Source organism: Olleya sp. Hel_I_94, assembly GCF_007827365.1.
In the GTDB taxonomy this organism is placed as follows: domain Bacteria; phylum Bacteroidota; class Bacteroidia; order Flavobacteriales; family Flavobacteriaceae; genus Olleya.
In genome coordinates, this window is record NZ_VISI01000002.1 from 639,388 (window position 1) to 754,730 (window position 115,343).

Consider the following 115,343-nt stretch of genomic DNA (forward strand, 5'->3'; position numbering starts at 1 on the left):
ATGCCTGTACAATATGATGGTGTAAATATAGAACATGAAGCAGTTAGAAAAGACTGTGGTGTGTTTGACGTATCACATATGGGAGAGTTTTTAATTTCTGGTCCAAAAGCATTAAATTTAATACAAAGCGTAAGCAGTAATGATGCGTCTAAATTGACAATTGGTAAAGCACAATATGCGTGTTTACCAAATGATGATGGTGGAATTGTTGACGATTTAATTATTTACAAATTAAAAGAAGAGCAATATTTACTAGTCGTTAATGCTAGTAATATTGAAAAAGATTGGAATTGGATTACCTCTAAAAACACAGTTGGTGCTGACATGCGAGATTTGTCAGAGGATTACTCGTTATTAGCTATTCAAGGTCCTAATGCTGTATCAAAAATGCAAGCTTTATCAAGTCGTGATTTATCTGCTATTAAGTTTTATAATTTTGAAGTTGGTGATTTTGCTGGAATTGATAATGTAATTATTTCTGCAACTGGATATACTGGTAGTGGTGGTTTTGAAATTTATTGTAAAAATGACGAGGTTAAACAAATCTGGGATAAAGTTACTGAAGCTGGTGCAAAACCAATTGGCTTAGCTGCTCGTGATACTTTACGTTTAGAAATGGGTTATTGCCTTTACGGAAATGACATTGATGATACAACATCACCTATTGAAGCTGGTTTAGGATGGGTAACAAAATTCACTAAAACCTTTACTAATAGTGAAGCTTTAGAAGCACAAAAACGCAAAGGTGTAGATCGTAAGTTAGTCGCTTTTGAATTAGACGAAAGAGGAATCCCTAGACAAGGCTATGACATTGTAGATGGACAAGGCAAAAAAATTGGTGAAGTTACTTCCGGAACCATGTCACCTATGCTTAATAAAGGTATTGGTTTAGGCTATGTACCAACAGTTTTTGCAGATGTAAACAGTAAAATAAATATACAAATACGTAAAAATGCAGTGCCTGCAACTGTTGTAAAACTTCCGTTTTACAAAGTGTAATTATACTTTATGTTAGATTTTAACACAATAATAAACAACATCCATAATAACCTAAAAGACAACGTTGTTAAGGGTGTTGTTGCTTCATATATACCAGAGTTATCAAAACAAGATGTCAATCAATTTGGGATTTACATGCAACATATGGACGGTCGATCGTTTAAGGTTGGTGATGCAGAAGTCCCATTTTCTATACAAAGTATTTCTAAAGTTTTATCATTATCTAAAGCAATTGCTTTTGAAAACAATGATATATGGAAGCGTGTGGATGTAGAACCGTCAGGAAACCCTTTTAATCATTTGTCTTTATTAGAGTTAGAAAATGGTATACCTAGAAACCCTTTAATAAATGCAGGTGCCATAGTGGTTGCAGATATTTTATGCTCTAAATTTAAAAATCCAAAAGCCGATTTTTTACAATTTGTACGTGATATTGCCAACGACCAAACTATTGATTATAATTATAAAGTTGCCGAGTCAGAGCGTAAAACGGGATATAACAATTATGCTGCAGCAAACCTTTTAAAATCTTTTAATAATTTAAATAACGATGTAGAGGATGTTATGGATTTTTACTTCCATCAATGTGCTCTAGAGATGACTTGCTCTCAACTGGCAAAAGCATTTTATTTATTTGCTAATAAAGGTAAATGCATAAATAATAAGCAACATATTACAAGTAGTCAAGCCAAACGTATAAATGCAATCATGTTAACTTGTGGTTTTTATGACGAGTCTGGTGAGTTTGCTTTTGAAGTTGGACTACCTGGTAAAAGTGGTGTTGGTGGTGGTATTGTTGCCTTACTACCAAACCATTTTATAATTTCTACTTGGTGTCCTGGTCTAAACGCTAAAGGTAATTCGTTAATTGGAATGCAAGCGTTAGAACAATTTACAACTCAGACCAATTTATCTATTTTCTAAACGTTATCCTTACTAATGAAAGAGATAAATAACAAACATCGCATACTAATTTTAGGTGCCAGTGGTTTTATTGGACAAGCTCTATACAAAGAGCTATGTGGCTATTTTAGAACCTTTGGAACCTATTGCAGAGACAATTACGCCTTTAATAAAAACCAACATTACTTTCAATACAATATTGAAGAAGATGATATTTTTGAAATCCTAGATATCGTAAAACCTACCATTGTAATTTCTGCGATACGAGGTAATTTTTCGGCACAAATTATTGCTCACCAACATATTACCGAGTACATTATTGCCAACAACAGTAAATTAATATTTTTATCATCAGCAAATGTTTTTGATGCCTATAGTAAATTTCCTAGCTATGAAAATGACAAAACATTAAGTCATAGTATGTATGGTCATTTTAAAATAAAAATAGAGAACATGCTATTGCGTTTGCCAAAACAATATTATGCAATTTTAAGACTACCAATGGTCTTTGGAGCGCAATCTCCAAGAATACATGAGATTAAATTTCATATAAAAGAAAAAATACCTTTTGAAGTATTTCCTAATTTGATAATGAATGTCACCACAGATACTAAGGTCACACAACAAATTCATTATTTAATAAACCGAAATAAAAAAGGCATATTCCATTTAGGTAGTGAAGATTTAGTGCATCATGACGATTTTATTAAAGAAATTATCGCGTCGCTAAACATAAAAAACCCACTTTTAAAACAAGTGTACACAACCAATGACGACAGGTATTTAGCAGTCCTTTCTAAAGAAAACAAGTTACCTAAGCATTTACAGTTATTAAGTCAAGAAATTTTAACAGAATTAGAAGTTTAATTTATTATTTTTAAATAAAAATATGGCACTACTTACACAAACAGAAATAGAACAACGTCTACTTAGACTACCGGAATGGGAACATTATGATAATGCAATCCATGCAGAATTTGAATTTGAAAATTTTAAAGACTGTTTTAGCGCAATGAGCAGAATTGCTTTTGAGTGCGAAGCATTAAACCATCATCCTGAATGGACTAACGAATATAATGTACTTAAAATTACAATAACAACACATGATGCAGGTGGAGTTACAGATAAAGATTTTAAATTAGCCTTAGCAATTGAGCATATTGTTGAAGAGGAAGAGGACTAATACCACTTTATTCACATATTTTTTTAAATTTGTGATTCAATAAAATAATCTAGGTTTTCGCTACAGCGAAACTATAAAAACATATAATCATGGGAAGAGCTTTTGAATTTAGAAAAGCACGTAAAATGAAACGTTGGTCTGCAATGAGCAAGGCTTTTACACGCATTGGAAAAGACATTGTAATGGCTGTAAAAGAAGGTGGACCAGATCCAGCTAGTAACTCACGTTTACGTGCAGTTATACAAAATGCCAAAGCAGTAAACATGCCTAAGGACAATGTTGAGCGTGCTATTAAAAAAGCAAGCGACAAAAGTCAAGGTGATTTTAAAGAAGTAATTTTTGAAGGTTATGCACCTCATGGAATTGCTGTTTTAGTTGAAACTGCTACAGATAATAATACCAGAACTGTAGCTAACGTGCGTAGTTATTTTAATAAATGTGATGGTAGTTTAGGTACATCAGGATCTGTAGTATTTATGTTTGACCATACTTGTAACTTTAGAGTTGCTGCTGAAGGTTTAGATCCTGAAGAATTAGAACTAGAGTTTATAGATTTTGGTGCAGAAGAAGTATTTGCAGATGACGATGGTATTTTAATTTACGCACCTTTTGAAAGTTTTGGAGCTATCCAAGCTGAACTTGAAAGACGTGAAATTGAAATTTTATCTTCTGGATTTGAACGCATACCACAAGTTACTAAAGCTTTAACACCAGAACAGGCTGCTGATGTAGAAAAATTATTAGAAAAATTAGATGATGATGATGATGTACAAAACGTATATCACACTATGGAAGAAACGGATAATGATGATGAGTAATCTAATCTTATAAGTATTAAAAAAGCGACCAATTGGTCGCTTTTTTTAACTTTATTATGTATCGATTATATTACAACTCTAAAATTTGAGCTGCATGATCTTTAGTTTTAACCTTATCAATAACGTGGGCTACTACTCCATCTTCATCAATTAAAAAAGTTTTTCGGTGGATACCATCGTACTCTTTACCCATAAACTTTTTTAAACCCCAAACACCAAAAGCATTAATCACTTCTTTTTCTTCGTCTGCTAATAACGGAAACGGAAAACTGTATTTGTTTTTAAAATTAGTCTGTCTTTTTTCAGAATCTGCACTTACACCTAAAATCTCATAACCTTTATCTTGTAAGGCTTTATAATTATCGGTTAAATTACAAGCTTCTGCTGTGCAACCAGGTGTACTAGCTTTTGGGTAAAAGAAAACAATTAGTTTTTTTCCTTTATAATCGGATAATGACACAGGGTTTCCGTCTTGATCATTAACTGTAAAATTTGGTACTTTATCACCTTGTTTTAATGTATTCATAGTTGTAATTTTGGTTTCATTCAAAAATACAATTAATGACTAAGCAAGAAAAGGTAGATTTTGTTATAAATACGTTAAATACGCTATATCCCGAAATCCCTGTACCATTAGATCATAAAGATCCCTACACATTATTAGTTGCTGTTTTATTATCTGCACAATGTACTGATGTTAGAGTCAATCAAATCACACCTATATTGTTTGCAAAAGCAGATAATCCATACGATATGATTAAGTTGAGTGTGGAAGAAATTAAAGAAATAATCAGACCTTGTGGCTTATCACCAATGAAAAGTAAAGGTATATACGGATTATCAAAAATGCTAGTCGAAGACTACAATGGTGTTGTACCACAGTCTTTTGAAGCTTTAGAGACCTTTCCAGCAGTTGGTCACAAAACTGCAGGCGTAGTTATGAGTCAGGCTTTTGGTGTTCCTGCATTTCCGGTTGACACGCACATACATAGATTAATGTATCGATGGAATTTAACTAATGGTAAAAGTGTGCAACAAACAGAAAAAGATGCCAAACGTTTATTTCCAGAACATACCTGGAATGATTTACATCTTCAAATAATATGGTACGGACGCGAGTACTCTCCTGCCAGAGGTTGGGATTTAGAAAAAGATATTATAACCAAGACTATTGGGAGAGCATCTGTGCTAAAAGAATATGCAAAAAAGTAATATTGGCATAAAGCTTGTGACTTTTTTTAAATACAAATGTTTATGAGATCAACCATTATATGTATTCTTGTTGTACTACTAACCTCTTGTATACCAACCAAAATAGCGCCTAAAATTGAAAGTTATAAGATTACAACAGGTAAAAAATTTAATAAAGCATTACCAAAATGGCAATCGTTTATTTTTGAAGATCCTAAAAACGCAAACGAATTTTATAATTATATAAACACAAAGTTTGAGCTAAACCATAATAATGTTGATAGTAATGTCAAGATTGTAATAAATAATACAGACTACTATTTATCTTTTTATGAAATAGCAAGGGATACTGAAACATTAAATTTAATTCCTATAGTAATAGATGGTAAGAGAAATCAAAACGGAAATGATGCCTTATTAACTGAGGCGTATACAAGCCAATCTAGCAAATATTACATTGCTTTAACCGTTTTTGATGATGATTTTAAAAATTGCCTTAAAGAAGATTATAAGGATCAAAAAGTTATAATACAATATTTAGAAGCTTTACGTAAACAATATTTGTCGACATATAACTACCAACAATTACTCTTAAAAAAAACGTCCTGAGACTATCAGGACGTTTCCAAGTTTAGTTTTGAAGTGCTTCAAACTTCAAATTTTTATAATTTATAACACTTAAAGCCTTGCTATAATTTAAGATAAAACTTATGGTTTCATCTTTAGGTTTTAGTTTAAAACCGTGTTTTTTTGGGGTATTAGAATGTTCAGAGTAAATTTTTGCCATGTATATTAGTTTAAGGTATAAACAAATAACGAGCAAAATTACACTTTATTGTCTTTTAATTAGTCAATACTATATTGTGCTTTTCAATAACCTTTCTCATATTAATTAATGCATAGCGCATACGACCCAAAGCAGTGTTAATACTAACACCTGTACGCTCTGATATTTCTTTAAAACTCATATCATTATACATACGCATTACTAATACTTCTTTTTGATCTTCTGGCAACTCGTCTATCAAACGTCTTACATCTGACTCAACTTGCTCTTTAACCATAACTTTTTCAGCATTTAAAGACGTATCACTAATAACAGAAAAGATATCAAAATCACCAGAATTATCAAATTTTGGCATTCTGTTATTTTTTCTAAAATGATCAATAACCAAATTATGTGCAATACGCATAACCCAAGGTAAAAATTTACCCTCTTCATTATATTTACCTCGTTTTAAAGTACGAATGACTTTAATGAAAGTATCCTGAAAAATATCTTCAGCAATATCTCTATCAAATACTTTAGAATAAATAAAACTATAAATACGTTGTTTGTGTCTAGTAATCAATACTTCTAAAGCAGACTCGTCTCCTTTAATATAGTTACTAACAAGAATAGCATCTGTGATTGTTACTTTTTGCATAATCATTACTTTTTGGACACCAAAAAAAGGTTCTGGCTTGGGGTTTATAAAAAAAAAAGTAATGTTGTAGTATAGGCAAAAATTAAGTTAGGTCATTGATATGCATCAAATATAACAACAATCATTCCGAAAAAGCAAAAAAAATCTAAAGTTTTAACATTTTATTGCACAATAATCTTTTTTACTAGATGATTAAGTTATGTTATCTTTGTAGTCAAGACGTAAAATGACTATGACAACACCGCTTTCTGAAGTAAATCCAAAAGAAAACATTATAATAAAAGGTGCTAAATTGCACAATCTTAAAAACATTGATGTTGTTATTCCGCGACGCAAACTAGTTGTTATAACGGGATTATCAGGATCTGGAAAGTCAAGTTTAGCTTTTGACACTTTGTATGCAGAAGGTCAACGTCGTTATGTAGAAAGTTTAAGTAGTTATGCTAGACAATTTTTAGGACGATTAAATAAACCTAAAGTAGATTATATAAAAGGTATTGCTCCAGCTATTGCAATCGAGCAAAAAGTAAATAGTACCAATCCACGATCAACCGTTGGAACAACAACCGAGATTTATGATTATTTAAAACTGCTTTTTGCCAGAGTTGGGCGCACCTACTCGCCTATTTCTGGTCAAGAAGTAAAAAAAGATACGGTTACAGACGTTATTAACTACATAAAAGGTTTAGCCTTAAACCAAAAACTGCTGTTATTAGCTCCTATTGTATTGGAGGAAGGTCGTGAGTTACAAGACAAATTAAATGCTTTAAATGCACAAGGGTATGCTAGAATAAAAGTAAAAGATTCTGTAATAAGAATTGACGATGCTAAGGACTTAACGTCTATTAAAGATTTGTTTTTAGTAGTAGACAGAATTGTTACTAAAGACGATGAGGATTTTTATAACAGATTAGCAGACGCCATACAAACTGCCTTTTTTGAAGGAAAAGGTAATTGTTATATCGAAACTCTTGCAGATAACACCAGTCGTCATTTTAGTAATAAATTTGAATTGGATGGTTTACAGTTTCTAGAACCAAACGTGCATTTATTTAGTTTTAACAATCCTTATGGTGCTTGTCCAAAATGTGAAGGTTATGGCGATGTTATTGGTATTGATGATGATTTAGTTGTACCAAATACAGCACTTTCTGTTTATGAAAACGCTATTTTTCCTTGGCGTGGTGACAGCATGAGTTGGTATAAAGATCAATTGGTAAACAATTCTCATAAATTTGATTTCCCAATACATAAGCCATATTTTCAATTAAGTCCAGAGCATAAAGCTTTAATTTGGGAAGGAAACCAATATTTTGAAGGTTTAAATAGTTTTTTTGCCGAGTTAGAAAGCAAAGCATATAAGATTCAAAATCGTGTAATGCTCTCTCGATACAGAGGAAAAACACAATGTAAAGTCTGTCATGGTAAACGCTTAAGACCAGAAACAAACTATATAAAAGTTGGTAATGCAACTTTAACAGAATTAGTAGAATTGCCGCTAAGTAAATTAGCAGTATTTTTTGACACCATCACTTTAAATGATTATGATGCAAAAATTGCAGAACGTCTTTTAGTAGAAATTAAAAATAGACTAAGTTTTTTACATAATGTAGGTTTAGATTATTTAACCTTAAACCGAAAATCTAACACGCTTTCTGGTGGTGAAAGTCAACGTATCAACTTAGCAACCTCTTTAGGAAGCAGCTTAGTAGGATCCATGTATATTTTGGACGAACCTAGTATTGGATTACATCCAAAAGACTCTGAACGTTTAATACAAGTATTAAAACAACTTCGCGATTTGGGTAATACCGTAATTGTGGTGGAGCATGATGAAGACATCATGAAAGAAGCCGACCAAATAATAGATATTGGTCCAGAAGCTGGGACATTAGGAGGTCAAGTTGTTGCTGTTGGTACGTATGCTGATATTTTAAAATCAACATCATTAACTGCACAATATTTAAACGAAACTTTAAAAATTGAAGTACCTAAAACACGTCGAACTAGCAAGTACAGCATAGACATTATTGGAGCTAGAGAAAATAATTTAAAAAACATAGATGTGTCTTTTCCATTAGAAATGCTAACGGTTATTACTGGAGTTTCTGGAAGTGGAAAAAGTACTTTGGTTAAAAAAATATTATTTCCTGCCATACAAAAACACTTAACTGGCTTTAGTGATAAAGCAGGACAGTTTACTGAGTTAAAAGGAAACTATACTATAATAAAAAATATAGAGTTTATTGATCAAAACCCTATTGGACGATCCTCTAGATCTAATCCTGTGACATACGTTAAAGCCTATGATGATATTAGAGCGTTGTATGCTAAACAAAAACTTAGTACTATACGCAATTACGCTGCTAAACACTTTAGTTTTAATGTGGATGGTGGACGTTGTGAAACTTGTAAGGGAGAAGGTGAAGTAACTATCGAAATGCAATTTATGGCTGATGTCCATTTAGAATGTGAAACTTGTAAAGGAAAGCGTTTTAAAAAAGAAGTTTTAGAGGTCACTTTTGCAGATAAAAATATTGATGATATTTTAAATCTAACTATCGATGACGCTATTGACTTTTTTGATAAAAACGGAGTCTCCAAGATTAAAAACAAATTACAACCTTTACAAGACGTAGGTTTAGGTTATGTTGCCTTAGGACAAAGCAGTTCTACCCTATCTGGTGGTGAAGCACAACGTATAAAGTTAGCAACCTTTTTGGGTAAAGGAATTACTAAAGAAAAAATGTTGTTTATTTTTGACGAGCCTACCACTGGTTTACATTTTCATGACATACAAAAATTATTAAAATCCTTTTATGCGCTAATAGCAAAAGGACATTCTATTATTGTTGTGGAGCATAATTTAGAACTTATTAAATGTGCAGATCATATAATAGATTTAGGTCCTGAAGGTGGTGAAAATGGTGGTCATTTAGTTGCTTTTGGAACTCCAAAAGACGTTATTAAAGTTAAAAATAGTGTGACTGCTAAGTATTTAAAAGAAAAATTATAACCGTTTTAGTATTTAATTTTTATTTAATAAGACAAAAACGAAATAAAACCTAAGACCAGAAAAGCAATAGGTACTAACACTACTAAAAAAACTAAAGACACAATTCCGCTTTTTAAAACACTGTAAAATAAACGTTGATTATAAAACCGTTTAACAGCAATTACTAGATATATAAATGTGGATAAGGCTATTAAAAAGTCTATCCAATTAGGTACATCAATAATAAAATTGCTGATTAATAAAATACTAAACACTGTGAAAATAAAGGCGAAAAAGTAAAAAGAAAATACCAAGTGGTAAGCATATCGTCCTTTTTTCCAAAAAAATAGTTTCAAAAAGAAAGCAAAAATTGGTAATAAAATAAATAATGCTATTGGTGTTGTATTTATCATGGACATCCAAATCGTACCAGCTTTTCTATCCTGATGAAACTTTAAAAGTCTAGGATATAACATCCTATCAAACCATCCTGGATTATCATCCATTCCCATAGCTATGTAAATAGATTCCTTTGATGCTCCAACAGTCAATAATGAGTCTATTTTTTGACTCTCGTACCCAAATAAAACGTTATTACTTGATTTAATTTCTTTTTGATTTACAATAGAGTCTATCTGTTTATCTGTCATTCCGGATAGCAACTTATTACTATTTAATGTGGCTCTAATTTCACTTCTTTCAATAGAGTCTATTTCTTTTCTTTCAATTTCATTTAAAACTTTAGTTGATTGCGCTTTAAAATCCTCATTTAAATTTTCTTCTACTTTATTCATTTGAAAGGAAAACAAAAAGAAAAACACAAACGTAACAAATAAATATAATTGTGCAGGATGCAAATAAGATAGACGTTTACCTTCAATAAATCTTTTAGGCAAAAATCCTGGTTTACTCATTAAAGGAATAAAACTCTTTAAAAATTTAGAATCCCACAGCAGATAATTATTTAAGGTATTGTAAAATAAAATTCCAAGTGTTAATTCCTCTTTATCTTTCATTCCACAATGTGGACAAAATTGGAATCCTGATTTAAAATCGCTATCGCAATTTTTACACTTGGTATACTTTAAGGACATTAGTTAGTAGTTTTTATAAAAGTAAATATTTTAATCAATTATATACTTTTCAATATAGAATTAAATTAAAATATACTAAAAAAACGTCTTGGACATGCAGTAAAATCAATGCATAACAACTTTGGCACAGCTATTGAAACTACTTAATCAAAATAGCGAATGCCGAAACGCTTAAATAGTAGGCAAAATCTAAATCCTTAATACTATGAAAAAACTAGTACTATTATTTACAGGTATGTTAATTGGATTAACTACTGTAACAGCAGAAGCTAAATCTGCATCGCAAGGTGAAGATTTAGTATTAAACAGAAATTATTACGCACAACCAATCTTGTTTACAGAACGTGGTGTGGAATTTTTAATTTTTCCTGACGGAAGTTTTGATTTTAACACAGCAATAAATCACACGCAAGGAGACTATTATTACAGACGCACTAACACCAATACAAAACGAAGATCAATAAATGTTACAAATGGTGCTCCAGGTACACAAGTAACTTATAATAACCCTAGAGATAGAGGTATGATTATTACACATGATCGTGATGGTAAAGTTAGACGCATAGGAAATGTATTTTTAAATTATAACAGGAGTGGTCAAATTAAGCGTTTAGGCTCTGTTTACATTAGTTACAACCGTCAAGGTTTAGTTAGTCAAATTGGAAGTATGCGTTTATACTACAATAGACAAGGACAATTAATTAAAACTATTGGTCAAGTTAACAGAAGTAATTCTAATCATGACATAGGTCAAACTAATAATGGTCATTATCAATACCAAACAAGTAATAATAATAATAATAATGATACAATTTATTACAGAAAAACTGTCGATACACAACCTACTCAGTTAAAAAAATAGGTAGTAAATCAAATTTATAAATATTATTTAAAGCCATAAACTTTTGTTTATGGCTTTTTTTATCGCCTTCAATAAATTAAAAAACAACCATAATCCCTTGTGAATATTGAGTTTTTTGTTTTTGGCACGATGCTTGTAATTATGTAAGTGTTCAATCTTAAAACAAATAATTATGAAACAAGTATTCCTATTATTATCAGCAATTCTCCTTAGTGGGTTTTCTGTTAATGCAGACACAAACACAACGATAGATAATGGTGTGATTAATAACTCTTATGTCAAAGGTTATGGTAATTCTTTCATTTTTACTGAAGCAGGAATTGAGTTTTCTATTTATGCAGATGGTCAATTTGACTTTTATATGCCTAGCTATGGACCTCAAGTTAGCGTAGAAATTAATAATAGAAACACTAATATTAGCTTTAATACAGGATATGATTATGGCGCATATGTACAATATGACGAGTTTGGAGCTGTTATTCAAGTTGAAAACACACCTATTTATTATGACTATTACGGTCGCGTTAATCAAGTAGGAAATGTTTATATTAACTATAATAACAGAGGCTACATTAGTCGTGTTGGAGGATTATATGTGCACTACAACCGCTACAATCGTTATTCTCATAGTACTGGCTTTATAAATATTTACAACAGAGCTTATGTTTACAGACCTTGGCATGCATATTATGTAATTCCACCAGTAAACTACTGTGTACTTTATACAACACCTTATAGAAGACATTATACACCAATTAGATATAGATACGACAGACCTTACGTTAATAATTACAGACGTACTACTGCTGTAGCAAGTCGAAGAGGTAATACGATTTCAAGAAATAGAGCTTTAGCCTCTAGAACAGAAGGAAGAGCACCAAGAGCTACTACTACACCTAGAACTAGAAACAATAGGGCTACTGCAACACCAAGAACAAGAGGTAATGCAACAACATCTAGACCTAGAACAAATAATACTGTAAATACTAAACCTAAAACAAGAGGTAATACGGTTAACACAAAAACTAGAGACAATAAAGTGATTACTGCAACACCTAGAACTAGAGGTAACACTACAAGTATACCTAGAACTAGAGGAAATCAAACAACAACCTCTAAACCTAGAACCAGAACTAATACTAAAGTAAATACAAGAACAAATAGAAGTAATACGCAGGTTAATAAACGTACGACTTCTAAACCTAGAACTACGACTTCAAGAAGTACATCGTCAAGACAAAATACTTCCTCTTCAAGAAGTACTAGATCTAGAAATTAGAAAAGACTAATAACTAGTCGATTGAATAGAATTCCTACTAAGGTTGTTTGCCCTAAAGCAACTTTAAGTAGGTTTTTTTTATGGAATAAAGCGATTTAATATTTTTGAAATATCTTCTGATAAATTAAATTTAAAAACAGTTAATCCATAGATTATAATTAAAATTAACGTTTTAGCGACAATGCTAATAATGGGATTAAAATTAAATTCCCAAAAAAACAAACTTAAACCACAAATCAATATTAGTAGTGTTGTTTTTATGGTAGCTAATGTAAACGGTTGAATTTTAAATTTTTTATACACAAACAATAGTTTGATTGTATTGTATGTAAAAATAGTAATACAACTTGCGTATGCAGCTCCATTTATTCCATACAACGGAATAAAAACAAGGTTTAAAACTACGGTTAGTATTGCTAATAAAATCCCAAAGACTAGCACTACCCTATAATAATCGCTATTAAAAAGTATGGCATTATTATTTCCAATAAGGTTGTCTGATAGTTTAGCAAGACCAATCACTAAAACCACCAAAAAGCCTTCGCTATAATTTTCCGGAATTAAAAGATATAACTTATTGATATTTATTATAATACATAAAAATATAAATCCGCTAATAATAAATAAGTTAATAGAACTTTTTTGATAAAGTGTTTTAAGTTCAACCTTGTGACCTTCATTTAAAAGCTTAGAGGTTAAAGGGTTTGCTATTTGATGCATTGCTCTAGCAGGAACACCTATAACCGTAGCAATATAAATAGCTACACCATAATAGGCAACATTATTAAGCGCCTGAAACTGACCAAGCATAAACTTATCTATCTCTAATATTATATTAGCCACAGAGCCTGCGATTATAATTAAAGCAGAATATTTTAAAATACTTCCAACATTAGGGATTTTAGTTAATTTAAAAACTGGCATCCTAAGACTAAAAGCATATAGTTTCATAATTAAGGCTCTGACAATGTATGTAATAACAATCCCATAAATTAATTGATCTACATTTAGGTAACCAAAATAAAGACTTAAAAGTAATAACGAGGTAATAAATCTGTGAAAGACCTCACTCATAAAATTACCAAATACGCTTTGTAATTGCACCTTACTCCAAGCGTAAAACACTTCAAAATAGGCAAAAGCTGCTGCACAAATGTATATTAACCAAGTATAGTCCTTTATAATAGTATTTTCTTTAGATAGCCAATTGGCAATCAAATCATATGCAAAATGCGTAATTAATCCTAACGGAACTATTAGAAGTAATGGTAAAAGCAACATTAAACTTAAAAAGCTATTTTGTGATTGTCTGGTTTTAAAGGACGAATAAAACTTAACAATTGTATTATGCACGCCAAAAGCCATAAAAGGCATTAAAATACTGGCTGTAGACAAGATAAAAGTGATTAAACCAAAATAAGCTTCGCTAACAAATTGAGTATATAAAAATATAACGTTAACAGCACCAATACCAAACCCAAAATAAGTTATTATAGTATTTTTAATAGATTGATTAACGACTATTCCCATATATTTTATACCATTTATATTTTAGGACTGATTAATCAAATCTGCTAACTTTTTTGTTAACTGTTGTCTTGAGTAACCTTGTAATCCTATTGGATTAGTCTTTAAATTATTTTCAGTGTAAGCTTTATAATACTGCTTAATACTATTTTTTAAAGCATCATAATCATCATAATTAAAAAATTGACCAGTGTTAGTTTTTGTAATAATTGAAGCTACATCTGCTCCTTTTGGTCCAATTGCAACAATTGGTCTATTAGCAACCATATACTCAAACAATTTACCAGGAATAATTGCTTTAGTATCTTCCGAGTTTATTTCAATCAACAATAATAATTGTGATTTTTTTTGAAACTCAATAGCTTTATTGTGAGGTACATATCCAACATAATTTAAACTACCACTTAAACCATTTGTTTTAATAGATTGTATAACATCTTTACCTACTTCTCCAATTAAATTCAACTGAAAATCCTCTGCAAATCTAGTCTCCTCAATCATCAATTCGCTAAGCACTTTCCAAAGTACTTCTGGATTTCGTTTAGATAGTAACGACCCAATATGTGACAATGTAAACTTTTTATCTAAGGTATTTACAACTACTTTTTCGTTATCATAACCATTAGTAATTACATGGATAGGTTGACTTGTAATACCCTCAAATTCGGTTTTAGTACTTGGGCTAGTTACAATAATTTTGTCAGCATTATTAAGCACTTTTTTTTCTAATGCCTTATGTTTATTTTTAGAAGCTTTAGTTAATTTTAGTTGCTTGTGATAACCTATTGTAGTCCATGGATCTCTAAAATCTGCAATCCAATTGACACTATGGTTTTCTTTTAATTTTAAACCAATTAAATGTAAACTATGTGGTGGTCCAGACGTTATAATTGTATCAATATTAAAATCTAAAATGTAAGTAGATAAGTAGTTGTAGGACGGTTTTACCCAGTTTTTTCTGGCATCAGGAATAAAAAAATTACCTCTAACAAACAACATCAAACGCTCCATAAGGCTTTGCTTGCTTTTTTCAGCAATAATCCCTTTACTAATGGTTTTACTTTTTTTAGAAAACAATTGTGCCAATTTGTAAGGCTCCTTTATTGGTTGCTTAAGCACTGTAACACTTGGATTAACTTCACTTTGCAAAGTTGCATCTATAATTGGGTAATTAGCATTGGATGGACAGTATACAACAGGCTCTATATTAAATTCTGGTAAATATTTTACAAATTTTAACCAACGCTGTACACCTGGTCCTCCTGCAGGAGGCCAATAATACGTAATAATTAGCACCTTTTTTTTATCCATAATGTAACGCTTTCGCGGAAATTGAGCCTCGTGTGATTACTCCTCACTAATCTTATTCATGCTTTTTACACCATAAATCAAACCTCCAAGAACTAATAATACCAGTAAAATAGAACTAGCTAACGCTATCGTACTACCAGATTTAACAACATCAGGTTCAAACTTAAATTCAATAATATGTCTACCCTTTGGTACTTCTAAACCTCTTAACGCATAGTTTACTTTAGCATGTGGTTTTAACACACCATCAATATAAGCATTCCATCCAGAACCATAATACATTTCTGAAAACACAGCAAAACCATCATTTACATTATCCGACTGATATTTAATATAGTTAGGCTTGTAATCTAAAGTTTTTATTGAAGCTAAAGAGTCCACAACTAAAGTTTTAGGAAGATTAGTTTTATCAGAAACACCTTCAGAATAAATAGCTGTTTTTTTAGTATCTAATGTGTCTAGAGCCAAAATTTCTGCATCAGCAGAACTTACTTTTTCAGTGTTTTCTACAAACCAAGCATTACCATTAGCGTCATTATTTACAAACGGAAACGGACTACCATCTTCTCCTTGACCAATTATGTATTTCGCGTTAAGCATACTTAATACATTAATATTGTTTTTAGAGATATAAAATTCGTATAAATCTTGATATCGTTTTGGTTTTGCAGCATGATAACCACCTAAAGCATTATGAAAATAGCTAGTTTTAGCTCCTCCAGACGTTAAGTCATACACGCGATAATTAGTATTATCCTTAAGTATCTCTAAATCTGCTTTATTGGCTTGATAAGGACGCTCCATTTGTAACTTAGATACAAAATCTTCGTTATTAACGTAACGTTTATCTACGCTAACTAAATCTATTATAATTAATAATCCAAGAATGACTATAACCTTAGTTTCGTTAAGTTTCTTTTTCAAAAAGAAATAGATAACACCTGCTGCTAATAGAACAAACAACAATGTTCTAAGCGTATCTTGTGTAAAAAAGCTAGCTCTATCTTCTCTTAAAGCATCCAAAAATGCTTGTCCATTACCTTCTCTAATACGACCATCAATACCTCCAACAAAATCGATTATTCCAACAGCTTTTCCTAATAAAAATAGGATTGCTAAACCTGCTGTAATAATTACTGTGTTTTTTAAAGCCTTAAGTTTTTCTTCGGTTTTAACAACATCATTAAACAACCTAACTAGAGCAAAAACAGCTAAAACAGGAATACATAATTCTAAAATTACTTGTATTGAGCTGACAGCTCTAAACTTATTATATAATGGTACATAGTTAATAAATAAATCTGTTAAGAATTCTAGATTTTTACCATAAGACAATAATAAAGACAGTATAGTTCCTCCTAATAACCACCATTTTAAACGACCTTTAACTAAAAACAAGCCTAACACAAATAAAAATATTACAACTGCTCCAACATAAGCTGGTGCTTCTACTATGGTTTGGCTTCCCCAATATGTTGGTAGACCTTTAGTATATTCTCTAGCGTCTGCTGGTGGCACACCTTGATCAACAATGTATTTATACACTGCAGAATCTTCGCCTACATCTTCTCCGCTTCCACCACCTAAAAATCTAGGTACAAATAGGTTAAAAGTTTCTAGTTTACCATAACTATATTCTGTGATATATTCTTTACTTAAACCGTTTGTGTTTTCTCTTTTAGACCCATTGGCATTGATAGTTAACTCGCTTTTACCACGTGTACTCTCCTTAACATAATCTTGTGTAGCTAAAATATTAGTTGCATTTAAACCTATTGCCAAGATTACTGCAGCAAATAACACACCTACAGCTTTAAAAAAGTGAGGCAACATATTTTTACGATAAGCATCTACCAAATAAGCGACACCTAAAACTAAGACTAACAACATTAAATAGTAAGTCATTTGGTAATGGTTAGCCACCAACTCTAATCCCATAGCTATGGCTGTCAAGATAAAACCGTAAACATACTTACCTCTAAACGTTAGTATAATACCACTTAAAACTAATGGCATATAAGCTATTGCATGTGCTTTGCTATTATGTCCTACACCCAAAATTATGATTAAATAGGTAGAAAAACCAAATGCCAAAGCACCTAATCCTGCCAATTTCCAATCCACTTTTAAAACCAAAAGCAGTATATAAAATCCAGCAAAATAAAGAAATAAGTAATCAGCTGGTCGTGGTAAAAAACGCAACGACAGGTCTAACTTTTTAATATAATTGTGTGGGTATTTTGCTCCTAATTGGTAGGTTGGCATACCTCCAAATGCACTATTAGTCCAATAGGTTTCTTCTCCAGAATTAGTTTTAAAATCCTTTTGTTGTTTTGCCATTCCTGTGTAGTGAACAATATCACTTTGGTAAATGACTTTTCCTTGTAAAACAGGACTAAAATAGGCTAAAGAGCAAACAATAAATCCTACCAAAACTAAAAGATGAGGTAAGATTTTTTTAAAAGAAAATTGCATAAAAAGTTTTAAAAAGTATGAGGTTGAAAATTACTCAATTTCTTCGTAATCTACATACTCTCCTACATTTTTATTTGAAGATTTATTATTAGGCATTTTATCTATAGTTATCTCGCCTTCTTTTTGAGCTGGCTCTTGTCTTTGTTGGTTAAACGCACCTCCAAAACGCTCGGTTGCTTTTTTAGCTGCATATTTAAATAATGCAGGTGCAAACAAACGAGATAAGATTTTTAATCCGTAGTAAATTAATGCTATTATAAGTATGGTTCTTAATAAAGCCATGTTGAAATAAAAGTTAAATTATCAATACTTTAACAAAAATACAATTCTTCAGTTTTAAATTGAGTTTTAAATACTTAAAAAAAATATAAAATCTTATATTTGACTTTAAACAAAAACATATGCTTAACCCAAAATTAATTGTAACGTATATTCTCTTATTAGCAAGTTTTACTGCTAATGCCCAATATACTGAAGTAATCAACTCTAACAGACCAGGTGTATCTAGAAGTGCTTTTGCAGTCGGAAAAAATGTGGCTCAGCTTGAGGTTGGACCTTACATTCTTAAAGAAGAGCACACACCATTAAAAAATGAAGCTTCAGGTTTTGGTATTGACTTTGCAGCGCGTTATGGTTTAGTATGGGAAGAACTAGAATTAAATATAGAAGGTACTTACCAAAATGATACATTTACAGATAATCGATCTACCTTATTTCCATTAGAAACTGATCGTGCAAATTTTAAATATTTAACATTAGGTGCAAAATACTTAGTGTACGATCCATATAAAAAACGTGGTGAGGAGAAACCTAATATTTACAGCTATCATGCTAACAAAAAATTTAAATGGAGTAATTTAATTCCAGCTGTAGCTGTATATGCTGGTGTAAACTATGATGCTAAAGATAATGTTTATGTGCCTTATAGTAATCCGTTTTCAAGCCCAAATTACGAAGGAGGTTTTACACCTAAAGTAATGGTTGCAACACAAAACAACTTTAATAGTGGTTGGGTTTTAGTTATGAATTTTGCCAAGGACAGGATTGGGTCGGATTTTTCAGATTTTCAATACATAGTTACTTTAACCAAGTCCATTACTGACCAATGGGTTTTATTTGGAGAAACTCAAGGCATAAAAAGTGATTATTATGCAGACAATTTATTTAGATTTGGTGGAGCATATTTATGGAGTAAGGATTTTCAGTTAGATACTGCAATTACTTTTAACACAAAGGACACACCTTCGGTTTTTAGCTTTAACTTTGGCGCATCTTATCGTTTAGATTTCCATAAAGATCCTGAAGCTGATATAGATAATGGTACTGATGTACTTGAAGAATACGAAAGAAAAGCGAATAGAAAGAAAAATAAGAATAAAAAAGATAATGATTCTGACACACCAGAAGATTCAGGTAAACGAAAAAAAGAAACTCAAGAGATTGATTTTGATGACGAAAACTAACCCTTTCTTTTTTATATGATTACAACCAAAAAAGTAGTATCAAAAGCAGATTATAAAGCGTTTGTTAAATTTCCCTTTGAAATATACAAAGACTCTAGATATTGGGTTCCACCTATTATTAGTCAAGAATTAGCAACATTTAATGCAAAGAAAAACCCTATTTTTAATGATGCCGAAGCAACACTGTTTTTAGCCTATAAAGACAATAAAGTAGTTGGTCGTATCGCTGCAATTATAAATTGGCTAGAAGTAAAAGACCAAAACATAAAAAAAATGCGTTTTGGTTGGTTTGATTTTATTGACGATCTAGATGTTAGTAAGGCGCTTTTACAAGAGGTTTACACCATTGGTCATGCAAATAAGCTAAACTATACGGAAGGTCCTGTAGGTTTTTCTAACTTAGATAAAGTTGGAGTTATTACAGAAGGATTTGATGCGATAGGTAACATGATTACTTGGTATAATCACGCCTACTATGTCAACCATTATCAGTCACATGGTTTTTCTGTTGAGAAAAAATATTCTGAAAGTCGTTTTCCTTTTAAAAACGTAAAACCCGAATTTTTCTACAAAGCACAAGAATTAATAAAAAGACGCTATCAGCTTAAAGCTTTAGACTTAAAAAAAACATCCGAAGTCATGCCTTATGCAGATCAAATGTTTGATTTATTTAATGAAAGCTACGCCTCACTATCTTCATTTGTTGCGATTACAGATATTCAAAAAGAATATTTTAAAAAGAAGTTTATAAGTTTTATTAATCCAGAATATATCAAATTTGTTATTGACAAAGACAACAAATTGGTAGCATTTGCTGTAGTTATGCCTAGATTTGCGGATGCATTACAACAAATGAAAGGTAAATTATTACCATTTGGATTTTTAAAATTATTAAAAGCTAAAAAAGAAAGCAAAGACGTTATGTTTTACTTGATAGGTGTCCATCCTGAGTATCAAAATAAAGGTGTACATGCTGTTATTTTTAACGAATATTACAACACGTTTACTGAAAGAGGAATACAAACCTGTTATAGAACACCTGAATTAGAGGATAACGAAGCTATACATAAAATTTGGAAACACTTTGATCCAGAGGTATATATAAGACGTTGTACTTTTAAAAAAGAATTATAAATCATCAAGAGCTTACTAATACTATAGAAGCTCTTTTTTTTTAATAATTATTTTAAGCTATACTCTCTAAGCCTTAATCATAACCTTTAAGAAATAACTATATTTAATCAAAGATGAATTATATAATGAAACATCTGATTATTAAAACAAAAAAATCCGATTCAAATGAATCGGATTTTTAACTAAATTTTATTTTTGTTACTCTCCCATTGCTTTCATTAAAGCAGCAGACATACGCTTGTAAGTACCGTTTTCTAAACGTTCTCTAATAGCATCAAAAGCATCTAAAGTTTCAGTCACATCTTGTAATGTATGCGTTGCAGTAGGAATCATACGTAAAAGTATTAATCCTTTTGGAATTACTGGATACACAACAATAGAACAGAAAATACCATAGTTTTCTCTTAAATCTCTAACTAAAGCCATAGCTTCTGGAATACTTCCATTTAAATATACTGGAGTTACACAACTTTGTGTTGTACCAATATCAAAACCTCTGTCTTTAAGTCCAGATTGTAACGCATCTACAATTTTCCATAAGTTTTCTTTTAACTCAGGCATTGTGCGCAACATATCTAAACGCTTTAATGCACCTACAACCAATTGCATTTGCAATGATTTAGCAAACATTTGCGAACGTAAATTATATTTTAAATAGTCAATAATTTCTTGATCAGCAGCAATAAATGCACCTGTACTAGCTAAAGACTTAGCAAAAGTTGCAAAATACACATCAATATCATCTTGTACACCTTGCTCTTCTCCTGCTCCAGCACCAGTTTTACCTAAGGTACCAAAACCATGTGCATCATCTACAAACAGTCTAAAGTTATATTTTTTCTTTAAAGCAACAATTTCTTTTAAACGTCCTTGCTCACCTCTCATACCAAATACACCTTCAGAGATCACTAAGATTCCTCCTCCAGTTTGTTCTGCCATTTTAGTAGCACGACCTAAGTTTTTCTCTAAACTTTCAATATCGTTATGCTTATAAGTAAATCGTTTTCCGTGGTGTAATCTTACACCATCAATTATACAAGCATGTGCATCCACATCATACACAATAATATCGTCTTTACCAACTAAGGCATCTACGGTAGACACCATACCTTGGTAACCAAAGTTTAATAAGTAAGCTGCTTCTTTATGTACAAACTCAGCAAGCTCGTTTTGTAGTTGCTCGTGTAAATCTGTGTGACCAGACATCATACGTGCTCCCATTGGATAAGCAGATCCGTATTGTGCTGCAGCTTCTGCATCAACCTTACGGACTTCAGGATGGTTAGCAAGACCTAAGTAGTCATTGATACTCCATGTAATTACATCTTTTCCTTGAAATTTCATACGATTAGAAATTTCACCTTCCAATTTAGGAAACACAAAGTAACCTTCTGCTTGTGCAGCCCATTTACCTAGTGGTCCTTTATCTTTGTATATTTTTTCAAATAAATCTTTCATTGTAAAACGCGATTTTTAAGCTACTATTGTTAGATATATTAGCTTAAGCTATTAAAATTTAGTTAGATGCTACAAAATTATGCATTTTTATTATACGTGCATAACAAATAACCTATGTATTATTAACAAAAAAAGTTAATCTTAATACAACTAAGATTAACTAATCTGTCTATTATTTAATTATTTACTTAATATATTGAATGCTTTGCGCAGCCTCTTCATTTTTACTATCAAAAAAGCCTTGATCACTCATCCATTTGTCACTGTAAATCTTACTCATGTATCTAGAACCATGGTCAGGAAAAATAACAACAACATTATCTGTATCCTTAAATGTGTTAGATTCATTAAGTTGTTTTAAGGCTTGCATTGCAGCACCAGATGTGTAGCCAACAAACAACCCTTCGGTTTGTGCTAACTCTCTAGCAGTATGTGCGCTTTCTTCATCTGTGACCTTAATAAACTCATCTATTGTGTCAAAATCTGTCGCAGTAGGAATTAAATTTTTTCCTAAACCTTCAATTCTGTATGGATAAATTTCTTTATCGTCAAACTCTCTAGTTTCGTGATATTTTTTTAATACCGAACCATAAGCATCAACACCAATAACCTTAATGTTTGGATTTTGCTCTTTTAAATACTTAGCTGTTCCAGAAATTGTTCCTCCTGTACCACTACATGCAACTAAATGCGTTATTTTACCTTCTGTCTGGTTCCATATTTCTGGTCCAGTAGAATTGTAATGTGCATCAATATTTAGTTGATTAAAGTATTGATTAATATAAACAGATCCTTTAATTTCTTCGTGTAATCGTTTTGCTACTTGATAATAACTTCTTGGATCATCTGCACTAACGTTTGCTGGACAAACATATACTTTAGCTCCCATGTTTTTTAACATGTCAATCTTATCTGCTGAAGATTTTGAACTAACTGCCAAGATACAATCATAACCTTTAATTACACTAACCATTGCAATACTAAATCCTGTATTACCTGATGTAGTTTCAATTATTGTGTCTCCTGGTTTAAGTATACCTTGCTTTTCTGCTTGCTCTAATATGTATAAAGCGATTCTATCTTTTGATGAATGACCTGGATTAAAGGCTTCAACCTTTGCTAGATAATTCCCTTTAAAACCTGAAGTAATTTTTTTTAGTTTTATCATTGGTGTATTACCTATTAGGTCTAATACACTATCAAAAACTTGTTTATTTTGTTCCATAAATGCTATTTAAAAGCTACTTATTTTGAGTTTTGAAACTCAAAACCTCGCAAAAATAAGCATTTTTTTTGATTATTTATTGATTCCTTCCAATTCGAATAAAAATACATATTCTAAAGCGACTTCCTTTAATGCTTCAAAACGTCCAGAAGCTCCACCATGTCCTGCATCCATGTCTGTTTTAAGTAGTAAAATATTTTTATCTAATTTACAGTCTCTTAATTTAGCTACCCATTTTGCAGGTTCCCAATATTGCACTTGCGAATCGTGCAAACCTGTAGTGACTAACATATTTGGATATGCTTGAGGTGTTACATTATCATATGGCGAATATGACTTCATGTAATTGTAATAATCTTCTTCATTTGGATTTCCCCATTCGTCATATTCTCCTGTAGTTAGTGGTATACTATCATCTAACATAGTCGTTACAACATCTACAAAAGGTACTGCAGCAATAACACCATTGTATAATTCTGGATTCATATTAATTATTGCTCCCATTAATAATCCTCCTGCACTTCCACCCATTGCATAAAGGTGTTGAATAGAGGTATATTTGTTTTCAATTAAAAATTTAGAACAATCTATAAAATCTGTAAATGTATTTAATTTGGATTTTAGTTTTCCGTCTTCATACCAAGGACGACCTAAATATTCGCTACCTCTAATATGAGCAATTACATAGATAAAACCTCTGTCTAACAAGCTAAGTCGTATTGAAGAAAAATAAGGGTCTATTGTTGCTCCATATGAGCCATATGCATATTGTAATAACGGACTATTTCCGTCAAGTTTTGTTCCTTTTCTATACACTACAGACATTGGTATTTTTACGCCATCTTTAGCTGTTGCCCAAACCCTTTGTGATATATAATTGTCTTTATTAAATGAATCATCTAATACTTGCTGCTCTTTTTTTACCGTTTTTGTTTTAGTCTTTAAATCATAATCGATTATCGAGCTTGGTGTTGTTAAAGAATTAAAAGAGTATCTTAAATAGTTGCTATCAAAATCTGGATTATTACCTATGTCTGCTGTGTAGGTTTCACTTTCAAAATCTAAATAATAGTCTTCTTTACCATCCCAACTAATAATTCTTAATTGATTTAAACCATTTTCACGTTCGTTTACAATTAAATAATCTTTAAAAATCTCAATATCTTCTAATAATACATCTTTACGATGCGGAATAACATCCTCCCAATTAGCCTTATCTGTATTGGTTTCGGCTACTTTTTGAAGTTTAAAATTGGTTGCTTCATCCTTATTTGTAATGATGTAAAAATTATCTTGATAGTGAGCTATTGAATATTCAAGGTTTCTTTCGCGCTCTTGAAAAATTTTAAATTCACCATCAGGTGTATTGGCATCTAAAAATCTATATTCGGTTGTTTGCGTACTTGAACTTCCAATTACTAAATACTTTTTAGACTTGGTTTTATACACAAATGTATTAAAGGTGTCATCCTCTTCATGAAAAACGACAGTGTCATCAACACTATTTTGACCTAGTTTATGCTTATATATTTTATCCGATCGTAAAGTAACTTCGTCTTTTTTAGAATAAAACAGTGTTTTGTTATCATTAGCCCAAGTTGAGCTTCCTGTGGTATTTTCTATTTTATCCTCAAAAACTTCATTTGTAACTAAGTTTTTAATAAACAATGTGTATTGTCGTCTGCTAACAGTATCAATAGAATAGCTTACTAATGTATTATCTGGACTAATTGAGATACCACCTAATTTAAAATAGCTATAGCCTTTAGCCATTTTATTACAATCAAAAAGAATTTCTTCTTCAGCGTCAAGATTATCTTTTTTTCTAGTGTAAATTGGGTAATCCTTTCCAATTTCGTATCTAGTTATATACCAATACCCATTTAATTTGTAAGGTACACTTTGGTCATCTTCCTTAACTCTTGACTTCATCTCTTCAAATAAAGACTTTTGAAAAGTTTCTGTATGTTTTAAAACAGATTCAGTATAAGTATTTTCAGCATTTAGATAATCTAAAACCTCTTGGTCCTCTCTTTGGTTTAACCAAAAGTAATTATCTACTCTGACATCATTATGTATACTAAGCTTTTTTTCTATTTTTTTTGCAATAGGTGCAGAAACGTTAGTGCTAACTTTCATCATTTTAAATCTTATTTTTCTGAAGAGCACAAATGTAAAACTTAAAATTAGTTTGAATTATACTTTATTGATATTTAATTGCACTTAATATTTACTTATAATTAATAAATTTGCAGGATTAACTTTAAAATCAAATAAAATGTTTGGAGATTTAATGGGTAAATTAAAAGAAACCCAAGAAAAAGTAGAGGCTACAAAAAAAAGGATGGATACCGTTTTAATTGACGAAAAAAGTACAGACGATTTACTTAAAGTAACATTGACTGCCAATCGCGAAATTAAATCTATTACAATTGATGATGCTTTATTAGAAGATAAAGAACAATTGGAAGATTATTTAATTTTAGTACTTAATAAAGCTATAATTAAAGCTACTAATGTAAATGAAGCTGAAGTTGCTGCTGTCGCTAAAGACGGAATGCCTAACATTCCAGGAATGGATATGTTTAAATAATTTATTTTATACAAAGTAAAAAAGGAAGCCAAATTGGCTTCCTTTTTTTTATTTATGAAAAGTATTTACTAAATATTATTCAGCATCGATAACTCTAAATTGAGTACGTCTGTTTGCTAAATGCTCTCTTTCTGTACAAGATACACCATCAGAACATCTGTTAGTTAATCTAGTTTCACCAAATCCATTTGATACAATTCTTGAAGAATTGATTCCTTTAGAGATTAAGTAGTTAGTTACAGCTTGAGCTCTTCTTTCTGATAAAGATCTGTTAGACTCTTTCGAACCTCTTGAATCTGTATGAGAAGCAATCTCTACTGATACACCATTTTGTAAAACTGGTAATAATTTAGCATCGATTTCTCTTTTTGAAGCTGCTGTTAAAGTAGCAGAACCTAATTCCCAGTTTACATTAAGATCATTATAAGCTACTAACTTACAATCTACTTCTGCCCAAGATGTTAATCCACCTTTAGTTTGTAGTACTTCTTTAGTTACAGTTTTGTTAACCGCAGGAACAGTTACTTCTTCTACTCTAGCATCGCTAGCTAAAACCGTTTTCTTGTACGTAGCAGTTTTTTGAGGCACTTCAATAACTCTTGTTGTTGGAGGTGTTACCATTACTGTACGCTTCATTGTAGTAGATGTTGAAGGAATATCAACAACTCTTGTAGATTCTGGAGTTATAACAGTTTTTCTGATTGTAGTCATTTTTGCTGGTACATCTGTCGCTCTTGTTGTTGGAGGTGTAGCCATTACTGTACGCTTCATAGTAGCAGTAACTTCTGGAATAGCTGTTACTCTTGTTGTAGCTGGTTCTAAAACCACAGTACGCTTCATTGTTTTAGTTACAGCAGGAATTTCAATAACTCTTGTTGTTGGAGGTGTTACCATTACTGTTCTCTTAACTTCATTAGTTACAGCAGGTATAGTAATAACTTTTGAAGTTGGAGGAGTTACCATTACAGTTCTCTTAACTTCTTTAGTTACAGCAGGAATATCAATAACTCTTGTAGTTGCTGGAGATACTAAAACTGTTTTTTTGATTGTTTTAGTAATAGCAGGAATATCAATAACTCTTGTTGTAGGAGGTGTTGTCATTACAGTCTTTTTAACTGTTTTAGTTACAGCAGGAATATCAATAACTCTTGTTGTTGCAGGCGTTTGAACTACACGTCTAGTGTAAGTACCCATACCACAATCTTCAGCATTGTTCTCACCTTGATCACATCCTGGCTTAGTAATAACTTGAGCATCATTAGCTAACTCTGTAGTGTTAACTGTAATGTTTTGAGCAGGTATGTTTTTATAACACCAGTATCTACAATCGTTAGGATCGTTTGATTGACAATCAACAGCTGGAGTATCACTCATTCCCCATTTAGCAGTTGCAGGCTTAACTTCGATAGTTTGGTAACCAGAAGTAAACTTAGCAGGTACTACAGTTAAAGTAGAACCAAATTGTTGTTTCTTATAAGATAATGTTTCAGTTCCCCATTTTGCAGGTATAACTTCTAAACGTTGGCTAGCATTTTGTACTACAACTTCAAAACTTTCAGATCCATATTGAGCAGGAACTATCTCTACTCTAGAAGATGCAGGTTGTACAACAACTTCAACATTTTCAGTTGTCCATTTAGCTGGAACAACTTCTAAACGTTGACCTCCAGAATTTACAACAACAGTTTCTGTTCTTGTTTCGTATTGTGCTGGTACAGTTTCTAACTTAGTGTAAGCAGCTTGTACAACTACAGTTTCTGTTCTTGTTTCATATTGAGCTGGTACAACTTCTAAACGTTGACTAGCTTCTTGAACAACAACTTCAAAACTTTCAGATCCTAGCTTAGCTGGAATAACTGATAAAGATTGTGCAGCATCATTAGATACGATTTGAAAATTCTCTGTAGCATATTTTGCAGGTACTACTGATAATTCTTGATAACCTGGTTGAGTCATCATCTCTTCTGTAGTAGTATCTGTAGATCCAGCAACTTTCTCTAATCTCTGAGAAGCTTCTTGCGTCACTACTTCAAAAGATTGAGTTTCGTATTGTGCAGGTACTACAGATAATTCTTGTCCTGCAGACTGTACAACAAACTCCTCATTCTCTGTTCTGTATTGAGCAGGAACAACTTTTAGCTTCTTGTACGCAGGAGCAACTTGCACTGTTACATCTTGGTTAACCCATACATCTGGAGTCACACAACGTTTGTAACATTTTCCTGGTTCAGGATTTGTTGGTAAATCTTGTGCGAATGCAATGGTGCAGACTACAAAAGATAAAAATGTTAGTAATACTTTTTTCATTTTTAATAATTTAAATGGTTATTTGATAAATATATAGCCGAACTAATAACGACTGTTCACTTAACGACTGTTCACTAATTTCAAGCAAAAAAAATACATATCAAACTATTATTACTTTTAATTCTTAATATTTAGTTAAAATTCGCCAAAGAGTAAATAAAAGCGTTAAACAACAATTGTTTTTTAACATATATTAAATCAAAAAAAATTACTAAAAAATAAATTTTACAATTTACTTATCACTTCTAACACTCTATCGTGCTGATTATCATCATAATTTAAATGCGTTACCAATCTTAACTTATTGCTTCCCATTCCAATTATCTTAATATTTTTGTCAGAAAGTGCTTCCAAAAATATTTTTTCTGAATATTTATCATTAAGCTCAAAAATTACAATGTTTGTTTCAACAGGTTCTACCTTTTTAACAAATGAAGATTTGGTTAATGCAACTTCTAATTCAATTGCTTTTTTATGGTCTTCAGCTAATCTATTAATATTATTTTCTAGAGCATATAATCCTGCTGCTGCTAAAAAACCACCTTGTCTCATTCCACCACCTAAAATTTTTCTAATTCTAATTGCATTGCTCATTATAGTTTCATCTCCAACTAAAACAGATCCTATTGGACACCCTAAACCTTTACTTAAACAAATCGAAATAGTATCAAATGCTTCTCCATATTGTAAAGTCGTTTCGTTTTTAGCAACTAAGGCATTCCAAAGCCTTGCTCCATCAAGATGAAAACCTAAATTATGATTCTTACAGACTTGTTTGATTTTTAATATTTCATTAAAATCCCAACAGGCTCCTCCTCCTTTATTTGTGGTGTTTTCAATTTCGACTAAAGTTGTTAACGGACTATGGTAAAAATCGGGAGGATTAATGGCTTCAATCACTTGTTTTGCAGTAAACATACCTTGTGTACCATCTAACAAATTACAAGATACACCACTATTAAAAGAGGCTCCTCCACCTTCATAATTATAAATATGTGCATACTTATCGCAAATAACTTGGTCGCCTGGATTAGTATGTAATTTAATGGCTGTTTGATTAGCCATAGTACCACTAGGAAAAAATAAGGCATGAGACTTGCCAAATAACTTAGCAATTTTATGCTCAAGAGCATTTATGGTTTCATCTTCCTTATATACGTCATCTCCTACTTGTGCAGACAACATTGCTTCCAACATTTCTGGACTAGGTTTAGTTACTGTATCGCTTCTTAAATCTATAGTCATATTAAATATATTATTACAGTATAAAACTATTAAAAATTGTTGGCAAATATTTTTAAATGTTAGTAATAATTCTATTTTTGTTGTAAACCAAAATTAATATATGATCACTTTAGAGAATATAAAAGATCTTAATACTCGCCTGACATCGTTAAGGCAATATCTTTGACATTGATGCTAAGCTAATTGCGCTTCAAAATGAAGAAGAGCAAACTTTTGATCCCAGTTTTTGGAACGATTCTAAAAGTGCAGAATTGGTAATGAAATCCATCCGAGAAAAGAAAAAGTGGATCAATGATTACAACCAATCAAAAGTTTTAATTGAAGATTTAGAAGTTATTTTTGAATTTTTTAAAGAAAACGAAGCTACATTGGCAGATGTAGAAGATCGATATACCAAAGCACTAACTTTAATTGAAGATTTAGAATTTAGAAACATGTTATCTGAAGAAGGTGACAGTCTAAGTGCTGTATTACAAATTACAGCTGGAGCTGGAGGAACAGAAAGTTGCGATTGGGCTAATATGTTAATGCGTATGTATTTAATGTATGCCGAAAAAAATGGTTTTAAAGTAAAAGAACTAAATTTTCAAGAAGGTGATGTTGCTGGAATAAAAACAGTTACCCTTGAGATTGAAGGAGACCATGCTTTTGGATGGTTAAAAGGTGAAAATGGAGTGCACAGATTGGTGCGCATATCTCCTTTTGATAGTAATGCAAAACGACATACTAGTTTTGCTTCAGTTTATGTATATCCTTTAGTTGATGATACTATTGAAATTGAAATAAATCCAGCAGATATAGAAATTACAACTGCAAGATCAAGTGGTGCAGGTGGACAGAACGTTAATAAGGTTGAAACCAAAGTACAATTAACGCACAAACCCTCTGGCATACAAATTTCTTGCTCAGAGACTAGATCACAACACGATAATAGGTCTAGAGCTATGCAAATGCTAAAATCGCAATTGTATGAAATTGAATTACAAAAACAATTAGCACAACGCGAAGATATTGAAGCTGGTAAAATGAAAATTGAATGGGGAAGTCAAATCCGTAATTACGTGTTACATCCTTACAAATTAATAAAAGATGTTAGAAGTGGTCACGAAACAGGTAATGTTGACGCTGTTTTAGATGGTAACATCGAGCCCTTTTTAAAAGCCTATTTAATGATGATGGGACAACAAGAAGTAGATAACGAAAACCTTTAAAAATGATTAAAATTTATCATAATCCAAGATGTAGTAAATCTAGACAAGGGTTACAATTATTAGAAGATTCTAATAAAAAATTTGAAGTTATTAAGTACCTAGAAACCCCTTTAACAGAAAAAGAATTAAAGGAAATCTTATCGCTTCTAAAAATAAAACCAATAGATTTAGTGAGAAAAAACGAAGCTATTTGGAAAGAAAACTACAAAAACAAAACCTTAACAGATGCCCAAGTAATAGAGGCTTTAATTAATAACCCTAAATTAATTGAAAGACCAATCGTTACTAATAACGACAAAGCTGTTATAGGTCGACCAACAGAGTTAATCTCTAGCATTTTATAGTATATAATTATTAATAGCAACCAAAATTTCCCTTAAACCAATGATAGTAATATATCACAATCCTGAGTCTTCAGACTCAAACGCTTGCTTAAAAATACTTGAAACACATAAACACGATCACGAGGTCATAAAATATCAAGATAAGCCATTAGATAAAATTAAACTTGTTAAAATAATTAACATACTTAACATTAAACCTGAAGAGCTTATTAGAAAAGAAAGTAAAATTTGGGTAGAAAACTTTAAACATTTAGAAGATGATGGTCACCTGTTTAATGATGACAGCTTGATAGATATAATGATTGAGTATCAAGACCTTATTGAAAGACCAATAGTCATAAATGGCGAAAAAGCTGTAATAGGCAAACCTGCAAAACGTATTTTTGATATCATTCCGCAGCAAAAAGCAACGCTATAATTACTCGTTTTTTATTTAACAAACCTTTAACCAAACCTACTTAAACCTATCGGTATTTTTGCGGTCATACTAAGAAAACCAAACTTATGACTAAAAAAATTATTTCATTTTGCGTATTAATTTTATGCCTGAATCTTGCGTTGGCACAAAATAATGATCAAAAAATGGTAACCATTAAAGGAAAAATACTTGAAAAAGATACCAATGCACCTTTAGAGTATGCCACTGTAGTATTTAAAAACACAACTAATCCTGCAGATCTTTCTGGAGGTATTACTGATGCTTCTGGTAATTATTCAATCGAAATTAAATCAGGAACCTACAATGTTAGTTTTGAGTATATTGGTTTTAAAACCGAAGTTTTACCAAACAAATCCATAACAGATAATCAAACCTTTAAAACGCAATACTTATCTATTGATGCTGAAGCTTTAGATGAAATTGAAATTATTGCTGAAAAGACAACAGTTGAAATTAGACTGGATAAAAAAATATACAACGTAGGAAAAGATTTAACTGTACGTGGTGGAACTGTAAGTGATGTTTTAGACAACGTACCATCAGTATCTGTTGATGTTGAAGGTAATGTTGCTTTACGCGGAAATGATAACGTACGTATCCTTATTAACGGTAAGCCATCAGGATTAGTTGGATTAAATTCTACCGATGCATTAAGACAATTACCAGCTGAATCTATTGAAAAAGTTGAAGTTATTACTTCGCCTTCTGCTAGATATGAATCCGAAGGAACAGCAGGTATACTTAATATCATATTAAAAAGAAGTAAGTTAGAAGGATTAAATGGTGCCATCACAACTAATGTTGGTTACAATCCTTCAGCAGGAATTAATGGAAACATAAATTACAGAACTGGAGATATTAATATCTTTAATACTACTGGTTACAGCTATAGAGAAGCTCCAGGAAACTCGTTTACATCAACACAATACAAATCAACTGGAAATTTTTTAGACGAAACAAATACTTTTGATCGTATTAGAAAAGGACTTACTACTAATTTTGGTGTAGAATGGTATGTAAACGATTCTGCTTCATTAACAACATCTGTTTTGTACAGAGATAGTGATGATGAAAACAGCACGACCAACCTATTAGAACAATTTGACACAAACCGAAACTTGCTGTCTACAACCGTTAGATTAGATCCAGAGTTTGAAGAAGACAAAACAATACAATACGCTTTAAATTTTCAAAAAAATTATAGCGATAGTGGACACGTTTTAACTTTTGATTTTCAATATGAAGATAGCTCAGAAAACGAAAACTCATTAGTACAAGTAGATAACGTAATATCAGAACGTGTTGCAACTTTAGAAGATCAACAACAAATTTTACTGCAAACAGATTACGTTTTACCTATTGGTGAAAATAGCCAATTTGAAGCAGGTTATAGAGGTAATTTTAACACCACATCTACAGACTTTCAAGTAGAATTATTGGATTCAGACACTAATCAATTTGAATTAAGCACAGATCTTACTAATCTTTTAAACTTTAAAGAATATCTTAATGCTGTATACACGCAATATGGTACAAAAATTAATAAATTTTCATTTTTATTAGGTCTTCGTTTAGAAAACACACAGTTAACTATTGATCAACCTACAACAGGAGATTACAACAAAAGAAACTTTACAGGATTATTCCCTACCGTTAATCTTAATTACGAGTTTAGTGATAGAGAAAATTTAACTTTAGGTTATGCAAGACGTTTAAGACGTCCTCGTGGATTTTTCTTAAATCCTTTTCCTTCTAGATCAAGTGTAACTAATTATTTTCAAGGTAATCCTAGTTTAAACCCAAGTTACTCTGGTCAATTTGACTTAGGTTACTTAAAACGTTTTGGAAAATTTACATTTAACTCGTCATTATATTATGCACACGCTACAGATGTATTTAATTTTGTAAGTTTTGATACAGGAGATACTGCTATAGTAAATGGAGAGTCGTTACCAATCATACAACGTACACCTATTAATTTAGCAACAGAAGACAGGTATGGTTTTGAGTTTACACTAACTTACAACCCATCTAGAAATTGGAGAGTTAATGGTAACTTTAACTTTTTTCAAAACGACACAAAAGGAACAACTCCAAACGGATTATCTTTAGACAACACAAACAACAGCTGGTTTGCACGTATTAATAATAAATATACATTACCAGGAGAAATTGATTGGCAAACTAATTTAAATTATAGAGGTCCAAGTGAAGATGCCCAAACTAAATCTGAAGGTATATTTACAACAACTATGGCTTTTAGTAAAGATTTATTTGGAGATAGTGCTTCAATAGCCTTTAACGTTAATGATTTATTTAATAGTAGAAAACGTCAACAAAACACTACTACTCCAACTTTTGATGCTTACAGCGAGTACCAATGGAGAGAGCGTAGTTTTAACTTAGCCTTTACATACAGATTTAACCAGAAGAAAAAACGTGTAGAACGTGGAAGCTATGGTGGAGACGATGATTTTGAAGGATAGTATATAGTACTTTTACAGAAAAAAAAATGTTGCTAATAATTATTAGCAACATTTTTTTTTGATTGAGTAATTAGTCTCTAAAATAGATTGTAAAAACAAAAAAGGGAAACTCGTTAGAATTTCCCTTTTTTTATATAATTGATTAAAATTAAGCGTTACGCTTAGCTTTTTTCTCTTCTTTAATCTCGTTTAAACGCTCTATTAAACTTCCTCCAATCCAATAAGGAACTACAAAAGTTATTAAAAATATCATTAACCAAAACCCTATGGTTAAGATAGTTAAAAATGCTAAAAAGCCTAAATATTGGTCAAATTCGAACATAATGTGTTTAATTTCTAGTTTATTATTAGTGCAAAGATAAAGTAAACTTGTTTTTTATACAATACAAATTCAAAAATTATTAACATAGTTGTTAATAACCTTTTAAATTATCCTTTGTTACATCAGATATTAGTCATTTTTACTTAGCGTATGCACCTGATGAGTAAGTTAATTCGTAACTGTGTGTGTACACTTCAAACACAATACCAAATGGATCTTCAACGTAGCACATTTTAAATGGTTTGTCTTCTGGATAATAGGCTCTAATTGGCATTCTTTGTTTTCCTCCATACGCCACAATTTTTTCAACTAGCGCTTCAATATTTGGGTCCTGAACGCAAAAGTGAAATAAACCAGTATTAAAAGGACTAAATTCTGTAGCTTCCTTTACACCATTTGGAAAAGAAAATAATTCTATTCCTATTCCATCAGACGTAGCTAAATGTGCAATTTCAAAAGTAGACCAATCATCTCCAAAAACATCTATACACATCTGCCCTATTGCTGTTTCCTTTTCTTTTTTAACAATAGACGGTTCCATAATTACATACCATCCCATAACTTCAGAATAAAATTTAACAGCTTCCTTAATATCAGGAACCGTTATGCCTACATGAGAAAATGATTTTGGATAAATTTTTATTGTTTCCATATTTTATATTTTTTCTCAAAATTACTATATATTTGCCTTGTAGGCAATAACTTACCTAAAAGTAATATAGTCACCCAAACGAGTAAATTATTGATTATTAGAAACATATAACTAATATTGAGATTATAATAATGAAATGTCCTTTAAATTATACCATGGGTTTGATTGGTACTAAATGGAAACCCTTAATATTGTTTCACTTATTAGATGGTGGTTTACGTTCTGGAATGTTACAACGTAAAATTGAAGGCATCTCTAACAAAATGTTTACTCAAACGGTTAGAGAGTTGGAAAAAGATGGCTTAATAATACGTACCGTTTTTCCTGTTGTTCCTCCTAAAGTAGAGTATAAACTTAGTAAACGCGGACAATCATTAGAGTCTATTTTAAAAAGTATGGATACTTGGGGTTTAGAAGATTGTAAACACGTCGTGTAACTAAAATTAATCAATAAAAAAACTAGCAATTTTGGTCTTTTTTCTACTATAATTCACCAAAGTTATTTTTATTAAAATTTTATAAACAGAGGATATTAAACTCTACAATTTTCGTAATTTCGTAATCTTAAAATTAATCAATCTTTATAATGGAATATAGAATAGAAAAAGATACCATGGGCGAAGTTAAAGTACCTGCAGATAAGCTTTGGGGTGCACAAACAGAACGTTCTAGAAATAATTTTAAAATTGGTAACGTAGCCTCTATGCCTTTAGAAGTGGTATATGGTTTTGCGTATCTTAAAAAAGCTGCTGCTTATACCAACTGCGAACTTGGCGTTTTACCAATTGAAAAAAGAGATCTTATAGCTAAAGTTTGTGATGAGATTTTAAATGGTCAACATGATGATCAATTTCCTTTAGTAATATGGCAAACTGGTTCTGGAACGCAATCTAACATGAATGTTAATGAGGTGATTGCAAATAGAGCACACCAAATTGCAGGAAAAACTATTGGAGAAGGCGAAAAGACTATCCAACCTAATGATGATGTAAATAAATCGCAATCGTCAAATGATACGTTTCCAACAGGAATGCATATTGCTGCATATACTAAGATTGTAAAAACAACAATTCCAGGTGTAAAACAATTGCGTGATACTTTAAAAAAGAAATCAGAAACTTTTAAAAACGTTGTAAAGATAGGTCGTACCCATTTAATGGATGCAACACCTTTAACTTTAGGTCAAGAATTTTCTGGTTATGTCTCTCAATTAGACCATGGATTAAAAGCTTTAGAAAACACATTGCCTCATTTAAGCGAAATAGCTTTAGGTGGTACTGCTGTTGGAACAGGTTTAAATACACCTAAAGGGTATTCTAAACGTGTAGCAGAATATATTGCAGAATTTACTGGACAACCATTTATAACTGCTCCTAATAAGTTTGAAGCATTAGCAGCACATGATGCAATTGTAGAAAGTCATGGTGCTTTAAAGCAATTAGCTGTATCATTAAACAAAATTGCTAATGATATACGTATGATGGCTTCGGGACCAAGATCCGGAATTGGCGAAATTATTATTCCAGCAAATGAACCAGGAAGTTCTATCATGCCAGGAAAAGTAAATCCAACACAATGCGAAGCGTTAACAATGGTCTGTGCACAAGTAATGGGTAACGATGTTGCTATTACTGTTGGTGGTACACAAGGACATTACGAATTGAATGTATTTAAACCAATGATGGCTGCAAATATTTTACAATCTGCGCAATTAATTGGTGATGCTTGTGTTAGTTTTGATGTAAACTGTGCAGCAGGAATAGAGCCTAACCATGAAGTTATTAAAGAATTACTAAACAACTCATTAATGTTAGTAACTGCTTTAAATACTAAAATTGGATATTATAAAGCTGCTGAAATTGCTAATACAGCGCATAAAAATGGAACAACTTTAAAAGTAGAAGCTGTTAACTTAGGCTATGTAACTGCTGAAGATTATGACGAGTGGGTTAAACCAGAAGACATGGTTGGTGCTTTAAAATAGTACATTACAATATATCATAAATTAAAAAACCGATAAGCTTACTTATCGGTTTTTTGTTAGTTAGTTATTAATTATAAATAGGGATGGTTTTAAATAACCATTACAAGTTTATAACTAATTAAATTTCTATTCATTAACATATGTTAATAAATACTATAGTTTTGCTCTAATCCTACTTAATTGCACTGGAGTGATACTTAAAAATTTTGCAATTTGATATTGAGGTATTAAATTATCTATATTTGGTATAACTTTTCTTAATTTTAAATAACGCTGCTTCGCATTCATTGTTAGTAGCTCAATATGTTTAGCATCATTCTGACACAATAATTGTTCTAAAAACTTAGCATGAAAGCCAAGTACCTCTGCATTAGTTTCACAAAGTGCTTTATACTTAAAGTAATCAACCTCGTAAATTTCGCAGTCGGTTAAAGACTCGTAAATACACTCAGAAGGCGTTTGATTTATTAACGCACGAAATGACGCTAAAATGATTCTAGGTACAAAAATTGATTTTGTTACCTCTTTCCCATTTTCTAATCTAACATAGGAGCGCATAACCCCTTTATTTATCATATATATTTTATTAGGAACGTCTCCTATATTTACTAAAACAGTTCCTGATTTAACTTGCTTAATATGAGCAATTTCATAAACCAAATTAAAAGACGCTTCGGATATTGGATAAAATGATGTTATATAAGATTTAATTTCATTGTAATACATTGGCTTTTCAGCTACCATAATAATTATTTACACACAGGTTAAATGTATCATTTTAAATGATGGAGCCTATAAGTTTTCGATGTAGCGCATTTATATTAATATAATAAGTAATGTAAAAAGAATTATTCAGTACTATGCATTTTATCTATATTTGAACTTAAATTATTGCCCAATTATGACCATACTTATTACAAATATCAAGGAATTACTTCAAGTAAGAGATGAAACTATTTTAAAAGTTTCTGGTTTACAAATGAAGGAATTACCAACTATAAAAAACGCTTACTTATTAATTGATAATGACACAATCGTAGATTATGGAGAGATGTCTGTCGTTACAGGTATAAATGCGGACCAAATTATTGATGCGTCAGGTAAATTGGTATTACCTACTTGGTGTGACTCGCATACACATATTGTGTACGCTGGCGACAGATCTCAAGAGTTTGTAGACCGTATTAATGGTTTAAGTTATGAAGATATAGCTAATCGTGGAGGTGGTATTTTAAATAGCGCTAAAACACTGCAGGAAACTAGTGAAGATGACCTGTATAACCAATCTGTTGCACGACTTAAAGCTGTTATGAGTTTGGGTACAGGTGCAATCGAAATAAAATCAGGTTATGGTCTAACTCCTGAAGCAGAATTTAAAATGCTACGTGTTATAAAAAGACTTAAAAAAGATTTTCCAATAAAAGTTAAAGCTACCTTTTTAGGTGCTCATGCATTACCATTAGCGTTTAAAAATAATAAACAAGGTTATTTAGATCAGATAATTAATGACATGTTACCTCAAATTGCTAAAGAAAATTTAGCCCAATATATTGATGTATTTTGCGAAAAGGGATATTTTGATTTAGACGATACAGCACAAATACTTAAGGCAGGACAAGACTATAATTTAATTCCTAAAATACACGTTAATCAATTTAATGCTTTTGGAGGTATTGCTTTAGCTGTAAAACACAATGCCATAAGTGTTGATCATTTAGAAGAATTAAATAACGAAGACATTAATGCTTTAAAAGACAGTAATACAATGCCAGTTGCGTTACCTTCTTGCTCTTACTTTTTAAGTATACCATACACACCAGGAAGACAATTAATTGATGCTGGACTACCTTTAGCTTTAGCAACAGATTATAATCCTGGCTCAACACCTTCTGGAAATATGAATTTTGTTGTAAGTACTGCATGTATAAAAATGAGGTTAACACCTGAAGAAGCCATTAATGCTGCAACACTAAATGGTGCTTATGCAATGGGAATATCAAATCAATATGGTAGTATTACCAAAGGAAAAAAAGCTAATGTAATAATTACTAAACCTATATCTAGCTATAATTATTTACCCTATGCTTTTGGTGATAACCATATAGAAACAGTAATAATTAATGGTGAAATAATCTAGCAAAACATAAGTGCCTTATGTTTTAAATATAAAAAAACCTGAACGCATTTGCCTTCAGGTTTTTTGTTATGGAATAAACAATTAATATTAGTTCAAGCTATTATCTAAGTGTAAACTCAGAGCTTGAAACCAATTCGTTTGAGTTAAAAACGTTTACTTGGTAACGTCCTTTTTCAAAATCATCATCTGTACTATTTACTATAAATTCACAGATATCTAGATTTCCATTTTCGTAATTAAACTTACTAATAATACTATAATTAAGTGTTTGTTCACCAAACTTAATTTGTTGATTTACACCTAATATATTGTTTTTAGGATCTATAACTTGTACATACAATTCTTTATCTCCTGACTGTACTAATTTATTTTTAGCAACTGTGTAGCATACTCTAATTTTATCACTTCTTCCTGCTCTTTCTGTTGGAATAAGTTTACCATTATTACGTTCAATAACTCCAAATCCCTTTAAGTTTGCTGTTGTTAAAACTGCAGCATTTTCTACTACTTCTGCAAGCGCTGTATTTTGTACAACTAGAGAATCATTAAACATTCTACTTTCTTCATATCTAACATTAGTACTATCTAAAGTAGTCGCTAAATGCATGTTTTCTACTTTTAATCTATCGTTTTCAGATAATAAAACATCCATTTCATCTTGTAATGCTAAATACTTCTTTTTGTATTTCCATAAACTACTAACGTTGTTTTCAGATACTTTTAACGAGTCTATTAAACTTTGAATACGCTCTCTAGCTTCTACTAAATTTTGATTAGTCACTTGACTTTCGCTTAAAGCGACATCATATTTAGCTACCATTGTATTTAAGTCGTTTAAAACGTCATTTTTTTCTTGTGTTAATTGCTGCTCAGTTTGTTGCTTGTCTTTATACAAAGTCGATGTATAAATTCCGGTTCCGATAAATAAAGCTAAGGCTATACCTAATGCAACCTTCAAACCTGTACTTGCTGTTTTATTTGCCATAATTATTTGTTTTTAAATTGTAATCGTTAATTTTCTAGTTATTCTTTAATAATAAAAACGTAATTTTAATTTTTCAAAACTACATAAAAAGTAAATGGATAAATTAGTTTTATTTGATAACTCAATTATAAATAATCTACTAAATACTCGTCTTGGCGAAACTAAATTTGGAGAACATACTAACACGTTAACCAGCGTTTCAAATATATACGATTCTCTTAAACCTTTGGACGTCAAGTACGTTATTTTTGGTATACCAGAAGCTATTGGTGTATTTGCAAATCTAGGTAAATCAGGCACTTCAACCGCTTGGGATGCTACAATTAAAGTTTTGTTAAATATCCAAAGTAATGCTTTTACTAATGCCAAAAATGTTTTGATCCTAGGCCATTTAGACTTTACCGAAGAGCAAAAACAGCTTTCTAAATTAAATCAAGATGATCCTAAGCATATCTCTAAAGCCAGAAAATTAGTGGCTCAAATGGATACACATGTTGTAGATTTAGTGTCCAATATTGTAAAAGCAGGTAAAATACCCATCGCAATTGGTGGTGGACACAATAATGCTTATGGAATGATAAAAGGTACAAGCCTAGCTTTAAAACAACCCATAAATAGTATTAATTTTGATGCACATGCAGATTTTAGAGCATTAGAAGGAAGACATAGTGGTAATGGTTTTAGTTACGCTTACGCTGAAGGTTTTTTAAAACGCTATTTTGCATTTGGGTTACACGAAAATTACACATCGTCACAAGTATTTACTCAATTTAAAGACAATAAACATTTAGATTTTAATACTTATGAAGCGCTAGCTGTCAGACAAAATTCAAAATTTAAAAAAGAATTACGACGTGCCAAAAAACATGTAAATACAACCCATTTTGGAATTGAAATAGATTGCGATGCAATTATAAACACTCCTAGTAGTGCGCAAACATCTAGTGGCTTTTCAGCAGAAAAAACAAGACAATTTTTACATTATTTTGCAGCACTTGACAATGTTAAATATTTACATATCTGTGAAGCTGTAGCTAAAAATAAAAAGGCCACACAAGTTGGTAAACTAATTAGCTATTTAATTACAGATTTTATACGCTCAAACTCTAATAAAAATGACTAAATTACAAATAGAATACATTAGACTAGCATTAGCCTTACTAGTCTTTGTTTTTATAATTACACTTCTTTTTTTACATATTAATCAAGTTAATTTAAATTGGTTTACAACATTATCAAGTGTTATGACCTTACCTGCTTTAGGATTAAGTATTGCAATTCCTATTTGGATGATTGTTGATTTATTTAGAAAAAAAGTAGCAGATAAGTCTATATTTAACCTGACCTTTTTTATATCTGTAATTTCAATTTTATTGTTATTATTTGCAATTTATATTTTAAAATAAAAATGAAACCTACTATTAACATTATCCCTTTTGATAAAAAATACGCCAAGGATTTTTACGTACTAAACAGAGAATGGTTAGAACAATATTTTTATGTTGAACCTTTTGACGAAGAGGTTTTAAGCAAACCTGACCAATACATCATTGATAAAGGTGGTTATATATTTTTTGCCAAATTTGAAGATCAAATTGTTGGTACCTATGCCTTCATGCCCTTAAAAAATGAAGCTGGTTTTGAATTAACAAAAATGGCTGTATCACCAAGTTTAAGAGGTCATAAAATTGGTCAACAATTACTAGAGCATTGTATTAATTTTGCTAAAGCCAAAAAGTTTGAAAGACTTCTACTCTACTCTAATCGTAAATTAGAAAATGCTATATATTTATATCATAAGTTTGGTTTTAAAGAAGTCGTGTTAGAAAAAAATACACCATATAAACGTGCTAATATAAAAATGGAATTTGACCTAAAGGAATAAAAAAAGCACTAAAAAATTTAGTGCTTTTAATTTATAAGATATTAAGTAACCGTTTATTTTTTAATAAACTTTAAAGTATTACCATCTTCTAATTTAAATAGGTATAAGTCACTAGATAAATTTTGAATATCTATACTTTCATTTTTTTCAACTTTACCCTTTAACACTTGTTGTCCTAAACTATTATAAACAGTATAATTTAAAGCTTTTTCCATGTTAGACACTTTAATAAAGTTGCTAGAAGGATTAGGATATAATTGTAACGATTTGCTTAAAACAAACCCATCTGCAGATAAAGTCGGTAAGTTATATTTAGAAATTTTATTTGCATCAAATTCAGCTATATAAACTTCGCTAGTGTTAGCTGCTAAACCAATCGGAGTTTGTACTCCAGACACTAAATCTTCCTTAGTTGGTACTGCTGCTAAAATATCAACTTTTGAAACTTTATTTGCAGTATACTCTGCTACATATAACGTGTTTCCGTTTATAGTTAAATCGATAGGAGAATTAAAGTCTGTAATAAAATCTGTACCAGTTGTTGCACCTGATGCGACATCAAGTGTAGACACTTTATTACCTGAAAACTCAGCGATGTACAGTATATCATTTTTAAAAAAGATTCCGTAAGGTGCATTAAATGCGTTAGCAACTAAAACAGCGGTTGGCACTGCATCTGTTAGGTTTATTTTAAAGATTGAATTACTACCTGTTTCTGCGTAATAAAGTTCGTCTCCTTTAATAGCTAATCCTGTTGGATTATTTAAACCAGAAATTACTGTTGACATTGTTGCTGTTGGTGCAGAAATATCAATTCTAGATATTTTATTACCAAAATGTTCTGCCACATAAATATAGTTACCTGTTGCAACAATACCCATTGGTCTATTTAATCCTGTAATAACATTTGATTTAGTCGTTGGTAATGGAGCAGTAATATCTAATTTAGAGATAATACCACTATTAAACTCTGATATGTACAAGTCGTTACCAGACAATGATAACCTATAAGGGTTAGTTGTACCAGTTGTCACAACAGTTGTTTGAGCATTGATTGTAAAGATACCAAACACTAAAAATAATAAATTGTAAATTTGTTTCATAAGCGAATTTTTAAGCCTTAAAAATTAATTTTCGGCAAAATTTAGGAAAGGGGTTTTTAATTAGATTTTGATAAAAATTGAAATAATAGCTACATTATAGCAGTTGCAAAAATATATCTAAAAAGGTTAAAAAAAGTTCCATTTATACCAATTTAATTACCATTGGTCGTTTTTTTCCTACAATAAAAAACCTGTTTACAATAGTAATATTATAAACAGGCTTAATATAATTAATTAGTTTTTTACTTATTTTCCAACGAGTCTATTTTGCGTTTTAATTTAGCAATATCGTCTGCTTCTTTTTGCTTGACCATAGAGTCATATTTACGCTGTAAAGCCTCTAGGGATTCTTTTTCTTTTATTGTGTTACCTTTTAAATCTGTAGTATCAATAGCTATAAATTGATCGTTTAAATCTTTCATTATAGCTTCTACTGCTTTTTCATCGTCCATATAATAATTTTCAATACCTTCACTTGCTCGCCAAGCTTCATTTAATTGATTGTAAACAGATTTTTCCCATTGGCTTGGGTGTTTTGCATCTATCCAAACAACATCTCTATATTCGCTATCAATTAAAGCTAAATCTGGTGTTGCAGAACCATCAAATTGTGCTCCTTCTGCTTTTATTGAAGATATAGTCCCTAAAAAGAACATACGTTTACGACCTGCTATATTTTTAATGTATGGTCTAAACTCGACAGGCTTATTTACGGACCAATCATATTCTTTTCTGGATTCAATAACCTTTAAAGGCATTGCCGAAACACCAGCATAACCTTGTTTTTTTGAGGCATGATCATAATAATATAGTTTGTTTGTTCCATCAGCTGGTACAAACACGCTAAAGGTTAAACTTGTACGCTCATCGCCCACTGGCTCTAAACCAAACCAATGATACAAACCACTATAAGCATCAGATTTTGAGTCTGAAAAATCAAAATCCGTCACAAATGGTTGTTGGTTTTGATCATCCGGAAGATTAGGTATCTTAACAGCTGTTTCCATGTTCCAAGGTAATGGATCACTAAATCCACCTAAAAACTTAAGCGATTCGGCTTGTAAACGTGATACTTTTTCTGATAATGTGTTTTGACGTGTTAAATAAGGATGATTCTTCATATCTTCTGGTGCTATAAAGGTTCCTTTACCTATCGTAACACGCTCAATATAATCGCTAAAATCATGTGCACCACTATCTATTACCATTACACCTCCAAAGGTTGGATAAGGAAAGAAAAAACCTTTCCATTTAATTAAACTTACCACTTCTACCCATTGACCGTTGTCATTTTTCATATAAAACGTGTCACTTGGTTCGTAATTAAATAGCATCCAAGGATTAAAACGTTGTACTACTGCATTGTATGTGTTTCTGCTAAATTTTAAAGACTCACCAATAGAAAATGTGGTTGAAATACGGTTTTCGTTAGAGAAACGAGGAAAAGGTGTCGTACTTGACACTGAAAACACTTCTTCAGTATTATCACTAATGCCTTGCCACACATATTTTTCAGTAGGTTGAATCGCCATAGTCCATTTGTTCTCGTCATCCACTCTTACTAAATGTGGTAATGAAACATCTTTGGTTTCTCCGACGCTTTCATTAGCCATAGAAAAAATGTTTCGTAAAGGCTGAATGCGTTCGTTTTGGGTTAAAGGCAGTTCGTTAATTTCAACTTTATTTAAATTATTAAATACGTTATATGTTTTCATATAATCATACAATTGATAGTGCCAACCTGCTATGTAAAGCACTCCAAAAAAGACCAATAATCCTGCAAGAATACCTAGACGTTTACCTGTAGATGCCGAGTTTCGGAAGCTACGAAGTCCAAAAAACAATAGTATCGCACTTAATAAAATGACAAAAATATATTTACGGATAAATAACAATACAGGTTGATAATCGTCTCTTAAAAAAAACAATAATGCAATTACAATTATTGCTACAATAATTAAAACTGCTTTTTGTTTTCCGCCTTGATTCCAATACTTTTTAATCATATATCTATAATTTAGGTAATTAGCTTTTGCTAAAAACCGAATTGTGTTTTATTTTTATTTAATTTCTAAAAATTACATTAGTCCTTTATCCTTAAGACGTTCTCTAGCGCTTTTTTCTGGTGCTTTAGGTGTTTCTTTTATTTCTTTTTTAGCTTCTTCTACGACTTTAGCATCTTTATTTTTAAAGTCTTCTAAAAACTCTTTCCCTTTATTTAAACCATCTTTTACTACATCTTCTATTGAGTCTGATTGCTGCTCAATCACCTCTCCTGATTTAAGCACAAAGTTTGCAACATAAGTTCCTATTAAAGTTCCGAAAATAGCAGAAGCAAATGCTGAAATACCATAATATGTACTAAAAATAGCTATTGGAGTTAAAAACTGAATGATTAGCGCTGCAATTAAAAATGTAAATGCAACAAACAATACTCTAGGCAAAACAGCTTGCTTGTAGATAAATCCTTTTGGATTTCCTGGTTTCATTTGTAGTTCTTTACTATTAAATACTTTGTTAAAAAAGCGATACACTGCATTACTTTTAGATTCTGTCCAATAAATAAAAATCCCAAAAAGAATTGCTCCAAAAAATATTATAATTTCTAAACCCATGGTTTTAATTGTGTTTTGGTTAATAAAAAGGTGTTTGATTGCAACCTTTACTAAATTAGTCTATAATTTTTAAATATTGTTACTTATGGTTTCTATAACCCAATCTTTAAATGAGTCGTCCCATGTGTTATATTGTCTATAAAACTCTTCTTTATCATACCAATACAAGAATAAAACATCTTTAGGAGCCACATTAATTAATAATTTCCATATTAAATCTTGATGCTTTGCTATTAATGAAGAGTGTGGTAAATGCAATGCATTAAACAAATTAGAATCTACTATATCTGCTATTTTGTATTGGTTACTAACTTCAAGTTTATCCAAATACAACTCCACACCCATGATGCGTTTTCTGGTATTAATATCTAGTTTATTTAGGTAACTTTTAAATAATACTGCATCATTTAAAATATCACGTAATGGATGTTGCGTATCTTTTAACGCCATAGCAAATTCCATTTTTTTAATACGTTGGTAACGATCTGTGTTTAAAGCTTCTTCCAAATCGTGTTCAATAATAACATGATTACGCAATTTGTCCATTAATTCTGGCTGCTCAATATGAAAAATAGTAATGTCGTGAATTGTGTCTTTAATAGCTTCTTTGTACCATTTAAGATTTTCAAAAACAATAATTGGCGAAATAAAATCACGCAAAATATAAACACCTCCAAACGACTTTGTGTAAAATGAATCTGTTTGATATTGTAAACTGTGCAAACTTAAATCGCGTCCACGTAAATCGCCATATGTTTGGGCTGATTCTAAAAGTTTTGCATGTAAATCTTCATCAATAAAATTATTACCTTGTTTAAAAGCATCAATTAATTGCTGTTGTTGCTTTTGTATTTGATCTAAGTTATTTATTAAATGAAATTTGATATAAACCTTATCGTATTTAAGCACATCTAGTGGTTCATAAAAAGCATCAATATCTTGGTCAAAATCTATACAAATAGCAGAATCCCTTGTAATATCATTGATTTTTTGACCATGAACTTGAAATACCTGCTTCATCATCTCTCTATCAAAACTATGAAAAGGAGAATAGACAGGTTTTCCTTTTTGTAAAGGTGAAATAATTATGGCATGTGGATTAGCTTCGCCATTATTAAGGTACATTGTTGTTCCTTTTTCTTCTGCAATCTCTGGACTATAACCAATACCATCAATTGAAAAATGGGTTAGTTTTGTTGGTGTAAATCCTAATTTTTGAAGGCATAGATTATAACGATCTACCAACTTACCACTAATGGGAATAAGCTCACTTCTGTAAAGGTTTGCTAATTTTAGTTTATTCATTACACCTTTTAATTTCTTTTATTATTATTTATCACAAGGTTACGGTTACGCTTCAAACACATTATTTATTTGCGCATACTGCAACAAACAAATGGTTTTTATATCTACTAGTTGACCTGTTTTAATCATTTGTAAAGCTTCTGTAAATGGTATTTCTAAAACTTCAATATCTTCATGCTCACTATCCAAACCACCTCCATCACTAACTTTCATGTCATCTGTATATTCTGCAGTAAAATAATGTAAAATCTCAGTCAAAGCTCCTGGAGAAGAATAGGCCTTAAATATTTTAGTAACTGTGTCAACTTTATAACCAGTTTCTTCTTCAATCTCTCTAATAATACAAGCTTCTGGTTGGTCATTATCCAACATCCCAGCACAAGCCTCTAGAACAAAACCAGAGTCATTTCCGTTTAAAAACGTTGACACTCTAAATTGTTTTGTTAAAATAACCGTTTTATTAATCTTGTTATATAACAAAACTGTTGCTCCATCACCTCTATCATAAGATTCGCGCTTTTGATTTACCCAAGATTCATTTTTCATTTTATATGAAAACGATACCTCGTTTAACGTTGCCCAACCTTTGTATAAGGTATTTATTACTACATTTTTTAATTTATTGGCCATTACTAAATAAATCTCTTGCTTTAGTTTCTATGTTTAATTGGTTGATTCTAGCGTCTACTTTACGTTTAAAGTCAGTATCTGCAATAGTTGCAACGTTGTCTAAATATCTTACCACTTCTTGTCTTCTAATTTCTGAAAAGTTTAAACCTTTCATGTTAGATTTCATTAATTCTTGTAACATATTGAATTTAGTATCATAATCTTTTTTGAAATACGTTTCCGGATTATCAAACCAGCTTTGTTCTAAATCAAAATCTGTTAAACGTAGCGACACTGCACTTTGGATATTACGCACATCTCTGGAAGAGAAAAATGGAAATATCTTCTGAATCTCTTTATATAAAGTCGCATAAAATTGGTGCGAGTTTGTTTTATGTTGTGTTTCTGCTTTATCGTAAGCTTCTAAAACACGTAATTCCGTTGGTTTATCTGACACGTTTAAGATTTCTCCCATATTGGTTGCTAGTCCTTGATCCTGTAAATATTTATAATCTGCAGGTCCTTGCATGTTAACAAACTCTGGCATAGTCTTATCCAGTTTACTCCACCATAAATGATCTTGATCTAAAAAATCATGTTCACTACGTGCACCATCAATTTTAAAACGACCTTGGACACGTGATATAACTGCTTTATCTAACATTTCTGGAAGGTTAGTAAACAACCCAATCGAGCTGTTACCATAATTAACTGCGTAAGCACCTTCTGTATATCTTAAAAAGACACCAATGACCTCTTTTACACCTGCAGACACACCTTGTGCTGTACGTTCTTGCAGGTTATTTTCAGCATCATCGATAGGTGCAAAAATTAATTTTGAAGGATCTTGCATTGGTTTCATCCAATCCACCATCTTCTCGGCAGATCCACCTTGAAATGTACTAATTAAAGTATCTGGCATTGGGTGGAATAAAAACGGAATGTCTAAATGATCACAATGTTCTTTTAATCTAGTTGCTATTGCAGCAATTAACATACTTTTTCCTGTTCCAGGAATACCGTAACCCATAAAAACTGGCATAAAACCACCAAGCTCTTGAAAGGGGTTTTTCTTTGCTTCAAAATCGTAACTCAACATACGTTCCGTCAAACGTCTTGCAAAGTGTTTTGCATCTCTGTTACCTACAATTTGCTCGAATTGAATTTTATTAAACTCAACACTTTTTGCGGTACCTTGAAAGGTGTTTTCCCATCCTGAAATAGCAAAATCACTGTTCTCTAGTTTATATGTTCTGTCAACGATAGTCTCAGTATATTCTAAGTTGCTTCTGCGTAAACTGATTTCGGTTAACAAAGCTTCAAAATATACTACTGTAAAATCTGCAACGTCTTTGTCAGATTTTACAATATCTGGATGTGCTAAATATTTATCATAATAAAATAACGCACAAGAGACCCCTTTTAATGGTGATAGTAATGAGACTTCTGGAATACCAGCAAATTTTTGCTTCATAACACTTAAATCGTCAGAAGCATGAGGTTTTAACAAGTGTAAAATTTTATAAGCAGTCGCAAATAACATAAACGCACTTGCTGTTTGCATCTTACTTTCATACTCACGTCTACCATCATTATCCAAAGCCGATTTACGCTCGTTTAGACTAGATAAACCTGAGGCATCATAATAACTGTCTTTTATCCAAATCCCTAACGTTAAACCTTCTTGAACTGCGTATAATGTTTGATTTAAAAGAATTGGTATGGCTACCGAATCTGGTAATAATCGCTTTTTTAATGCTAAAATGGTTTTTGAAACCGAAGTGATTGATGCAGACGATCCGTTATTTGCTTTAGACAAGTATAATAATATTGACTCATCTTTAGCGTCTTTATCTTTATTTTTTGCTCGAGAACCTTGTTCCCAACTGATACTTTTTAAGTATGATGAAGCTTCGTCACGTAAAACGTCTAATTCTGATTTTTTTATAGGGAAGGTTGAGTTGTGTTCCATGTAATTTTAGTTTTCGGTTTTTAGTCGCAGTATACAGTGATTACTCAAAATGCTTACGCTTCTTAAACTTTGAATATTTATTTATTTTTAAAATCGCAAGACTACAAAACTGAGACTGCGATGGTAAATTCTTTTTAATTTTTATCAATTTTTAAATCAGATACCTGAAAAGGTGGTTTTGCCAACTTATTCATAATCTCTGGATTTTTATTGTATAGTAATTGGATGATACGATGTGGTGCAAATACGTAACCTTCTTTTATTGGTGTACCCCAATTTTGGAGTGTTTGTTTGCTAAAATATCCACCTTCTTTAAATTGGCCTCCTGTAAATACTTCGTGCACTTTAAAAGACAAAGCATAAGCTTCTAAAGGAATTTCTTTTTTACCTATTGCTTCTAGTATGGTGTGCGTTAAATCGTTATCATCTTTTGCAAATACGTTATGAAAAGCACCTATATCCAAACGTTTTATGTGTTTTGGAAATACATTTTTTAATCGTCTATCAATACCATAAGCCATAGTATCCATATTCATTTTACGATCTGCTACTGTTTTTAAAGTGTCATATATGTCTTCTTTTTCTTTTAATGGATCTTTACCATCATAATCAAAGTACATATAGCAAATAAAGGGACGGTTTAAGGAGACATCGTAAAAACTCCAACTGGTCATGTAAGTTGCCTTACTACCTTCTGGTGCTTTTATAATTTTACCTTGTACAAAACGGTTAAAAATATATTGCTGCTCTACTGATGTGTAATATACTATTGATGCTGCTTGAAATAATTTATCACGCCTAACAGGTTGTTTTTTGCGTAATAATTGGTCCAGAAATTCGTCTTGAAGTTCTGACACATCTTTTAATTTGTTTAAATAGTTGTCGCGTAAAGACAGGTCGTTATATAGGTATCTAAACTCTAAATAATTAGGAAAACCAGAATCTGTAACGTCTACCTTCATGTTGTCTTCCTCATCGTACATGTATTTGACACGCATGGCTTCTATGGAGTATAGTAGTAAGTCGCAGTATTGTTTAAAGAAAACAATTTCTTGTGGAGTACATAAGCCATTTTGTTGTACGCCAACAATTAATTCTTTTAAGGCAAAATCTACCTTTTTGTGATAAAACACATATTGATCTTTACTATCTAATATAGATGAATCTAATGGTGTGACAATGTGGTTTATACTCATTTTAATTGTTCAATATTCAGTTGTTATAGTCCGTTTTAAGTCTGTTATAACTTGATTGTTTTAGTTGTGATTAACTTTTTTATTGGTCATATATTTAATGAAAGTCCAAACTAGAAAACTTGGAAAAAATATAATATTTGACCAACCAATTACTTGACCTGTAATTGTATTACTGATTTTTAGGATGTAAATACCATTTAAAACAAAACCTATCATTATTATGATTGCCATTACTAGTCTTAATTGTTTTGACATTTTACTATTGACTTTTATTTTTGATTTGCACTTTAAGGTTTGAGTAAGCGCGTTAAGGATTGAAGTGGCATCCTTTTGCTTTTTTGCAAAAGATATAACGTAAAGCCTGACCTACTTTAGCTAATTAAAAGCTAAAGTAGGTAACGCTAAACTAATTTTAAGACAATAAATCGTCGTTTGATGCTTCTGGTTTTGGTGCTCCTGCTGGTGCATCATCTCCTGAAGGTGTTGTGTTATCTGAGTTGTAATACTCTTCAAAAATCTCTTTCATGTCAATACCGTAACGGTCTGCAAAATTCTTTTGGATATCCACATCTTTTGCTCTAATCTCATGCAACGCCTCTGCATAACTGCGATAAACGCCTTGCATAACTTTTTCGTGCACTGGAATGTTGTCCATCATTTCTTGACGTGCTCTTGCACTTGCGGTATGCATTGATGCTAAGGTCTCTCCGATATGCTCATCTGTTTTAACTCCTAAATGCTCTAAAATAGCAGCAAACTCTTGATCTGTACGTGCTTTTAAAGCCACGACATAACCGTCGTAATATTTAAGACGCTCTTCTGTGTCTGACTTTAATTTAGCACGATGCGTTTGCAAATTACTACGTAATGAAGTCAATACTTTGATTGTTAAATTATGCTTGTGTACAAAACTATCTTTAGAGGCAGCAAGGGTTGTATAGGCGTTTTTAAGTCCTTCTAACTCTTCAACTTCTTGCTCTAGTTTTGTTACTTTTGATAACGCTTCAGAGTATTCTGTAGATTGTTTATCTGCAACTTCTTCTAGCGCTTGACGTGCTTGTTTAAGTAATGCGTATTGCGTTTCTAATTTAGCTTCAGTTTCGGCTTTTTTCTCTAAAGCTTTGGTATGGTTTTTAGAGGCTTCTACGATTGCATCTTGTAACTTATCTTCTACTTCTTTGATTTCTACCTCACGATTTTTAAGACGTGTTACTGCTGCTTGAGATTTGTACGACAACTCACTTAATAGTGTTTGTATATCTGCACTCTCGATACGTTCTTGAAACATTGCTTTTGCTTTGTTGTCTGCTCCTGCACGTACTTTTTCCGCTGCTTCTAAAGCTTTTTCAGCAGCTTTAATTTTGCTTTTACGTCCCCAAAGGTTATTCCACCATGTGTCAGGTTTGTTTTGCGCGTCTTCTAACTCGATTTTAGAACGCTCTAATGCTTTTTGAGCATCGTCAATTACTTTTTGTTCTTTATCATTTAATGATGAAAAACGCTCAAATAAAATACCAACCTCGTCTTGGTAATCTGTTAAGTCTTTAATAGCATCTAAAAGTGTGGTACGATCTTTTTCTGCCATACCAACAACGTCGTCCAACGTTGCGTTTAAGATTTTTTGACGACTTTCTGGATCGTCCTCTTGCGCTAATTTGGATTTCATGGTATCAATTGCTTTTCCCCAATTGACATCTACTTTCTCTGTTTTTTCGTTAGCGTTTGTTTCTAATAAATCAAAATCATCAGACATATATATTCTTGTTTTTAAGGTTGGACAAATTTTGTGTAAGCAATTTCGTTAAAAAATATTAGTTGTGGAAATATTTGTTGCTCATATTATAAGTATTAATTGTTATAAAAATGTTACAAATAATTTTGACCAATAAAAAGTAAGTATCTTTATAATAAAATTTTTAAAATGAAAAAATTAGCACTACCTATATTAACAATAGCCTTACTATTAACAAGTTGTAAAGGTGAACCTAAAACGGAAATTGTAAAAACTGAGGTTGACACTACAGAAACTGTTAGTAAAACTTTAGAAATTACACCTATTAGTCACGCAACAATGGTATTAAATTATGGTAACGAGACCATATATGTAGATCCTACAGGAGGAAAAAAAGCGTTTGAAGGTCAAAAAGACCCAACTATTATTTTAATAACAGATATACATGGTGATCATTTAAGTATTGACACTTTAAAAGAGTTGCAACTAAACAATGCCTTGTTAGTTGTGCCTCAAGCAGTAGCTGATACATTTGAAGCAGATTTTAAGCCTATGATGCGAATTATAGCTAATGGACAAACTGCTGTGGTAAAGGATATCCCGTTAGAAGCAATTGCAATGTATAATTTACCGGAAGACGAGACCTCTAGACATCCTAAAGGACGCGGAAATGGTTATATTTTAACTTTTGGTCGAGAACGTGTTTACATCTCTGGAGATACTGAGGATATTACTGAAATGAGAGCTTTACAAAATATTGATAAAGCATTTGTATGTATGAATCTACCTTACACTATGACTGTAGATAGTGCTGCAAGTGCTGTTTTAGATTTTAAACCTAAACAAGTATATCCATTTCACTACAGAGGGAAAAATGGTTTGAGTGATGTTGCTAAATTTAAAGCGTTAGTTAATGAAGGTAATCCTGATATTGAGGTTATCCAATTAGAATGGTATCCTGAAGAAAAATAATTATTATATTTGGAATTGTTATATCCCCAAATTGATAAAACATGACTTTAAATGTAATTATATCAGAAATTGATACTATTTGGCTACAAAAATTAACCACAATATTGTCCATAGCCTTATTGATAATGATTGTTTTGTGTGCCCTGAATATTTATAAAGTATACCAACTTAAGAAAGAGATTAAAAGACTTAAAACTAAACAACCATGATCCAAGCTTTTCAAATAATATATGGTATACTGTTTTTTACATTAGTGTTTTTATTACCTATTTACAGATCTTATATTTTAAGAAGAAAATGGAAAAAAGCATTACACCAATTTGATATTAAAAACAATGAAATTGAGAGCATAGATTTATTCAATTACAAAACTAATAATAATCATATTTATTAAAGTGAATACCCACTTAATGCTAAATTAAAAAAAATATAAACATGGATTTGTGGATGATACTTGCTTTTTGGATGCTTTGTTTTGCATTTGTTTTGATTATTGTTTTATTAATGAAAAAACAAATGAAAATAGATAGAAAAGAAATTGCGCTTGATCTGGAGAATAAAAAAATAGAAACGTTATTAAAATCACAAAAAGATAGCAATAACTATACAGATTTTACTGATGGTCATTTATATCAATAAAAAGAAGAGATAAAAAAAAGCAGACTAATTAGTCTGCTTTTTTTATGCTTAAAAATTAGTAAACTTATCTTACCAATTTTTTATACTTGATACGTTTAGGCATTAAATCTCCACCTAAACGTTTTTTCTTCTTCTCTTCATACTCACTAAATCCACCTTCAAAGAAATAGACTTGAGAGTCGCCTTCAAACGCTAAAATATGCGTACAAATACGGTCTAAAAACCATCTGTCGTGAGAGATTACTACTGCACAACCAGCAAAGTTTTCTAGTCCTTCTTCTAATGCACGTAATGTATTAACATCTAAATCATTGGTAGGCTCATCTAAAAGTAAAACGTTACCTTCCTCTTTAAGTGTCATTGCTAAGTGTAAACGGTTACGCTCTCCACCAGACAATAGTTTTACTTTTTTGTTCTGCTCACCTCCTGAGAAGTTGAAGCGACTTAAATAAGCTCTAGAATTTACTTCTTTTCCACCCATCATGATCAACTCTTGCTCATCACTAAAGTTTTGCCAAATGGTTTTTTCTGGATCAATATTAGAGTGTTTTTGATCTACGTAAGCAATTTGAGCAGTTTCTCCTACTTTAAACTCACCTTTATCAGGCGCTTCTTCACCCATTATCATTCTAAAAATTGTGGTTTTACCTGCTCCGTTTGGACCAATAACACCAACAATTCCTGCTTGAGGTAAATTAAAATTTAAATCTTCGTATAATAATTTATCATCATACGCTTTGCTTACACCAATCGCATCAATCACATTAGTTCCTAGACGTGGCCCATTAGGTATATAAATTTCAAGTTTTTCGTCAAGTTGTTTTTGATCTTGACTCATTAACTTGTCATAATTTTTTAAACGTGCTTTTTGTTTTGTTTGACGACCTTTAGCACCTTGTTTAACCCATTCTAGCTCACGCTCTAAAGTTTTTTGTCGCTTAGATGCTGTTTTGCTTTCTTGAGCCATACGTTTAGATTTTTGATCTAACCAAGACGAGTAGTTTCCTTTCCATGGGATACCTTCACCTCTATCCAATTCTAAAATCCATCCTGCTACGTTATCTAAAAAGTATCTATCGTGCGTTACAGCAATTACAGTTCCTTTATATTGTGCTAAATGGTGCTCTAACCAATGTACTGATTCTGCATCCAAGTGGTTAGTAGGCTCATCCAATAATAAAACGTCTGGCTCTTGTAGTAATAAACGACATAAAGCCACACGACGTCTTTCTCCTCCAGACAATACACCTATTTTTTTATCACCATCTGGCGTACGTAACGCATCCATAGCAATTTCTAACTTTGTGTCTAATTCCCAAGCATTAGATGCGTCAATTTGATCTTGAAGCTCTGCTTGACGATTCATAAGTTTTTCCATTTTGTCTGCATCACTGTAGACTTCTTCTAAACCAAACTGATCGTTAATTTTATTGTACTCATCAAGAATAGCAACAGTTTCTGCAGCACCTTCACGCACCACTTCCATAACTGTTTTGTCGTCATCTAATTGAGGTTCTTGCTCTAAATATCCTACTGAATAACCAGGTGAAAAGACAACATCTCCTTGATAATTTTTATCTACTCCTGCTATAATTTTAAGTAATGTAGATTTACCAGAACCGTTTAGACCTAAAATTCCAATTTTAGCGCCATAAAAGAAGCTTAAGTATATATTTTTAAGTACTGGTGTTTGAGCACTTTGAAATGTCTTGGTCAAACCAGACATTGAGAAAATTACTTTTTTATCGTCAGACATATAATTTTTAATTTATTTTTTAATTGCTATTTATTTAAGTCAAAAAGCTTTAAACGCGACCTTTAAGTGCATTAAATACCCAAGCTACAGCGAAAAAACCGACACCTACAGCTGCAAAACCCCATCCAGCAACATCGTCATATCTAAAAGCACCTAATGCTATTAATGCTAATCCTACTATTATCATTATTGTGGTAGCCCAAGCTAACACAGTATTTTTATTCATTGCCATAATCTGTTTTTAGTAAAATGTGAATTACAAATATCGTTTATTTTAACAAAAAAAGCATCCTATTTAGGATGCTTTTTTGATAATATTTACACAAAATTAAGCCATAGGGACTTCAATAAAAAGTAATTGTGCACTGCTTTTAGTATTAATTGTAAAACTATCTGTCTCTGATACACCTAAAGCATCTCTGCTAGATAAATCATTATCGTTAATAACAACATCTCCAGAGATTGTCATTATGTATGTTCCGTGTGATTTACTTATGGCTTTATAAGTGTAATCTTGACCTTGGGCTAAATCTATTCTGGACAACTTAGCATCTTGGTGTATTTTCAAACCTTCGTCTTGATTATCAATAGATGACACTATGGTCTGTAACTTACCTTGTCTATCTTCCGCATTAAAAAAACGTTGATCATAACGAGGAGTAACATTTGTTTTGTTTGGTATAATCCAAATTTGAAACAAGCTTAAATACTCGTCTGTTTTAGCATTCATTTCTGAATGCATTAATCCACTACCAGCACTCATAATTTGCACTTCTCCAGATTGAATGGTTTCCCATTTATTTCCCATAGAATCCTTATGTTTAAGCGTCCCTTTTAAAGGTATCGTGATAATTTCCATATTATCATGTGGATGCGTACTAAAGCCCATACTTGGTGCGATAACATCATCATTTAATACACGTAAGGCTCCAAATTGATTTTTTTCGGGATTATAAAACTGTGCAAAACTAAAACTGTGATTAGCTTGCAACCAACCATGATTTGCAAAACCACGATCTGATGCTTTATGTAGTATTGTTTTCATAATTAAAAACTTATTATCTCATTTTATCTAGTAAATCGCTTAGTAAACCAGCTTCGTCTTCCGTTAACTTATCGATTAAATTATGTGATGGATTGTTGGGCTTAATTTTATCCAATAAATCCAATCCACTTTTAGTAATTTCAATTAAAACTACACGTCTATCCTCTGGAAAAGCAATACGACTAATTAATTTTTTATCACAAAGTTTATCCGTCAAACGCGTTAAATTTGGTGCTCGTTCTACCATGCGCTCCTTTATAGTTTGCACTTTTATTGGCTCCTTTGCTCCTCTTAAAATCCTTAAAATATTATATTGTTGCGGAGACAAACCGTAGGTTTTAAAAAAGTCGTTTTGATAACTAGTAATATAATTTGCTGTATACAGAATATTTAGCATGGCTTTTATCCTGTTATTTTCAAATTTAGAATTAATGTCTTTGGCAAAATCACCCATGACTTTTAATTTATTATTTATGTATTAAAGACGTTCTGCTAAAGTATTAACAGCTTCTAGTAGTGATGTTTTCAGGTCTGCATCAACAATTTTGTCTTCTTTAAAATTATCATTAAATGATGGTAAGCTAAATTTAGCAACAATGTTTGCATCATGAATTGGGAATCTGTTTTCTGCAATTTCAAAGACTGATTGTCCTCCTCTTGCTCCTGGAGACGTGCTCATTAATAACATTGGTTTTTGCTTAAATAATTTAACATCAATCCTAGACATCCAATCAAACAAACTTTTAAATATTGCAGTATAAGCACCATTATGCTCTGCTAACGAAATGATTAAACCATCCGAAGCAATTATTTTATTTAACAATTGTTGCGCATTGTCTGGAATTCCAGATTTACCCTCTAAATCCACGCTATATGTTGGTACATCAAAATCGTTTAAATCCAAAACTTCAACTTCTGTGTTTTTTAATAAAGAAGATGCGTATGTTGCTAATTGTTTGTTGATTGAAGTCTTACTATTACTTGCTCCAAATGCTATTATATTTTTCATCTGTAAATTTATTTTATACAAATATACAAAACATATGTTACATGGAAACTAATTCCTTGTTTAATATTTAAAACGAAACAAATTAACTTAAATAGTGTTAGGTAATTAAAAGCAGAATTATTGAATATAGCGTACAATTAAAAAATTGTAGTTTTATTAGACTATTTTCTTTTGTATTTTTACAACAAACAAAATAACTACAATGGATATTAACTTCAATAAAAACGAAGATCATAACAAATTATTACTTTCTGAACTTAAAACCAAACTAACCAAAGTCAAGTTAGGTGGTGGAGAAAAACGTATAGAAAAACTTCATGCACAAGGTAAAATGACCGCAAGAGAACGTGTTAATTACCTTTTAGATAGCAACAAAAAAAGTATCGAAATTGGTGCTTTTGCAGGAGAAGATATGTACGCAGAACATGGTGGTTGTCCTTCTGGAGGTGTTGTAGTTAAAATGGGTTACATTAAAGGTAAACAATGTATTGTTGTTGCCAATGATGCTACAGTAAAAGCTGGAGCATGGTTCCCTATTACAGGAAAAAAGAATTTACGTGCTCAAGAATTAGCAATTGAAAACAAATTACCAATTATATACTTGGTAGATTCTGCTGGTGTATACTTACCAATGCAGGACGAAATTTTTCCAGATAAAGAACATTTTGGACGAATTTTTAGAAATAATGCCATAATGAGTAGTATGGGAATTACCCAAATTGCTGCAATCATGGGAAGCTGTGTGGCTGGTGGTGCCTATTTACCAATAATGAGTGACGAAGCTATAATTGTTGATAAAACGGGAAGTATTTTTTTAGCAGGAAGCTATCTAGTTAAAGCTGCAATTGGTGAAACAATAGATAACGAAACACTTGGTGGTGCAGACACGCATTGCGAAATTAGTGGTGTTACAGATTATAAAGCTAAAGACGATAAAGATGCTTTAGAGAAAATCAAACGTATTGTAGACAAAATTGGAGATTATGACAAAGCTGGTTTTAACCGAAATGAGCCACAAAAACCAAAAGAAAATCCACAAGACATTTACGGAATTTTACCAAAATCTAGAGCAGATCAATATGATATGAAAGAGATTATCAAACGATTAGTTGATAACTCAGAATTTGATGAATATAAACAGGACTACGGAAAAACTATTATTACTGCTTACGCAAGAATTGACGGTTGGGCTGTAGGTATTGTGGCTAACCAACGTACTTTAGTTAAAAACGCCAAAGGAGAAATGCAATTTGGTGGTGTAATATATAATGATAGTGCAGATAAAGCGACACGTTTTATTGCTAATTGCAACCAGAAAAAAATCCCATTAGTCTTTTTACAAGATGTCACTGGTTTTATGGTTGGAAGTAAAAGTGAGCACTCTGGTATTATAAAAGATGGTGCCAAAATGGTTAACGCTGTTAGTAATAGTGTTGTACCAAAATTTACTATAATTTTAGGTAATAGTTATGGAGCAGGTAATTACGCTATGTGCGGAAAAGCTTATGACCCTAGATTAATTGCTGCTTGGCCAAGTGCAGAACTGGCAGTTATGAGTGGTAATAGTGCTGCAAAAGTTTTATTACAAATAGAAACTGCATCGCTTAAAAAGAAAGGTGAAACGATTACTAAAGAAAAAGAAGACGAGTTATTTAATAAAATTAAAGCTAGATACGATAACCAAGTATCACCTTACTATGCTGCAGCACGTATTTGGACAGATGGCGTAATTGATCCATTAGATACAAGAACTTGGATTAGCATGGGAATTGATGCTGCAAACCACGCTCCTATCGAAAAACCTTTTAACATGGGTGTTTTACAAGTATAGGTAAATGAAAAAACGTAGTTTATTTTTACTAATTATCACTTTTATAATCAGCTTTGGACTTTACCAAGTCTATGTATTTTATTTTGATAATAATGACAACATACAGTCTATTTATTTAGTACCTAAGGATGCAGTTTACATTATAGAAAGTCAAAAACCAATAAACAATTGGGATGCTATAAGTAAAAATGATATTTGGAAACATTTAAACACAAACACATATTTTAATACCCTTGCCACAAACTTAAATAAGTTAGATACTATATTTAAGCAAAAGCAAGGGATTTTTAATCGTATTGGAAACAGAGAAATATTAATTTCAGCACACGTTTATGCTCCAAAGCAATATGGCTTTTTATATGTAGTCGATTTACAAAAAATAGCAAAGCTAAATGTTATTAAAAACAACTTAAATACTGTTATAAATAGCAATTATAAAGTTAGTAAACGCTATTATAAGGAAAATGAAATCACGGAGATTTACGACGTTAAAAAACACGAAACCCTTTATATAAGCTTTATTAAAAACCAAATGATTGCGTCCTATACGCATACTTTAGTTGAAGCCTCAATTGATCAATATAGTAATCCTGAGATTGGTAGAAATCTTAATTTTATTGAAGTCAAAAAACATGTTGGTTATAACGATATGTTTCGTTTGTACTTTCAATATGATTATTTAGATGAATTTGTTAATGTCTTTTCTGATACACCTGGAGATTTAACTAAAACACTTAGTCAAAGTTTAGAATTTAGTGGTTTTAGTTTTGATTTAGAAAAAAACGCTATTGTAGCTAATGGTATTACAAATACTAATGATCAAGCTTCAACGTATTTAAAAGCGCTTCAAAAATCAGGACAAGGTAAACGTACCATTAAAAACGTAGTTCCTAATAATACTGCAATTTACTTAAGCTTCGGTTTTAAAAGTTTTGAAGATTTTTATTCTAATTTCGAAACTATTCAAAAAGAAAATCCTGAACAGTTTAAAAGTTATGCTGAAGGTACTTCTCAAATAGAAAGCTTTTTAAAAATAAATCTCAAAACCCATTTTATGAGTTGGATTGATGACGAGATTGCTTTAATTCAACTTCACTCTAATGTATCTGACTCAAAAAAAGATGTCGCTTTAATATTAAAAACAAAAGCAATTGACGATGCTAAAGACAACTTAGATTTTATATTAGAACAAATTAGAAAACGTACACCAGTAAAATTTAAAGAAGTTAATTACAAAGGATACGCCATAAACTTTATGTCTATCAAAGGTTTTTTCAAAATTATTTTAGGCGATTTATTTTCAAATATTGAAAAACCTTATTTTACAATTATTGACGATTATGTAATATTTAGTAATGAGCCCAATACCTTAAAAAGTATAATTAATGCTTACACAAACAAAGAGACCTTAAACTATTTTAAAGCCTTTAATGACTTTGATAACAGGTTTAATAATAAGTCTAGTGTGTTTGCTTACATTAATACACCTAATTTATATAATACAGCTTATGACTTTGTAAATATTGCAACTAAAAAACAGCTAAAAACTAATAAAGATTACTTTATCTGTTTTCCGCAAATAGGCATACAATTAACACCAAGCAAAAACGACTTTAAAAGCCAATTAATACTAGAGTATCAAACGCCTGAAAAAGTTAAGTCTAGCTATACTTTTGAGGATGATAAACCAAAAACAATTATTACTAATTCTATTAATCTTACACAAGAGAACATTAATAAAGCTACCGTTTTTAGCATCCCAGAATTATATCCTTCTGATTTAACTGCTCAAATTTTTACAAAAAAATACTCTAACGGAAACCCACGTTTTTCTGTTGAATTAAAAGATGGATTAAAACATGGTAGCTACAAAGCGTATTATCAAAATGGAAATTTAAAAATTTCGGGTAAATATAGAAAAGACAAACAAGTTGGCACTTGGAAAGCGTATGATATTAATGAAAATTTAATTTTTAAAACACGTTTTTAAATACTAACTTTAAAAACAAAACCAGCCACTTTGATTTATAAAAAAATAGTTTTTCTAGTTACGCTACTTGCTTTTGCTACAAGTTTTTCTCAATCTACAGATTTTAAACCACTTTTAAAAACGGATTATACCATTAAAAAAAATGTAGATACACTTCATATCAAATATCCATTACACGCTAACGTTACTAGAGACAAAACCATAAAAAGTAAGGATACGACCGCTTTAAGTTTTGTTAAGGATTTTGATTTATTTAAAAATAATTACTTTTTAAGACAATATAAAAGCTTAATTTTTAAGCAAGATAGTAGTGCAATAATTTACCAATGGAAAGAACCTATTGTTGTTTACTTTGATCACAACATTCCGCAGGAAATCACAAAAAATATAAGTCAGTTTATTTTATCAATTCCCGAAATAGATAATTTAAACATAACTATTAGCAAAGATATAAACAAAGCTAATTATTACATCAAAATAGCAAATCAAGAGGTATCAGCTTTAACCGACAAGCAAAAAGCAGAAGTGCCAAAAGACCTTATTGACACCTATCCTTTTTCTAAAATAATACACGATTGGAATGGTGATTATAATTATAAAATGTACTCTGGTGTATTACAAATTAGTCCATCCTATATTAACGATCCACAATTATTGGATAACCTTAAAAAAGTGTTTTTTATCTCATTAATACAGTCTAAAGACTATCGTGTTTATGACAACACCTCTATATTATCATCTTCCAACTCCAATTTTTCAACTCTTGGTGCAATTGATATTGTGCTACTTAAATACCATTACAAAAACTTATATAAATTTAAAGTAGACTATACTGTTTTTACAGCATTAGAAAACTATTACAAACAATTAGCCAATGACTAAATCACTACTTATAGCCATTATATCACTAACTTTAGTGCAATTTGTACAGGCACAAACACCACACCAAACTAAAAACGTCCAATACAGGATGTCTATAAAACAGTTTAAGGCTAAATATAAAACGCCATTAACTGCAAAAGACACTTTAAACTTTGTTTATGTTAATAATGACACCATGGTTATTGTAAAGGATTATGTCCGTAAACCTGGTGCTAGTGTACCTTACCAATATAAAGACTCTACATTTTTAGACGTGTATAAAACCATAGCATTTAATCATTACAAGGATTCTGTTAGCAAAAAAACCACCATGAAATATTGGAAAGACGACATTGCTATTTTCTTTTCCAATTCTGTAGATAAAAAAGTTAAAAAAAAATTTATGGCTTTCGCCGAAAAGACTTTACAACACGTTGATTCTTTATCCATAAAAGAAGTCAAACATGTCGAAGACTCTAATTATATTGTTTATTACAATGATGGTTTTGAGTACGAATCAAGAATGAGCAATTATAGCAAATCCGACTTCTACATGCATTGGAACAATAAAAATCAAATTTATAGATTATCTATTAGACTTATAAAGGAAGACTTTTTTACACCTAAATTACGCTTAAGTGAATTAAAAAAATATTTTATAAAATCATTAGGGCATTTTCAGTTTAACCAAAGTATAGACAACAATCACTTTTTTTCTGGTAGTCATGATAATGATTATCAATTATCAGATTTTGATACTGAAATTATTAAATACCATTATTCCTACGGAATATGTAAAGGTACCAACTTAGAAACATTTGAAGACAATCATAAAAAAGCAAAAGAGTTATTAAAAAACAAGCAAATATTACTGACCTTTTATCATGAGTTTGAATAAGTTTTAAAACTGTAATCATAAAAAAAGGAACACTAAATAGTGTTCCTTTTTATTTTAAATAATCCAGAAATAACCAAAAATAAGATTACTTAAAAGTGCTTATTAATCTAACAAATTCTGCTCTGTAACCAGACCTATCTTCACCTCTACCTTTGTTAGCTAAAGCTATAACATCTTGTACATTGGTATTATTATAAAACTGAGACTCTCTTAACTGCATTCCAAATAACGCAACAGCACTAGCAAAATTCATATCTTCAGTAGCTTCTGTTGTTTCATTTTTTTGTACGTGTATCATTTCAATACTTTTATCTTCATCAGGTTTCTTATATCTAAATTTAACGGTAAACAACTCATCATTATATTGGTTTGTAACAGTTTCATTTTGTGTGTATTTTAAATCTATAATGTCTTTTGCGTACTCACTTTCAATGCCAACCGGAAGTACTTCATATAAAGCAGTAACTGTGTGTCCTGCACCAAGTTCTCCAGCATCAATGGTATCGTTAACAAAATCTTCATCTGCTAACAACCTGTTTTCATAACCAATTAAACGATAAGCTTGTACATGATTAGGATTAAATTCTACTTGTATTTTTACATCCTTAGCAATGGTAAACAAAGTCCCACCAAATTCGGTTTCAAAAATACGTCTTGCTTCTTGCATGGTATCGATATACGCATGATTTCCGTTACCTTTATCTGCTAAAATCTCTAACTTATCATCCTTGTAATTTCCATAACCAAAACCTAAAACTGATAAAAAGACACCTGATTCTCTTTTTTTAACAATCAATTTTTCCATAGCATCATTACTAGATGCACCAACATTAAAATCTCCATCAGTAGCTAAAATTACTCGGTTATTTCCTTTTTTATTAAAATTTTCTTGTGCCAATTTATAAGCCAACTCAATACCTTGACCACCTGCTGTAGATCCACCAGAATTTAACTGATCTAAAGCTTCAATAATTTTTGTTTTATGTTTCCCTGATGTTGGCTTTAAAACAACTCCAGCTGCTCCTGCATACACTACAATAGCGACATTGTCCTGTGGTCTTAATTGATTAACTAATAATTTAAAAGCCTCTTTTAAAAGTGGTAACTTGTTTTGATTACCCATTGATCCTGAAACATCTATTAAAAAAGTAAGATTGGCAGCTGGTAAGTTTTCATTATCATAAATTTTACCTTGTAAACCAATTTTAACCAACTTTGTATCCTTATGCCAAGGGGTTTTTACAACTTCTGTATTGATAGAAAATGGATGTTCATCCGTTGGTTGTGGGTAATTGTAGTCAAAATAATTAACCATTTCTTCAATTTTAACCGCATTTGCAGGAATTAATTGTCCATTGTTAATCATACGTCTTACATTGCTATAACCAGCCTTATCTACATCTATAGAAAAGGTTGACAAAGGTGTTGTAGCTGCTATTTTAAATTTATTTTCATGTATTTTAGTATAGCTTTCGTTTAAAAATTTATGTTGCAATTCTTTATTTGTCTGTACAAATTTTGAAATCTTGGCATTTTCTTTACTACCATCTACTGTCGTGACTATAATTACACCATTGGCACCTTGTGACCCATATAAAGCTGATCCTTCTGCGCCTTTAACAACATGAGTAGATATTATTTTTTTTGGTGCTAAATTAACTAATTTTTCAGCCGAAGATATTTTACCATCAATAACAATAAGTGCCTCATTTGTACCTGTTAAAGATCTATTACCTCTAAGTACAATTCTTGTGGTTTGATTAACACCATGATTTTTAGTTTTGATTTTTAAACCAGATACTTTACCTGCTAAACTATTGACTACATTTGGATTGGAAGCTTGTATAATTTCCTCTGATTTAATGGTCGTCACAGATTTTTTCACTTCGTCTGTTGAGCGTGAAATTCCTAAAACAGTAATTACGACTTCATCTAAACTACTGTTTTCTTGCAAAATAACATTGATCGTATTGGCATCAGTTACCACGACTTGTTCTGTCTTGTAACCTAAATAGCTAAATACTAAAACATCATTAACTTTAACAGAAATACTATAATTACCATCAAAATCGGATGTTGTCCCATTTGCTGTTCCCATTTGTAACACTGTAGCAGATGGTAATGGCAAACCATTTTGATCTGTAATAACACCAGATACCGTTTTTTGTTGTGCATGTAATTGTACTACCATAAATAGTGCAATTATTAAATTTAATCCTGTTTTCATGATAAGGTAGTTTTAAAGTTTAAAACAAACCTATAACCAAACTAAGGATTATAAAACCAGTATTGAGGGAAGCGCTATTTTGAATTAGGCAACGCTACTTTTTAAGTAATTTAAGTGTTTCATTTCTGTTAACTTTACCAGAACTTGTTTCAGCGAAAGCAGGAATAGCATACGTTTTTTTAGGCATTTCAATTGCTTTTAAGTCAGAAAACACATGAGCATCTAAAGACGTATTTTCTGCTTCAATTACTAATATTGCAACACTACCAAAAGTTTTATCATCTTCTGAAGTTATAAAAAAACGAGACTTTATTTTTGATTGCAATTTTGCTTCAATCTGTTCCGGAAACAATTTAACACCTCCAGAATTAATAACATGATCTGCACGTCCTAACCACTCAAAAGTGGTTTTAGAGTGTAATTTAACCACATCATTAGTTACAATTTGGTCCTTGGTTAAAAGTGGTGCGTCTATGACTAAACACGCTTTGTCATTTTGTGAAATTGTAATATTTGGTAAAATATTAAAGTATTGTGGTCCATTACTTTTTAATTGCTTAAGTGCAATATGCGTAATAGTTTCAGTCATACCATACGTCTCAAAAACACCTGTTTTTAAGTTTTCTAATTTTAATCTTAAGGGATTAGATAATGGAGCTCCACCAATAATTAGAGTTTTAATATTGCTGAGTCTGTGTACCGTTTTTTCTGCTTGCGCAGGAATCATAGCCACAAAATCATAATGCTTTTCAGGATCAAAAATAGGGTTTGTAGTGGGTTGCACGCTATCTATTTCTAAACCTAAAACCATAGCACGAACCAACATCATTTTACCTGCAATATAAGTTGCTGGTAGACACAACAAAGCAGAGTTACCAGGTTGCAACTTAAAAAAATCACCTGTTGTAATAGCAGAATTAACCATCGCTTGCTTTTGTAGTTTTATGGTTTTTGGCTGACCTGTAGAGCCTGATGTTTTTACTAAAATAAAATTGTTATTATCTAACCAATGGGATAAAAAGTCACCAATCTCTTGCTCAAATGGCAAGCCTTCTTTAATAAAACTATAGGCAACCTCTTTTAGTTCTTCAAAAGAATAATGATTACCATTTAATTTAAATTTACTGTGTACTTTATTAAAATTTGGTGTCATTTTTAATCTAAAACTTTATAATCTTCAGTGATTGGTGCTTCTATCGTTCCAAATAATTTTTCTTTCCAATTAGTCCATTTATACACCTTTGCAAAAATTACAAGTAAAATAGGGAATACAACAAACACAGGAATAAAAATATCACCATAGCCTTGTCCAGGTTCTGACACATCTTTTAAAACAGAATGTGTTTGTAATACGGTCCAATCTGCAGATACTAATAAAGCACCAAATAAATTATTAGCAGCATGAAACCCTAATGCAAGCTCCATACCATCGTCCATTAAAGTTAAAATACCTAAAAATAATCCTGTACCTATATAATATACCATTACACCATAACCTAGCTTACCTACTTCTGGATTAAAAACGTGCATTCCTCCAAAAATAACAGAAGTCATTATTAACGGAAACCATCTGTTTTTTGCCAACATTCCAAAACCTTGCATTAAATATCCTCTAAAAATATACTCTTCTAAACTGGTCTGAATTGGTATTAAAAGCACAGCCACTACTAGTAAAATTAAAAAACGATTTAACTCAAAATTCCATACATAACTCTCTGGACTAGCAAAATAATCTATTAAAATCATCGTAGAAGTAATCACACCCCAAAACAAAAAAGCAAATAGTACACGTTTCCAATCTATTTTTTTTCTGGCAGTCGTAACGGATTTCATTGTTTGATTATGTAAATATTTTACAACAATAATTAGTCCTAAAAATCCAAAAGCAAAGGATAATAACAATAAAAATAAATTTAAATTAGGCTCTAAAACACTCATTAATGCTTGCTCATCCATAGCATCAATAGAGCCTCCATTACTAACATATTTAATCATTGCAGCGATAGCAAATGGAAATTGTCCAATAACTGCAAAAATTGCAATAATTAAAGACCCTACTAAATAACGCCAAAACTCGTGCTTTACATTAAAGGCTTGTTTTATAAAATCCATAGTTTAAAAATTAAATTCCCAATTAGTATTTAAATTATATTGTAACGTTCCATTTTTCACCTTTAAAGGCGACGTAATATTATTAGTAAAAAGGCTACCTGTACCTAAACCTTGAGGTAAATCACTCCCTTTTGTAAAAGTATATTGTGCAATTGCATTTAATCCCACATTACTCTCCAAAGCACTAGTAATCCACCAACCAATATTTTGTTTTTTTGCTAAATTTATCCAAGTATCACTGCCTTTAAATCCGCCTATAAAACTTGGTTTTAAAATAATATATTGTGGATTAATACACTCTAACAGTTGTTTTTTATCATGATCGTTAAAAACACCAATCAGCTCTTCGTCCAAAGCAATTGCTAAAGGTGTTGTCTCACACAATTTAGCCATGTCTTCCGGTTGACCAGCTTTAATGGGTTGCTCAATGGAATGTAAATTAAAGTCTGATAAACGCTTAAGTTTCTCCAAAGCTTCAGTAGTACTAAAAGCGCCATTTGCATCAACACGTAGCTCTATATCGCTTTCGCTGAAATTTTGCCTGATTCCCTTTAAAATATCCAATTCAGTTTGAAAATCTATAGCTCCAATTTTTAATTTAATACAACTAAAACCTGAAGCTATTTTATCTTCAATTTGTTGTTTCATGAAGGCTTGATCACCCATCCAAATCAAACCATTAATATCTATAACAGCATTTCCGTTTGTAAAATCAGAAGGAAATAAGACAAAAGGATTAGTGCTCTCTAAACTCTTAAAGGCCATTTCTAATCCAATTTGGATACTAGGAAATTGATTATTTTTAGCATACAAATAATCTAAACCTTTTTCAATATCTAAACAAGTGGACTTAAGTTGTGCCTCATAATCAGGTCTATCATCTGCACTTAAACCTCTTAAAATACCACATTCTCCAACACCACGTTTTCCATCTTTATCGATAATTATAAACCAAGTTTCCTTTGTTTTTAATATACCTCTAGAGGTTCCGCTTGGTTGTTTAAATTCTAATATATGTTTGTAATACGATGCTTTCATAAGGATTTCAAAAATACTTAAATATTTTCGTAATTTCACCTAAAAAACTACGATTACATGACCTTTAAAAATAAAGTTGTTTGGATTACAGGTGCCTCTAGCGGAATTGGAAAAGGGTTAGTTTTAGCCTTATCAAAATTAGATTGTCAAATAATAATTTCTTCAAGAAAAGAAACCGATTTGAACCTAATCAAACAATTATGTCTTAAACCTGAAAACATTGCTATCTTACCCATTGATTTGGCTAATTATGACAACATGAAACCTATTGTAGCTAAAGCCATAAGTCTATTTGGATCTGTTGACCTACTAATAAATAATGGTGGAATTAGCCAAAGATCGCTAATAATAGACACAGACATTAGTGTAGACAAAAAATTAATGGAGATTGACTATTTAGGAACCATTGCTTTAAGCAAAGCCTTATTACCACACTTTATTAAAAACCAATCTGGTCACTATGCAGTAGTAACTAGTTTGATGGGTAAATTTAGTTCGCCTTATCGTTCTGGGTATTGCGGAGCAAAGCATGCTTTGCATGGTTTTTTTGATGCAATGCGCATGGAACATGAAAAAGATAATGTAAAGGTGACTTTAATTTGTCCTGGTTTTGTCAATACCAATATTGCTAAAAACGCTTTAATTGGCGATGGATCTTTACAAAACAGTCAAGATAAGGCTACTGAAAATGGATTATCCATTACTGAGTTTAGCACACGCATGCTTAAAGCTATTAAGCAAGAAAAGTTTGAAGCTTATATTGGGAAAAAAGAGATACTTGGAGTTTACTTAAAACGCTTTTTTCCAAGACTATTACATCGTTTTGTGATAAAAAGTCAGGTTAGATAATTATAATAATTGACCTATACCTAATAGTAAACTAAGTAATACCGTTGTTAAGGCTAATTTTTTAAGCTCTGGATCAAAATCCTTTGGATTAGTAACCAACTTCACTGTTTTAAGATGCAATATTAATGGTATATAGGCTATAAAATAGATGAGATTAAATGGTGATTTGTAATACAATACACCAAATAATGCAGATAGAACAATAGCAGTAATAATTAAAACATAGTGATATTTTTTAGCCTTAACAGCTCCTAATTTAACTGCTAATGTAATTTTGTTAGCAGTAACGTCAGACACGATGTCTCTCATGTTATTAAGATTTAATACAGCTGTACTTAGCAAACCTATTGCTATTGCTGGCAAAATAACGATATAGTCAATTTGTTTAGCAAACAATACATAGCAACCTAAAACACTAACTAAACCAAAAAACACAAATACAAAAACATCTCCTTTACCTTTGTATCCATAAGCGTTATTCCCTACAGTATACTTAATCGCTGCATAAATAGATAAAGATGCCAATATAAAAAACACAAAAGCTAATAGAAGATGTTGCGCCTTAAACGAAAAAAATATAAGCCCAATAGTTAAAGCTATACTTATTAAAACATTAATTTTAATAGCATTAAACATTTGCTGTTTAGTAATTGCTCCAGATTGTAAAGCTCTTACAGGACCTATTCTTTGATCATTATCTGTACCTTTTACACCATCACCATAATCATTAGCCAAGTTTGATAAAATCTGATAACTTAATGTTGTAAGTATAGCAAATACAAAAATTATATAATCAAATACACCATTATATTTTGCTAAACAAGCTGCTACAATAATACCTGATATGGATAAAGGCAAAGTACGTAAACGCATTGCCGACAACCACTTTTTTAAGTTTTTCATATATTATGGAATCCATTGTTTTGGAAAGTTTGGCTTACGTTTTTCTAAAAACGCATCTCTACCTTCCTTAGCTTCGTCTGTCATGTAAGCTAATCGTGTTGCTTCTCCTGCAAACACTTGTTGACCTACCATCCCATCGTCTGTTAAATTCATTGCAAATTTTAACATTTTGATTGAGGTTGGCGATTTTTCTAAAATTTCCTGAGCCCATTGATAAGCTGTGCTTTCTAGCTCATCATGCGGAATAACAGCATTTACCATTCCCATATCATAAGCCTCCTGAGCAGAGTAATTTCTTCCTAAAAAGAAAATTTCTCTTGCTTTTTTCTGTCCTACCATTTTAGCCAAATAGGCAGATCCGTAACCACCATCAAAACTTGTAACATCGGCATCTGTTTGTTTAAAAATAGCGTGTTCTTTGCTTGCTAAAGTTAAATCGCAAACCACATGTAAACTATGTCCACCACCAACAGCCCAACCTGGCACAACTGCAATAACAGCTTTAGGCATAAACCTAATTAGACGTTGTACTTCCAATATATTTAGTCTATGATAACCATCCTCTCCAACGTAACCTTGATGACCTCTTGCTTTTTGATCTCCTCCAGAGCAAAAACTATAAATACCATCTTTAGACGATGGACCTTCTGCAGATAATAGCACTACACCTATTGATGTGTCTTCTCCTGCGTCATAAAAAGCGTCATATAATTCTTTTGTCGTTTTTGGTCTAAAAGCGTTTCTTACGTCTGGTCTGTTAAATGCAATTCTGGCAACTCCATTGCATTTGCTATAAGTTATATCCTCATATTCTTTAGCCTTTATCCATTTAATTTGCTCCATAAGATGTCGTTAAGTTTTAAGAGCATAAAAATACGCAAATAAAAATTTTTATCAGAATTAAAATTGATTTTAAGAAACCGAATAATTATGATTATCTATGATGATTAATGAGGATGAAAAAACCCTATAAAAGAAGTAAATCTCTGAATAAAAGTATTTAAGTGAATTAAAAATTATTCAAAGAAATGTTTTTTAACTGATTTATTTACTTCTTGTCTATTTGAAAAATAAAACACTATATTTGGTTTCAGATTTTATGACCACTTATTATCTTTGATTAAGAATTAATAATCCCTCTATAATGAATATAATAAATTCTGAAATTTATAATCAAATAAAAGAAGTACATAAGTTTCCTATGGGTGATTTATTTTTCTTCAAAAACATGATTATTACACAAGTTAATGAAGGCGAACATGTAAGTTTTAATAGCACCAAATTACCTTTTAAATGTATTTATGATTATTATGAAGCATTAAAAAAACCATTTGGTATAATTTCAAATAGATTAAATAAGTACTCCTTAGAGGTTTTAGATTTACCTAAGTACAGTAAAAATTTACCTAATTTAAAATTTTATGGCGTAGTTGGAAATACTAATTTTAATAACGTAAATATTAGCTTAGAAAAACAATTTAGCAAAATACCTGTATTAGATTTTGATAACATTTCAGAAGCTTATAATACAATTAATGATTATATATTAAATTCAACCAATGATAGCGTGACATTTGATACACCCTAAGGCATTTTAATTAGATGCTTAAATAGCTACCTTTTAGAGCCCTAACCTCTTTTAGGTGGCTTTTTTTTTGTCGTTTGACCTATTTATACAATTTTTTGTCGAAAAAACTGATTAAAAATACCCAACAAATTGTATGTCAACTAGTTGTTATATAGTTTAGCCTAAACCTACTATACTTATGACAATCATCGATTCAACTTTAGCAGATTCTATTCTTGATGTTCACATCACAGATCAAGGTAATTTTTATTTTCTTGATGGTTTGGTTATATCAGAAATAAATGAAGGCATTACTTACTCCTGGGAAGAAGCTAAAAAAGTGATTCAGGCTGTACATAAATTTTATGGACCAAATATAAATGTTTGCTATATCTCAAACCGCGTAAATAACTACTCAGTCAAACCATCTGATTGGCTAAAGTTTTATAAAAATAATAACGTGTTAAATGGTTACGCTGTAGTCACAAAAAGCGAACAAAGTTGGTTTAATGCTCTAATGGAAAAGGTATTCTCTACAGTAGAAATCAAACGTTTTGAAGACTTATATGAAGCCATAGAATGGGCTAAAATTAAAAACAATTTGGTAAATAATACTAATCTTGCTTCTTAAGATAAATACCATCGTCTTTTAAATCAACCAGTTTTTGTTTATACAAAGTCCCAATAGCCTTTTTAAAGGTTTTCTTGCTCATTTGTAACACCGTTTTAATTTTTTCAGGATTAGATTTATCTGTCAATGCCAAAAACCCATTGTTATCAGTAAGTTCTTGCATAATCTTATCAGCATTTGGTTCAATATTTCTGTAACCAATTTCTCCTAAGCTTATATCCAATTTGTTACCAGGTCGTATTTTTTTAACAATCCCTTTTAATTTATCACCAACACTAATATCCTGAAAGATATTGTCTTTATAAATTAATCCAGTATGTCTGTTGTTTACAATAACATTCATACCTAGATCACTTGGATGCGACACAATAATATCAACTTGATCAAATTGATCTACTGTTAACTCCTTATTATCTAAAAAACGATTGGTTTTACTAGACGCTACCAAACGCTCTGTAACCTCATCTAGATAACAACGTACCAAGTACCAACCTCCTTTTTTCATAGGGAAAGCTTGTTCTTTAAAAGGACAGAATAATTCTTTAACCAATCCAAAATCCAAAAAGGCTCCAAATTTGGTAACTTCATTACATCGTAACATAGCAAACTCACCATCTAAAATATATGGTTCTGTAGTTGTTGCGATGATACGCTCTTCATTATCTAAATATACAAACACCTCTAATTTATCACCAATTTCAAAATGTTCTGGAACATATCTATTTGGTAATAAAACCTCATTATTATCTGCATCGCCTAAAAATAATCCAGGTTCTGTATCTCTTAAAATCTCAAGTGTATTGAATTGTCCTATTTGTATCATTTTGCAAATGTAAGCATATAAAAAAAACGTTACAGAACTGTAACGCTTTTTTTATGTATTATTTTATAATTTTATTTATAAACAGATTCTTTTTTGAAATGTTTAGCTAATAAATAATAAACCACTGCTCTGTATTTATTTTTATTAGACCTTCCGTAAGTTTCCATTACAGAATCTATAGCTTTATCTAAATCATCGCTATCTGCTAAGCCTAATTTTTTAATTAAAAAATTGTTTTTTACAGTCGCTAATTCTGATGCATCAGAACCAGAAACAGTTGCAGAATCTTTGTTATATATTGATGGACCACAACCTATAGTTACTTTAGTTAAAAAATCCATATCTGCAGTTACACCACACTTATCTTTTAGGTCTGTTGCATACTTTGCGATTAATTCATCACGTTTACTCATAATTTTAAATTTAGATTAATATTTTTAGCTTCTTAAAGGTACAATTTTTTTATATCTCTTTTTAAGCGAAAAAAAATAATATTACAATTACGATAAACGTCCAATTTTTTCGTTGAAATTATTTAACAAACTTAAAATAATCTAATAGTATACTATCATTGTCTCTTGCTGGCGTCATAACCTCTAATAACTTAGGTTGCTCGGTTTTATCGTAAAAATGGTCTAGAGCATTTTCTAATTGGTGTTGATTGGTTACTTTAGTATATTCTAAACCATACATTTGACACAATTGCTTTGCCGACAGATTATGTTTCGTTTCGAAAAAATAATCAAAGTTATCTGTGTTTTTATGTCCTGGCAGAATTCTAAAAATCCCTCCTCCTTCGTTATTAATAATTATAATTCTAAAGTTTTTAGGTATGTAGTTATTCCACAGTGCATTACTATCGTAAAAAAAGCTTAAATCTCCAGTAATAAATACGGTTGGATTATCTCTTGTTATTGCTGCTCCAATTGCAGTACTTGTACTTCCATCAATTCCGCTAGTTCCTCGATTACAAAAAACGTCCAACGTTGGATTAATATCAAAAAGCTGTGTATATCTAATAGCAGAACTATTACCAACTTGTAATTGCGTTTGATTTGGTATACTTTTTAGTAACACGTCAAATGCTTTAAAGTCGGAAAATGGAATCAACCCCATGTATTGCACATGCTTTTCGCGTCTAATATCCATTTGGTTTTTCCAAAATGGATTATAATCACTTTTTAAAGCTTTAGTTAATGGTATAAAAGATTGAAAAAATGAGTTTATTGATTGCTTAAACACCTTGTTTAGCACAAAAAAGGTGTCATTTGCCCCATTTTCGGACACATGCCAATGTTGTGTGGGTTTATGGGTACGTAAAAATTTCTTTATTTTTTTAGATACTATTAAACCTCCAAAGGTTAATAGTATTTCTGGTTGTAAGCCTTGCAACTCCTGTTCCGTTAACGCACCAATTAATTTATCAATGCTCGGACAAATATTATTGTGATGTAAGTTAGAGGTACTTTCGGTTAATATCAATACACTTTCATCTTCTGCTAAAACGTCAATAAAGTGTTGCTCCACACTGTTTGGAGCCAAAACACCTACTAATACTAACTTCTTTTTGGAGTTATTCCAAATTTCAGCGAAAGCGTTATAATCTTCACTAACTATATTAGGTTCTGGTACCGGCACTACTTCTGGAGTTACCGTAAGCGCATCCACCATTTGGTATAAAGGCTCATCAAACGGAATATTAACATGTACAGGGCCTTGTGTTGTTATTGCAATATTAAAGGCTTTATTAATTTCGGTTTCGTTGTATTGTTGGATCCCTTGTTGTAGCCCTAAAAAGCGTTCGACTTTATTCTCAATACTCTTCATTATTGGCAAGTCTTCCGCGAAAGCGTTTTCTTTTTCAGGATTTAAATCTTGCTTTAAATTAGCCGAATATTGAATGTGGTTTTTAAAAACGTTTTCTTGATTTATAGTCTGTCCATCACCTATTCCGACCAAGTACTTAGGTCTGTCAGCACTTAAAACCACTAACGGAACATGGCTATAATACGCTTCGGACACCGCTGGATAATAATTTAACAACGCACTACCAGAAGTACAAACAACTGCTACGGGATGCTTTATTTGTTGTGCGATACCTAATGCGAAAAAAGCTGCGCAACGCTCGTCCACAATACTATAACATTTAAAAAAAGGATCGTGAGTAAATCCAATGGTTAATGGCGCATTTCTGCTTCCTGGAGACAGTACAACGTGTTGGATATTCTTGGCTTTACAAAGCTGAATTACCGTTTGCGCTAAAGGTATTTTTGGGTGTTTCATGTGTTATACAAAAATACGAAACCCAAATCCTAAATAAAACCATTATAAGAGGTTTTTAACAGTCTTAGATTTTGCAACGGTTTCTTCCCATTCGTTTTCAGGTACAGAATCTTTTGTAATTCCGCCACCTACATATATTAATGCTTGGTTGTTCTTAATTTGAAGACATCTTAAATTAACAAACAAATGCGATATTGTTTTAACAGATCCGTAAGCGTTATTCTCTACGTTTCTGCGATTGGTATTTCTTGTTTTGGCTTGTTTAATATTTATTTCGCCTAAAAAACCGGTATAATATTCACGATTATAGCCTTCGTTTTTTAATATAAACTGTTTAGCGTTTTCTTTAGGTAAACCGCAAACTGCAGGCGTTGGATGTAATTTAGCAATAACAGACTGAAATCCATTTTCAGGCTTTAATAGTCCAGAAATCTTAGTTTGCAAATGCAATAAATTCCCCGCTTTGATAGTTTCTGTGTTGCCCAAATTAATACTACTGACTGACGACTCTAAACTACTTACTATAAAATCCGTAACTAATTGCTGCTCCTCTTGTTCCTTGGATTGCCACTGGACATCAACTGTATTTTTGTATTGTTGCGTACCTGCAAGAGACATGGTTAAAAAGCGGTTACCTTCTACTTTTAATAAGGTTTCAGGCGTTGCGCCTAACCACAGCCCTACTTTTGGATGATACCAAAAATACACCATTGCTGTTTTATAAGTCGCTAATAATTTTTTAAATAGTAAAAGTGTATTGTCTACAGGAAAAGCTTCGGTTTCAACTCGAGATATCACTACTTTTTTAAAACTACCATCTTCAATTTCGGCAATAGCTTTCTCTACTATTTTTATATGTTTCGCTTTCGCTGAAAGATTTATAGCGCTACTTAATTGGTTTTTAGAATCAACCGTAGTACTATCATGCAAACATGAAATTGTTTGACTTTTATTTAAAGGAAATAGTACCGTATTATCTTCGTTTTTAAAAGGTGAAAACACAAAACCACTATCCTCAAAATTAGTTGTAAAATGAAGCTGATTGCTATCCTGAAGCATTGCTTTTACCGCTACTTGATTGGGCTTTTTATAAGCTACAAAAGGAAGTTGCTTGTCAAATTGTTGAGCAAGCTGATCAAAAAAAATGGAAGAGGTCATAACTTACTTCTTTTTAGGTAAAGAAATGGTTGACAATTTGCATAACGAAATTAGGTTGTCATCTTCATCCGTTACTCTAATATCTAACAATTGCGTTGTACGTCCTTTATGTAAAAAAGTAGCCTTAGCATAGACATAGCCAGCGCTAATACTTTTTAAATGATTAGCTGTAATCTCTAACCCTCTAATCATTAAATTTTCTGAATCTAAAAAGATATGCGACGCAAAACTACCAACACTTTCTGCCAATGCTGCTGTTGCGCCTCCATGCAACACTCCATCTGGTTGATGCACACGTGGTGTCACTGGCATTCTGGATACTAAAAAATCCTCGCCATAATCCACAACTTCTATTTCTAAGGTTTCCATTAAAGTGTTTTTGCTTGCCTTATTTGCTATAGCTAACACTTGTGCTTTAGAATACTTCATGTATCTTTAATTTTAATGTAAAAATACAAAACCTAGCGCTAAAATGACAGCTCCAACTCTTGAAAACAATCGTGTAAAACTAATTCCTTTAGACTTAAGTAATTATAAACAATTAACTACTATTGCTAAAGAGACTGATTTAATTTATTATTCGCCTAATACCATTTCTACTCCAGAGACTCTAAAAAATTATGTACAAACTGCAATTGAAGGTTTTTATAATAATACTACACTACCTTTTATTGTTTATGACAAGCAAAAACAAGCTTTTGCAGGTAGCACTCGTTTTGGTTTAATTAACCATAAAAACAAAGTCTTACATATTGGTTGGACTTGGATAGGACATGATTTTCAAGGAACAGGTCTAAATAGCCATATGAAATTTTTAATGCTACAATATGCTTTTGAAACGTTACTTTTTGAAAAAGTAGAATTTAGAATTGATGAGCGTAATATTAAATCTAGAAAAGCAGTCACAAAATTAGGAGCAACACTAGAAGGCATATTACGCCAAGACACAGTAATGACTGATGGTTTTAGACGAAGTACTTGTTGTTATGGTATTTTAAAAAACGAATGGCTTACTATTAAAACCAATATGTTTAAAGAATTTAATATTTAGTATAACACTCAAAACATGCCTGAAGTTGTTCTGGAAGATTTAAATCTTCAGAGCCTTTTAGACGCTGTGTTACCAAACCTTTTTTATCTATGGTTGTTTTAAATAATTTAGCATAGGACACTAAATTATCTCGTCTTGTTTTTATTTTACTAATGATTTCTTCTCCATCAATATCTAAAATTTGAGAAGGCCAAACTTTTAAAGCTTTTAGTAAAGCCTCATCATTAAGAAGTAATTGCAATTGTTTCGCTTCTTGTATAAATAAATTTTCTTCCGTGTTTAATAAAAAATATTGATCAAATGGATAGACTAATCCTGGCATAAAATCTATTTCGTAATCAAATGGTCTTAACTGTTCAACAACATTTTCATTGGATAAAATAGAAGGTATAATACCTTCTAAATTTATAAAAGCATTATCCCTATCTCCTGCAATTGGAATAGCTGTGTAAGTTTGATCTGTTTGCTGTATAGCCCAACCCCATTGTTTTGTATGCCTATCCCAATCACCAACTAATAGATCAAACAGTCTAGCTCTAATAAGTGCAGATTTATCAATAAATATATTATTAGTATTACTTAATTTTAATTCTTGAAGGTTTTTAGTGTCAACGATTTCAGAAACATTACTTAAGTTTGTCCAATTGGTCTTACTTTCTGTTTCGTACTCTAATAAAAATAGTCTATTCCCATACTTGTTATTATAGTCTCCCAATAGCGGTTGCTTTGGAAGAAATACCACTTTAGGTTTGGTATTAATTATAGCGGATTTATTAGCTAGCTCAGCAGCCAATATAGCACTATAAGGATGTTGCGCAGAAATACCATCTACGATAATATTTTCTAATCCTAATGTTTTTACAAATTCGGGAATAAGTGGTTTTGGATCTTTATTAATACCTCTAAGTGTTAACTCAACACCTTCTTTAGTTTCTAGTTTTAAAGAATGGGTTTGCTTACCACCACCTTCCTTAGTAATTGTAACACCTCCAAATAAAGTGTCTAAAAATAATACAGGTGCTTTAATTGGTGTTGCCCAAGCAGCACGATATTGCTCTCCTTGAAAAAGTATTTTAATCTCATCTGCTTTATATAAAGCGCTTGCTGCTACTAATACAGAATCTAAATCATGAAAATTTATGGCATTAACATTATCAATATTAACTAACTGAGACGTTTTAAATGTTTGATCTGTTGAGGAAGTAGACCAATACACCATACCTATAAATAGTACAAGTATCACAATTAAAAAGTAAATTACTTTTTTTAACAATAGAAATGAAGTTTTGGTTAATATGCTAGCTTTAAAGTTATAACAACTCTTTAAATTTTAAAAACTTGAATTATAAAAATTAAGTTAAAATATAGTCGCTGGATAATTAATGCCTAACTCTTTTTAAAAATTCTTTTTCCGTTTCCCATATTTCTGGAGAATAATCTGAAGCTGTATAATATTCAAATTCTATAATTTCGCCATTATTTAAAGTGTCTTTACCTATTAAGTAAAAGTTTTCTCCGACATGCATACTTTTATAGGATTTAGCTGCATAAAAATATATAGTATCACCAATTTGATATTTTTTAACAGACTTAACATCCTCTAAATCATAGTTAGAGTCTTCGTTTTGATTAAGAGTATAATGTTTAAAACGAATATTATTTTTATTCCATCGTATTGTACTTGAACTTCTAACTTGAATTGGTGTATTTAAAAGTTTTGAAAATCTAAAATCATCAGACAAGTCTTGTCTCGATTCATATATAACTGATATAAATATGACTACACCTAATACAATAGTAGTTGCTAAGGCAACCTGCAAAACCTTTCTAATAGATTTAGGTTGAATTATCATTAACTTAATTTAGGCTATTAAATTAGCTACAATAGCTTTAACAGGTAAAATAGCTTTAGTATGTTCAATACTTGGTCCTGCAACCCAAACGGTTTTGTACGTTGCTTTTTTAGCTGCATTTTGAGTAGCTTTCATACCTATTGAAAAACGAATCATTTTCACCCATTTTTTCAATTTTTTATTTTTGTTTAATACGCGTTCTAGCCAAGTTTGTTTAGTACCAATTTTTTGTACGTAAGGTGTATTAATTACGGTACATGGAGTACCAGAGATACGCTCTGTCATGATAATATCCTTTTCGCCATAATCCACACATGCTTGCTTATACTCATCTGTAACACCAGCTTCAACAGATGCAATAAATGGACTTCCTACAGATACGCCTTCTGCTCCATAACTTAACATTTTATCAATATCTGCTTTACATCCTACTCCTCCAGCTGAAATAACTGGTATATTTAAAGCTTTACTTAGTTGATTAGTTAATTCTTGTGGCGATAAATTACCTCTGTGTCCTCCTGCTTCATTATTAACTGCAATTGCAGCATCAGCACCTAATTGTTCTACTTTTTTAGCAAAACGTAGGTCTGTCACATCACAAAATACTTTAATACCTGCTTTATGAGCTTGATTAATGGTTTCTTCTGGACTCCCTAAAGACGTTATAATAAAATCGCAACCTTCTTCACATAATACTCTAAGTTGCTCTTTATACTTAATATTAGATTTATTAACTATTAGGTTAAACCCAAAAGAGCCTCCTTCTACTTTATTAGCTTTTAACTCTTGTATTGCTTCCCTTAATTGATCTAAAGTACGGTAATTAAGTGCAGGAATACAACCAGCAATACCAGCTTTCATACCTTCCGTAACCATTGCTACATTAGACACCAAAAACATTGGCGCTTGGATAATTGGGTATTTTATATTTAAAAGCTGAGTTAATTTAGTTTGCATAATTATAATGTTATTTAAACAAATATAACAATAAATTTATTATGCATGCATAGTTTATTAAAATGAATTATTGTCCTCTATATAGTATTTAACCCTAAAATTAAAACCAATAATAGTACGGTTATAAACAAAAAAACGCAACCAAATTAATGGTTGCGTTTTTAATATTATGAAATTCTAAACTAGTTTAGATATCTATAATTATTTTACTTCTTCAAAATCTACATCTTCAACATCACTACCTTCAGTTGAATCCGCTCCTGCTTCTGGTCCTGGTTGTCCACCTTGAGCATCTGCTTGTGCTTTGTACATTTCTTCACTAGCTACTTTCCAAGCTTCGTTAATTTTTTCTAACGCTGGCTCGATAACTGCTACATCTTTGCTTTCGTAAGCTGTTTTTAACTCCGCTAAAGCTGCTTCGATTGGTGCTTTTTTATCATCAGATAATTTATCACCAAATTCTTTTAATTGATTTTCTGTTTGGAAAATCATAGAATCTGCTTCGTTTAATTTCTTAGCATTATCTGCTGCTTTTGCATCTGCTTCAGCATTTGCTTCAGCGTCAGCTTTCATTTTCTTAATTTCTTCTTCAGTTAAACCAGAAGACGCTTCAATACGAATATCTTGTGTCTTGTTAGTTGCTTTATCTGTAGCAGAAACTTTAATGATTCCGTTAGCATCAATATCAAAAGCTACCTCAATTTGTGGTACACCTCTTTGTGCTGGTGGAAGACCATCTAAATGGAAACGTCCAATAGTTTTATTATCTGCTGCCATAGCACGTTCACCTTGTAATACGTGAATCTCTACTGATGGTTGGTTATCTGCTGCTGTAGAGAAAACCTGAGATTTTTTAGTTGGGATTGTTGTATTTGCTTCAATTAACTTAGTAAATACGTTACCCATAGTCTCAATACCTAATGATAAAGGAGTTACGTCTAAAAGTAATACATCCTTAACATCTCCAGTTAAAACTCCTCCTTGGATACCTGCTCCTAAAGATACAACCTCATCTGGGTTAACACCTTTACTTGGTGCTTTTCCAAAAAATGCTTCTACTGCTTTTTGTACTGCTGGAATACGTGTAGATCCACCTACTAAAATAACTTCGTCGATATCAGATTTTGATAAACCTGCAGCTTTTAAAGCCGATTGACAAGGCTCAATAGTACGTTTTACTAAATCGTCAATTAATTGCTCAAATTTACTACGTGTTAAAGTACGTACTAAGTGTTTTGGTCCACTTGCAGTAGCTGTAATGTATGGTAAATTGATTTCTGTTTGCTCAGAAGATGATAATTCAATCTTCGCTTTTTCTGCAGCTTCCTTAACACGTTGTAAAGACATTGGATCTTTACGTAAGTCCATTCCTTCTTCATTATTAAACTCGTCTGCTAACCAATCAATAATTTTTTGATCAACGTCATCACCACCTAAGTGTGTATCTCCATCTGTAGATAATACTTCAAATACACCATCTCCTAATTCTAGGATAGATACATCATGTGTTCCTCCACCAAAATCAAATACTACTATTTTTTGGTCAGTCCCTTTTTTGTCCATTCCGTAAGCTAAAGCTGCTGCTGTAGGCTCGTTAATGATACGACGTACTTTTAATCCTGCAATTTCACCAGCTTCTTTAGTTGCTTGTCTTTGCGAGTCATTAAAGTAAGCTGGTACAGTAATTACTGCTTCAGTTACATCTTGACCTAAATAATCTTCAGCAGTTTTCTTCATTTTTTGAAGAATCATTGCAGATAATTCTTGAGGCGTGTATAAACGACCATCAATATCAACACGTGGTGTGTCATTATCTCCTTTAACTACTTTGTATGGTACACGTTCTGCTTCGTTTTTAGATTCAGAATATTTGTTACCCATAAAACGTTTAATAGAATAAACTGTTTTTGTTGGGTTAGTTACTGCTTGTCTTTTTGCTGGATCACCAACTTTAATTTCGCCTCCTTCAACAAAAGCGATAACTGAAGGTGTCGTACGTTTACCTTCTGCGTTTGGGATGACAACAGCTTCATTACCTTCCATTACAGAAACGCAAGAGTTTGTTGTTCCTAAATCGATTCCAATAATCTTACTCATAATTTTATATAATTTTAAATTTTGTATTGTAATTGTTACGATGACAATAAGTCAATGATTATGCCATAACAAGTTGACTGACATGATGGCAGAAATCTATCAAAATTGAAATGGTTTTAATTATTATATCTGCAACAAAAAACTATATTTGTCGCTCAATACTAAAACGATTTAGTGATATGGAGTGTATTTCGGTTTTTGACATGCTTAAGATTGGTGTAGGACCTTCTAGTTCTCACACTTTAGGACCATGGAGAGCTGCAGAACGATGGATTTATGAACTAAAAGAAGCTAACCTTTTTGACAGTATCCAAAAGGTAACCATCGACCTATACGGTTCTTTATCATTAACTGGTAAAGGTCATGCTACAGATTTAGCAGTCATGTTAGGATTAAGTGGTGCAGATCCAGAACGTATACCAACGGATACTATTGACATAATTATTGCATCCATTAATAATACCTCAAAGTTAGTTTTAAATAACGAGCGTATTATTCCGTTTACTGCCAAATCAGACATTATTTTTAACAGAGCATTTTTACCGTTTCATGCAAATGGAATTAAGTTTACCGCTTTCGCGGAAACCGAAATTCATACATCTACCTTCTACTCTATTGGTGGTGGTTTTGTTATAAAAGAAGAACGTACGGTCGATGCCGAAAATAAAGAATTAAAAAAAGAGTTTCCATATCCAATAGACAAAGCAACCGAGTTGCTAGCGTTTTGTACAAACGAAAATAAAAGTATTTCTGAAATAGTTTTAGAAAACGAACGCTCTCTTAGATCCGATGAAGAGATTGACTTCGAGTTACATCGCATTTGGGACACCATGCTTGAATGTATGTTTATTGGTTGTCATACCGAAGGTAACTTACCTGGAGGATTAAACGTACGACGTCGTGCTTTTGACACACACAAGCGTTTAAACATTGAAATGCCATACACTACACCTCAAGAATGGTTAGAAAGCATTAGAAACAGTGAAGTTAAATTTAGACAAATATTAAAATGGGTAAGCTGTTTTGCTTTGGCTGTAAATGAAGTAAATGCCTCTCTTGGTCGTGTGGTTACTGCACCTACCAATGGAAGTGCTGGTGTTATACCAGCTGTCCTTATGTATTATATGGTTATAGAAAACCATGATGCAGATTTTGAAGACATTAAAAAATTCTTGTTAGTAGCTAGCGAGATTGGTAGCATCTTTAAAAAAGGAGCCACTATTAGTGCTGCAATGGGTGGATGTCAAGCCGAAATTGGTGTGTCTTCCGCTATGGCTGCAGCAGCCTTATGCGAATTGCTTGGAGGTAGCCCAGAACAAGTCATGATTGCAGCAGAGATTGCTATGGAACATCATCTTGGATTAACCTGCGACCCTATTGGAGGATTAGTACAAATCCCTTGTATAGAGCGCAATAGTATGGGAGCAATTAAAGCTATTAATGCAGCCGAATTAGCTTTAGACACCGATCCTAAAAACGTAAAAGTACCTTTGGATAAAGTAGTCGATACCATGTGGGAAACTGCAAAAGACATGAACACTAAATATAAAGAAACTAGCGAAGGTGGATTGGCTGTACGTGTTAATATGGCGGATTGTTAACCGTTTATTCTTGGCATTTTGATCTAGTATCTACTAAATAAAAGATTTTCCACTCTTGATTAACTTTTAGCAATTGAAACGAGTTTACGCCACAATGACTAAGCTTGTCATTGTACCAAAACTGATAAGGCGTCCATACATTTGCCATATTGCCATCAATTTGCACACTATAGCTTAATAATTTTTCAGAAAACGTTTGGTCTTCTGGAATAGCAACAATCTGTTTTATAAAATCAGAAAAATTAGAGGTCGTTAATTCCAAATTGCCATTAGTGTTTTCATTTATTGATTGCATAACAACAGCTTTATACACAACGCTTTTAATTACCACAGAATCCTGATTATGAAACCCTTCAAAAAAAGTAGTAATAGTTTTAATTGCTTTTTCTTGTTCATCAATTTGAGAAAAACTAAAACTACTACACATTACAAAAAGTACAAGACTAAATAATTTCATAAAAAAATATTATAATTATTAGCTAAATATAAGTCTTTCAAAATAAATTAAAATTCAGAATAAGCCTTTAATTTAGTACATTTACATTCTATAATAAAATTACAAAACATGTCTGTAGCAAAAAAAGAATATAAACGCGTTACCGTTAAATCATTAGTAGAAATGAAAAAAAATGGAGAAAAAATCTCCATGCTGACTGCCTACGATTATACTATGGCTAAAATAGTAGATGGTGCAGGTACAGACGTTATTTTAGTTGGTGATTCTGCTAGTAATGTAATGGCTGGACATGAAACAACATTGCCTATTACTTTAGATCAAATGATATATCACGCATCCTCTGTAGTACGTGCTATTGACAGATCTTTAGTTGTAGTAGATTTACCGTTTGGTAGTTACCAAAGTGATCCAAAAGAAGCTTTAAGAAGTGCTATTAGAATCATGAAAGAGTCTGGTGGACACGCAGTAAAATTGGAAGGTGGTAAAGAAATTAAAGACTCTATTAAACGCATCCTTAATGCTGGAATACCTGTCATGGGACATTTAGGTTTAACTCCTCAATCTATATACAAATTTGGAACTTACACTGTAAGAGCTAAAGAAGAACAAGAAGCAGACCAACTAAAGGAAGACGCACTTATGTTAGAGCGCATTGGATGTTTTGCTATTGTACTAGAAAAAATTCCTGCAAAATTAGCACAAGAGGTTGCACAAAGCGTATCAATACCAGTGATAGGTATTGGAGCCGGAAATGGTGTTGATGGTCAAGTACTAGTCTTACATGATATGATAGGTATGACGCATGAGTTTAACCCTCGTTTTTTACGTCGTTACATGAATTTATATGAAGAAATGAGTCAAGCAATTGCTCAATATGGCGAAGACGTTAAAAGTGGAGACTTCCCTAACGATAACGAGCAGTATTAATAACTTTTAGCTATTAAGACTAATTTGCAATACTATTATATATCCTAATGTCAAAAGTTTTATCTAATAAAGACAACCTTCAAGTTATTTATGAGGACAACCATATTATTGTCGTTAATAAACGTGCTGGAGACCTTGTGCAAGGTGACAAAACAGGAGACACACCTTTAAGTGACGTTATTAAAAATTACATTGCCTTAAAATACAATAAACCAGGCAATGTGTATTTAGGGACTGTCCATAGATTAGATAGACCAACAACAGGCTTAGTCATATTTTCTAAAACTAGTAAAGCCTTGCCAAGATTAAATAAGTTGTTTGTGTCCAAAGACATCTCTAAAACCTATTGGGCTTTAGTTAAAAATAGGCCAGAAAAAGATGCTGATACTTTGATCCATTGGTTAAAGAAAAATCCAAAAAACAACAAGTCTACAGCTTATATAAAAGAAGTACCAGATAGCAAAAAGGCAATCCTACATTACAAGATAATCAAAAAGCTAGACAACTATTTTTTACTTGAAGTTAATCTAGAAACAGGACGTCATCATCAAATACGCTCGCAACTGTCTAGTATAGGTTCTCCAATTAAAGGCGATTTAAAATACGGATTTGATCGCAGTAACAAAGACGCAAGCATAAGCTTACACGCAAGAAACATACAATTTACTCATCCAGTCTCTAAAGACGATTTAAACATTACAGCACCTTTACCTAAAGATCCTATTTGGGACGCTTGTTTGTAATATTTGGGCGTTACCACAAGGGTCGTGTCATCCATTATATCTTTTTTTGCCATTTATGGTAGCAAAAAAAGGATGTCATTACTACCACTAACGCATGAGCAGCAAATCAATAAAATAGTTTATCTTTAATTTTAAAACACCACTATGATTCCTGAATTATTAAACAATCAAAAAGCGTATTTTAAAACAGGTAAAACTTTAAGTGTTCCCTACAGAAAAACACTTTTAAAATCGTTGTTAAATCAATTAAAAACCAGAGAGCAAGAGATTATAGATGCGTTATATAACGATTTTAAAAAACCTGAATTTGAAAGTGTTTTAACCGAAACAGCGATTGTAATTCAGGATTTAAAACACACTATAAAAAAGTTAAATAAATGGGCAAAACCAAAGCGCGTCTTGCCAGCGTTATTAAACTTTCCGTCCACTGATTATTTGTATGCAGAACCTTACGGAAGTGTTTTAATAATAGCACCTTGGAATTATCCCTATCAATTAGCATTGGCTCCACTAGTTGGTGCAATTGCAGCAGGAAATACAGCCATTTTAAAACCTAGTGAGTTAACACCACACACCTCTGTATTAATTAACGATATTATCAATACTGTTTTTAACCCTGAACATGTTGCTGTTGTGCAAGGTGGTGTAGATACCTCTACCAAATTACTAGAGCAACATTGGGATTATATATTCTTTACAGGCAGTGTCGCAGTTGGTAAAATAGTAGCTAAGGCTGCTGCACCAAATTTAACTCCTGTTACATTAGAGTTGGGTGGAAAAAACCCTTGTATAATTGATAATTCAGCAAATATAAAGCTAGCAGCAAAACGTATTGTTTGGGGTAAATTTGTAAATGCAGGTCAAACGTGTATTGCACCAGATTATGTTTTAATACATGATAGTAAAAAAGAAGCTTTTTATAAAGCTATGCAGCATGAAATACAATTAGCATACTCCTCTACTCCAAAACAATCTAAAGATTTTGCGCGAATTATAAATGCCAAAAACTTTGAGCGTTTAGCAAAAATGTTAGTTAATCAAAAGTGCATTATTGGCGGACAAACTGATGCTTCTGATTTGTACATTGCGCCAACTATTATTGATGAGCCACAGCTTGATAGCGAAGTGATGAAAGATGAGATTTTTGGTCCGATTCTTCCTGTGATTTCTTATCAAAAAGATTCGGAATTAGACACTATTATCATGTCATACAATAAACCTTTAAGCTTATACGTATTTGGCTCAAATTCCGCGAAAGCGAAACAATTAATACAAAAATTCTCGTTTGGAGGAGGATGCATTAATGATACCATTGTACATTTTGCTAATCATAGATTACCGTTTGGAGGTGTAGGTAATAGTGGACTTGGTGCTTATCATGGACAGTACACCTTTGACACGTTTAGTCATAAAAAGGGTGTTGTTAAAAAAGCTAATTGGTTGGATATACCTGTACGTTATGCACCTTATAAGAATAAGTTAAACTTTGTTAGAAAGGCTTTAAAATGGCTATAAAAGCAGTCTATTAAGCTTGTTTTATTAAGGGATACTCTAATTGCAACTTAACACCACTTCCTGGTTTTGAAGTTAAATTGTAGTTGGTATTAATAAGTTGGGCACGACTTTTCATGTTTAATAAACCTGATCCTTCTTGTACTGTATTTATATCAAATCCTTTACCATCATCTGTTGCTACTAAAATTAATTTATCTGCCAGATAATTTAAGGTTACTGTCAAGTTTTTTGCTTCAGAATATTTAACTGTATTGGAAAAAAACTCTTGTAAAATTCTGAATATAATAATCTCGTGCTTTTTATCATTAAAAGGAACTACTATCCCTTTTACTTGTAATTCTGCAGAAGCAAATTTCATTTTTTTAAGTCGGTTTAACTCATTGGTAATGGACTGTTCAAAACCAATATTTAGTATCACCTCATTATTTAACGATCGTGATAACATCCTAACTTCTTTTAAACTCTGTTTTACAAAATCTGAGGCTTCAGCAAAGTTTTCGTTTCCGTCAACATTTAATTTAGTTTTAAGGATATTAAGTTGCATGCTAGCTGCTGCTAACAACTGACCTACGTTATCGTGAAGCTCCCAACCAATATTTTTTAGGGTTTGCTCTTGTATTTCGGTTTGTGCATTTGATAGCTCTAAATCAAAAGCGCGTTGTTGTAAAATTTTATCTAACAGTAGTGTGTTTTTTCTTTTTTGAAATACTATAAAAAACAATACTACCAAGGTGGTTACCACAATAAGCACACCAATCATATAAATTAGCAAATAACGTTCTGACTGTGTAGAGGTTGCCTGTGTTTGTATAAAATTTAAAGTATTAATCATTTAATTTTTTTGAGGTTTAGAAGCTATTAGACCCAATACAAAACAAGTATACATAAATATATTAGCAAATAGAAATACGCGACGTTTTAAATTTGCAAAATCCCAGTCTGCAGTGGTATTATAACTTTCGTAAAAAATAATTGGAGTTGTTACTAGCCACCATAAAAACAACCCAAAAGTAGCGTACACGCTAAATGATTTTGAAATATTTAAAAGGTCGTCACTTTTAAGTAATTCTAAACAAAAAAGCGTTACACATATAAAAATTATTGAGGCGTCTAAAATAAAATAAAACGTATGATGCGCATTAAAAAAGGCGTCGTAATTAAAGACTACATGTATAGTAAAAATTAAAACATATAATAAGCTTATATATTTAATCGTAGTCTTAAACATCTTGATTTTAAACAAATTATAATAGTAAAACAAGATAAAAACGACACTTCCAAATAACCAAAACACATTATACCATAGACGGGTTGTTACCCCTAACTGTCTTACAAATTGCACTATTGCGTTGGCTTTAAGATAAGTTAAGATACATCCCACAAACTCGACAAAAACTATGTAAGCTAAAAAAAATATAAAAATCTTTGTTGCTTTACTTTTATGCTTTTTAAATAAAATAACGCCTGTTATAAACGCAATTAATTCAAAAAAATACACAATAAAATTAAAATGTTTGGTTATAAAATCTATCATCTAATCGTTTTCATGAGGCCTTGAAATTAATAATCCAAAAGTAAAAGTTAAGTACATCATGATATTTGAAAACAAAAATATTTGCCATTTTAAGATTACAAAATTCCAATCTTCATCAGAATTGTAAATACCGTAAAAAATAACTGGAGTTGTAATTAACCACCAAAAAAGCAACGCTATACTAATATAAAAGTCTAATATTTTATAAAACCTAAGCATTTTATCACTTTGTAACAACTCGATAAAATAGCACGTTGTAAATGTTATAATAGAAAAAGCAGCTAACACACTTATTAAAGGTAAAAAGCCATTAAAAAACTGAGCTGTATTACATGCTATATAGATTATTGAAATTACTAAACTTAATATACCTACTGCCAATACTATAATTTTATGTGTTTTGTTTTTTAAAATCTTATGATAATAAAACATATAAAACACTATGCTTCCTAAAATGTAAAAAATTGTAAACAGCCAATAATTATATCTAAATACAGAATTTTGTACAGTAGTTAACCACTCAAACGTATTGTAAAATGAAGGATATTCTCCTAACAGGTCAATAACAAAAACATAGAATAGAAAATATATAAAATACTTACCAGAAGTTAACTTGTATTTTTTATAGCATAATAAAGCAATAAGCACAGCCAATAACTCTATACTGTGGGTTATTAAACTATAATTTTGTTTCAAAAATGTTTCCACAATACGGAATTAATGAGGATAATTAGAATTTGGAGGATTCCCAGCAGTTCCCATATTTAAAGGGTTAGCTCCTTCAATATCAGTATTAGCTGATGCTGCAAAACCTTTACTTCCATCAACCATTTTGACATCTCCTGTTGGTACCATAAACATGGTAGTATATCCAACCTGATTTTTACTTGTTGGATAGGCTCCTAAATAGACTCTTAATCCACTCATATTATAACCTAAGCTGTCAGATTGGTTTTTAGCATAATCTATATAATTAGTAACATCATCTAAAGACCACCAACTTGAGCGATTATCGGGTTGTTTTACAATACTGTCGCTAATTAAAGTATGTCTAGAATTGTAGGTAGAATCTAACACTATTGCTTGATTTGGCGTAATGACACCTCTTGGTTTTATAACTGGGTTAATAACGTGAGATCCCTTTAAATTGTTTGAATAAAAATACATTACCAATGCGCCAATAATTAATCCTAAGATTAAGCTGCCTAAGTTTTTCATTTGTTTTAAAAGTTGGTTAATAGCAATTTAAAAGTAATAAAAAAAAATTAGCTAACTATCTTTTACATAGAAAACTATCTAATAAGAAAACATATTAAATATTATAATATAAGGCTAATACTAGTCTAGTTTAATCAAATTTTCTGGCTCAGAGATTAAAAAACCAATAGCAAATGATATATACATTATAAAGTTTAGAGATAAGTAAATTTCCCACTTTAATAAAATATAATCCCAATCACCATTTACCATGTAAACATCATAAAACGTTAATGGTGTCACGACAATCCACCATATAAAAATGGCTATAGCTATGTAAAAATAAAGAAACTTATAAAATTTTATAATTTTATCATTCAACAATAATTCTATAAAATAAAAGACACTACAACTAAGTATTATTAAGGCTCCTGTTATCTGAATTACGGGAAAAAACTGAAAGAAAAACAAATCACGATTATAAATAATATATAGTATAGAAAAAAGAACAAACCCATAAGTACTATATTTTAACACCTTATTATAAAGCTTATTAGGAATAACTTTTTGAAATAAAAGCGAAAATAATACAATACCAATAATATCAAAAGCAATAGTATACCACCAATAATTTTGTCTAAATAATGAGTTATATATTGGCTCTAAAAAGCTAAAATTTTTGTACAATGAAGAGTAGGTACCTATTAATTCTACAATTAAAAAATAGATTAAAACTTTAACAAAAAAAGCAGCAGGTGTTCCTTTATGTTTCTTGTAAGTTACAAGACCAGAAACAACTGCTACTAAAATGAAGAATTTAGTTAAAATACTATAATTGTCCTTTAAAAATTCTTCCATAATAATTAATTTGGATAACCAGCTCCTGGAGGCATTCCTCCTTGTCCTCTATCAATACCATCAGCATCTTTTATATCCATGTTTTTACCATCAACATCTTCTGTTGGTACCATAAATATAGTGGTTAATCCTTTAGATGTTTCCTTATCGGACTGCACACCTAAATAGCATCTTACACCATTTACATTAGGATTTTGTTCTTTAATCATTTCAAGAAATGCTTGCATATCTTCAAGAGAATACCACGAAGACCTATTATCTTCCTGACCTGCAGCAGTATTATTAGCATCTTGACGTAGTTTAGTCCACGCGTTACTTAGTGTTTCGGCTTCAGTAGCCGAAATTTTTCCAGTTGGTTCTGACATTTTAAAATATGGTTTATAGTTATTAATAGCTGTTTACGAAAGTACAGAAAATCTATTAAACTTTAAACATTTATCCCAACCAACCATCTCTATCTAAACTTCTGTATTGGATTGCCTCACTAATGTGATTACCTTTAACATCTTCACTCCCTTCTAAATCTGCTATGGTTCTAGATACTTTTAATATTCTGTCGTACGCTCTTGCGGAAAGATTTAAGCGTTCCATTGCTGTTTTAAGTAATTGCTTTGAAGCCTCTTCCAACTTACAATACACCCTAATTTGCTTGGTAGACATTTGTGCGTTATAATGTACATTTTCAAAAGTTTCAAAACGAGTGGTTTGGATTTTTCGTGCTTTAGTAACCCGTTTTCTTATGTCTACAGAAGATTCGCCTTTACGTTCTTCAGACAATTTTTCAAAAGGTACAGGAGTCACTTCAATATGAATATCAATTCGGTCTAAAAGCGGTCCGGAAATTTTACTTAAATAACGTTGCATTTCGGCTGGACTACTAGTTACAGGAGCATCAGGATCGTTAAAATATCCACTTGGACTAGGATTCATACTAGCAACCAACATAAAAGATGATGGATACGTTACAGTAAATCTTGCTCTAGAAATGGTAACTTCTCTGTCCTCTAACGGTTGTCGCATCACTTCTAAAACACCACGTTTAAATTCTGGTAATTCATCTAAAAATAAAACACCATTATGTGATAGTGATATTTCTCCTGGTTGTGGATATGCACCACCACCAACAAGTGCAACATCACTAATGGTGTGGTGAGGACTTCTAAAGGGTCTTTGAGCCATCAAACCAGTGTCCTTAACACGACCAACTACACTGTGTATTTTGGTAGTCTCTAAAGCTTCATGTAAAGTCATTGGTGGTAAAATACTAGGCAAACGCTTTGCTAACATAGTCTTACCTGCTCCTGGAGGACCTATCAAAATAATATTATGTCCACCAGCTGCTGCAATTTCCATGCAGCGTTTTATACTTTCTTGACCTTTTACATCACTAAAATCAAACTCAGGAAAGTCTAAGTTTTTTTCAAATTCTTTTCTTGTATCAATTATGGTTTGTTCTAAAGCTTCTCCTTTATCAAAATAATTAATGACTTGTTTTATATTTTCTACTCCATAAACCTCAAGACCATCAACAATAGCAGCTTCTTTTACGTTTTGTATAGGTAGTATAAAACCTTTATAACCTTCTTCTCTAGCCTTTATTGCAATTGGCAAAGCCCCTTTTATAGGTTGTAAAGTACCATCCAAGGACAACTCGCCCATGATTAAAAAATCCTCTAAATTATCTGCTGCTATTTGTTTAGACGCAGCCAAAATACCCATAGCCAAAGTCAAGTCATAAGCAGAACCTTCTTTACGAAGGTCTGCTGGTGACATATTTATAATTATTTTTTTACCTGGAATTTTATACCCATTATTTTGAAGTGCAGCAGCAATCCTAAAATTACTTTCTTTAATAGCATTATCCGGAAGTCCAACAAGATGATATCCAATACCACTATCTACGTTAACTTCAACGGTTACTGTTGTGGCTTCGACACCAAAGACAGCACTTCCAAAAACTTTTCTTAGCATAAAATGGTTAGTTTAGATACTAAAAGTAGGAAAAAAGTTTCAATACTCTACTTTAATACCGTAAACTCTATTGCAGAATCGTTGTAAACTTTGTGTGTTTGCGCTTTAAAATCAGATGCTTTAGCTTCAAATATATTATCAACGTACGTTTGTGGGTTGATATCTATGTAAGGAAAAAATGTACTTTGTACTTGTACTTGTATTTTGTGTCCTTTTTTAAAGGTGTGTAGCACATCTTGTAACGTAATATTTACCCCAGTTTTTTGATTTGGTACAAATGGTTCTGGATTAGTCATACTATTTCTAAAACGTCCACGCATCGTTTCGCTTCTAATTAGCATGTGGTAATTACTTAATTTTAAGTGGTCTTGTACGTCTTCAGTATTTTCTGTGTCAGCAGGAAAAACATCAATAACCTTAACAATCCAATCTGCAGATGTACCTGTTGTAGACACCTGTAGTTTAGCTAAAATGTCTCCTGCTAAAGTCACATCATTTTCTAAAACTTCAGTTTCAAAAGTTAAAACATCTGGACGTCTTGATGCAAAACGTTGATCGTCGGTCATAAATTTACGTGGTGTAAATACCACTTTTATATCTTCTGTATATGGCACTGGCTTTTTGGGATCACTAATAAAATCGCTAGTAGCAATCATACGATTTGCTTTTTGCGTTAAACGTTGATCTGGTTGCATAAAATAGCTTTCCTTAACACTGTTTTCTGGTGGCCAAGCTGTAAAATCTGCCCATTGTTTTGTTCCTGTATTAAAAAAGTGCGCTTCTGGTAAGTCTAAAGTCCCTTCGCCATTATCTTTTAAGAAATGATTAAAGAATTTAGTTTCGATATTTTTCTGGAAGTCATCCGAAATATTATCTCCAAAATGAATATTCCCAATCACTTGACGTTCTTTATTTCTAGCCCAATCACCATGACTCCATGGTCCAAAGACAACACCATTATAGTTTTTACTATTTTTTTCAATAGTTTTATAAGTATTAAATGGTCCATATAAATCTTCTGCATCAAACAATCCTCCAACGACTAAAGTGGCTGGTTTGATATCGTTTAAATGCTGAATAATACCTCTACTCTGCCAAAACGCGTCATAATTTGGATGGCTCTTAATTTGATTCCAAAACACATTATCTTCTCCGTAATATTTATTTAAATTACTAAGTGGTCCTGCATCTAAAAAAAACTGGTATTGATCCTCTGTACCAATCTCCGGAAACTTATACCACGCTTCCTTTGTTGGTTGGTCTTTCATGTGTCCAAAAAGCGAAGTTGCTCTCCAATAGCTTAATAAAAAAGCGCCATTATGGAAAAAATCATCAAAAAAGAAATCACTAATACAAGCTTGAGGCGACGCTGCCTTTAAAGCAGGATGTCCTGATAATGCAGAATAAGTTGTGTAAAAACCAGGGTAAGATATTCCCCAAGTACCAACGTTTCCGTTATTGTTTTCTACATTATTAACTAACCAATCAATGGCGTCATACGTATCACTAGCTTCGTCAAACTGCTCGCCTGTTTTGTTAGGGATAAAGGCTCTCATGTTATCATAAACGCCTTCACTATTCCAACGTCCACGTACATCTTGATACACCACAATATTACCTTCTTTCATTAAATATTGATTAGGAGCGATTGTAGATTTAAACTCGTTTTCGCCATAAGGTCTGCAACTGTAAGGTGTACGTTGCATTAAAATAGGATATTGTTTTGAGGTGTCTTTTGGCGAGTAAATTGTTGTATGTAATTTTACACCATCACGCATAGCAATTGACACTTCTTTTTTATTGTAATGCTCAGCAACAATAAATGTGTCTTTTACAACCTGAGAAGTTGCGGTGTCTAATTTTAGTTGGTCTTTACAAGACGAAAATACTAGCGTTAAAGCTAGTAAAATAAGAATACGTTTCATTAATTTTTGATTTAAAAAAATTAAAGATAGGTATTTTATTACTAAATTGAAATTACATTACTATACTATAAATTAGTAATAAACTGAAGCATTCGTTTTTCAGAATAATAGACGTTTTGTTGATCATAAAAACCAACATGCCCACCATATTTAGGCATTTCTAAATAAAAATTAGTGTTTTCTTCTGCTTCTTGAATTGGGTAACATTCCTTTGATAAAAAAGAATCGTTTTGTGCGTTTATTAATAACGTAGGAATTGAAATGTGTTTTAAATACTGAAGACTACTTGATTGCTCATAATAATCATAAGCATCTTTAAATCCGTGTGCTTTTGAGGTATACACATCATCAAAATCTTTTAATGTTCTGACAGCACTCAAATCTTGATTGTTTATTTTTTGAGGAAATAAGTGTTGTTTCTCTACTAATTTAGTTCTTAAATTTCTTAAAAACTTCTTAGAATACACATAGTTTTTAGAGGACATTAACTGCTCTAAAGACCCTCTTAAATATACAGGAACAGATACTGTTACTGCTGCTTTAATTTGTTTTGGCAAATCTAATGTTTCACCTAAATACTTTAAAATAACATTACCTCCTAAGCTAAATCCATTTAGGTAAATGGTATCATAATCAAATTGGGATGTAATATGTTTTATAACTGAAGCTAAGTCATCTGTTTTACCAGAATGATACGATTGAAACGTTTTGTTTACCTCTCCACTACATCCTCTAAAATTAACACAAACCGCATCCATATTATTTTGGTTAGCGATTTTAGCCGACCCTAGCATATAATGGCGTTGTGCATTACCTTCTAAACCGTGTAAAACCACAAGTAATTGTTTTGTTTTATTTCCTGCATAACTCCAATCTAAATCTATAAAATCGGTATCTAATAAAGTAATACGTTCTCGTTTTTGAGTCACGCCTTCTACTTTACGCATTACACCTGAATAAATAGTAGAAACATGTCCATTTCTGAACATAAATTTGGGTTTATATGTGGTTTTTAGGATTGGCAATTAGTTCGTTGTTTTAAAAGGCTTTTTATATTGAAACATTTGATCAAAGATAAGTAACAAAAAACCTTTCAGATTTAAAACTGAAAGGTTTTTATTTAAAATTATGTAGTAAAAATTACTTTTTTATAAACTTTATTGACTCTGTATTATTTCCAGATTTAATCTTCAAGAAATACATACCTTGAGATAAATTACTAATATCTAGATTCCCTTTTTCACTTGTAAAAATGACAGTTTTTAATTGTCTTCCGTTTATATCGTAAATAGTAATAGATTCTATAATTGTTTTTCCTTTTATGGTTAGCTCCTTATTTGCTGGATTTGGAAATATTGAAATATCAGTGGTCTCAAACGCACCTACAGATAAACTAGCAACAATTTCTGTAGTCACTGTATTAGTTACAATTGCAGGATTAAAATCGAAATAAATATCTGCTGTGCTATTAAAAATATCACCAACAACAACATTAGTTTTTGGCTTTATTTTATAAGCTATAAAACCATGAGAATTAACTTCATCACTTGTACTATTTACAAGATTAATATCATCGAATACAAAATTAACCAAATTTCCATTTGTAATTTCTACTCTTCCGTTGTGGCTTAAACTTTCCAACTGTATTGTTGTCCAATCTAACTTGCTATCTAACACATTTTCTACATTTAAATTAATGGCACTCGCTGTACCAGTGTTTTGGAAACGAATAATATAATGTAAGTATTTATCTGCTTCTTCAAGTAAAATTTGATCTCCTTCTAAAACTCGAATATCGTTTGGGTCGTACGAACCGATAACGGTTTGGTTTAATGTAAAAACATTATCATCTGCTGTGTTATCTCCTGTAACAGGATTTACTGTTGCAGTTGATACTAAAACATCGTCAATATTTGTAGTTGGTGGTGCAAATACATTAAACTCTAAATCTATTGTTCTTGTTGCGAAAGGATTTAAGTCTGTAAAATTAAACGTTAATGTGTTTATAGTTTGAGAGGTTACTGTTTCGCTTGCGTTTAAGAAGTTCAGTTTTGCAGCATCAAACTGGAAAGCAACATCTCCACTTAATTGTGTTGTACCAACGTTATTATAAACTATTTGATATTTGGTGTCGAAACCTGGTCTTGGATCATTAACTGATGGATAGACTACGATGTTTAAGTCGTTACTAGCTGTTGCAGCTGTTAAACAAAAATCAACAGAATTATCAACTTCGCCAACATTAGTAAATTCGGAAATAAAAAAATCTGGAGTTGAAGTAAAATTTGTATTGGGTGCGAGGTAAGTGTACAATTGTCCTTGGCTTACATCTAATTGAAAAGTACCATCCGGCTGAGAAAAAGTTGCAAATGAAAAACCATTACCACCAACAGCTACTAAAGTATTATTCGCTGGAATATCACTTATATCACATCCATCATTATTAAAGTCGTAAGTTACAGATCCAGATATTTGATTCTCTAAAACTCCTAAATTTCTATACCAACCAATTTTACCAATTTTATTACTAGATTCTGAAACAGAATAGATTATATCATTTTTATCATTACCATCTAAATTACCTGCAAATAAAGCACTAAATCTATTACTCTCATCTATATTAATTGGTCCACTAAAATTGCCTTGATCGTTTCTATATAAATTAACCTCTTTATTCTCTGTAGCACTTGAATAATTTTGGTTAACTACATCTAAATCGCCATCATTATCAATATCAATTAATAATTCATAAGTAGAAAAAGTATTATCAATAGAATGGTAATTTGCAAAATTTGCTTGACCGTTTGTATTTTCGAACCAACCTAATTCGTAATTAAAGTATACTAAAATATCGTTATCACCATCTGAATCAACATCATAAGTTTTTAATCTTCTTATATTTTCTGAAGTTTGTATATTTTGAAGAGCACTAAAATTACCACTACTTCCTAAATTTTCTAACCACGAAAATGGTGTGTTTATTACAATATCTAAATCACCATCGTTATCTAAATCTGAAAACTTATAATCGTCTAAATCATCAATAGCTTCTGTAATAATTTGTTCTGTTCCAAAATTACCTAAACCATCAATATTTTTAAACCAGATCAATTTGTCTCCAAAATTTTCTAGCATAACAATATCTATATGACTGTCATTATCTACATCAAAAACATTCATGTTTCTAGAACTTCCGGAACTGTTTACAATAGATTGATGCAAAGTAAAATTACCTAAACCGTCTGTGTTTTTATAAATCCAAATTTTATCATCTAAGCTAGAATTAACAATAATGTCTAAACTTCCATTACTATCAACATCTGCTATCTTTAGAGTACTAAATTTATTTCCTTGTACAGAAATTATTTGTTGCGGTCCAAATACTCCATTTCCATCCAAATTTTCAAACCAACCCAATGTATCATTTAAACCAGAAACAAAAACAACATCTTCATCTCCATCGGAATCTATGTCCGCAGATTGCATGTTATTTATTCCTGTTATATCATTTATTATAGATTTAGAGTTTCCAAAAATTACACTATTATTTTCATTTTGAAACCAGCTTACTTCATAGCCATCTAATCCAGAACATACTAGATCTTGGTAACCATCTCCATTTAAATCTGCTGTATTAAATTTTAAATAAGCTATGGCATTATTAATAACATCTTCACTTGTAAAATTTACCTGCCTTATTATTTGTTCTGTGCTAAATGTACCTAGTCCATCAGTATTTTCAAACCAAATAATTGCACCTTCATTATTGTTGTTAGAAAATGTATCAAAATTATCTACAAAATATAGCATATCCATATCAGAATCTCCATCTATATCTATTGCTTTACCTAAACTACTATTTTCATAAGAAGAATTAAATGTGAATTCCCACGTAAATATACCAATACCATCATTTTTTAAATAAATATTATCAAATGAGCTACTTCCATATAAATCTAAAACGCCATCTTGATTAAAATCGACCAAGTTAATATCATACATACCTCCAAAGACATCTAACAATAAGTTTGTAGTAGTAAAAGCGCCATTACCATCTGTATTTTCTATCCAATAAATTGATTGATCAGGGCTTCCATAAGGCGCATAAACAATATCTATATCATTATCGTTATCAATATCTCCTGTAGTTATACTTAAAATTAGAGTTGAAGATGATGTGGAAGCATTGGTTATTAACTGCTCCGTTCCAAATGCTCCAGATCCAAGATTTTTGTACCATGCAATTTTTCCATCGAACTTTGAAGAAATAATAATATCCAATTTAGAATCTCCATCAAAATCATTTATATCTAAATCATTATAACTATTAGTACTAATTGTTTGAATATTTCCAAAATTCCCAAGTCCGTCTGTGTTTTCATACCAAGCCAATACAGAGATATTTGTAATAGAATTGTATCCTAAAATAACTAAATCTAAATCTCCATCATTATCTAAATCTCCAATCTTTAATGTATTTACACTAATACTAGCATCTATTACATTTATAACACCCATTGTTCCTGCGCTATCTGTATTTTTAGACCAACTAAAAGGACTAGACTCATAAACTAAGTCTTGATCTCCATCTCCATCAAAGTCAACAGCATATGCTTTACTAATTTCATATTTTGTAGAATCTATAACACTTTCATGAAATGATATTTGTCCACTAACAATTTGTAGACTAAAAAGAGTTACGATAAATAATAGTAGTTTTTTTGTCATAAGAAGTTAAGTTAAGTGTAAATTATAAAGTTACAATAAAATAATTGTAAAATATAAGTACTCTTTTTTGGAAATTATATTAGCAATCTAATTAATTCCCAACTCTACAAACTCAAATTTTCCGCCATCAAACAAGCCTTTATCACTTAATTTTATTGAAGGAATAACTAATAATGCCATAAAAGACAAGGTCATGTAAGGTGCATTTAATGTTGTACCCAATTGTTTAGCAAACGTATCCAATTCCGCGTAAGCGTGACCAATAGTTTCAGCATTTTTATCACTCATAATTCCCGCAACAGGAAGCGATACTATTTTTTGATATGTATCAGAAACTGCACAAATACCTCCTTTATTTTCAATTATTAAATTAACTGCTTTACAAATAGCTTCGTCGCTAACACCAACCGCAATTATATTATGAGAATCGTGTCCAACAGAACTAGCAATTGCACCTTCTTTTAAACCAAAGTTTTTAATAAACGCTAACGCTGGCTCGTCGTTTTTATAACGGTTAACTACTGTCATTTTTAAGACATCAGTAACTGTGTTTGATACTAAATTTCCGTTTTGGGTTGTTGCTTCTTCGATTAATTGATTAGTTACTAATTGTCCTTCTAAAGCTTCGATTACTCGTATTTGTTTGGCTGTACTTTCGACTTTAAAGTCGTCAACCGTTTTAATTTCTGTATCAAAATTATTAAGATTTTCAAAATCTACATGCTTAATTAAAGACGTTCCATTGTGAAACACTAACTCACCATTTATATACGTTTGTAGTGTTTTAAAATCTTTTAAATCTTCAACAATAATAAAATCTGCAACATCATCTTTTTGTAATAATCCAACTTCTAAATTATAATGTTTTACAGGGTTGACACAAGCTGCTTGCAACACTTTAAACACATCAATATCTTTTGCTACTGCTCTAGCGCAAAGGGCGTTTATATGGTTTAATAATAAATCGTCAGGATGCTTATCGTCACTACAAAACATCATGTTTTGATAATGCTCAGGTAATAAATCTATTAATGCTTCAAAGTTTTTGGCAGCACTACCTTCTCTAATCAAGATTTTCATTCCCTTTTGAAGCTTTTCTAATGCCTCGTCATAGGTAAAACATTCGTGATCTGTGCTAATTCCTGCATTGATATATTTAGTAACGTCATCACCTCTTAAACCAGGTGCGTGACCATCTACGGGTTTATTATAGTGTTTTGCCCAAGCTATTTTTTTTAGCACTTCTTCATCATCAAACAACACACCTGGATAATTCATCATCTCGGCTAGATACTTAATATCTGGATTAGCCATAAGGGTTTTAATGTCGTCAGAATCTATAACTGCTCCTGCCGACTCAAAAGTAGTTGCTGGCACACAACTTGGTGCTCCAAAATTAAATTTAAACGGTGTTTTCTTACCGTTTTTAATCATAAACTCCACTCCTGCTACACCTAATACATTCGCAATTTCATGCGGATCACTAACTGTAGATACCGTACCGTGTTTAACTGCTATTTTTGCAAACTCTGATGGTACTAACATTGAGCTTTCAATATGAATGTGAGCGTCTACAAAACCTGGTAAAATATAATGTTTTACATCGTGCTCTTTTTCTGTGATAGACTGTATTTTACCTGAATCCACAGTGATTTCTCCACTAAAAATACGTTTGTGTTGTATGTCTACTATTTGTCCTTGTATTGTTTTCATGTTGTACTATATAACAGTAAAAAAAATCCTGCAATTGCAGGATAGTTTTATTCAATTAAAAATTATTAATTCCTTCTTGTAACCAATTGTAATAGGTGTCGGAATCTGGAGTATAAGCAACTGGAGTATTTAAATTCTCTTCATTGTGACCCATCAAAACATAATATGGTTGTGTATTAGATTTGTATTTAATGGTTTGAAATTCGCTCCACTTTTGACCAATATACTTAAGTTTTTTACCTGGTCTTAATTTAGAGTCTACAATTTCATCTGCTTCTAATTCTCTTTTATCATCTACGTATAATGAGATTAAAACCACGTCATTTTTTAAGATATTTAAAATATTCCCTTTTGGCCAAACGTTTTGTTCCATTTTTCTACAGTTAACACAAGCCCAACCTGTAAAATCTAACATAACTGGCTTATTCACTTTTTTAGCATAAGCTAAACCTAAATCATAATCATTAAATGCTAATATGTCATGTGGCGCTAATAAATGTGCACCTTCTGGTAAATCATCGTGAGAGTTACTAGCACTGCTTCCTCCTTTTGAGTTACCTACTCCGTAAGGCGACTCGCTGTAATCTAATGGTGGTGGAAAAGCACTAATTAGGTTTAAAGGTGCTCCCCAAAGTCCAGGAATCATATAAATAGTAAACGTTAAAACAATCAATCCAAGACTTAATCTACCAACTGAAATATGTGGTAAAGGCGAATCATGTGGTAATTGTATTTTTCCGAAAAGGTACAAGGCTAAAGTCCCAAAAATAGCAATCCAAATAGCTATAAATACTTCACGCTCTAGCAAATGTAATTGCAATACTAAGTCTGCTTGTGATAAAAATTTGAATGCTAATGCTAACTCTAAAAATCCTAATACGACTTTAACAGTATTTAACCAACCTCCTGATTTAGGTAACGAGTTTAACCATCCTGGAAACGCAGCAAATAGTGCAAATGGTAACGCTATAGCGGAAGAAAAGCCAAGCATACCTATAATTGGTGCAATACCACCTTTAGAGGCTGCTTCCACCAATAATGTTCCAACAATTGGTCCTGTGCATGAAAAAGAAACGATTGCTAAAGCTAATGCCATAAAAAAGATACCAATAAAACCTCCTCTGTTAGCTTGCGAGTCTACTTTATTTGCCCAAGAATTTGGCAGCATAATCTCAAATGCACCTAAAAACGAAAACGCAAATACAACTAATAATCCAAAAAAGATAAGGTTAAACCAAACATTAGTCGCTAATGCATTTAATGCATCTGCACCAAAAATAGCTGTAACCGCTGTACCTAAAAGTAAATAGATAGCTATAATACATAACCCGTAGATTATTGCATTTTTAATACCTGACGCCTTGCTTTTACTTTGCTTTGTAAAAAAACTAACTGTCATTGGTATCATAGGAAACACGCAAGGTGTTAACAACGCTGCAAATCCTGATAAGAACGCTATAAAAAAGATACTCCATAATCCTTTATTGTCATTACCTTCTTCATCAATATTATTAGTTGCTTTGGTGTTCTCTGTGGCTAAACCATTTAAATTAATATCTAAATCTATAAAAGCTGGAGCCAAACATTTCTCGTCATCGCAAGCTTGATAATACGCTTCGGCTTGAATAGTGTTTAACGTTGGATTTAACACTTCAATTACTTGAGTAAAAACTGCTTGTTTTTCAAAGTATTTTACATTCATTTGAAAAGCGTTTTCAAACTTTTCAACCGTTTCAGATTCTTTTAAATCGCCTATTAGTTTAAAATCTTTATTATCATTTTTAAATGTAATCTCAGTAGGTATTGGACCCATTGGCTCTTTATTATCCTGAGAATAAATATGCCATTTTGAATCTAAAACAGCAGTATATGTTAATTCATATTGCGTGTCATTTAGTTTTTTGACTCCCGTTTTCCAACTTACAGGATCAAATATTTTAGATGTTGGATTAAAAATGTTTTCAGTGGATATTAATGCGTTAACTGTTTCTGATATTGGCTTGGCTTGAGCAATATTAAAAACAACTTCTTCAAACTCATAAATGCATTTTGAGTCATCGCATGCTTGATAAGCAACCTCACTTTTAATTGTTTTTTGCTCTGGATTTAATAATTTGATTTTTTGAGCAAAAGTTGCTTCGTCATCAAAAAAGGTTAAATCCATTTGGAACACCTTATCAAATTGCGTTATAGATTCGCTTTCAAACGCTTTTCCAATCAATTCATAATTATTGGTTTTATTTACAGAATCGTAAACAAACTCGGTTGGTAACGCACCACCTTCATCTAAATGTTGAGAATATAAATGCCAATGCTCCTTAATGCTTGCTGTATACACTAAAACATACTCTTGATCGGATATTTTCTGAACTTCGTTACTCCATTTTACTGGTTTTAAAACCTGTGCATTAACACTTAAAATAGTGATAAAAAATAGTATAAAAGCGGTTATATGCTTCATTATGATAATTTAATTTTTAGTATTGATTTAGTTTGATTGGTTACCTTAAATCTATCGTCTGCACGATGATTAATAACCCAAACAATTTTATCTTGGCTGCACAATAATAAGACCTTCTCTTTATCTATTAACGATAACTTTTGGTCTTTAAAATATTTGCTTAACTTCTTTTTACCTTGCATGCCTAAAGGGTAAAAATAGTCTCCTTCTTGCCAATGTCTTACAGTTAAAGGCAATTTTAACGTTTCTTTATCAATATATATCGTAGCGCTGTCAGATTTTTCAATATTTGCTACTGTTTCAAAAGTTAAAGCACCTGACAAAACATTTACTTCATTTTCAAAATTGTTGATTATAACAGACGCTTCATTTTGATGCAAACTATCCTCATTTTTTAATTCACTTAAAATTAAAGTCTCTCTATTTTTAAGTAATTGATGCGTTGCAGAAAACACTTGCCTCCCACTTTGTGCTGTCAACAAATTAACAATATCTGTCCATTGCGTAAATCCATAATCTTTAAAAACTTCATATAAATAAGCTTTAGGATTGTTGACTTTAATAAACTCTGATATTTTATAACTTATTTGGGCATCATCAATATCGATAATTGCTCGTATTAAAACCGCTTGCACACTTTCTTCAACAATATCAGCTGTATCATTAAGATTATTTAATGTGTTTTTAAAATTGGTTAAAACATTATTATTTAGTTCTTTTAAAACGGGAATAACATCATGTCTTAACTTATTACGCAAGTATTTTGTAGATGCATTGCTACTATCTTCTCTCCAAAGTATTTGGTTTGACAACGCAAAATCTTCGATAGTTTCTCTAGAAAATGGCAACAATGGTCTAACTATGTTTTCATTTATTTCCGGAATACCTTTTAAACCTTCTAAACCTGTTCCTCGAGTCAGGTTAATTAAAAAAGTTTCTAAATTATCATCTGCATGATGCGCAGTTAAAATATAGTCAAAATCTAGATTTTCAGCTAAATCCTGAAACCAATCATAACGCAAAGTTCTTGCTGCCATCTGGATAGATTCCTTATTACTTTCGGCGTAAGCCTTAGTATCAAAACTTTCAGTAAACACCTCTAATTCCAAGCTATCGGCTAAATCTGTTACAAATTTCTCGTCACCATCACTTTCAATACCTCTTAAATTAAAATTACAATGTGCCAATGTAATATCTAAACCAGATTTTTTACACAAATGCGTTAAAATAACACTATCCAAACCTCCTGAAATAGCAAGCAATAGTTTGCTGATTCTAAGAAAAGGAAGCGTGTTGTTTATATGATTTTGGAAGTGTTCTTTTAAGTTATAAGGCATAAGTAAAAAGGCATAAATTATACTGCCAACTTTTTGATTAAAGCGTTAAGCATTTTTTCTATTTGTAAAGACAGGTCATCAACATCATTTAAATCGTTGCTTTTTAAAAAATCCAAATTAATTGCAATTTGAAACTGTGTCTGCATTTCGTACAATGATCCTCTAGAAATATTTAAAAACCGAATATATTCCTTGGTGTAATTACGACCATAACCTTCTGCTATATTAGATGAAACAGAGATAGCGCTTCTTTTTATTTGCGAAGTTAATCCATACTTTTCATCCTCAGGAAATAGATTCACTAAGCGATAAACATGAGTTACCATATCTACTGATTTTTGCCATACTATCAAATCTCTATAACTCTTCATTTTACAAATTTACGTTTTTATGATGTTTCTGTAATACTTAAAACATTTGCCTTTTTTTCCCTAATGCCTTTTCCCTAATATCAGCTTCACCCTTCTAAAACCGTCCTCATCGCTTTAGCTTTAAGCAAACATTCTTCATATTCGTTTAAAGGATCTGATTTTGCGGTAATGGCACCTCCAACCGAGTATGACACGTACTTATTACTAGCATTATATAAAATACTACGGATTACGACATTAAAGTCAAAGTCGCCTGTTGGCGAAATATAGCCGACTGCACCAGAGTATAAACCGCGTTTGGTTTCTTCTAAAGTTTCAATAATTTTCATTGCCGAAATTTTTGGTGCTCCAGTCATACTTCCCATAGGAAACGTACTTTTAATAATATCTATTGGATGTGTCTTTTTATCTACCTGAGAGGTTACTGTAGATATCATTTGATGTACTTGATCAAAGGTATAAATCTTACATAATTCTTCAACTTTTACGCTCCCTTTTGTTGCGGTTTGCGATAAATCATTACGCACCAAATCTACAATCATTACGTTTTCGCTACGTTCCTTTTGATCCGATACTAAATTGTTTTTTAAAATAGAATCTAATATAAAATCAGCCTCACGTTTTGCGGTCCCTTTAATAGGTTGGGATATAATTTTAGTGCCTTCTTTTTTAATGTAACGCTCTGGAGACGCAGACAATAAATATTTATCATTAAGCTTTAAAAACGTCGCAAATGGTGGTTTTGATATGGCGTTAAGTTTATTATAAATCTCTAACGGATTTATAACGGTGTCCTCTGCATAAAACTCTTGACAAAAATTAGCTTCGTAAATATCACCTCTGTGTATGTGACTTAACATGGTTTTAATCTTATCAAAATACGCGTCTTTATGTATTCTAAGTTTTATTTTAATAGGGTCGTTTTCGATAGGTAAATTGTTAATTTTATCGTCCTTGTAACAATTTATTGTATTTAAATCGGTTTCCACTTCATCATCAACCATTTTTAAATACTGCAGTTCCACAGTGTCACCTTTAATTAAAAAGATTTTTTTAGGTTGAAAAAAATATAAATCAGGAAATGCTAAACCATCATAATTAGCAGATTTTAAAGGCTCTACATCATTTTTTAAATCGTAAGATAAATAACCAAAAACCCAGTCATTAGCTAATGTTTGGTATTCTTTAAACTGCTCAAAAGCATCTTTATAATCCGTTTGAAATCCTGTAAAGGCATCGACAGCTAAAACAGCATCATAGCTAGAGTATTGTTGCTTATACTGGTTAGAATCCAGCCAAACAACATCGTCAAATTGCTGACTCCAAGACAATAAATTTTGCTTGAAGTCCTCAGGATTAGTTAGTTTATGTTTTGTCGTTGTTCTCACTTTAAAAAATGTTGCGTAAAGTTAAACAGAAATGTTAAAAAAACGAGTATTTTAGTCATGAGATTAAATATAAGACAGATGTTTCAACTATCAAATGAGGTATTAAAAATTTCGGTTAAACCGAAAGGCGCAGAATTATGCGAAATTGCTTCCGTTAAAAACGACAATCAATTTATGTGGCATGCAGATCCTGACATTTGGGGAAGCTACGCACCCAATTTGTTTCCAATAATTGGAGCTTTAAAAAATGACCAATACACTTTTGAAGGTAAAACCTACAACATGCCAAAGCACGGTTTTGTTAGGCATAATGACGATATAAAACTAATTGATCAAAGCAAAAATAGTTTAACTTTTAGTTTAATTTATAATGAAGACTTATTAAAACAGTTTCCTTTTAAGTTTGAGTTTTTAATCACTTACACTTTAGACAATAACACTTTAAATATTAAACACACGGTTAAAAACTTAGATAATAAAGCAATCAATTTTAGTATTGGTGGACATCCTGCTTTTAAATGTCCTATTTATAAAAATGAAAATTATACGGATTATAGTTTGGTTTTTGAACACGAAGAAACAGCACAAACCTATTTATTAAATATAGATAATGGTTTAGTAACCAATCAAACTAAACCTGCTTTTAATACTAAAAACAGTATTAATTTAAGACCAGATTTATTTAATGAAGATGCGCTTATTTTTAAGGATTTACAATCCAGAAAAGTGGCTTTAGTGAGTAAAACTCATGGCGAGATATTAAATATCACCTACAAAGACTTTAATTATTTGGGTATTTGGGCTAAACCAAACGCACCTTATGTTTGTGTAGAACCTTGGTTAGGTATTGCTGACGCTGAAAACACAACACAAAAACTAACCGAAAAAGAAGGGATTATCAAATTACCACAAGATGAAACCTTTAATGCAAGCTACAGTATACAAATACATGAGCATCATTTAGGGTAAACAAAATAATAGTGGTAATTTTGTAGGCTAAAATAACACGTTTTGAGCTTTAGAGATTTAAATTTAAACACCCCTTTATATAACGCAATTGACGACCTAGGGTTTACACAACCAACTCCAATACAAGCAGAAGCTTTTAATGTAGTTGCAAGTGGTAAAGATATGGTCGGTATTGCACAAACTGGTACTGGTAAAACTTTTGCCTATATGTTACCAATACTTAAAAACCTAAAATTTTCTAAGCAAGATAATCCTCGTGTTTTAATTTTAGTACCTACTAGAGAATTAGTAGTGCAAGTTGTTGATGAGATTGAAAAATTAGCAAAATACATAAACACGCGTGTTCTTGGTGTTTATGGAGGCACAAACATTAACACACAAAAACAAGCAGTTGCACAAGGTCAAGATATTATTGTTGCAACGCCTGGACGATTGTATGATTTAGCAGTTAGTCGAGTACTACAACTTAAATCTTTAGAGCGCTTAGTTATTGACGAAGTAGATGTTATGCTAGACTTAGGGTTTAGACATCAATTAATTAATATTTTTGATATCCTTCCAGAACGTAGACAAAATATTATGTTTTCTGCTACAATGACAGAAGATGTTGACGAATTAATTACTGACTTTTTTACTGCACCACAAAAAGTATCTATTGCTATTTCTGGTACACCTTTAGAAAACATAGCACAAACAAAATATAGTGTCCCTAATTATTACACTAAACTTAATTTATTAGTACACTTATTACAAGACGCTGAAACGTATAATAAAGTATTAGTTTTTGTATCCAACAAACGTATGGCAGATAGACTTTTTGAAGCTTTAGACGAGTTTTTTAAAGAAGAGTTATGTGTCATCCACTCTAACAAAACGCAAAACTACAGACTACGTAGTATCGAGCAATTTAGAGAAGGTATAAATCGTGTTTTAGTTGCTACTGATGTAATGGCACGTGGATTAGATATTGATAACGTAACACACGTTTTTAACTTTGATACACCAGACTATCCAGAAAACTACATGCACAGAATTGGTAGAACAGGTCGTGCGGAACGCGAAGGACAAGCAGTTGTTTTTAGTACCGAAAAAGAACAGGACAGTCTTGAAAAAATTGAAAGTCTAATGCAAATGGACATTCCGGAATTGCAAATTCCAGAGGAAGTTGAAATCTCTACAGAGTTGATTGAAGAAGAACGCACTGTAATTAAAGAACGTAACAATCCAACCAAACGTAAAGACATTGATGCACCTGGACCTGCTTTTCATGAAAAATCAGAAAAAAATAGTAAAGAAAATTTAGGTGGTAGTTATAAATTTAAAATTGCTGCCAAGTATAAAAAGCCAAAAACTAGAGGTGATAAAAATTACAATAAACGTAATAAGAAATAAAAAAAGCGAGCTAAATAGCTCGCTTTTTTTATTTCTAAAAATCTTATAACCTAATCCATATTATCTTGACTAACAATATTTCCTTGTTGATCATAAGTTGTTGATCCAGTTTCTTCTCCATTCTCATAATTGATTTTGTACTCTACACCTCCATTTTCAAAATATTGCGTAAACCGACCATGCTGCTCACCATCCTTAAAATTAGTGGTTACAAATAATTTTCCGTTAGGATGATATTTTTTCACTTCTCCAACAAAATTATTAGTTCTTAAATCTATGCTACCCTCTTGCTGTATTGTGCCATCATCAAAATATGTCACTGTTTTTTTTGGCGTTTTCAAAATCAAATCTCTTATCTGTTCTGATATGTTTTTTATAGACTCTTCTCTCTTTAAACTTCTACTTTCCAACTCGTCCCTTACACGATCAATAACTCTATTGGTATTACTTCTTTCATTCTTGTAATTTTCTTTAACTTCTATACATCTAGTACGTGAATTTAAATATTCATTTTTACTACGTATTCCCTCGTTAATTGCATTATTATAAAGTTTTACATTGTTAGAATAATTATTATACTCTTTGTTACAATTGGATTTATTATAGATGTTATTTTTACATAAATTATATGTCGTTTCACTTAGTGTCACCATCGCTTTTAAAGTGGACAACCTCCTATCTAATTCTTTTCTTTTATTGTGATTAGCTTCAAAAGCTTTGCATATAGCAGTATCATCTGGATTTTTGTTATTGATCTTAAAGCTTACATTTAAATGATTCATTTTACTTTCAGTTTCCATTAAATCTAATTCATGCTCCACCTCCAAGTCTTGCCAATCAATTACCAATTGTACTGCATTGTTGTCTTCTATTACTTTTTTTATAAAAGCAACATTTTCTGGATTATGATTATTGAAATATTGATCTGCCAATTCTGAATAGTCTTGACTAAAAATTGAATTGATAAAAACTAAAAAAAAGACTACTAACAATTTGATTTTAAGAATACTATTCATTTTATAAATTTTAACATTTAACCAACAAGATAGAAAATTATGTTAAAAATTAAAATCTTCCGTATTAAATATGCGTCAATTTTATGTAAACATGTCTTGGTAAAGACATTTATTACTCCTGCTTTAAATACTGTAATTTAATGTAACGGTATTATATAAATTTTAATGTAAACTAACCACACGACTCATTTGCCATATATTTGCTTCTTTTTTCCATATCACTATAAACTTGCTAGGCTTGGATATGGCATTAGGTTCTTGATTATTATAAAATGTATGCATACCTATTTGCACTGCTCCAAAATTATTAATTGGATATACCTCAACACTTCCCATTACCAATTGTCTAGTTACTTTACCGCAAATATTATTTTTTAAGCCTTCCATATAATCTGATTTAGAAGTCATTAAGCCACCATTATCGTGATAAAATTCTAAATTTTCAGGAATCATTTTATTTTGTAAGATTAAATCACATGTATTATAAGCTTCAAAATAAATCCGATCTTGCTCTAAAATTGTATTATACAACGTTTTATTTACAATCTCCTGAGGCTTTACGTTGTCTACTTTTATAACGGTTTTAATTTTACAGGAACTTATTAGTACTAATAATAGGAAATAAATAAGACTTTTAGTTTTGCTGATTTTCATGATTAATAGTTATTGGTTAAGCATTAATTAATTAGTTACTTAATAAAGAGACTGTATAGTATTATATGTTACAGTTTTAACAAAAAAAAGCGAACCAAATTGGCTCGCTTTTTTTTCGTTTCCGCGAAAGCGGAATATTAATTTAATTTTTAAACATGCAAAGCACGATCATCAGTTGCAGCTAAAGCAGCTTCTTTTACCGCTTCTGCAAATGTTGGATGTGCATGTGACATACGCGAAATATCTTCGGCAGATGCTCTAAATTCCATAGCAACTACTGCTTCTGCAATTAGATCTGCACAACGTGCACCAATCATGTGTACACCTAATACTTCGTCTGTCTTTTTATCTGCAAGGATTTTTACAAATCCATCTAAGTCTCCTCCTGCTCTAGCACGACCTAACGCTCTAAACGGAAATTGACCTACTTTATAATCTACTCCAGATTCTTTTAACTCTTCTTCTGTTTTACCAACAGCAGCAACTTCTGGCCATGTGTAAACAACACCAGGAATTAAGTTATAATCTATATGTGGTTTTTGACCTGCTAAAGTTTCAGCAACAAAAACACCTTCTTCTTCAGCTTTATGCGCCAACATTGCACCTTTTACAACATCTCCAATAGCGTAAATATTAGATACATTAGTTTGTAAATGGTCGTTAACTTCTACTTGACCTCTGTCTGTTAATTTAACTCCAGCAGCTTCTGCATTTAAACCATCAGTAAAAGGCTTACGTCCAACAGACACTAAACAATAGTCTCCTTTAAACTCAACAACTTCTCCTTTTTTGTTTTCTGCTTTAACAATTACTTCATCTCCAACACGCTCTACTGACTGTACTTTGTGAGATAACATCATGTTAAACTTAGCCTTTTTAAAGACTTTATTCAACTCTTTAGACAAAGCTCCATCCATTCCTGGAATAATTCTGTCCATATACTCTATAACAGTAACCTCTGCACCTAAACGTCTGTAAACTTGACCTAACTCTAAACCAATAACACCACCACCAATCACAATCATGTGCTTAGGGATTTCTTTAAGTTTTAATGCTTCAGTAGAAGTAATAATACGCTCTTTATCTAAAGTAATAAATGGTAAAGTAGATGGTTTACTACCTGTAGCTATAATCGTATTTTTTGCTTCGATTGTAGTTGTTTCTTCACCTTCGATAACAATGTGTGTAGCATCTTTAAAACTACCAACTCCTGTAAAAACGTCGATGTTGTTTTTCTTCATTAAAAAGTCAACACCACCAGTAGTTTGATCTACAACTGCTTGCTTACGACCAATCATTTTTTCTAAATTCACTTTAATATCTCCCGGAATTTCGATCCCATGATCTTCAAAGTGTTTGGTTGCTTCTTCATAATGATGCGAAGAGGCTAATAGTGCTTTACTTGGTATACATCCTACATTTAAACATGTTCCACCTAAAGTAGAATATTTTTCAATAATTGCAGTTTTCATTCCTAATTGTGCGCAACGTATTGCTGCTACATATCCACCAGGACCTGAACCGATAATTGCTACGTCGTATTGACTCATATATTTTGTTTTTTCGCTTTCGCGGAAATTAATAATTGTTATAATATTAAACAAAAGTACGATTTGTGTCTGTAATAATGAAGTAGAAACACCTAATTTTATTATACGCTTAACAGTAAGCCATAAAAACATAAAAGTCCATAAAAATCAAATTATTATTTGACTAGTTACAGACTTGTTATGAAGGTTTCCCTTAAGATTAATAGCACTGTAAAATTGCACAATACTGATAATTAACACAATACTTAAATTGAGTAAATTTAATTTTAAATTAGATTTTTATTAAATTTTAGCATACCAACTAACTCGCCAGTGGAAGAAATTTTTAATTTTTTTAGAATATTACGTCTGTGCGTGTCTACGGTATGCGAGCTGATATTTAATTTTTCTGAAATCTCCTTGCTTGTTAAGTTTAACACTAATAATCTAATAACATCACGCTCTCTATTACTAATAGACTCTTTTAATAATTTCTGAGAAAAATTATTAAAATATATAGTTTCATACTCATTATTAGCGTTTAGTAATTTAGCAGTTGCTGTGATATGCATTTTAATTTTTGGATCCAAAACCGTATAATGTGCCAATCCTATTATAGGCTTCATATCTAAATCAAAAGACAAAGGTGTGGTGTTTTGCACAATGTTAACATAGGTATCGTTTCCGTTTTTAAACCTGTAATTCCAAGTGTAATTAGTCTTACTTCTGTCTGTCGGTTTAATTTCAGTCAAGGTAAACTCCATTAATTGATTCATGGCACTTAACCAAACCTCTATATCCTCTGGATGAATTCGACTCCAAAAACACCTCATCCCTTGTGTTTTTAACACGTTAGGATCTATGCCTAAGCAGGAACTAAGATTTTTACTGATATACTCAAATTTTAAATCCTGTGTATTGGTTACGCAAAAAAAGGTGGAACTATAGGGTAAGTAACTATCCAATTCCATCATTTTTTTAATATGTGTTTCTAGTGACGGTTTTTCATAGGATTTAAATATATTTTTATATAGTTCCTTGATTTGTGAATACTTCATTTAAAAATTATTAATAGCGATTAATTTTTAAACAAGTTATAAAAAAAAATTAAATTGGTATGGCAGTAGTACTTTTTACTTCACTGATAACAAACATACTATGTGTACTTCCAATGTGGTTTATATTGGTAAGTTTTTCTACCATAAACTCCCTAAACGCTTCCATATCTTTAACCATAACTTTTAATAAGTAGTCATAATCACCACTAATATGATGACATTCTAAAACCTCTGTTAAGTTGGTTACCTCCTTTTCAAACTGTACTACATATTCTTGGATGTGTTGCGATAGTTTTATGTGACAAAAGGCTACAAAACTTTTTTCCACCTTTTCCTTTTTAACTAAAGCGACATATTTATTAATTACACCATTGTTTTCAAGTTTTTTAATACGCTCAAAAACAGCAGTAACGGATAAATTTAACTTGTTAGATAACTCTTTATTAGTCTGTTTACTATCGTTTTGTAACAATTGTAGTAGTTTTTTGTCAATGGCATCAAAGGTCATAATGGAAAAATTTTCAGTGGAATTAAATTAAAATCAAATATACATAATTTATTTTCTGTATAATTAGTAATATTTAGTTTTAAAATCTAAATTTAATCATATCTATTGATTATTAATCTAACATCATTGATATTTGATGTAATCATTACTAAAACTAATACAAATGAAATTTAAACCAGCAGATAATATTCAAGACTTACAATATTTTGGAGAATTTGGAGGAGTAAACCCCTCAATATCAGACTCGTCTACCTACACTTTTTTGAAAGCAAAAACCATGTTTGATACTTTTGAGGGTAATACAGATGGATGCTATTTATACTCTAGACACTCTACACCTTCAAACCTTTATTTAGGTGAAGCATTAGCTGCTATGGAAGGAACAGAAAGTGCCAATGTTGCAGGATCAGGAATGGGAGCAATAACACCTACCCTTTTGCAACTATGTGGTGCTGGTGATCATATTGTTTCTAGC

The 115,343-nt window shown here is 31.5% G+C and carries 108 protein-coding genes (2 of these 108 only partly in view); 41 read left to right on the forward strand and 67 right to left on the reverse strand.

Features of this window, described 5'->3' with window-relative positions; all coding sequences use genetic code 11:
- The 5 genes from gcvT to JM82_RS05915 form a co-directional block, all read left to right on the forward strand.
- A protein-coding gene (gcvT, locus tag JM82_RS05895; protein ID WP_145001796.1) for a glycine cleavage system aminomethyltransferase GcvT crosses the window boundary here: on the forward strand, positions 1–999 show its 3' portion. 72 nt of this gene lie to the left of the window's left edge; only the last 999 of its 1,071 coding nucleotides appear in the window; its start codon lies off the left edge, out of view; it ends in the stop codon at positions 997–999.
- A gap of 9 nt (positions 1,000–1,008) precedes the next feature.
- On the forward strand, positions 1,009–1,923 hold the full coding sequence (locus tag JM82_RS05900; RefSeq protein WP_145001797.1) for a glutaminase: 915 nt from the start codon (positions 1,009–1,011) through the stop codon (positions 1,921–1,923).
- A gap of 15 nt (positions 1,924–1,938) precedes the next feature.
- Positions 1,939–2,769: a sugar nucleotide-binding protein gene (locus JM82_RS05905; protein WP_145001798.1), complete on the forward strand. Its 831-nt coding sequence runs from the start codon at positions 1,939–1,941 to the stop codon at positions 2,767–2,769.
- 22 nt (positions 2,770–2,791) lie between these two features.
- Complete coding sequence (locus JM82_RS05910) at positions 2,792–3,085, forward strand: 4a-hydroxytetrahydrobiopterin dehydratase (protein ID WP_028282044.1); 294 nt, start codon at positions 2,792–2,794, stop codon at positions 3,083–3,085.
- An 89-nt stretch (positions 3,086–3,174) separates the two neighbouring features.
- Positions 3,175–3,903, forward strand: coding sequence for a YebC/PmpR family DNA-binding transcriptional regulator (locus JM82_RS05915; protein WP_028282043.1), 729 nt, complete (start codon positions 3,175–3,177; stop codon positions 3,901–3,903).
- 70 nt (positions 3,904–3,973) lie between these two features.
- Here JM82_RS05915 and bcp read toward each other — a convergent pair whose 3' ends face one another.
- Positions 3,974–4,429 carry a thioredoxin-dependent thiol peroxidase gene (bcp, locus tag JM82_RS05920; RefSeq protein WP_145001799.1) on the reverse strand — a complete coding sequence of 152 codons (456 nt, stop codon included), beginning with the start codon at positions 4,427–4,429 and terminating at the stop codon, positions 3,974–3,976.
- Between the two features lie 35 nt (positions 4,430–4,464).
- Here bcp and nth point away from each other — a divergent pair, with 35 nt between their 5' ends.
- Together nth and JM82_RS05930 are read left to right on the forward strand one after the other, a co-directional pair.
- A complete protein-coding gene (nth, locus tag JM82_RS05925; protein ID WP_145001800.1) occupies positions 4,465–5,115 on the forward strand; it encodes an endonuclease III domain-containing protein in 651 nt (216 codons plus the stop codon).
- Positions 5,116–5,157: 42 nt separating this feature from the next.
- Complete coding sequence (locus JM82_RS05930; RefSeq protein ID WP_145001801.1) at positions 5,158–5,703, forward strand: hypothetical protein; 546 nt, start codon at positions 5,158–5,160, stop codon at positions 5,701–5,703.
- A 22-nt stretch (positions 5,704–5,725) separates the two neighbouring features.
- Here JM82_RS05930 and JM82_RS16340 read toward each other — a convergent pair whose 3' ends face one another.
- Positions 5,726–5,881 carry a hypothetical protein gene (locus JM82_RS16340; RefSeq protein WP_186439184.1) on the reverse strand — a complete coding sequence of 52 codons (156 nt, stop codon included), beginning with the start codon at positions 5,879–5,881 and terminating at the stop codon, positions 5,726–5,728.
- Between the two features lie 55 nt (positions 5,882–5,936).
- A complete protein-coding gene (locus tag JM82_RS05935) occupies positions 5,937–6,521 on the reverse strand; it encodes an RNA polymerase sigma factor (protein ID WP_028282040.1) in 585 nt (194 codons plus the stop codon).
- 232 nt (positions 6,522–6,753) lie between these two features.
- Between JM82_RS05935 and uvrA the strand changes: the two genes are divergently transcribed.
- The gene (gene uvrA, locus JM82_RS05940; protein ID WP_145001802.1) at positions 6,754–9,537 is read left to right on the forward strand and encodes an excinuclease ABC subunit UvrA; all 2,784 of its coding nucleotides are present in this window, start codon (positions 6,754–6,756) and stop codon (positions 9,535–9,537) included.
- Positions 9,538–9,560: 23 nt separating this feature from the next.
- Here uvrA and JM82_RS05945 read toward each other — a convergent pair whose 3' ends face one another.
- Positions 9,561–10,610, reverse strand: a complete 1,050-nt coding sequence (locus tag JM82_RS05945; protein ID WP_145001803.1) for a DUF3667 domain-containing protein — start codon at positions 10,608–10,610, stop codon at positions 9,561–9,563.
- Positions 10,611–10,815: 205 nt separating this feature from the next.
- Between JM82_RS05945 and JM82_RS05950 the strand changes: the two genes are divergently transcribed.
- On the forward strand, positions 10,816–11,472 hold the full coding sequence (locus JM82_RS05950) for a hypothetical protein (protein ID WP_145001804.1): 657 nt from the start codon (positions 10,816–10,818) through the stop codon (positions 11,470–11,472).
- 172 nt (positions 11,473–11,644) lie between these two features.
- The gene (locus JM82_RS05955) at positions 11,645–12,751 is read left to right on the forward strand and encodes a hypothetical protein (RefSeq protein WP_186439185.1); all 1,107 of its coding nucleotides are present in this window, start codon (positions 11,645–11,647) and stop codon (positions 12,749–12,751) included.
- A gap of 78 nt (positions 12,752–12,829) precedes the next feature.
- On the opposite strand, the gene JM82_RS05960 is transcribed toward JM82_RS05955, so the two are convergent.
- From JM82_RS05960 to JM82_RS05975, 4 genes are read right to left on the reverse strand one after another with little or no spacing between them, the layout of a single operon-like run.
- Positions 12,830–14,281: a polysaccharide biosynthesis C-terminal domain-containing protein gene (locus JM82_RS05960; protein ID WP_145001805.1), complete on the reverse strand. Its 1,452-nt coding sequence runs from the start codon at positions 14,279–14,281 to the stop codon at positions 12,830–12,832.
- Positions 14,282–14,302: 21 nt separating this feature from the next.
- Positions 14,303–15,589 carry a glycosyltransferase family 4 protein gene (locus JM82_RS05965; RefSeq protein ID WP_145001806.1) on the reverse strand — a complete coding sequence of 429 codons (1,287 nt, stop codon included), beginning with the start codon at positions 15,587–15,589 and terminating at the stop codon, positions 14,303–14,305.
- A gap of 36 nt (positions 15,590–15,625) precedes the next feature.
- Positions 15,626–18,064, reverse strand: a complete 2,439-nt coding sequence (locus tag JM82_RS05970) for a YfhO family protein (RefSeq protein WP_145001807.1) — start codon at positions 18,062–18,064, stop codon at positions 15,626–15,628.
- 30 nt (positions 18,065–18,094) lie between these two features.
- Positions 18,095–18,346, reverse strand: a complete 252-nt coding sequence (locus tag JM82_RS05975) for a DUF4834 family protein (protein ID WP_145001808.1) — start codon at positions 18,344–18,346, stop codon at positions 18,095–18,097.
- A 119-nt stretch (positions 18,347–18,465) separates the two neighbouring features.
- Here JM82_RS05975 and JM82_RS05980 point away from each other — a divergent pair, with 119 nt between their 5' ends.
- The gene (locus JM82_RS05980) at positions 18,466–19,527 is read left to right on the forward strand and encodes a transporter (protein WP_145001809.1); all 1,062 of its coding nucleotides are present in this window, start codon (positions 18,466–18,468) and stop codon (positions 19,525–19,527) included.
- A 15-nt stretch (positions 19,528–19,542) separates the two neighbouring features.
- Complete coding sequence (locus JM82_RS05985) at positions 19,543–20,661, forward strand: GTP cyclohydrolase (protein ID WP_145001810.1); 1,119 nt, start codon at positions 19,543–19,545, stop codon at positions 20,659–20,661.
- Between the two features lie 198 nt (positions 20,662–20,859).
- Here the strand turns inward: JM82_RS05985 and JM82_RS05990 are convergent, their stop codons facing one another.
- The 3 genes from JM82_RS05990 to JM82_RS06000 all read right to left on the reverse strand — a co-directional run bounded on the left by JM82_RS05990 (position 20,860) and on the right by JM82_RS06000 (position 25,486).
- Entirely contained in the window at positions 20,860–22,119 is a 1,260-nt protein-coding gene (locus tag JM82_RS05990) for an aminotransferase class I/II-fold pyridoxal phosphate-dependent enzyme (RefSeq protein ID WP_145001811.1), read from the reverse strand.
- A 184-nt stretch (positions 22,120–22,303) separates the two neighbouring features.
- Positions 22,304–23,344, reverse strand: coding sequence for a PLP-dependent cysteine synthase family protein (locus JM82_RS05995; protein WP_145001812.1), 1,041 nt, complete (start codon positions 23,342–23,344; stop codon positions 22,304–22,306).
- 72 nt (positions 23,345–23,416) lie between these two features.
- Positions 23,417–25,486: a S9 family peptidase gene (locus JM82_RS06000; RefSeq protein ID WP_409994621.1), complete on the reverse strand. Its 2,070-nt coding sequence runs from the start codon at positions 25,484–25,486 to the stop codon at positions 23,417–23,419.
- 136 nt (positions 25,487–25,622) lie between these two features.
- Here JM82_RS06000 and JM82_RS06005 point away from each other — a divergent pair, with 136 nt between their 5' ends.
- Entirely contained in the window at positions 25,623–25,937 is a 315-nt protein-coding gene (locus JM82_RS06005) for a YbaB/EbfC family nucleoid-associated protein (protein ID WP_145001813.1), read from the forward strand.
- Positions 25,938–26,012: 75 nt separating this feature from the next.
- On the opposite strand, the gene JM82_RS06010 is transcribed toward JM82_RS06005, so the two are convergent.
- Entirely contained in the window at positions 26,013–28,244 is a 2,232-nt protein-coding gene (locus JM82_RS06010; RefSeq protein WP_145001814.1) for an OmpA family protein, read from the reverse strand.
- 225 nt (positions 28,245–28,469) lie between these two features.
- Positions 28,470–29,489, reverse strand: a complete 1,020-nt coding sequence (locus JM82_RS06015) for a threonine aldolase family protein (RefSeq protein WP_145001815.1) — start codon at positions 29,487–29,489, stop codon at positions 28,470–28,472.
- Positions 29,490–29,589: 100 nt separating this feature from the next.
- Between JM82_RS06015 and prfB the strand changes: the two genes are divergently transcribed.
- From prfB to JM82_RS06035, 4 genes are all read left to right on the forward strand, one after another.
- A protein-coding gene (gene prfB / locus JM82_RS06020; RefSeq protein WP_145001816.1) for a peptide chain release factor 2 occupies positions 29,590–30,700 on the forward strand; the annotation gives its coding sequence in 2 pieces (ribosomal slippage) (positions 29,590–29,652 and positions 29,654–30,700; 1,110 coding nt in all).
- Between the two features lie 2 nt (positions 30,701–30,702).
- Entirely contained in the window at positions 30,703–31,044 is a 342-nt protein-coding gene (gene arsC / locus JM82_RS06025; RefSeq protein ID WP_145001817.1) for an arsenate reductase (glutaredoxin), read from the forward strand.
- A 40-nt stretch (positions 31,045–31,084) separates the two neighbouring features.
- Positions 31,085–31,462 (forward strand): arsenate reductase family protein, encoded by a 378-nt coding sequence (locus JM82_RS06030; RefSeq protein ID WP_145001818.1) that lies wholly within the window; start codon positions 31,085–31,087, stop codon positions 31,460–31,462.
- Positions 31,463–31,548: 86 nt separating this feature from the next.
- The gene (locus JM82_RS06035; RefSeq protein ID WP_145001819.1) at positions 31,549–33,969 is read left to right on the forward strand and encodes an outer membrane beta-barrel family protein; all 2,421 of its coding nucleotides are present in this window, start codon (positions 31,549–31,551) and stop codon (positions 33,967–33,969) included.
- 148 nt (positions 33,970–34,117) lie between these two features.
- On the opposite strand, the gene JM82_RS16345 is transcribed toward JM82_RS06035, so the two are convergent.
- The gene (locus JM82_RS16345) at positions 34,118–34,291 is read right to left on the reverse strand and encodes a hypothetical protein (RefSeq protein ID WP_162874834.1); all 174 of its coding nucleotides are present in this window, start codon (positions 34,289–34,291) and stop codon (positions 34,118–34,120) included.
- A 139-nt stretch (positions 34,292–34,430) separates the two neighbouring features.
- On the reverse strand, positions 34,431–34,943 hold the full coding sequence (locus tag JM82_RS06040) for a VOC family protein (RefSeq protein ID WP_145001820.1): 513 nt from the start codon (positions 34,941–34,943) through the stop codon (positions 34,431–34,433).
- A 131-nt stretch (positions 34,944–35,074) separates the two neighbouring features.
- Here JM82_RS06040 and JM82_RS06045 point away from each other — a divergent pair, with 131 nt between their 5' ends.
- Positions 35,075–35,380: a winged helix-turn-helix transcriptional regulator gene (locus JM82_RS06045; RefSeq protein WP_145001821.1), complete on the forward strand. Its 306-nt coding sequence runs from the start codon at positions 35,075–35,077 to the stop codon at positions 35,378–35,380.
- A gap of 149 nt (positions 35,381–35,529) precedes the next feature.
- Positions 35,530–36,927, forward strand: coding sequence for a class II fumarate hydratase (fumC, locus tag JM82_RS06050; RefSeq protein ID WP_145001822.1), 1,398 nt, complete (start codon positions 35,530–35,532; stop codon positions 36,925–36,927).
- Between the two features lie 153 nt (positions 36,928–37,080).
- Here fumC and JM82_RS06055 read toward each other — a convergent pair whose 3' ends face one another.
- Positions 37,081–37,671 carry a Crp/Fnr family transcriptional regulator gene (locus JM82_RS06055; protein ID WP_145001823.1) on the reverse strand — a complete coding sequence of 197 codons (591 nt, stop codon included), beginning with the start codon at positions 37,669–37,671 and terminating at the stop codon, positions 37,081–37,083.
- A 157-nt stretch (positions 37,672–37,828) separates the two neighbouring features.
- Here JM82_RS06055 and hutI point away from each other — a divergent pair, with 157 nt between their 5' ends.
- Positions 37,829–39,064, forward strand: a complete 1,236-nt coding sequence (hutI, locus tag JM82_RS06060) for an imidazolonepropionase (protein WP_145001824.1) — start codon at positions 37,829–37,831, stop codon at positions 39,062–39,064.
- Positions 39,065–39,164: 100 nt separating this feature from the next.
- On the opposite strand, the gene JM82_RS06065 is transcribed toward hutI, so the two are convergent.
- A complete protein-coding gene (locus tag JM82_RS06065) occupies positions 39,165–40,049 on the reverse strand; it encodes a chromosome partitioning protein ParA (protein ID WP_145001825.1) in 885 nt (294 codons plus the stop codon).
- A gap of 94 nt (positions 40,050–40,143) precedes the next feature.
- Between JM82_RS06065 and JM82_RS06070 the strand changes: the two genes are divergently transcribed.
- Genes JM82_RS06070 through JM82_RS06080 form a run of 3 tightly spaced genes read left to right on the forward strand, consistent with a single transcriptional unit; the run spans position 40,144 to position 41,934 of the window.
- Positions 40,144–41,172: a formimidoylglutamase gene (locus tag JM82_RS06070; RefSeq protein ID WP_145001826.1), complete on the forward strand. Its 1,029-nt coding sequence runs from the start codon at positions 40,144–40,146 to the stop codon at positions 41,170–41,172.
- Complete coding sequence (locus tag JM82_RS06075; protein WP_145001827.1) at positions 41,165–41,455, forward strand: hypothetical protein; 291 nt, start codon at positions 41,165–41,167, stop codon at positions 41,453–41,455. The genes JM82_RS06070 and JM82_RS06075 overlap by 8 nt, the downstream gene beginning before the upstream one ends.
- Before the next feature lie 2 nt (positions 41,456–41,457).
- The gene (locus JM82_RS06080) at positions 41,458–41,934 is read left to right on the forward strand and encodes a GNAT family N-acetyltransferase (RefSeq protein ID WP_145001828.1); all 477 of its coding nucleotides are present in this window, start codon (positions 41,458–41,460) and stop codon (positions 41,932–41,934) included.
- A 53-nt stretch (positions 41,935–41,987) separates the two neighbouring features.
- Here the strand turns inward: JM82_RS06080 and JM82_RS06085 are convergent, their stop codons facing one another.
- The 9 genes from JM82_RS06085 to JM82_RS06120 form a co-directional block, all read right to left on the reverse strand.
- A complete protein-coding gene (locus JM82_RS06085) occupies positions 41,988–43,037 on the reverse strand; it encodes a T9SS type A sorting domain-containing protein (RefSeq protein WP_145001829.1) in 1,050 nt (349 codons plus the stop codon).
- A gap of 242 nt (positions 43,038–43,279) precedes the next feature.
- Positions 43,280–45,043, reverse strand: coding sequence for a hypothetical protein (locus JM82_RS06090; RefSeq protein ID WP_145001830.1), 1,764 nt, complete (start codon positions 45,041–45,043; stop codon positions 43,280–43,282).
- 72 nt (positions 45,044–45,115) lie between these two features.
- Positions 45,116–45,652: a hypothetical protein gene (locus tag JM82_RS06095; protein ID WP_145001831.1), complete on the reverse strand. Its 537-nt coding sequence runs from the start codon at positions 45,650–45,652 to the stop codon at positions 45,116–45,118.
- 69 nt (positions 45,653–45,721) lie between these two features.
- On the reverse strand, positions 45,722–46,957 hold the full coding sequence (locus tag JM82_RS06100; RefSeq protein ID WP_145001832.1) for a DUF6638 family protein: 1,236 nt from the start codon (positions 46,955–46,957) through the stop codon (positions 45,722–45,724).
- Between the two features lie 45 nt (positions 46,958–47,002).
- The gene (locus tag JM82_RS06105) at positions 47,003–47,587 is read right to left on the reverse strand and encodes an NUDIX domain-containing protein (RefSeq protein WP_145001833.1); all 585 of its coding nucleotides are present in this window, start codon (positions 47,585–47,587) and stop codon (positions 47,003–47,005) included.
- Complete coding sequence (locus JM82_RS06110; protein WP_145001834.1) at positions 47,577–49,538, reverse strand: AAA family ATPase; 1,962 nt, start codon at positions 49,536–49,538, stop codon at positions 47,577–47,579. The genes JM82_RS06105 and JM82_RS06110 overlap by 11 nt, the downstream gene beginning before the upstream one ends.
- A 134-nt stretch (positions 49,539–49,672) precedes the next feature.
- A complete protein-coding gene (locus tag JM82_RS06115) occupies positions 49,673–50,734 on the reverse strand; it encodes a hypothetical protein (protein ID WP_145001835.1) in 1,062 nt (353 codons plus the stop codon).
- Positions 50,735–50,794: 60 nt separating this feature from the next.
- Entirely contained in the window at positions 50,795–50,965 is a 171-nt protein-coding gene (locus JM82_RS16350; protein WP_186439186.1) for a hypothetical protein, read from the reverse strand.
- Positions 50,966–51,146: 181 nt separating this feature from the next.
- A complete protein-coding gene (locus JM82_RS06120; RefSeq protein ID WP_145001836.1) occupies positions 51,147–52,487 on the reverse strand; it encodes a microtubule-binding protein in 1,341 nt (446 codons plus the stop codon).
- Positions 52,488–52,655: 168 nt separating this feature from the next.
- Between JM82_RS06120 and JM82_RS06125 the strand changes: the two genes are divergently transcribed.
- From JM82_RS06125 to JM82_RS06135, 3 genes are all read left to right on the forward strand, one after another.
- Positions 52,656–53,438: an MBL fold metallo-hydrolase gene (locus JM82_RS06125; protein WP_145001837.1), complete on the forward strand. Its 783-nt coding sequence runs from the start codon at positions 52,656–52,658 to the stop codon at positions 53,436–53,438.
- 205 nt (positions 53,439–53,643) lie between these two features.
- Positions 53,644–53,832, forward strand: a complete 189-nt coding sequence (locus tag JM82_RS06130; protein ID WP_145001838.1) for a hypothetical protein — start codon at positions 53,644–53,646, stop codon at positions 53,830–53,832.
- Positions 53,833–53,873: 41 nt separating this feature from the next.
- Positions 53,874–54,077: a hypothetical protein gene (locus tag JM82_RS06135; protein WP_145001839.1), complete on the forward strand. Its 204-nt coding sequence runs from the start codon at positions 53,874–53,876 to the stop codon at positions 54,075–54,077.
- 64 nt (positions 54,078–54,141) lie between these two features.
- Here the strand turns inward: JM82_RS06135 and ettA are convergent, their stop codons facing one another.
- From ettA to JM82_RS06160, 5 genes are all read right to left on the reverse strand, one after another.
- A complete protein-coding gene (gene ettA / locus JM82_RS06140) occupies positions 54,142–55,833 on the reverse strand; it encodes an energy-dependent translational throttle protein EttA (RefSeq protein ID WP_145001840.1) in 1,692 nt (563 codons plus the stop codon).
- A 49-nt stretch (positions 55,834–55,882) separates the two neighbouring features.
- Positions 55,883–56,065, reverse strand: a complete 183-nt coding sequence (locus JM82_RS06145; protein WP_028281998.1) for a CAL67264 family membrane protein — start codon at positions 56,063–56,065, stop codon at positions 55,883–55,885.
- A 96-nt stretch (positions 56,066–56,161) separates the two neighbouring features.
- Positions 56,162–56,878, reverse strand: coding sequence for a pirin family protein (locus tag JM82_RS06150; protein ID WP_186439187.1), 717 nt, complete (start codon positions 56,876–56,878; stop codon positions 56,162–56,164).
- Positions 56,879–56,891: 13 nt separating this feature from the next.
- Positions 56,892–57,332 carry a MarR family winged helix-turn-helix transcriptional regulator gene (locus tag JM82_RS06155; protein WP_145001842.1) on the reverse strand — a complete coding sequence of 147 codons (441 nt, stop codon included), beginning with the start codon at positions 57,330–57,332 and terminating at the stop codon, positions 56,892–56,894.
- Positions 57,333–57,356: 24 nt separating this feature from the next.
- Positions 57,357–57,887, reverse strand: coding sequence for an NADPH-dependent FMN reductase (locus tag JM82_RS06160; protein WP_145001843.1), 531 nt, complete (start codon positions 57,885–57,887; stop codon positions 57,357–57,359).
- A 202-nt stretch (positions 57,888–58,089) separates the two neighbouring features.
- Here JM82_RS06160 and JM82_RS06165 point away from each other — a divergent pair, with 202 nt between their 5' ends.
- Genes JM82_RS06165 through JM82_RS06180 form a run of 4 tightly spaced genes read left to right on the forward strand, consistent with a single transcriptional unit; the run spans position 58,090 to position 63,467 of the window.
- Positions 58,090–59,718, forward strand: coding sequence for an acyl-CoA carboxylase subunit beta (locus tag JM82_RS06165; protein ID WP_145001844.1), 1,629 nt, complete (start codon positions 58,090–58,092; stop codon positions 59,716–59,718).
- A gap of 4 nt (positions 59,719–59,722) precedes the next feature.
- Positions 59,723–61,708: a DUF3352 domain-containing protein gene (locus JM82_RS06170; RefSeq protein WP_145001845.1), complete on the forward strand. Its 1,986-nt coding sequence runs from the start codon at positions 59,723–59,725 to the stop codon at positions 61,706–61,708.
- A 30-nt stretch (positions 61,709–61,738) separates the two neighbouring features.
- Entirely contained in the window at positions 61,739–62,590 is an 852-nt protein-coding gene (locus tag JM82_RS06175) for a hypothetical protein (RefSeq protein ID WP_145001846.1), read from the forward strand.
- Positions 62,583–63,467 carry a hypothetical protein gene (locus JM82_RS06180; RefSeq protein WP_145001847.1) on the forward strand — a complete coding sequence of 295 codons (885 nt, stop codon included), beginning with the start codon at positions 62,583–62,585 and terminating at the stop codon, positions 63,465–63,467. Before JM82_RS06175 ends, JM82_RS06180 begins: the two co-directional genes overlap by 8 nt.
- An 85-nt stretch (positions 63,468–63,552) precedes the next feature.
- On the opposite strand, the gene JM82_RS06185 is transcribed toward JM82_RS06180, so the two are convergent.
- The 4 genes from JM82_RS06185 to JM82_RS06200 all read right to left on the reverse strand — a co-directional run bounded on the left by JM82_RS06185 (position 63,553) and on the right by JM82_RS06200 (position 68,844).
- The gene (locus JM82_RS06185) at positions 63,553–65,694 is read right to left on the reverse strand and encodes a VWA domain-containing protein (protein ID WP_145001848.1); all 2,142 of its coding nucleotides are present in this window, start codon (positions 65,692–65,694) and stop codon (positions 63,553–63,555) included.
- Between the two features lie 94 nt (positions 65,695–65,788).
- Positions 65,789–66,847: an AMP-binding protein gene (locus JM82_RS06190; protein WP_145001849.1), complete on the reverse strand. Its 1,059-nt coding sequence runs from the start codon at positions 66,845–66,847 to the stop codon at positions 65,789–65,791.
- Positions 66,848–66,849: 2 nt separating this feature from the next.
- A complete protein-coding gene (locus JM82_RS06195) occupies positions 66,850–67,806 on the reverse strand; it encodes a CPBP family intramembrane glutamic endopeptidase (RefSeq protein ID WP_145001850.1) in 957 nt (318 codons plus the stop codon).
- Between the two features lie 3 nt (positions 67,807–67,809).
- Positions 67,810–68,844, reverse strand: coding sequence for an o-succinylbenzoate synthase (locus tag JM82_RS06200; RefSeq protein ID WP_145001851.1), 1,035 nt, complete (start codon positions 68,842–68,844; stop codon positions 67,810–67,812).
- A 57-nt stretch (positions 68,845–68,901) separates the two neighbouring features.
- On the opposite strand from JM82_RS06200, the gene JM82_RS06205 reads away from it, so the two are divergent.
- Positions 68,902–69,693 carry an SDR family oxidoreductase gene (locus tag JM82_RS06205; protein ID WP_145001852.1) on the forward strand — a complete coding sequence of 264 codons (792 nt, stop codon included), beginning with the start codon at positions 68,902–68,904 and terminating at the stop codon, positions 69,691–69,693.
- Here JM82_RS06205 and menA read toward each other — a convergent pair whose 3' ends face one another.
- Together menA and JM82_RS06215 are read right to left on the reverse strand one after the other, a co-directional pair.
- Positions 69,694–70,596, reverse strand: coding sequence for a 1,4-dihydroxy-2-naphthoate octaprenyltransferase (gene menA, locus JM82_RS06210; RefSeq protein ID WP_145001853.1), 903 nt, complete (start codon positions 70,594–70,596; stop codon positions 69,694–69,696).
- Positions 70,597–70,599: 3 nt separating this feature from the next.
- Positions 70,600–71,439, reverse strand: coding sequence for a 1,4-dihydroxy-2-naphthoyl-CoA synthase (locus tag JM82_RS06215; protein ID WP_145001854.1), 840 nt, complete (start codon positions 71,437–71,439; stop codon positions 70,600–70,602).
- A gap of 301 nt (positions 71,440–71,740) precedes the next feature.
- Between JM82_RS06215 and JM82_RS06220 the strand changes: the two genes are divergently transcribed.
- Both JM82_RS06220 and JM82_RS06225 read left to right on the forward strand, forming a co-directional pair.
- Positions 71,741–72,184: a hypothetical protein gene (locus JM82_RS06220; RefSeq protein WP_145001855.1), complete on the forward strand. Its 444-nt coding sequence runs from the start codon at positions 71,741–71,743 to the stop codon at positions 72,182–72,184.
- Positions 72,185–72,362: 178 nt separating this feature from the next.
- Positions 72,363–72,794, forward strand: coding sequence for a hypothetical protein (locus JM82_RS06225; RefSeq protein ID WP_145001856.1), 432 nt, complete (start codon positions 72,363–72,365; stop codon positions 72,792–72,794).
- Here the strand turns inward: JM82_RS06225 and JM82_RS06230 are convergent.
- The 5 genes from JM82_RS06230 to JM82_RS06250 form a co-directional block, all read right to left on the reverse strand.
- Positions 72,778–73,617 (reverse strand): S1 RNA-binding domain-containing protein, encoded by an 840-nt coding sequence (locus JM82_RS06230; RefSeq protein WP_145001857.1) that lies wholly within the window; start codon positions 73,615–73,617, stop codon positions 72,778–72,780. The genes JM82_RS06225 and JM82_RS06230 overlap by 17 nt on opposite strands.
- Before the next feature lie 71 nt (positions 73,618–73,688).
- Complete coding sequence (locus tag JM82_RS06235; protein ID WP_145001858.1) at positions 73,689–74,030, reverse strand: DUF2853 family protein; 342 nt, start codon at positions 74,028–74,030, stop codon at positions 73,689–73,691.
- Positions 74,031–74,148: 118 nt separating this feature from the next.
- The gene (gene menD / locus JM82_RS06240; RefSeq protein ID WP_145001859.1) at positions 74,149–75,900 is read right to left on the reverse strand and encodes a 2-succinyl-5-enolpyruvyl-6-hydroxy-3-cyclohexene-1-carboxylic-acid synthase; all 1,752 of its coding nucleotides are present in this window, start codon (positions 75,898–75,900) and stop codon (positions 74,149–74,151) included.
- A 42-nt stretch (positions 75,901–75,942) separates the two neighbouring features.
- Positions 75,943–77,058, reverse strand: a complete 1,116-nt coding sequence (locus JM82_RS06245; RefSeq protein ID WP_145001860.1) for a chorismate-binding protein — start codon at positions 77,056–77,058, stop codon at positions 75,943–75,945.
- 3 nt (positions 77,059–77,061) lie between these two features.
- The gene (locus JM82_RS06250) at positions 77,062–77,487 is read right to left on the reverse strand and encodes a PaaI family thioesterase (protein ID WP_145001861.1); all 426 of its coding nucleotides are present in this window, start codon (positions 77,485–77,487) and stop codon (positions 77,062–77,064) included.
- 43 nt (positions 77,488–77,530) lie between these two features.
- Here JM82_RS06250 and JM82_RS06255 point away from each other — a divergent pair, with 43 nt between their 5' ends.
- Positions 77,531–78,109: a GNAT family N-acetyltransferase gene (locus JM82_RS06255; protein ID WP_145001862.1), complete on the forward strand. Its 579-nt coding sequence runs from the start codon at positions 77,531–77,533 to the stop codon at positions 78,107–78,109.
- Here JM82_RS06255 and JM82_RS06260 read toward each other — a convergent pair.
- The 4 genes from JM82_RS06260 to dnaK form a co-directional block, all read right to left on the reverse strand.
- Positions 78,099–79,382, reverse strand: a complete 1,284-nt coding sequence (locus JM82_RS06260) for a hypothetical protein (protein ID WP_261375331.1) — start codon at positions 79,380–79,382, stop codon at positions 78,099–78,101. The two genes, JM82_RS06255 and JM82_RS06260, sit on opposite strands and share 11 nt — an antisense overlap.
- 106 nt (positions 79,383–79,488) lie before the next feature.
- Positions 79,489–79,962: a hypothetical protein gene (locus JM82_RS06265; RefSeq protein WP_145001863.1), complete on the reverse strand. Its 474-nt coding sequence runs from the start codon at positions 79,960–79,962 to the stop codon at positions 79,489–79,491.
- Between the two features lie 9 nt (positions 79,963–79,971).
- On the reverse strand, positions 79,972–80,919 hold the full coding sequence (locus JM82_RS06270) for an NAD(P)H-dependent flavin oxidoreductase (protein ID WP_145001864.1): 948 nt from the start codon (positions 80,917–80,919) through the stop codon (positions 79,972–79,974).
- Between the two features lie 201 nt (positions 80,920–81,120).
- Complete coding sequence (dnaK, locus tag JM82_RS06275) at positions 81,121–83,016, reverse strand: molecular chaperone DnaK (RefSeq protein ID WP_145001865.1); 1,896 nt, start codon at positions 83,014–83,016, stop codon at positions 81,121–81,123.
- A 179-nt stretch (positions 83,017–83,195) separates the two neighbouring features.
- On the opposite strand from dnaK, the gene JM82_RS06280 reads away from it, so the two are divergent.
- The gene (locus tag JM82_RS06280; protein WP_145001866.1) at positions 83,196–84,617 is read left to right on the forward strand and encodes an L-serine ammonia-lyase; all 1,422 of its coding nucleotides are present in this window, start codon (positions 83,196–83,198) and stop codon (positions 84,615–84,617) included.
- Positions 84,618–84,621: 4 nt separating this feature from the next.
- Here the strand turns inward: JM82_RS06280 and JM82_RS06285 are convergent, their stop codons facing one another.
- Positions 84,622–85,074 carry a nuclear transport factor 2 family protein gene (locus JM82_RS06285; protein ID WP_145001867.1) on the reverse strand — a complete coding sequence of 151 codons (453 nt, stop codon included), beginning with the start codon at positions 85,072–85,074 and terminating at the stop codon, positions 84,622–84,624.
- Between the two features lie 108 nt (positions 85,075–85,182).
- Between JM82_RS06285 and panB the strand changes: the two genes are divergently transcribed.
- The 3 genes from panB to JM82_RS06300 all read left to right on the forward strand — a co-directional run bounded on the left by panB (position 85,183) and on the right by JM82_RS06300 (position 88,259).
- Positions 85,183–86,001 carry a 3-methyl-2-oxobutanoate hydroxymethyltransferase gene (gene panB / locus JM82_RS06290; protein WP_145001868.1) on the forward strand — a complete coding sequence of 273 codons (819 nt, stop codon included), beginning with the start codon at positions 85,183–85,185 and terminating at the stop codon, positions 85,999–86,001.
- Positions 86,002–86,048: 47 nt separating this feature from the next.
- Positions 86,049–86,744 carry an RluA family pseudouridine synthase gene (locus tag JM82_RS06295; RefSeq protein ID WP_145001869.1) on the forward strand — a complete coding sequence of 232 codons (696 nt, stop codon included), beginning with the start codon at positions 86,049–86,051 and terminating at the stop codon, positions 86,742–86,744.
- A 144-nt stretch (positions 86,745–86,888) separates the two neighbouring features.
- Positions 86,889–88,259: an aldehyde dehydrogenase gene (locus JM82_RS06300; RefSeq protein WP_145001870.1), complete on the forward strand. Its 1,371-nt coding sequence runs from the start codon at positions 86,889–86,891 to the stop codon at positions 88,257–88,259.
- A gap of 10 nt (positions 88,260–88,269) precedes the next feature.
- On the opposite strand, the gene JM82_RS06305 is transcribed toward JM82_RS06300, so the two are convergent.
- The 15 genes from JM82_RS06305 to JM82_RS06375 all read right to left on the reverse strand — a co-directional run bounded on the left by JM82_RS06305 (position 88,270) and on the right by JM82_RS06375 (position 107,742).
- The gene (locus JM82_RS06305) at positions 88,270–89,091 is read right to left on the reverse strand and encodes a sensor histidine kinase (protein ID WP_145001871.1); all 822 of its coding nucleotides are present in this window, start codon (positions 89,089–89,091) and stop codon (positions 88,270–88,272) included.
- Positions 89,092–89,487: a hypothetical protein gene (locus tag JM82_RS16355; protein WP_186439188.1), complete on the reverse strand. Its 396-nt coding sequence runs from the start codon at positions 89,485–89,487 to the stop codon at positions 89,092–89,094. It lies immediately after the preceding gene.
- 306 nt (positions 89,488–89,793) lie between these two features.
- A complete protein-coding gene (locus JM82_RS06315) occupies positions 89,794–90,501 on the reverse strand; it encodes a hypothetical protein (RefSeq protein ID WP_145001873.1) in 708 nt (235 codons plus the stop codon).
- Positions 90,502–90,510: 9 nt separating this feature from the next.
- Entirely contained in the window at positions 90,511–91,011 is a 501-nt protein-coding gene (locus JM82_RS06320; RefSeq protein WP_145001874.1) for a hypothetical protein, read from the reverse strand.
- 120 nt (positions 91,012–91,131) lie between these two features.
- Entirely contained in the window at positions 91,132–91,848 is a 717-nt protein-coding gene (locus tag JM82_RS06325) for a hypothetical protein (RefSeq protein ID WP_145001875.1), read from the reverse strand.
- Between the two features lie 5 nt (positions 91,849–91,853).
- Positions 91,854–92,213, reverse strand: a complete 360-nt coding sequence (locus tag JM82_RS06330; protein ID WP_145001876.1) for a hypothetical protein — start codon at positions 92,211–92,213, stop codon at positions 91,854–91,856.
- 70 nt (positions 92,214–92,283) lie between these two features.
- On the reverse strand, positions 92,284–93,819 hold the full coding sequence (locus JM82_RS06335; protein ID WP_145001877.1) for a YifB family Mg chelatase-like AAA ATPase: 1,536 nt from the start codon (positions 93,817–93,819) through the stop codon (positions 92,284–92,286).
- A gap of 47 nt (positions 93,820–93,866) precedes the next feature.
- Positions 93,867–95,744: a CocE/NonD family hydrolase gene (locus JM82_RS06340; RefSeq protein ID WP_145001878.1), complete on the reverse strand. Its 1,878-nt coding sequence runs from the start codon at positions 95,742–95,744 to the stop codon at positions 93,867–93,869.
- Between the two features lie 65 nt (positions 95,745–95,809).
- Positions 95,810–96,733 carry a YheT family hydrolase gene (locus JM82_RS06345; protein WP_315897452.1) on the reverse strand — a complete coding sequence of 308 codons (924 nt, stop codon included), beginning with the start codon at positions 96,731–96,733 and terminating at the stop codon, positions 95,810–95,812.
- 151 nt (positions 96,734–96,884) lie between these two features.
- Positions 96,885–100,472: a T9SS type A sorting domain-containing protein gene (locus JM82_RS06350; RefSeq protein ID WP_145001880.1), complete on the reverse strand. Its 3,588-nt coding sequence runs from the start codon at positions 100,470–100,472 to the stop codon at positions 96,885–96,887.
- An 87-nt stretch (positions 100,473–100,559) separates the two neighbouring features.
- Complete coding sequence (ade, locus tag JM82_RS06355; protein WP_145001881.1) at positions 100,560–102,185, reverse strand: adenine deaminase; 1,626 nt, start codon at positions 102,183–102,185, stop codon at positions 100,560–100,562.
- A gap of 55 nt (positions 102,186–102,240) precedes the next feature.
- Complete coding sequence (locus JM82_RS06360) at positions 102,241–104,646, reverse strand: protein-disulfide reductase DsbD family protein (RefSeq protein WP_145001882.1); 2,406 nt, start codon at positions 104,644–104,646, stop codon at positions 102,241–102,243.
- Positions 104,646–105,983 (reverse strand): tRNA lysidine(34) synthetase TilS, encoded by a 1,338-nt coding sequence (gene tilS, locus JM82_RS06365; RefSeq protein ID WP_145001883.1) that lies wholly within the window; start codon positions 105,981–105,983, stop codon positions 104,646–104,648. The genes JM82_RS06360 and tilS overlap by 1 nt, the downstream gene beginning before the upstream one ends.
- 17 nt (positions 105,984–106,000) lie before the next feature.
- Positions 106,001–106,354 carry a four helix bundle protein gene (locus JM82_RS06370; protein WP_145001884.1) on the reverse strand — a complete coding sequence of 118 codons (354 nt, stop codon included), beginning with the start codon at positions 106,352–106,354 and terminating at the stop codon, positions 106,001–106,003.
- Positions 106,355–106,440: 86 nt separating this feature from the next.
- The gene (locus JM82_RS06375; protein WP_145001885.1) at positions 106,441–107,742 is read right to left on the reverse strand and encodes an anthranilate synthase component I family protein; all 1,302 of its coding nucleotides are present in this window, start codon (positions 107,740–107,742) and stop codon (positions 106,441–106,443) included.
- Positions 107,743–107,799: 57 nt separating this feature from the next.
- Here JM82_RS06375 and JM82_RS06380 point away from each other — a divergent pair, with 57 nt between their 5' ends.
- Both JM82_RS06380 and JM82_RS06385 read left to right on the forward strand, forming a co-directional pair.
- A complete protein-coding gene (locus JM82_RS06380) occupies positions 107,800–108,711 on the forward strand; it encodes an aldose 1-epimerase family protein (RefSeq protein ID WP_261375332.1) in 912 nt (303 codons plus the stop codon).
- 42 nt (positions 108,712–108,753) lie between these two features.
- Positions 108,754–110,103, forward strand: a complete 1,350-nt coding sequence (locus tag JM82_RS06385) for a DEAD/DEAH box helicase (protein ID WP_145001886.1) — start codon at positions 108,754–108,756, stop codon at positions 110,101–110,103.
- Between the two features lie 50 nt (positions 110,104–110,153).
- On the opposite strand, the gene JM82_RS06390 is transcribed toward JM82_RS06385, so the two are convergent.
- The 5 genes from JM82_RS06390 to JM82_RS06410 form a co-directional block, all read right to left on the reverse strand.
- Entirely contained in the window at positions 110,154–111,119 is a 966-nt protein-coding gene (locus JM82_RS06390; RefSeq protein ID WP_145001887.1) for a toxin-antitoxin system YwqK family antitoxin, read from the reverse strand.
- A 162-nt stretch (positions 111,120–111,281) separates the two neighbouring features.
- A complete protein-coding gene (locus JM82_RS06395; protein ID WP_145001888.1) occupies positions 111,282–111,773 on the reverse strand; it encodes a nuclear transport factor 2 family protein in 492 nt (163 codons plus the stop codon).
- A 149-nt stretch (positions 111,774–111,922) separates the two neighbouring features.
- On the reverse strand, positions 111,923–113,323 hold the full coding sequence (gene lpdA, locus JM82_RS06400; RefSeq protein ID WP_145001889.1) for a dihydrolipoyl dehydrogenase: 1,401 nt from the start codon (positions 113,321–113,323) through the stop codon (positions 111,923–111,925).
- Between the two features lie 266 nt (positions 113,324–113,589).
- Positions 113,590–114,360, reverse strand: coding sequence for a response regulator transcription factor (locus JM82_RS06405; RefSeq protein WP_145001890.1), 771 nt, complete (start codon positions 114,358–114,360; stop codon positions 113,590–113,592).
- A gap of 49 nt (positions 114,361–114,409) precedes the next feature.
- Positions 114,410–114,868, reverse strand: coding sequence for an Lrp/AsnC family transcriptional regulator (locus JM82_RS06410; RefSeq protein ID WP_028281948.1), 459 nt, complete (start codon positions 114,866–114,868; stop codon positions 114,410–114,412).
- A 163-nt stretch (positions 114,869–115,031) separates the two neighbouring features.
- On the opposite strand from JM82_RS06410, the gene JM82_RS06415 reads away from it, so the two are divergent.
- Positions 115,032–115,343 carry the start of an aminotransferase class I/II-fold pyridoxal phosphate-dependent enzyme gene (locus tag JM82_RS06415; RefSeq protein ID WP_145001891.1) on the forward strand. Its footprint extends 903 nt past the window's final position, so the window shows 312 of its 1,215 coding nt (coding positions 1–312); the start codon lies at positions 115,032–115,034; the stop codon falls past the right edge of the window.

Excerpts from the sequence above, each read along its gene's own strand:
- JM82_RS05900 (WP_145001797.1), top strand. The coding sequence starts at position 1,009 with ATGTTAGATTTTAACACAATAATAAACAACATCCATAATAACCTAAAA.
- JM82_RS05905 (WP_145001798.1), top strand. The coding sequence starts at position 1,939 with ATGAAAGAGATAAATAACAAACATCGCATACTAATTTTAGGTGCCAGT.
- JM82_RS05910 (WP_028282044.1), top strand. The coding sequence starts at position 2,792 with ATGGCACTACTTACACAAACAGAAATAGAACAACGTCTACTTAGACTA.
- JM82_RS05915 (WP_028282043.1), top strand. The coding sequence starts at position 3,175 with ATGGGAAGAGCTTTTGAATTTAGAAAAGCACGTAAAATGAAACGTTGG.
- bcp (WP_145001799.1), bottom strand. The coding sequence starts at position 4,429 with ATGAATACATTAAAACAAGGTGATAAAGTACCAAATTTTACAGTTAAT.
- nth (WP_145001800.1), top strand. The coding sequence starts at position 4,465 with ATGACTAAGCAAGAAAAGGTAGATTTTGTTATAAATACGTTAAATACG.
- JM82_RS05930 (WP_145001801.1), top strand. The coding sequence starts at position 5,158 with ATGAGATCAACCATTATATGTATTCTTGTTGTACTACTAACCTCTTGT.
- JM82_RS16340 (WP_186439184.1), bottom strand. The coding sequence starts at position 5,881 with ATGGCAAAAATTTACTCTGAACATTCTAATACCCCAAAAAAACACGGT.
- JM82_RS05935 (WP_028282040.1), bottom strand. The coding sequence starts at position 6,521 with ATGCAAAAAGTAACAATCACAGATGCTATTCTTGTTAGTAACTATATT.
- uvrA (WP_145001802.1), top strand. The coding sequence starts at position 6,754 with ATGACAACACCGCTTTCTGAAGTAAATCCAAAAGAAAACATTATAATA.
- JM82_RS05945 (WP_145001803.1), bottom strand. The coding sequence starts at position 10,610 with ATGTCCTTAAAGTATACCAAGTGTAAAAATTGCGATAGCGATTTTAAA.
- JM82_RS05950 (WP_145001804.1), top strand. The coding sequence starts at position 10,816 with ATGAAAAAACTAGTACTATTATTTACAGGTATGTTAATTGGATTAACT.
- JM82_RS05955 (WP_186439185.1), top strand. The coding sequence starts at position 11,645 with ATGAAACAAGTATTCCTATTATTATCAGCAATTCTCCTTAGTGGGTTT.
- JM82_RS05960 (WP_145001805.1), bottom strand. The coding sequence starts at position 14,281 with ATGGGAATAGTCGTTAATCAATCTATTAAAAATACTATAATAACTTAT.
- JM82_RS05965 (WP_145001806.1), bottom strand. The coding sequence starts at position 15,589 with ATGGATAAAAAAAAGGTGCTAATTATTACGTATTATTGGCCTCCTGCA.
- JM82_RS05970 (WP_145001807.1), bottom strand. The coding sequence starts at position 18,064 with ATGCAATTTTCTTTTAAAAAAATCTTACCTCATCTTTTAGTTTTGGTA.
- JM82_RS05975 (WP_145001808.1), bottom strand. The coding sequence starts at position 18,346 with ATGGCTTTATTAAGAACCATACTTATAATAGCATTAATTTACTACGGA.
- JM82_RS05980 (WP_145001809.1), top strand. The coding sequence starts at position 18,466 with ATGCTTAACCCAAAATTAATTGTAACGTATATTCTCTTATTAGCAAGT.
- JM82_RS05985 (WP_145001810.1), top strand. The coding sequence starts at position 19,543 with ATGATTACAACCAAAAAAGTAGTATCAAAAGCAGATTATAAAGCGTTT.
- JM82_RS05990 (WP_145001811.1), bottom strand. The coding sequence starts at position 22,119 with ATGAAAGATTTATTTGAAAAAATATACAAAGATAAAGGACCACTAGGT.
- JM82_RS05995 (WP_145001812.1), bottom strand. The coding sequence starts at position 23,344 with ATGGAACAAAATAAACAAGTTTTTGATAGTGTATTAGACCTAATAGGT.
- JM82_RS06000 (WP_409994621.1), bottom strand. The coding sequence starts at position 25,486 with ATGATGAAAGTTAGCACTAACGTTTCTGCACCTATTGCAAAAAAAATA.
- JM82_RS06005 (WP_145001813.1), top strand. The coding sequence starts at position 25,623 with ATGTTTGGAGATTTAATGGGTAAATTAAAAGAAACCCAAGAAAAAGTA.
- JM82_RS06010 (WP_145001814.1), bottom strand. The coding sequence starts at position 28,244 with ATGAAAAAAGTATTACTAACATTTTTATCTTTTGTAGTCTGCACCATT.
- JM82_RS06015 (WP_145001815.1), bottom strand. The coding sequence starts at position 29,489 with ATGACTATAGATTTAAGAAGCGATACAGTAACTAAACCTAGTCCAGAA.
- arsC (WP_145001817.1), top strand. The coding sequence starts at position 30,703 with ATGATTAAAATTTATCATAATCCAAGATGTAGTAAATCTAGACAAGGG.
- JM82_RS06030 (WP_145001818.1), top strand. The coding sequence starts at position 31,085 with ATGATAGTAATATATCACAATCCTGAGTCTTCAGACTCAAACGCTTGC.
- JM82_RS06035 (WP_145001819.1), top strand. The coding sequence starts at position 31,549 with ATGACTAAAAAAATTATTTCATTTTGCGTATTAATTTTATGCCTGAAT.
- JM82_RS16345 (WP_162874834.1), bottom strand. The coding sequence starts at position 34,291 with ATGTTCGAATTTGACCAATATTTAGGCTTTTTAGCATTTTTAACTATC.
- JM82_RS06040 (WP_145001820.1), bottom strand. The coding sequence starts at position 34,943 with ATGGAAACAATAAAAATTTATCCAAAATCATTTTCTCATGTAGGCATA.
- JM82_RS06045 (WP_145001821.1), top strand. The coding sequence starts at position 35,075 with ATGAAATGTCCTTTAAATTATACCATGGGTTTGATTGGTACTAAATGG.
- fumC (WP_145001822.1), top strand. The coding sequence starts at position 35,530 with ATGGAATATAGAATAGAAAAAGATACCATGGGCGAAGTTAAAGTACCT.
- JM82_RS06055 (WP_145001823.1), bottom strand. The coding sequence starts at position 37,671 with ATGGTAGCTGAAAAGCCAATGTATTACAATGAAATTAAATCTTATATA.
- hutI (WP_145001824.1), top strand. The coding sequence starts at position 37,829 with ATGACCATACTTATTACAAATATCAAGGAATTACTTCAAGTAAGAGAT.
- JM82_RS06065 (WP_145001825.1), bottom strand. The coding sequence starts at position 40,049 with ATGGCAAATAAAACAGCAAGTACAGGTTTGAAGGTTGCATTAGGTATA.
- JM82_RS06070 (WP_145001826.1), top strand. The coding sequence starts at position 40,144 with ATGGATAAATTAGTTTTATTTGATAACTCAATTATAAATAATCTACTA.
- JM82_RS06075 (WP_145001827.1), top strand. The coding sequence starts at position 41,165 with ATGACTAAATTACAAATAGAATACATTAGACTAGCATTAGCCTTACTA.
- JM82_RS06080 (WP_145001828.1), top strand. The coding sequence starts at position 41,458 with ATGAAACCTACTATTAACATTATCCCTTTTGATAAAAAATACGCCAAG.
- JM82_RS06085 (WP_145001829.1), bottom strand. The coding sequence starts at position 43,037 with ATGAAACAAATTTACAATTTATTATTTTTAGTGTTTGGTATCTTTACA.
- JM82_RS06090 (WP_145001830.1), bottom strand. The coding sequence starts at position 45,043 with ATGATTAAAAAGTATTGGAATCAAGGCGGAAAACAAAAAGCAGTTTTA.
- JM82_RS06095 (WP_145001831.1), bottom strand. The coding sequence starts at position 45,652 with ATGGGTTTAGAAATTATAATATTTTTTGGAGCAATTCTTTTTGGGATT.
- JM82_RS06100 (WP_145001832.1), bottom strand. The coding sequence starts at position 46,957 with ATGAATAAACTAAAATTAGCAAACCTTTACAGAAGTGAGCTTATTCCC.
- JM82_RS06105 (WP_145001833.1), bottom strand. The coding sequence starts at position 47,587 with ATGGCCAATAAATTAAAAAATGTAGTAATAAATACCTTATACAAAGGT.
- JM82_RS06110 (WP_145001834.1), bottom strand. The coding sequence starts at position 49,538 with ATGGAACACAACTCAACCTTCCCTATAAAAAAATCAGAATTAGACGTT.
- JM82_RS06115 (WP_145001835.1), bottom strand. The coding sequence starts at position 50,734 with ATGAGTATAAACCACATTGTCACACCATTAGATTCATCTATATTAGAT.
- JM82_RS16350 (WP_186439186.1), bottom strand. The coding sequence starts at position 50,965 with ATGGCAATCATAATAATGATAGGTTTTGTTTTAAATGGTATTTACATC.
- JM82_RS06120 (WP_145001836.1), bottom strand. The coding sequence starts at position 52,487 with ATGTCTGATGATTTTGATTTATTAGAAACAAACGCTAACGAAAAAACA.
- JM82_RS06125 (WP_145001837.1), top strand. The coding sequence starts at position 52,656 with ATGAAAAAATTAGCACTACCTATATTAACAATAGCCTTACTATTAACA.
- JM82_RS06130 (WP_145001838.1), top strand. The coding sequence starts at position 53,644 with ATGATCCAAGCTTTTCAAATAATATATGGTATACTGTTTTTTACATTA.
- JM82_RS06135 (WP_145001839.1), top strand. The coding sequence starts at position 53,874 with ATGGATTTGTGGATGATACTTGCTTTTTGGATGCTTTGTTTTGCATTT.
- ettA (WP_145001840.1), bottom strand. The coding sequence starts at position 55,833 with ATGTCTGACGATAAAAAAGTAATTTTCTCAATGTCTGGTTTGACCAAG.
- JM82_RS06145 (WP_028281998.1), bottom strand. The coding sequence starts at position 56,065 with ATGGCAATGAATAAAAATACTGTGTTAGCTTGGGCTACCACAATAATG.
- JM82_RS06150 (WP_186439187.1), bottom strand. The coding sequence starts at position 56,878 with ATGAAAACAATACTACATAAAGCATCAGATCGTGGTTTTGCAAATCAT.
- JM82_RS06155 (WP_145001842.1), bottom strand. The coding sequence starts at position 57,332 with ATGGGTGATTTTGCCAAAGACATTAATTCTAAATTTGAAAATAACAGG.
- JM82_RS06160 (WP_145001843.1), bottom strand. The coding sequence starts at position 57,887 with ATGAAAAATATAATAGCATTTGGAGCAAGTAATAGTAAGACTTCAATC.
- JM82_RS06165 (WP_145001844.1), top strand. The coding sequence starts at position 58,090 with ATGGATATTAACTTCAATAAAAACGAAGATCATAACAAATTATTACTT.
- JM82_RS06170 (WP_145001845.1), top strand. The coding sequence starts at position 59,723 with ATGAAAAAACGTAGTTTATTTTTACTAATTATCACTTTTATAATCAGC.
- JM82_RS06180 (WP_145001847.1), top strand. The coding sequence starts at position 62,583 with ATGACTAAATCACTACTTATAGCCATTATATCACTAACTTTAGTGCAA.
- JM82_RS06185 (WP_145001848.1), bottom strand. The coding sequence starts at position 65,694 with ATGAAAACAGGATTAAATTTAATAATTGCACTATTTATGGTAGTACAA.
- JM82_RS06190 (WP_145001849.1), bottom strand. The coding sequence starts at position 66,847 with ATGACACCAAATTTTAATAAAGTACACAGTAAATTTAAATTAAATGGT.
- JM82_RS06195 (WP_145001850.1), bottom strand. The coding sequence starts at position 67,806 with ATGGATTTTATAAAACAAGCCTTTAATGTAAAGCACGAGTTTTGGCGT.
- JM82_RS06200 (WP_145001851.1), bottom strand. The coding sequence starts at position 68,844 with ATGAAAGCATCGTATTACAAACATATATTAGAATTTAAACAACCAAGC.
- JM82_RS06205 (WP_145001852.1), top strand. The coding sequence starts at position 68,902 with ATGACCTTTAAAAATAAAGTTGTTTGGATTACAGGTGCCTCTAGCGGA.
- menA (WP_145001853.1), bottom strand. The coding sequence starts at position 70,596 with ATGAAAAACTTAAAAAAGTGGTTGTCGGCAATGCGTTTACGTACTTTG.
- JM82_RS06215 (WP_145001854.1), bottom strand. The coding sequence starts at position 71,439 with ATGGAGCAAATTAAATGGATAAAGGCTAAAGAATATGAGGATATAACT.
- JM82_RS06220 (WP_145001855.1), top strand. The coding sequence starts at position 71,741 with ATGAATATAATAAATTCTGAAATTTATAATCAAATAAAAGAAGTACAT.
- JM82_RS06225 (WP_145001856.1), top strand. The coding sequence starts at position 72,363 with ATGACAATCATCGATTCAACTTTAGCAGATTCTATTCTTGATGTTCAC.
- JM82_RS06230 (WP_145001857.1), bottom strand. The coding sequence starts at position 73,617 with ATGATACAAATAGGACAATTCAATACACTTGAGATTTTAAGAGATACA.
- JM82_RS06235 (WP_145001858.1), bottom strand. The coding sequence starts at position 74,030 with ATGAGTAAACGTGATGAATTAATCGCAAAGTATGCAACAGACCTAAAA.
- menD (WP_145001859.1), bottom strand. The coding sequence starts at position 75,900 with ATGAAACACCCAAAAATACCTTTAGCGCAAACGGTAATTCAGCTTTGT.
- JM82_RS06245 (WP_145001860.1), bottom strand. The coding sequence starts at position 77,058 with ATGACCTCTTCCATTTTTTTTGATCAGCTTGCTCAACAATTTGACAAG.
- JM82_RS06250 (WP_145001861.1), bottom strand. The coding sequence starts at position 77,487 with ATGAAGTATTCTAAAGCACAAGTGTTAGCTATAGCAAATAAGGCAAGC.
- JM82_RS06255 (WP_145001862.1), top strand. The coding sequence starts at position 77,531 with ATGACAGCTCCAACTCTTGAAAACAATCGTGTAAAACTAATTCCTTTA.
- JM82_RS06265 (WP_145001863.1), bottom strand. The coding sequence starts at position 79,962 with ATGATAATTCAACCTAAATCTATTAGAAAGGTTTTGCAGGTTGCCTTA.
- JM82_RS06270 (WP_145001864.1), bottom strand. The coding sequence starts at position 80,919 with ATGCAAACTAAATTAACTCAGCTTTTAAATATAAAATACCCAATTATC.
- dnaK (WP_145001865.1), bottom strand. The coding sequence starts at position 83,016 with ATGAGTAAGATTATTGGAATCGATTTAGGAACAACAAACTCTTGCGTT.
- JM82_RS06280 (WP_145001866.1), top strand. The coding sequence starts at position 83,196 with ATGGAGTGTATTTCGGTTTTTGACATGCTTAAGATTGGTGTAGGACCT.
- JM82_RS06285 (WP_145001867.1), bottom strand. The coding sequence starts at position 85,074 with ATGAAATTATTTAGTCTTGTACTTTTTGTAATGTGTAGTAGTTTTAGT.
- panB (WP_145001868.1), top strand. The coding sequence starts at position 85,183 with ATGTCTGTAGCAAAAAAAGAATATAAACGCGTTACCGTTAAATCATTA.
- JM82_RS06295 (WP_145001869.1), top strand. The coding sequence starts at position 86,049 with ATGTCAAAAGTTTTATCTAATAAAGACAACCTTCAAGTTATTTATGAG.
- JM82_RS06300 (WP_145001870.1), top strand. The coding sequence starts at position 86,889 with ATGATTCCTGAATTATTAAACAATCAAAAAGCGTATTTTAAAACAGGT.
- JM82_RS06305 (WP_145001871.1), bottom strand. The coding sequence starts at position 89,091 with ATGATTAATACTTTAAATTTTATACAAACACAGGCAACCTCTACACAG.
- JM82_RS16355 (WP_186439188.1), bottom strand. The coding sequence starts at position 89,487 with ATGTTTAAGACTACGATTAAATATATAAGCTTATTATATGTTTTAATT.
- JM82_RS06320 (WP_145001874.1), bottom strand. The coding sequence starts at position 91,011 with ATGAAAAACTTAGGCAGCTTAATCTTAGGATTAATTATTGGCGCATTG.
- JM82_RS06325 (WP_145001875.1), bottom strand. The coding sequence starts at position 91,848 with ATGGAAGAATTTTTAAAGGACAATTATAGTATTTTAACTAAATTCTTC.
- JM82_RS06330 (WP_145001876.1), bottom strand. The coding sequence starts at position 92,213 with ATGTCAGAACCAACTGGAAAAATTTCGGCTACTGAAGCCGAAACACTA.
- JM82_RS06335 (WP_145001877.1), bottom strand. The coding sequence starts at position 93,819 with ATGCTAAGAAAAGTTTTTGGAAGTGCTGTCTTTGGTGTCGAAGCCACA.
- JM82_RS06340 (WP_145001878.1), bottom strand. The coding sequence starts at position 95,744 with ATGAAACGTATTCTTATTTTACTAGCTTTAACGCTAGTATTTTCGTCT.
- JM82_RS06345 (WP_315897452.1), bottom strand. The coding sequence starts at position 96,733 with ATGTTCAGAAATGGACATGTTTCTACTATTTATTCAGGTGTAATGCGT.
- JM82_RS06350 (WP_145001880.1), bottom strand. The coding sequence starts at position 100,472 with ATGACAAAAAAACTACTATTATTTATCGTAACTCTTTTTAGTCTACAA.
- ade (WP_145001881.1), bottom strand. The coding sequence starts at position 102,185 with ATGAAAACAATACAAGGACAAATAGTAGACATACAACACAAACGTATT.
- JM82_RS06360 (WP_145001882.1), bottom strand. The coding sequence starts at position 104,646 with ATGAAGCATATAACCGCTTTTATACTATTTTTTATCACTATTTTAAGT.
- tilS (WP_145001883.1), bottom strand. The coding sequence starts at position 105,983 with ATGCCTTATAACTTAAAAGAACACTTCCAAAATCATATAAACAACACG.
- JM82_RS06370 (WP_145001884.1), bottom strand. The coding sequence starts at position 106,354 with ATGAAGAGTTATAGAGATTTGATAGTATGGCAAAAATCAGTAGATATG.
- JM82_RS06380 (WP_261375332.1), top strand. The coding sequence starts at position 107,800 with ATGAGATTAAATATAAGACAGATGTTTCAACTATCAAATGAGGTATTA.
- JM82_RS06390 (WP_145001887.1), bottom strand. The coding sequence starts at position 111,119 with ATGAATAGTATTCTTAAAATCAAATTGTTAGTAGTCTTTTTTTTAGTT.
- JM82_RS06395 (WP_145001888.1), bottom strand. The coding sequence starts at position 111,773 with ATGAAAATCAGCAAAACTAAAAGTCTTATTTATTTCCTATTATTAGTA.
- lpdA (WP_145001889.1), bottom strand. The coding sequence starts at position 113,323 with ATGAGTCAATACGACGTAGCAATTATCGGTTCAGGTCCTGGTGGATAT.
- JM82_RS06405 (WP_145001890.1), bottom strand. The coding sequence starts at position 114,360 with ATGAAGTATTCACAAATCAAGGAACTATATAAAAATATATTTAAATCC.
- JM82_RS06410 (WP_028281948.1), bottom strand. The coding sequence starts at position 114,868 with ATGACCTTTGATGCCATTGACAAAAAACTACTACAATTGTTACAAAAC.